The 115,343-nt window shown below is 70.5% G+C and carries 98 protein-coding genes (2 of these 98 running past the window's edge); 61 read left to right on the forward strand and 37 right to left on the reverse strand.

Annotation, left to right across the window (positions count from 1 at the left end; translation table 11 throughout):
- Positions 1-1,104, reverse strand: partial view of a 3D-(3,5/4)-trihydroxycyclohexane-1,2-dione acylhydrolase (decyclizing) gene (gene iolD, locus ACFQS2_RS01420; protein ID WP_377792452.1) — the 5' portion only. Its footprint begins 822 nt before the window's first position; 1,104 of the gene's 1,926 nt are visible here — the first part of the coding sequence; the start codon lies at positions 1,102-1,104; its stop codon lies off the left edge, out of view.
- Positions 1,105-1,627: 523 nt separating this feature from the next.
- Here iolD and ACFQS2_RS01425 point away from each other — a divergent pair.
- The 6 genes from ACFQS2_RS01425 to ACFQS2_RS01450 all read left to right on the forward strand — a co-directional run bounded on the left by ACFQS2_RS01425 (position 1,628) and on the right by ACFQS2_RS01450 (position 8,136).
- Positions 1,628-3,238 (forward strand): MFS transporter, encoded by a 1,611-nt coding sequence (locus ACFQS2_RS01425; RefSeq protein WP_377792453.1) that lies wholly within the window; start codon positions 1,628-1,630, stop codon positions 3,236-3,238.
- 193 nt (positions 3,239-3,431) lie between these two features.
- Positions 3,432-4,460 carry a 5-dehydro-2-deoxygluconokinase gene (gene iolC, locus ACFQS2_RS01430; protein WP_377792454.1) on the forward strand — a complete coding sequence of 343 codons (1,029 nt, stop codon included), beginning with the start codon at positions 3,432-3,434 and terminating at the stop codon, positions 4,458-4,460.
- On the forward strand, positions 4,457-5,362 hold the full coding sequence (locus tag ACFQS2_RS01435) for a deoxyribose-phosphate aldolase (protein WP_377792455.1): 906 nt from the start codon (positions 4,457-4,459) through the stop codon (positions 5,360-5,362). The genes iolC and ACFQS2_RS01435 overlap by 4 nt, the downstream gene beginning before the upstream one ends.
- Before the next feature lie 15 nt (positions 5,363-5,377).
- Complete coding sequence (gene iolB / locus ACFQS2_RS01440) at positions 5,378-6,262, forward strand: 5-deoxy-glucuronate isomerase (protein ID WP_377792456.1); 885 nt, start codon at positions 5,378-5,380, stop codon at positions 6,260-6,262.
- A complete protein-coding gene (locus ACFQS2_RS01445; protein WP_377792457.1) occupies positions 6,259-7,305 on the forward strand; it encodes a Gfo/Idh/MocA family protein in 1,047 nt (348 codons plus the stop codon). The genes iolB and ACFQS2_RS01445 overlap by 4 nt, the downstream gene beginning before the upstream one ends.
- 69 nt (positions 7,306-7,374) lie before the next feature.
- Positions 7,375-8,136 (forward strand): GntR family transcriptional regulator, encoded by a 762-nt coding sequence (locus tag ACFQS2_RS01450; protein WP_377792458.1) that lies wholly within the window; start codon positions 7,375-7,377, stop codon positions 8,134-8,136.
- Between the two features lie 56 nt (positions 8,137-8,192).
- On the opposite strand, the gene ACFQS2_RS01455 is transcribed toward ACFQS2_RS01450, so the two are convergent.
- From ACFQS2_RS01455 to ACFQS2_RS01465, 3 genes are read right to left on the reverse strand one after another with little or no spacing between them, the layout of a single operon-like run.
- A complete protein-coding gene (locus ACFQS2_RS01455) occupies positions 8,193-8,768 on the reverse strand; it encodes an SRPBCC family protein (protein ID WP_377792459.1) in 576 nt (191 codons plus the stop codon).
- On the reverse strand, positions 8,765-9,334 hold the full coding sequence (locus ACFQS2_RS01460) for a dihydrofolate reductase family protein (RefSeq protein WP_377792460.1): 570 nt from the start codon (positions 9,332-9,334) through the stop codon (positions 8,765-8,767). The genes ACFQS2_RS01455 and ACFQS2_RS01460 overlap by 4 nt, the downstream gene beginning before the upstream one ends.
- A 34-nt stretch (positions 9,335-9,368) precedes the next feature.
- On the reverse strand, positions 9,369-10,064 hold the full coding sequence (locus ACFQS2_RS01465; RefSeq protein ID WP_377792461.1) for a DUF899 domain-containing protein: 696 nt from the start codon (positions 10,062-10,064) through the stop codon (positions 9,369-9,371).
- Positions 10,065-10,150: 86 nt separating this feature from the next.
- Between ACFQS2_RS01465 and ACFQS2_RS01470 the strand changes: the two genes are divergently transcribed.
- Positions 10,151-10,822, forward strand: coding sequence for a TetR/AcrR family transcriptional regulator (locus ACFQS2_RS01470; RefSeq protein ID WP_377792462.1), 672 nt, complete (start codon positions 10,151-10,153; stop codon positions 10,820-10,822).
- Positions 10,823-10,850: 28 nt separating this feature from the next.
- Here ACFQS2_RS01470 and ACFQS2_RS01475 read toward each other — a convergent pair whose 3' ends face one another.
- The 4 genes from ACFQS2_RS01475 to ACFQS2_RS01490 form a co-directional block, all read right to left on the reverse strand.
- Complete coding sequence (locus tag ACFQS2_RS01475) at positions 10,851-11,210, reverse strand: TraR/DksA family transcriptional regulator (protein ID WP_377792463.1); 360 nt, start codon at positions 11,208-11,210, stop codon at positions 10,851-10,853.
- Between the two features lie 15 nt (positions 11,211-11,225).
- Positions 11,226-12,854, reverse strand: coding sequence for a M81 family metallopeptidase (locus ACFQS2_RS01480; protein ID WP_377792464.1), 1,629 nt, complete (start codon positions 12,852-12,854; stop codon positions 11,226-11,228).
- 183 nt (positions 12,855-13,037) lie between these two features.
- Complete coding sequence (locus ACFQS2_RS01485) at positions 13,038-14,444, reverse strand: 6-phospho-beta-glucosidase (RefSeq protein WP_377792465.1); 1,407 nt, start codon at positions 14,442-14,444, stop codon at positions 13,038-13,040.
- Positions 14,441-15,211 (reverse strand): DeoR/GlpR family DNA-binding transcription regulator, encoded by a 771-nt coding sequence (locus tag ACFQS2_RS01490; protein WP_377019527.1) that lies wholly within the window; start codon positions 15,209-15,211, stop codon positions 14,441-14,443. Before ACFQS2_RS01490 ends, ACFQS2_RS01485 begins: the two co-directional genes overlap by 4 nt.
- Positions 15,212-15,347: 136 nt before the next feature.
- Between ACFQS2_RS01490 and ACFQS2_RS01495 the strand changes: the two genes are divergently transcribed.
- The 10 genes from ACFQS2_RS01495 to ACFQS2_RS01540 all read left to right on the forward strand — a co-directional run bounded on the left by ACFQS2_RS01495 (position 15,348) and on the right by ACFQS2_RS01540 (position 25,945).
- The gene (locus ACFQS2_RS01495) at positions 15,348-16,718 is read left to right on the forward strand and encodes an ABC transporter substrate-binding protein (protein WP_377792466.1); all 1,371 of its coding nucleotides are present in this window, start codon (positions 15,348-15,350) and stop codon (positions 16,716-16,718) included.
- Between the two features lie 7 nt (positions 16,719-16,725).
- Complete coding sequence (locus ACFQS2_RS01500; RefSeq protein WP_377019525.1) at positions 16,726-17,622, forward strand: carbohydrate ABC transporter permease; 897 nt, start codon at positions 16,726-16,728, stop codon at positions 17,620-17,622.
- Positions 17,619-18,440 (forward strand): carbohydrate ABC transporter permease, encoded by an 822-nt coding sequence (locus ACFQS2_RS01505; protein WP_377792467.1) that lies wholly within the window; start codon positions 17,619-17,621, stop codon positions 18,438-18,440. The genes ACFQS2_RS01500 and ACFQS2_RS01505 overlap by 4 nt, the downstream gene beginning before the upstream one ends.
- Positions 18,440-19,639 (forward strand): carbohydrate kinase family protein, encoded by a 1,200-nt coding sequence (locus ACFQS2_RS01510; RefSeq protein WP_377792468.1) that lies wholly within the window; start codon positions 18,440-18,442, stop codon positions 19,637-19,639. The genes ACFQS2_RS01505 and ACFQS2_RS01510 overlap by 1 nt, the downstream gene beginning before the upstream one ends.
- 379 nt (positions 19,640-20,018) lie before the next feature.
- On the forward strand, positions 20,019-20,714 hold the full coding sequence (locus tag ACFQS2_RS01515) for a hypothetical protein (RefSeq protein ID WP_377792469.1): 696 nt from the start codon (positions 20,019-20,021) through the stop codon (positions 20,712-20,714).
- Between the two features lie 90 nt (positions 20,715-20,804).
- Positions 20,805-21,833: an aldo/keto reductase gene (locus ACFQS2_RS01520; protein WP_377792470.1), complete on the forward strand. Its 1,029-nt coding sequence runs from the start codon at positions 20,805-20,807 to the stop codon at positions 21,831-21,833.
- Between the two features lie 134 nt (positions 21,834-21,967).
- Entirely contained in the window at positions 21,968-23,008 is a 1,041-nt protein-coding gene (locus tag ACFQS2_RS01525; protein WP_377792471.1) for a M14 family zinc carboxypeptidase, read from the forward strand.
- A gap of 97 nt (positions 23,009-23,105) precedes the next feature.
- On the forward strand, positions 23,106-24,104 hold the full coding sequence (locus ACFQS2_RS01530; protein ID WP_377792472.1) for a dihydroxyacetone kinase subunit DhaK: 999 nt from the start codon (positions 23,106-23,108) through the stop codon (positions 24,102-24,104).
- A 56-nt stretch (positions 24,105-24,160) separates the two neighbouring features.
- Positions 24,161-24,892: a DAK2 domain-containing protein gene (locus ACFQS2_RS01535; protein WP_377792473.1), complete on the forward strand. Its 732-nt coding sequence runs from the start codon at positions 24,161-24,163 to the stop codon at positions 24,890-24,892.
- A gap of 195 nt (positions 24,893-25,087) precedes the next feature.
- Positions 25,088-25,945 carry a sulfite exporter TauE/SafE family protein gene (locus ACFQS2_RS01540; protein ID WP_377792474.1) on the forward strand — a complete coding sequence of 286 codons (858 nt, stop codon included), beginning with the start codon at positions 25,088-25,090 and terminating at the stop codon, positions 25,943-25,945.
- Positions 25,946-25,979: 34 nt separating this feature from the next.
- Here ACFQS2_RS01540 and ACFQS2_RS01545 read toward each other — a convergent pair whose 3' ends face one another.
- Entirely contained in the window at positions 25,980-26,936 is a 957-nt protein-coding gene (locus ACFQS2_RS01545; RefSeq protein ID WP_377792475.1) for a helix-turn-helix transcriptional regulator, read from the reverse strand.
- A 53-nt stretch (positions 26,937-26,989) separates the two neighbouring features.
- On the opposite strand from ACFQS2_RS01545, the gene ACFQS2_RS01550 reads away from it, so the two are divergent.
- A complete protein-coding gene (locus tag ACFQS2_RS01550; protein WP_377792476.1) occupies positions 26,990-27,646 on the forward strand; it encodes a DUF664 domain-containing protein in 657 nt (218 codons plus the stop codon).
- Between the two features lie 166 nt (positions 27,647-27,812).
- Positions 27,813-28,463 carry a DinB family protein gene (locus tag ACFQS2_RS01555; RefSeq protein WP_377792477.1) on the forward strand — a complete coding sequence of 217 codons (651 nt, stop codon included), beginning with the start codon at positions 27,813-27,815 and terminating at the stop codon, positions 28,461-28,463.
- 6 nt (positions 28,464-28,469) lie between these two features.
- Here the strand turns inward: ACFQS2_RS01555 and ACFQS2_RS01560 are convergent, their stop codons facing one another.
- Positions 28,470-29,690, reverse strand: a complete 1,221-nt coding sequence (locus ACFQS2_RS01560) for an MFS transporter (protein WP_377792478.1) — start codon at positions 29,688-29,690, stop codon at positions 28,470-28,472.
- An 82-nt stretch (positions 29,691-29,772) separates the two neighbouring features.
- Positions 29,773-30,903 carry an ROK family protein gene (locus tag ACFQS2_RS01565; protein WP_377792479.1) on the reverse strand — a complete coding sequence of 377 codons (1,131 nt, stop codon included), beginning with the start codon at positions 30,901-30,903 and terminating at the stop codon, positions 29,773-29,775.
- 229 nt (positions 30,904-31,132) lie between these two features.
- On the opposite strand from ACFQS2_RS01565, the gene ACFQS2_RS01570 reads away from it, so the two are divergent.
- The 9 genes from ACFQS2_RS01570 (at position 31,133) to ACFQS2_RS01610 (ending at position 41,756) form a co-directional block, all read left to right on the forward strand.
- Positions 31,133-32,821, forward strand: a complete 1,689-nt coding sequence (locus tag ACFQS2_RS01570) for an ABC transporter substrate-binding protein (protein ID WP_377792480.1) — start codon at positions 31,133-31,135, stop codon at positions 32,819-32,821.
- Between the two features lie 10 nt (positions 32,822-32,831).
- The gene (locus ACFQS2_RS01575; protein WP_377018621.1) at positions 32,832-33,818 is read left to right on the forward strand and encodes an ABC transporter permease; all 987 of its coding nucleotides are present in this window, start codon (positions 32,832-32,834) and stop codon (positions 33,816-33,818) included.
- Positions 33,819-33,827: 9 nt separating this feature from the next.
- A complete protein-coding gene (locus ACFQS2_RS01580; protein WP_377018622.1) occupies positions 33,828-34,778 on the forward strand; it encodes an ABC transporter permease in 951 nt (316 codons plus the stop codon).
- Complete coding sequence (locus ACFQS2_RS01585) at positions 34,775-35,773, forward strand: ABC transporter ATP-binding protein (RefSeq protein ID WP_377792481.1); 999 nt, start codon at positions 34,775-34,777, stop codon at positions 35,771-35,773. Before ACFQS2_RS01580 ends, ACFQS2_RS01585 begins: the two co-directional genes overlap by 4 nt.
- Positions 35,770-36,627, forward strand: coding sequence for an ABC transporter ATP-binding protein (locus ACFQS2_RS01590; RefSeq protein ID WP_377792482.1), 858 nt, complete (start codon positions 35,770-35,772; stop codon positions 36,625-36,627). Before ACFQS2_RS01585 ends, ACFQS2_RS01590 begins: the two co-directional genes overlap by 4 nt.
- Complete coding sequence (locus tag ACFQS2_RS01595) at positions 36,628-39,225, forward strand: glycoside hydrolase family 2 protein (RefSeq protein ID WP_377018625.1); 2,598 nt, start codon at positions 36,628-36,630, stop codon at positions 39,223-39,225. It abuts the gene before it with no gap.
- A gap of 23 nt (positions 39,226-39,248) precedes the next feature.
- Positions 39,249-40,085: a LacI family DNA-binding transcriptional regulator gene (locus tag ACFQS2_RS01600; protein WP_377792483.1), complete on the forward strand. Its 837-nt coding sequence runs from the start codon at positions 39,249-39,251 to the stop codon at positions 40,083-40,085.
- 128 nt (positions 40,086-40,213) lie between these two features.
- Positions 40,214-40,897, forward strand: a complete 684-nt coding sequence (locus tag ACFQS2_RS01605) for a hypothetical protein (RefSeq protein ID WP_377792484.1) — start codon at positions 40,214-40,216, stop codon at positions 40,895-40,897.
- A 46-nt stretch (positions 40,898-40,943) separates the two neighbouring features.
- Entirely contained in the window at positions 40,944-41,756 is an 813-nt protein-coding gene (locus tag ACFQS2_RS01610) for a hypothetical protein (protein WP_377018628.1), read from the forward strand.
- 36 nt (positions 41,757-41,792) lie between these two features.
- On the opposite strand, the gene ACFQS2_RS01615 is transcribed toward ACFQS2_RS01610, so the two are convergent.
- From ACFQS2_RS01615 to ACFQS2_RS01625, 3 genes are all read right to left on the reverse strand, one after another.
- Positions 41,793-42,815, reverse strand: a complete 1,023-nt coding sequence (locus tag ACFQS2_RS01615; RefSeq protein WP_377018629.1) for an LCP family protein — start codon at positions 42,813-42,815, stop codon at positions 41,793-41,795.
- A 129-nt stretch (positions 42,816-42,944) separates the two neighbouring features.
- Entirely contained in the window at positions 42,945-43,814 is an 870-nt protein-coding gene (locus ACFQS2_RS01620; RefSeq protein WP_377792485.1) for a potassium channel family protein, read from the reverse strand.
- Between the two features lie 83 nt (positions 43,815-43,897).
- Positions 43,898-44,743 (reverse strand): IclR family transcriptional regulator, encoded by an 846-nt coding sequence (locus ACFQS2_RS01625; RefSeq protein ID WP_377792486.1) that lies wholly within the window; start codon positions 44,741-44,743, stop codon positions 43,898-43,900.
- A 177-nt stretch (positions 44,744-44,920) separates the two neighbouring features.
- Here ACFQS2_RS01625 and manD point away from each other — a divergent pair, with 177 nt between their 5' ends.
- From manD to ACFQS2_RS01665, 8 genes are all read left to right on the forward strand, one after another.
- Entirely contained in the window at positions 44,921-46,171 is a 1,251-nt protein-coding gene (gene manD / locus ACFQS2_RS01630; protein WP_377792487.1) for a D-mannonate dehydratase ManD, read from the forward strand.
- A gap of 26 nt (positions 46,172-46,197) precedes the next feature.
- The gene (mgtE, locus tag ACFQS2_RS01635) at positions 46,198-47,556 is read left to right on the forward strand and encodes a magnesium transporter (RefSeq protein WP_377792488.1); all 1,359 of its coding nucleotides are present in this window, start codon (positions 46,198-46,200) and stop codon (positions 47,554-47,556) included.
- 235 nt (positions 47,557-47,791) lie between these two features.
- On the forward strand, positions 47,792-49,414 hold the full coding sequence (locus tag ACFQS2_RS01640) for an ABC transporter substrate-binding protein (RefSeq protein WP_377792489.1): 1,623 nt from the start codon (positions 47,792-47,794) through the stop codon (positions 49,412-49,414).
- Positions 49,411-50,367, forward strand: coding sequence for an ABC transporter permease (locus ACFQS2_RS01645; RefSeq protein ID WP_377018635.1), 957 nt, complete (start codon positions 49,411-49,413; stop codon positions 50,365-50,367). The genes ACFQS2_RS01640 and ACFQS2_RS01645 overlap by 4 nt, the downstream gene beginning before the upstream one ends.
- A complete protein-coding gene (locus ACFQS2_RS01650) occupies positions 50,364-51,341 on the forward strand; it encodes an ABC transporter permease (protein WP_377792490.1) in 978 nt (325 codons plus the stop codon). The genes ACFQS2_RS01645 and ACFQS2_RS01650 overlap by 4 nt, the downstream gene beginning before the upstream one ends.
- A gap of 131 nt (positions 51,342-51,472) precedes the next feature.
- A complete protein-coding gene (locus tag ACFQS2_RS01655) occupies positions 51,473-53,236 on the forward strand; it encodes a gamma-glutamyltransferase family protein (protein ID WP_377792622.1) in 1,764 nt (587 codons plus the stop codon).
- Positions 53,237-53,241: 5 nt separating this feature from the next.
- Complete coding sequence (locus ACFQS2_RS01660; RefSeq protein WP_377792491.1) at positions 53,242-54,897, forward strand: dipeptide ABC transporter ATP-binding protein; 1,656 nt, start codon at positions 53,242-53,244, stop codon at positions 54,895-54,897.
- A gap of 10 nt (positions 54,898-54,907) precedes the next feature.
- The gene (locus tag ACFQS2_RS01665; RefSeq protein ID WP_377792492.1) at positions 54,908-55,573 is read left to right on the forward strand and encodes a GntR family transcriptional regulator; all 666 of its coding nucleotides are present in this window, start codon (positions 54,908-54,910) and stop codon (positions 55,571-55,573) included.
- Positions 55,574-55,787: 214 nt separating this feature from the next.
- Here ACFQS2_RS01665 and ACFQS2_RS01670 read toward each other — a convergent pair whose 3' ends face one another.
- The 3 genes from ACFQS2_RS01670 to ACFQS2_RS01680 all read right to left on the reverse strand — a co-directional run bounded on the left by ACFQS2_RS01670 (position 55,788) and on the right by ACFQS2_RS01680 (position 58,589).
- A complete protein-coding gene (locus tag ACFQS2_RS01670; protein WP_377792493.1) occupies positions 55,788-56,453 on the reverse strand; it encodes a YoaK family protein in 666 nt (221 codons plus the stop codon).
- 157 nt (positions 56,454-56,610) lie between these two features.
- On the reverse strand, positions 56,611-57,975 hold the full coding sequence (locus tag ACFQS2_RS01675) for an MFS transporter (protein WP_377792494.1): 1,365 nt from the start codon (positions 57,973-57,975) through the stop codon (positions 56,611-56,613).
- 173 nt (positions 57,976-58,148) lie between these two features.
- On the reverse strand, positions 58,149-58,589 hold the full coding sequence (locus tag ACFQS2_RS01680) for a MarR family winged helix-turn-helix transcriptional regulator (RefSeq protein WP_377792495.1): 441 nt from the start codon (positions 58,587-58,589) through the stop codon (positions 58,149-58,151).
- A gap of 600 nt (positions 58,590-59,189) precedes the next feature.
- Here ACFQS2_RS01680 and ACFQS2_RS01685 point away from each other — a divergent pair.
- On the forward strand, positions 59,190-59,600 hold the full coding sequence (locus ACFQS2_RS01685; protein WP_377792496.1) for a hypothetical protein: 411 nt from the start codon (positions 59,190-59,192) through the stop codon (positions 59,598-59,600).
- Positions 59,601-59,603: 3 nt separating this feature from the next.
- Here ACFQS2_RS01685 and ACFQS2_RS01690 read toward each other — a convergent pair whose 3' ends face one another.
- The 4 genes from ACFQS2_RS01690 to ACFQS2_RS01705 form a co-directional block, all read right to left on the reverse strand.
- Positions 59,604-60,635, reverse strand: a complete 1,032-nt coding sequence (locus tag ACFQS2_RS01690) for a sugar kinase (protein ID WP_377792497.1) — start codon at positions 60,633-60,635, stop codon at positions 59,604-59,606.
- Positions 60,632-61,285, reverse strand: coding sequence for a bifunctional 4-hydroxy-2-oxoglutarate aldolase/2-dehydro-3-deoxy-phosphogluconate aldolase (locus ACFQS2_RS01695; protein WP_377792498.1), 654 nt, complete (start codon positions 61,283-61,285; stop codon positions 60,632-60,634). The genes ACFQS2_RS01690 and ACFQS2_RS01695 overlap by 4 nt, the downstream gene beginning before the upstream one ends.
- Before the next feature lie 100 nt (positions 61,286-61,385).
- Positions 61,386-62,405 carry an L-idonate 5-dehydrogenase gene (locus ACFQS2_RS01700; RefSeq protein ID WP_377792499.1) on the reverse strand — a complete coding sequence of 340 codons (1,020 nt, stop codon included), beginning with the start codon at positions 62,403-62,405 and terminating at the stop codon, positions 61,386-61,388.
- Entirely contained in the window at positions 62,402-63,934 is a 1,533-nt protein-coding gene (locus tag ACFQS2_RS01705; protein WP_377792500.1) for a mannitol dehydrogenase family protein, read from the reverse strand. The genes ACFQS2_RS01700 and ACFQS2_RS01705 overlap by 4 nt, the downstream gene beginning before the upstream one ends.
- A 309-nt stretch (positions 63,935-64,243) precedes the next feature.
- Between ACFQS2_RS01705 and ACFQS2_RS01710 the strand changes: the two genes are divergently transcribed.
- The 5 genes from ACFQS2_RS01710 to yicI all read left to right on the forward strand — a co-directional run bounded on the left by ACFQS2_RS01710 (position 64,244) and on the right by yicI (position 70,761).
- Positions 64,244-65,326 (forward strand): LacI family DNA-binding transcriptional regulator, encoded by a 1,083-nt coding sequence (locus ACFQS2_RS01710; protein WP_377792501.1) that lies wholly within the window; start codon positions 64,244-64,246, stop codon positions 65,324-65,326.
- Between the two features lie 30 nt (positions 65,327-65,356).
- Positions 65,357-66,661, forward strand: coding sequence for an ABC transporter substrate-binding protein (locus ACFQS2_RS01715; RefSeq protein WP_377792502.1), 1,305 nt, complete (start codon positions 65,357-65,359; stop codon positions 66,659-66,661).
- 69 nt (positions 66,662-66,730) lie between these two features.
- Positions 66,731-67,690: a carbohydrate ABC transporter permease gene (locus ACFQS2_RS01720; protein ID WP_377018650.1), complete on the forward strand. Its 960-nt coding sequence runs from the start codon at positions 66,731-66,733 to the stop codon at positions 67,688-67,690.
- Between the two features lies 1 nt (position 67,691).
- Complete coding sequence (locus ACFQS2_RS01725; protein WP_377792503.1) at positions 67,692-68,627, forward strand: carbohydrate ABC transporter permease; 936 nt, start codon at positions 67,692-67,694, stop codon at positions 68,625-68,627.
- Between the two features lie 88 nt (positions 68,628-68,715).
- Complete coding sequence (gene yicI / locus ACFQS2_RS01730; RefSeq protein ID WP_377792504.1) at positions 68,716-70,761, forward strand: alpha-xylosidase; 2,046 nt, start codon at positions 68,716-68,718, stop codon at positions 70,759-70,761.
- A 188-nt stretch (positions 70,762-70,949) separates the two neighbouring features.
- Here yicI and ACFQS2_RS01735 read toward each other — a convergent pair whose 3' ends face one another.
- The 8 genes from ACFQS2_RS01735 to ACFQS2_RS01770 all read right to left on the reverse strand — a co-directional run bounded on the left by ACFQS2_RS01735 (position 70,950) and on the right by ACFQS2_RS01770 (position 80,556).
- Positions 70,950-71,789, reverse strand: a complete 840-nt coding sequence (locus ACFQS2_RS01735) for a carbohydrate ABC transporter permease (RefSeq protein WP_377792505.1) — start codon at positions 71,787-71,789, stop codon at positions 70,950-70,952.
- A complete protein-coding gene (locus ACFQS2_RS01740; RefSeq protein WP_377792506.1) occupies positions 71,789-72,805 on the reverse strand; it encodes a carbohydrate ABC transporter permease in 1,017 nt (338 codons plus the stop codon). The genes ACFQS2_RS01735 and ACFQS2_RS01740 overlap by 1 nt, the downstream gene beginning before the upstream one ends.
- The gene (locus tag ACFQS2_RS01745; RefSeq protein ID WP_377792507.1) at positions 72,802-74,118 is read right to left on the reverse strand and encodes an extracellular solute-binding protein; all 1,317 of its coding nucleotides are present in this window, start codon (positions 74,116-74,118) and stop codon (positions 72,802-72,804) included. The genes ACFQS2_RS01740 and ACFQS2_RS01745 overlap by 4 nt, the downstream gene beginning before the upstream one ends.
- A 616-nt stretch (positions 74,119-74,734) precedes the next feature.
- The gene (locus ACFQS2_RS01750; RefSeq protein WP_377018658.1) at positions 74,735-75,826 is read right to left on the reverse strand and encodes a Gfo/Idh/MocA family protein; all 1,092 of its coding nucleotides are present in this window, start codon (positions 75,824-75,826) and stop codon (positions 74,735-74,737) included.
- An 87-nt stretch (positions 75,827-75,913) separates the two neighbouring features.
- The gene (locus ACFQS2_RS01755) at positions 75,914-77,092 is read right to left on the reverse strand and encodes a Gfo/Idh/MocA family protein (RefSeq protein WP_377792508.1); all 1,179 of its coding nucleotides are present in this window, start codon (positions 77,090-77,092) and stop codon (positions 75,914-75,916) included.
- Between the two features lie 415 nt (positions 77,093-77,507).
- Entirely contained in the window at positions 77,508-78,587 is a 1,080-nt protein-coding gene (locus tag ACFQS2_RS01760; protein ID WP_377792623.1) for a Gfo/Idh/MocA family protein, read from the reverse strand.
- Positions 78,588-78,643: 56 nt separating this feature from the next.
- Positions 78,644-79,393 carry a ThuA domain-containing protein gene (locus ACFQS2_RS01765; RefSeq protein WP_377792509.1) on the reverse strand — a complete coding sequence of 250 codons (750 nt, stop codon included), beginning with the start codon at positions 79,391-79,393 and terminating at the stop codon, positions 78,644-78,646.
- Complete coding sequence (locus ACFQS2_RS01770; RefSeq protein WP_377792624.1) at positions 79,390-80,556, reverse strand: Gfo/Idh/MocA family protein; 1,167 nt, start codon at positions 80,554-80,556, stop codon at positions 79,390-79,392. The genes ACFQS2_RS01765 and ACFQS2_RS01770 overlap by 4 nt, the downstream gene beginning before the upstream one ends.
- A 366-nt stretch (positions 80,557-80,922) precedes the next feature.
- On the opposite strand from ACFQS2_RS01770, the gene ACFQS2_RS01775 reads away from it, so the two are divergent.
- The 8 genes from ACFQS2_RS01775 (at position 80,923) to ACFQS2_RS01810 (ending at position 92,040) form a co-directional block, all read left to right on the forward strand.
- Positions 80,923-83,301 carry a glycoside hydrolase family 3 N-terminal domain-containing protein gene (locus ACFQS2_RS01775; protein WP_377792510.1) on the forward strand — a complete coding sequence of 793 codons (2,379 nt, stop codon included), beginning with the start codon at positions 80,923-80,925 and terminating at the stop codon, positions 83,299-83,301.
- Positions 83,302-83,684: 383 nt separating this feature from the next.
- Positions 83,685-84,698 (forward strand): ABC transporter permease, encoded by a 1,014-nt coding sequence (locus ACFQS2_RS01780; RefSeq protein WP_377792511.1) that lies wholly within the window; start codon positions 83,685-83,687, stop codon positions 84,696-84,698.
- Positions 84,692-85,645: a carbohydrate ABC transporter permease gene (locus ACFQS2_RS01785; RefSeq protein ID WP_377792512.1), complete on the forward strand. Its 954-nt coding sequence runs from the start codon at positions 84,692-84,694 to the stop codon at positions 85,643-85,645. Before ACFQS2_RS01780 ends, ACFQS2_RS01785 begins: the two co-directional genes overlap by 7 nt.
- A 100-nt stretch (positions 85,646-85,745) precedes the next feature.
- Positions 85,746-87,404: an extracellular solute-binding protein gene (locus ACFQS2_RS01790; protein ID WP_377792513.1), complete on the forward strand. Its 1,659-nt coding sequence runs from the start codon at positions 85,746-85,748 to the stop codon at positions 87,402-87,404.
- A gap of 136 nt (positions 87,405-87,540) precedes the next feature.
- A complete protein-coding gene (locus ACFQS2_RS01795; protein ID WP_377792514.1) occupies positions 87,541-89,565 on the forward strand; it encodes a beta-galactosidase in 2,025 nt (674 codons plus the stop codon).
- Positions 89,566-89,622: 57 nt separating this feature from the next.
- Positions 89,623-90,384 (forward strand): DUF624 domain-containing protein, encoded by a 762-nt coding sequence (locus tag ACFQS2_RS01800; RefSeq protein WP_377792515.1) that lies wholly within the window; start codon positions 89,623-89,625, stop codon positions 90,382-90,384.
- A gap of 96 nt (positions 90,385-90,480) precedes the next feature.
- The gene (locus tag ACFQS2_RS01805) at positions 90,481-91,173 is read left to right on the forward strand and encodes an alpha/beta fold hydrolase (protein ID WP_377792516.1); all 693 of its coding nucleotides are present in this window, start codon (positions 90,481-90,483) and stop codon (positions 91,171-91,173) included.
- Positions 91,174-91,194: 21 nt separating this feature from the next.
- Positions 91,195-92,040: an alpha/beta hydrolase family protein gene (locus tag ACFQS2_RS01810; protein WP_377792517.1), complete on the forward strand. Its 846-nt coding sequence runs from the start codon at positions 91,195-91,197 to the stop codon at positions 92,038-92,040.
- An 89-nt stretch (positions 92,041-92,129) separates the two neighbouring features.
- Here ACFQS2_RS01810 and ACFQS2_RS01815 read toward each other — a convergent pair whose 3' ends face one another.
- Both ACFQS2_RS01815 and ACFQS2_RS01820 read right to left on the reverse strand, forming a co-directional pair.
- Positions 92,130-94,259 carry an alpha-glucuronidase gene (locus ACFQS2_RS01815; RefSeq protein ID WP_377792518.1) on the reverse strand — a complete coding sequence of 710 codons (2,130 nt, stop codon included), beginning with the start codon at positions 94,257-94,259 and terminating at the stop codon, positions 92,130-92,132.
- Between the two features lie 147 nt (positions 94,260-94,406).
- Positions 94,407-95,384: an acetylxylan esterase gene (locus ACFQS2_RS01820; RefSeq protein ID WP_377792519.1), complete on the reverse strand. Its 978-nt coding sequence runs from the start codon at positions 95,382-95,384 to the stop codon at positions 94,407-94,409.
- A gap of 227 nt (positions 95,385-95,611) precedes the next feature.
- Here ACFQS2_RS01820 and ACFQS2_RS01825 point away from each other — a divergent pair, with 227 nt between their 5' ends.
- Positions 95,612-96,655 (forward strand): LacI family DNA-binding transcriptional regulator, encoded by a 1,044-nt coding sequence (locus ACFQS2_RS01825; RefSeq protein ID WP_377792520.1) that lies wholly within the window; start codon positions 95,612-95,614, stop codon positions 96,653-96,655.
- A 36-nt stretch (positions 96,656-96,691) separates the two neighbouring features.
- Here ACFQS2_RS01825 and ACFQS2_RS01830 read toward each other — a convergent pair whose 3' ends face one another.
- Positions 96,692-97,855, reverse strand: a complete 1,164-nt coding sequence (locus ACFQS2_RS01830) for an ROK family protein (RefSeq protein WP_377792521.1) — start codon at positions 97,853-97,855, stop codon at positions 96,692-96,694.
- Positions 97,856-98,035: 180 nt separating this feature from the next.
- On the opposite strand from ACFQS2_RS01830, the gene xylA reads away from it, so the two are divergent.
- The 3 genes from xylA to ACFQS2_RS01845 all read left to right on the forward strand — a co-directional run bounded on the left by xylA (position 98,036) and on the right by ACFQS2_RS01845 (position 101,271).
- A complete protein-coding gene (gene xylA / locus ACFQS2_RS01835; RefSeq protein ID WP_377018671.1) occupies positions 98,036-99,229 on the forward strand; it encodes a xylose isomerase in 1,194 nt (397 codons plus the stop codon).
- A 213-nt stretch (positions 99,230-99,442) separates the two neighbouring features.
- Positions 99,443-100,831, forward strand: coding sequence for a xylulokinase (gene xylB / locus ACFQS2_RS01840; RefSeq protein WP_377792522.1), 1,389 nt, complete (start codon positions 99,443-99,445; stop codon positions 100,829-100,831).
- Positions 100,832-100,890: 59 nt separating this feature from the next.
- The gene (locus ACFQS2_RS01845) at positions 100,891-101,271 is read left to right on the forward strand and encodes an MmcQ/YjbR family DNA-binding protein (RefSeq protein ID WP_377792523.1); all 381 of its coding nucleotides are present in this window, start codon (positions 100,891-100,893) and stop codon (positions 101,269-101,271) included.
- Between the two features lie 78 nt (positions 101,272-101,349).
- Here the strand turns inward: ACFQS2_RS01845 and htpX are convergent, their stop codons facing one another.
- Both htpX and ACFQS2_RS01855 read right to left on the reverse strand, forming a co-directional pair.
- Positions 101,350-102,219 (reverse strand): zinc metalloprotease HtpX, encoded by an 870-nt coding sequence (gene htpX / locus ACFQS2_RS01850; protein WP_377792524.1) that lies wholly within the window; start codon positions 102,217-102,219, stop codon positions 101,350-101,352.
- Positions 102,220-102,424: 205 nt separating this feature from the next.
- Complete coding sequence (locus tag ACFQS2_RS01855; protein WP_377792525.1) at positions 102,425-103,333, reverse strand: RimK family alpha-L-glutamate ligase; 909 nt, start codon at positions 103,331-103,333, stop codon at positions 102,425-102,427.
- Between the two features lie 760 nt (positions 103,334-104,093).
- On the opposite strand from ACFQS2_RS01855, the gene ACFQS2_RS01860 reads away from it, so the two are divergent.
- Positions 104,094-105,815: a sodium:solute symporter family protein gene (locus ACFQS2_RS01860; RefSeq protein WP_377792526.1), complete on the forward strand. Its 1,722-nt coding sequence runs from the start codon at positions 104,094-104,096 to the stop codon at positions 105,813-105,815.
- 70 nt (positions 105,816-105,885) lie between these two features.
- On the forward strand, positions 105,886-106,014 hold the full coding sequence (locus ACFQS2_RS01865) for a putative transporter small subunit (protein ID WP_377018678.1): 129 nt from the start codon (positions 105,886-105,888) through the stop codon (positions 106,012-106,014).
- A gap of 99 nt (positions 106,015-106,113) precedes the next feature.
- Here the strand turns inward: ACFQS2_RS01865 and ACFQS2_RS01870 are convergent, their stop codons facing one another.
- A complete protein-coding gene (locus tag ACFQS2_RS01870) occupies positions 106,114-107,049 on the reverse strand; it encodes an aldo/keto reductase family oxidoreductase (protein ID WP_377792527.1) in 936 nt (311 codons plus the stop codon).
- A gap of 200 nt (positions 107,050-107,249) precedes the next feature.
- On the opposite strand from ACFQS2_RS01870, the gene ACFQS2_RS01875 reads away from it, so the two are divergent.
- The 4 genes from ACFQS2_RS01875 (at position 107,250) to ACFQS2_RS01890 (ending at position 111,789) form a co-directional block, all read left to right on the forward strand.
- Complete coding sequence (locus ACFQS2_RS01875) at positions 107,250-108,512, forward strand: multidrug effflux MFS transporter (RefSeq protein WP_377792528.1); 1,263 nt, start codon at positions 107,250-107,252, stop codon at positions 108,510-108,512.
- Between the two features lie 124 nt (positions 108,513-108,636).
- Positions 108,637-109,641 (forward strand): class II fructose-bisphosphatase, encoded by a 1,005-nt coding sequence (gene glpX / locus ACFQS2_RS01880; RefSeq protein WP_377792625.1) that lies wholly within the window; start codon positions 108,637-108,639, stop codon positions 109,639-109,641.
- Between the two features lie 167 nt (positions 109,642-109,808).
- Positions 109,809-110,519 (forward strand): NUDIX domain-containing protein, encoded by a 711-nt coding sequence (locus ACFQS2_RS01885; RefSeq protein ID WP_377792626.1) that lies wholly within the window; start codon positions 109,809-109,811, stop codon positions 110,517-110,519.
- Positions 110,520-110,562: 43 nt separating this feature from the next.
- Positions 110,563-111,789: a M20 family metallopeptidase gene (locus ACFQS2_RS01890; RefSeq protein ID WP_377792529.1), complete on the forward strand. Its 1,227-nt coding sequence runs from the start codon at positions 110,563-110,565 to the stop codon at positions 111,787-111,789.
- A gap of 48 nt (positions 111,790-111,837) precedes the next feature.
- Here the strand turns inward: ACFQS2_RS01890 and ACFQS2_RS01895 are convergent, their stop codons facing one another.
- Positions 111,838-112,854, reverse strand: a complete 1,017-nt coding sequence (locus tag ACFQS2_RS01895; RefSeq protein WP_377792530.1) for a CNNM domain-containing protein — start codon at positions 112,852-112,854, stop codon at positions 111,838-111,840.
- Positions 112,851-114,347: a hemolysin family protein gene (locus tag ACFQS2_RS01900; protein WP_377792531.1), complete on the reverse strand. Its 1,497-nt coding sequence runs from the start codon at positions 114,345-114,347 to the stop codon at positions 112,851-112,853. Before ACFQS2_RS01900 ends, ACFQS2_RS01895 begins: the two co-directional genes overlap by 4 nt.
- A gap of 450 nt (positions 114,348-114,797) precedes the next feature.
- Here ACFQS2_RS01900 and ACFQS2_RS01905 point away from each other — a divergent pair, with 450 nt between their 5' ends.
- A protein-coding gene (locus tag ACFQS2_RS01905) for an ABC transporter transmembrane domain-containing protein (protein ID WP_377792532.1) crosses the window boundary here: on the forward strand, positions 114,798-115,343 show its start. It continues 2,415 nt past the right edge of the window; only the first 546 of its 2,961 coding nucleotides appear in the window; it begins with the start codon at positions 114,798-114,800; the stop codon falls past the right edge of the window.

Below are 115,343 nucleotides of genomic sequence, written 5' to 3' on the forward strand. Positions count from 1 at the left end.
CGCGCGGGCGTCGGCCACGACCATGGTGGCGGCGTGCTTGGCCGCATCGAACGCCTTGACGTTGAGGTTCACGAAGCGCACGTCCGGGTTGCGGAACGCGGTGTGCGAAGCGGTGGTGAAGTCGGTGTACCGGGTGCCGACGCCGATGACGACGTCGGCCTCCGCGGCCAGCGCGTTCGCGGCATCGGTGCCGGTCGCCCCGACGCCGCCGACGCTGAGGGGGTGGTCCCCGCTGATCGCGCCCTTGCCGGCCTGGGTATCGGCCACCGGGATCGAGGTGGCCTCGGCGAACGCGGTCAGGGCCTCGCTCGCCTCGGAGTAGATGGCCCCGCCGCCGGCGACGAGCAGCGGCCGACGCGCCGAGCGGATCACGGAGACCGCGCGATCGAGCGCCGCCGGTTCCGGGACGGGCCGGGCGATGTGCCAGGTGCGCTCGTCGAAGAACTCGACGGGCCAGTCGTGCGCCTCGGCCTGCACGTCCTGCGGAAGGCAGAGAGTCACCGCGCCCGTCTCGGCGGGATCGGTGAGCACCCGCAGGGCGGCCAGGGCGCTGGGGATCAGCTGCTCGGGGCGCCAGATGCGGTCGAAGTAGCGCGAGACGGGCCGGAAGGCGTCGTTGACGCTGACGTCCATGGCGCGCTCGTCCTCGAGCTGCTGCAGCACCGGGTCCACGGCGCGACCCGCGAAGATGTCGCTGGGCAGCAGCAGCACGGGGATCCGGTCGATGGTGGCCAGGGCGGCGCCGGTGACCATGTTCGTCGAGCCCGGCCCGATGGAGGCGGCGCAGGCCAGCAGCTGACGGCGATTGCGGGTGCGCGCGTAGGACACGGCCGTGTGCACCATGTTCTGCTCATTGCGCGACTGGTAGTACGGCATCGCGGCCTCGTCCTTGGCCCCGTCGCCGCGGGCGGGGTCCGTGGCGTTCTGCAGCAGTGCCTGGCCGACGCCGGCCACGTTCCCGTGCCCGAAGATGCCGAAGGTGCCCGGGACCAGGCGCTCGCGGATCCCATCGCGCTCGCTGTACTGCGCGGCGAGGAAGCGGACCAGGGCCTGGGCGACGGTCAGGCGCACCGTGCCGGCGGCGGTCGAGGTGGGGACGCTCATGCTGCCTCCGAGGAGAGGGTCGGCACCGTCGGACGCGAGCGGTTCGAGCGCGAGCGACTCGACGGTGAGTTCGTATGGGCCCAGCATGCCGATCGCGACAGGCTGTGTCAATACTTTGTCATGACAAGGCGTGCGACGACTCGTGTGTCCTGGCTCTTCGCCCGTCCGACCTGCAGGGACGGTCGGACCGGCCCTCCGCGGCGGGATTCTCGCGACAGGGGCGCCGGTGCAGGATCGCAGGGCGGAGGGCGAATCCGGGGGTACCGTTCCGGCCGGGGGTCGTGCTAGCGTCCCGCATGTTCGTCCGGATGCACCGTAAGACCGGACAAAGCGACTGCAGTTCGATACACCGTGATGACATGGCGGTCATCGTCCGATCGGTCCGCAGTCGATGTGCACAGCCCGCAGCCATCCCGTCGTACCGCTCCGACGCCGTCGCGGCCCCGATCCGCATCGTCGTCACACGGTGCCGCTCCCGGCACCGGACCGGCCCCGCGCCGGACTCACGTTCCAAGGAGGGAGCATGAGCTCACAACCCACCGCGGCCTCGCCGCGCATCCCGGACCTGGTCGAGCAGACCCCGCCGTCAGGCAAGCGGCGCCCGATCGCCCTGCTCGCCGTGGTCGCGTGCCTCGGCGGCTTCCTGTTCGGCTACGACACGGGCGTCATCTCCGGCGCCCTGCCGTACATGTACATGCCCACCGAGGCCGGCGGGCTCGGCCTGAACTCGGTGGAGGAGGGCCTGGTCGGCGGGATCCTCCTGCTGGGCTGCGCCGTCGGCGCCGTGGTCGGTGGCAGGCTCTCGGACCGCTACGGGCGCCGGCGCAACATCATCTGGCTGGCCATCGTGTTCTTCGTCGGCGCCGTGGGATGCGCGCTGGCACCGAACATCTGGCTGATGTACCTCGCCCGCTTCGTGCTCGGCCTCGCCGTCGGCGGCGCCTCCACCACCGTGCCGGTGTACCTCTCCGAGTCCGCGCCCAAGGAGCAGCGCGGCATGCTCGTCGCGGTCGATCAGCTCATGATCGTCACCGGCCAGTTCGCCGCCTTCGCCACCAATGCACTCATCGCGGGGGTCCAGGGCGGCCCGACCGCAGTGGTCGAGAACGACCCCAGCGGTGCCCACCAGGCCGGCGAGAGCGTCTCGTGGGACGTGCTGGCCGGTATCGGCGGTGTCACCGTGGCCGACGGCAACGGTCACGCCTGGCGGCTGATGCTGCTGATCTGCTCGATCCCCGCGATCGCCCTGTGGATCGGGATCCGCATGATGCCGGAGTCCGCCCGCTGGCACATCCGCCGCGGCGAGATCCGAGAGGCCATCGGCTCGCTCAAGCGGATCCGTGTGCCCGGCCGGCACGACGTAGCGGCCGAGACCGCGGAGATGGTCGAGAGCCACCGGCTCGAGCAGAAGCGGCAGAAGCTCAGCCTGGGCGCGGCGTTCCGGATCCCGTGGCTGCGCTCGATCATCATCTTCGGCGGCGCGATCGCCGTGCTCCAGCAGCTGACCGGCGTGAATACGATGATGTACTACGCCCCGCGCGTGCTGATGGCCGCCGGATTCGACTCGCAGGCCTCCATCATCCTCAACGTGTTCACCGGCCTGGCCTCGGTGGTCGGTGCCGCGGCGGGCCTGTTCGCCCTGCGCCGCTTCGGCCGCCGGCAGGTGCTGCTGGTCGGTCAGGTCGTCCTGACGCTGTCGCTGCTGGCGATGACCGCGATCTTCCTGCTGGGGATCAACCCGTACCTCACCGACACCGGGGCCGTCTCCGAGGACATCCCCACCTTCGTGCCCTACCTCGTGGTGGTCGTGATCGTCCTGTTCATGCTGGGCATGCAGTCCGGCCCCGGCCCGGTGGTGTGGGTGCTGCTCTCGGAGATCTTCCCGAACGCGATCCGCGGCGCCGCGACGGGCTTCGCGGTCATGCTCATGTGGCTGGCGAACATGACCGTCACCTTCCTGTTCCCGGTGCTGATGGACGGGATCGGACCGGTGCTGACCTACGCCATCTTCGCCGCGGTGAACATCTTCGCGGTCATCTGGTTCCTCCGCCGCGTGCCGGAGACCAAGAAGTTCACCCTCGAACGCCTCGAGTGGGAGTTCCGGGAGGCCGGCGGAGTGATCCGTCTGCGCTGACAGCACCGCAGCCGATGCACATCTTTGTCTGGACAAAGCGCGTTCACGATGGTTCGATGGAGGCATCGAGAGGCGCGGCGGCCCGGACCGATCCGCCGCCGCCCGTCCGACACCGCCGTCGATGCAGTGCTGGACACAGGCAGCACCGCAGCACACGCAGCGCAGACAGGCGCAGGCAGACATGGAGCACCTCATGGCAGCACCCGACCTCGACATCATCACCTTCGGCCGCAGCGGCGTCGACCTCTACCCGCTGGAGATCGACAAGGGCCTCGAGAACATCACGAGCTTCGGCAAGTTCCTCGGCGGCAGCCCCACCAACGTCGCCGTCGCCGCGGCCCGGCTGGGCCACAGTCCCGCAGTGATCACGGGCGTGGGGAACGATCCCTTCGGCCGCTACGTGGTGCGCGAGATGGAGCGCCTCGGCGTCTCGGGACGGTTCGTCGTCCGCAACGACGAGCTGAACACCCCCATCACCCTGTGCGAGATCTTCCCGCCGGACGACTTCCCTCTCTACTTCTACCGTCAGCCCAGCGCCCCGGATCTGCAGGTCGCCCCGGAGCATCTCGACCTCGACGCGATCCGGGCGGTCCCGCTGTTCTGGTTCTCGGGCACCGGACTGTCCGAGGAGCCCAGCCGCTCGGCCCACCTTGCCGCCCTCGAGGCTCGTGGCCGCACCACCCACACCGTCTTCGACCTGGACTATCGCCCGATGTTCTGGGCCTCGCCGGAGGACGCCCGAGAGCACTACCGCGAGGCGCTGAAGCACACCACGGTCGCCGTCGGCAACCGGGAGGAGTGCGAGGTCGCCGTCGGCGAGACCGATCCGGAACGCGCGGCCGACGCCCTGCTCGAGGCCGGCGTGCAGATCGCCATCGTCAAGCAGGGCCCCAAGGGCGTGCTCGGCAAGACCGCCGACGAACGCGTCGTGGTCGCCCCCAACCCCATCACCGTCATCAACGGCCTGGGTGCCGGCGACAGCTTCGGCGGCTCCCTGTGCCACGGCCTGCTGGCCGGACAGGACCTCGAGACCATCCTCACCCGCTGCAACGCTGCCGGCGCCATCGTCACCAGCCGCCTGGAGTGCTCGACCGCGATGCCCACGGGCGAGGAGATCGACCTGCTGCTGGAAGGCGGCGACCCCAATCACGGCCAGACCGTCGAGCAGATGCTCACCGCGCTGCGCAGTCGCGGCGTCGCCACGGGGGAGCAGCCCGCATGAGCACCGACGTCGACCGCAGCACGGAGTTCGTCAGCACCTACGAGGACGTCACGCGGGTGCGCCTGGAGGACCCGGGTCGCATCGCCCGCCTCGCCGCCGCCCGTCGCCGCCGCACCGTCGCCGACACGGGCGGGCGCCTCATGGTGATCGCGGCGGACCATCCCGCCCGCGGTGCCCTCGGCGTCGGCCCCCGCCCCGACGCCATGGCCAGCCGCACCGAGCTGCTGGACCGCATGCGCGAGGCCCTCGCCGTGCCCGGCGTGGACGGCGTGCTCGGCACCGCCGACATCCTCGAGGATCTCCTCCTGCTGGGCGCGCTCGAGGACAAGGTCGTCTTCGCCTCGATGAACCGGGGCGGCCTGCAGGGCGGATCCTGGGAGATCGAGGACCGCTTCACCGCCTACGACGCTCCCTCCATCAAGGCCTCCGGCTTCGACGGCGGCAAGATGCTCACCCGCATCGACCTCTCCGACGACCGAACCTCCTTCATCCTCGATGCCAGCGCCAAGGCCGTCACCGACCTCGCCCGGCACGAGCTGATCGCGATGGTCGAGCCGTTCATGTCCGCCCGCCGCGACGGCAAGCTCGTCAACGACCTCTCGCCCGAGGCCGTCATCAGGTCCATCCACATCGGCCAGGGACTCGGCGCGACCAGCGCCTACACCTGGCTGAAGCTGCCGGCGGTGGAGGACATGGAACGGGTCATGGACGCCACCACCCTGCCCACCCTCATCCTCGGCGGCGACCCGGTCGACGCCGACCCCGCCGGCCTGCGCGCCACCTGGCAGAAAGCGCTGGACCGGCCCAACGTCCGCGGGCTGGTCGTCGGCCGCACCCTGCTCTACCCGGCCGACGGCGACGTCACCTCCGCGGTGCGCGCCTCGGTCGAGATGATCCGCTGAGAGAACGGAGCCCCCATGACGCAGCTGCACATCCCCGCCCGCTCCTCCGGCGAGGGCCGCTACGACACGGTGATCGATCCCGGCCGGCGCGAGGGGTGGCACCACACCGGCCTGCGCGTGCTCGCCCTCGGCCCGGGTGAATCGGAGGCCTATGCGGCCGACGGCGTCGAGGTGATGGTCGTGCCGCTCAGCGGCGGCTGCCAGGTCACCGTCGAGGGCACGACGCACACCCTGCGCGGCCGCGAGCACGTCTTCGCCTCCGCGACGGACGTGCTCTACGCCCCCGTCGGCTCCCACCTGGAGATCTCGTCCGAGCACGGAGGCCGCTTCGCCGTGACCGCCGCCGTCGTCGAGGCCGACGCGGCCGGCGGCCATCCCGTCGCCCTGATCCGCGCCGAGGACATCCCCGTCGAGATCCGCGGCGGCGGGAACATGACCCGCAAGGTCCGCAACTTCGGCGCCGCCGGCGTGTTCGACGCCTGCGACAGCCTGATCGCGGTCGAGGTCATCACCCCCGGCGGGAACTGGTCCAGCTACCCCGCCCACAAGCACGACACCGCCTCCGAGAGCGAATCCGCGCTGGAGGAGATCTACTACTACGAGATCCAGCCCGCCCCCGGCGGGAGCGCCGGCTTCGGATACCACCAGAGCACCGCCAGCGACGAGCGCCCCATTGACGTGCTCACCGAGGTCCGCGCCGGGGACACCGTGCTGGTGCCGCACGGCTGGCACGGCCCGTGCGCCGCCGCCCCCGGGCACGACATGTACTACCTCAACGTCATGGCCGGCCCCGAGGCCGAGCGGGCGTGGAAGATCACCGACCATCCCGACCAGACCTGGGTGCGCGGCACCTGGGCCGACGCCGGGATCGACCCCCGTCTCGAAGGAGAACCCCGATGACCCCGCAGGAGACCCAGCAGGATCTGCCGCGCGACCTCCGCATCGGCGTGATCGGCGTGGGCCGGATGGGCGCCGATCACGTCGAGCGCATCACCCGCCGCACCAAGGGCGCCCGCGTCAGCGCGATCAACGACTTCCGGCGCGAGACCGCCGAGCAGGTCGCCGCCTCCGCGCCCGGCGCACGGGTCGTCGACTCGCCCGAGGAGCTCATCGCCGCCGACGAGGTCGACGCCGTGCTGATCACCAGCCCCGGCCAGTTCCACCGCGACCAGGCCATCGCCTGCATCGACGCCGGCAAGCCCGTCCTCTGCGAGAAGCCCCTGGCGATGAACCCGGCCGACGCCTACGACGTGGTGCGCGCTGAGCACGCCTCCGGGCAGCGGTACGTCTCGCTGGGGTTCATGCGGCGGTTCGATGCCGAGTACGCCGAGCTCAAGGACGCCCTGGAAGCGGGAGAGGTCGGCACCCCGATGGTGCTGAACTGCAAGCACCGCAACGCCGAGGTCCCGCCCGGGTTCACCGACGCCCACATGGTCTACGACTCCGCCGTGCACGAGATCGACGCGATCTCGTTCTTCCTCGACGAGCCCGCGACCTCGGTCCAGACCATCATCCCGCGCAGCACGGAGAACGCCCCCGACGGCCTGCACGACCCGATGCTGCTGCTGTTCCGTACCGCCTCGGGCGTGGTGGTGACCGACGAGCTGTACGTGAACACCGGCGCCGGCTACGAGGTGCGCACCGAGGTGGTCGGCTCCCGCGGAACTGCCACCATCGGCCTGGACATCTCCCGCGTCACCACCCAGCAGCCCGGCGGGACCTGGGGAGGTTCCGTGCCCGCCGACTTCCGGCCCCGCTTCGTCGCGGCCTACGACGCCGAGGTCCAGGCCTGGGTCGATGCGATCGCGGCCGGCACGAACATCGCCGAGCGCTCCGCGACCGCCTGGGACGGGTATCTCGCCGCCGCCGTCTGCGATGCCGCCGAGAAGTCACTGACCAGTCAGGACGCCATCGAGGTGCAGCTGGAGGCGCGTCCCGCGTGACCGTGGTCCCTATGCTGGAGTCCCTGGACGGTATGTCGTGACATGCCTGCGAGCACGAAGGAGAGACCCATGGACACCGGAAGCACCGAGGTGAGTCCGTTCGTCCTGGACCTCACCGTGGACCGCGACAGCCCCCAGCCGCTGTACCTCCAGCTCGCCTCCGCGATCGAGGACGCCGTGCGCACCGGAGGCCTGCCCCCGGGCAGCCGCCTGGAGAACGAGATGGCCCTGGCCAAACGGCTGGGGCTCTCGCGCCCGACGGTGCGCCAGGGCATCCAGGAGCTCGTGGACAAGGGCATGCTGGTGCGCAAGCGCGGGGTGGGGACCCAGGTGGTCCAGGCCCCCGTGAACCGGCAGGTCGCGCTCACCTCGCTGTACGACGACCTGCGCACCGCCGGGAAGGACCCCCGCACCGAGATCATCGAGTACCGGATCGGCCGCCCGTCGGTCGAAGCGACCGACCGGCTCCAGCTGCGTCCCGGCGAGCAGGTCCTCGACCTGCTGCGCGTGCGCTATGCCGACGACGAACCCCTGGCCGTCATGCGCAACACCCTGCCCGAGCGCATCGCGCCCTCGCGGGAGTCACTCGCCGCCACCGGCCTCTACGCCTCCCTGCGCGAGATGGGCGTGATCTCCGTCCTCGCTCATGAACGCATCGGCGCCACCACCGCTGACGAGGAGCACGCCGAGCTGCTGGACGAGCAGGTCGGCGCGGCCCTGCTGACCATGGAGCGCAAGTCCTTCGCCAATGACGGTGGCGTCGTGGAGTACGGGTACCACGTCTACCGCGCCTCGCGGTACTCCTTCGAGGTCACCCTCGTCGACTCCTGAGGGCCGGCGCACGGGCCGCGGGCACGCCACACCCCGGCGAGGAGGCCGGGGTGAGTTCAGGCGGCGCGTGAGTCGCCCTCCACGGCCTCGGCGAGGGAGGCGAGGGAGGCCTCGAGATGATCGGGGCCGACGGCCGGCATGCCGCCGATGGCTGCGGCGACCTCCGGTGGGGTGGCGCTCCAGTCGTAGGTCAGGCTCACGCGAGTGCCCTCGGCGACGGGCTCGAGGTCATAGCGCCAGATCCATCCGCCGCCCTGCAGCGTGCCGTCGGCGCCGTACTGTGCCGGCTCCCACGCGATCGTGCGCTCCGGCTCCAGGACGGTCACGAGATTGTGCATCTCGTAGCGCCCGCCCGCGTTGACGTGGAACATCTCGATGCCGAACACCTGGCCCGCCGCGGTCAGCTGCTTCGGAGCCCCGTCCAGGGCGCCTCGCACCCAGTCCGTCGGCTCCGTCTCGTGGTGGCGGGAAGGGTCGGTGAGCAGGGCGAAGACCTCGCCGGGCGGGGCCTTCACCACGCGGTGGGCGACGAGGCGGACCTCGGCGTCGCCATGCTGGCCGCGCTCGGCCTCCGGCGTGGTGGATGCCTCTGGCGTGGTGGGGGCGGTCGGTGCGGCGGTGGGCTCGGTCATGACTCGTTCCTTTCCAGGGGTGTGGCGGAAGACCAGCGCGTGTAGGTGACGCCGGTGGCGAAGGAGCGGTGCTCGGTGAGGCGAAGGCGCTCGCGGTGGCCGTCGGGGAACAGCCGCCGGCCGCGCCCTTGGACGTAGGGATAGGTCCACAGGCAGTACTCGTCGACGAGACCGGCGGCGATGAGAGTGTGGCTGAGCGTGATGCTGCCGGTCAGGGAGATCGATCGACCGGATCGCTGCGTGAGCTCCCGGACCGCGGCGACGGGGTCGGTGTTGATGACCGTGGAGTTCTGCCATCCGGGGTCAGTCATGGTCGTGCTGACGACGTACTTGGCGAGGGCGTTGAGCTCGTCGGTGATCCCCGTGGTGTCGTCGCTCTGCTGGGGCCAGTACCCGCGGAAGTCCTCGAACGTCTGCCGGCCCAGCACGATCGCATCGCATTCGGCGCTGTCGCGCTGGGTGAGCTCGAGCATCTCGGGGTCCTGCTCGCTGGGGTCGAACCAGTCGTCGAGCATCTCGACCGAGCCGTCGGCGGTCATGTTCTGGGTGAGGATCAGCGAACGCATGGCGCTCCCGGGGCGGGGCCCGTCCGGACGGCGCTCATGAGGGTGTCCTCCCGTAGAGGGCGGCGACGTCGGGGGAGTCCAGCCACCTGTCGTAGGTCTCGGAACGGGGCCAGCCCGCGGGGGAGTCCTGCCAGGGCTCCTGCCGGCCCCACGGCAGCAGGTCCACCAGGGCGAAGGTGTGGGAGAGCTGCTCGGTACCGCGGCCCGTGGTGTGCCAGGTGCGATAGACACGGTCCCCGTCGCGGAGGAGCACGTTGACCGCGAATCCCCCACCGGGTGGGGCGTCGACGTCCGCCCCGAACGAGCTGTCGGCGGTGGAGTACCACTCCATCTCGTTGCCCACCTTCTCGCGGTAGGCCAGGGCCTCGTCGATCGGGCCCTGCGTGACGACGACGAAGCGGGCGTCGTACCGGTCCAGGAAGTCCAGGCGGGTGAACTGCGAGGTGAAGTACGTGCAGCCCCCGCACTGCCACTCCGAGCCGGGGGACCACATGTGGTGGTACGTGATCAGCTGCGAACGGCCAGCGAAGACGTCGACCAGGCGCACCGGGCCGTCCTTCGACATCAGGGTGTACTCGGGCAGCTCGACCATGGGCAGGCGGCGACGCTGGGCGGCGATCGCGTCGAGCTCGCGGGTCGCAGCCTTCTCGCGGGCGCGGAGCTGGTCGAGCTCGCGGCGCCACGTCTCGGCATCGGTGACGGGAGGGAACGGGGCGGGATTCGTCGTCATGACGCTCCTCGGGAGGGATACAGTGCATGTGAACACCATCCACATTGGTGTGAACACCGTAAACTTCCTTCAGGAGGGCGTCAAGAGTGGCGGAGCGATCGCGGCCGTATCATCACGGCGACCTGCGGGCTGCGCTCGTGGCCGAAGGGCTCGAGATCTCGCGCCACCAGGGTCCCTCCGCCCTGTCGCTGCGCGAGGTGACCCGCCGCGCCGGGGTCTCTCCGGCGGCTGCCTATCGCCACTTCCGTGACCGTCACGCCCTGATGGTCGCGCTCTCCGGCGAGATCCAGGCGCGCATGGTCCAGCGCATGCGCTCGCGGACGCGGCACGGCTGCTCCGGCGACGAGGACGGCGACGACGAGGCGGGGGCGGCCCTGGCGCGGCTGCGCGGTGTGGGCCTGGGGTACATCGACTTCGCGATCGAGGAGCCGGGATGGTTCGAACTGGCCTTCTTCGGCGAGCGCGCCCGGGACGGGGCCGAAGCGGGTGCCGCCGACGATGCCGCGCTCGACCCGGCCGAGGAGGTGGAGCTCCAGGACGTCCCGCCGTTCGCCGAGCTGCTGGCCGCGCTCGACGAGTGCGTGCGCACCGGGGTGCTGCCGGCGCACCGCCGCGACGGGGCGGAGCTGTCCTGCTGGTCGGCCGTGCACGGCTGCGCGGAGCTGATGGTCCACGGCCCGCTGCGGGGCGCACCTCGCGAGGTGGCGTCCACGGTCGCACAGCGCGTGGTCGACGACATCATCGCCGGTATTCGGTGACCCTCTCCTGAGGCGGCCGACGCGCCGGTCAGCGACGGCTCGGGTCCGCGCACTCGACGCAGGTGCGCGCGGCCGGCCGCGCCAGGAGCCGCCCGCGGGGGATCGCCTCGCCGCAGACCTCGCAGCGGCCGTAGGTCCCGGCGGCCATGCGCTCCTGGGCACTGCACACCTCGGCCAGCTGGTGACGGGCGGTCTCCAGGAGGGCACTGGTCCGGGAGCGGTCCACGGCCGTGGTGAACCCTTCGGGATCGTGCTCGTCATCGGTGGAGCTCAGCTGCATGCCGTCCACGATGGCCCCGTAGTCCCGCTCCAGGGCGGAGATCCGCTCAGCGGTGCGTTCGGCCTCCGCGGCGAGCCGTGCGCGGAGCTCCGGGTCCTCATGGACCATCGGTGCCTCGGCCCCTCACGGCCGCGGCGACGAGATATCTCGCCCCGCGGCGCTGACCACGGACGCCGGGGTGGGCGCGGGGATCTCCGCGTCGAACGGGATCATGGGGCGCTGGATGCGCTGGTGACCGAGCCGCACCAGGTCCTGGTCCACGCCGCCCGGGGTGAGCGCCAGCATCCAGTCCGCCGCCGCCTCGTACTGGTCCGGCTCGAGGTAGCCCATCTTCACGGTGACCACGTCGAAGCCGGTCATGGACATCCCCAGCCGCTCGAACATGCCCTGGCGTGCCCACTGCGAGCGGCGTGCCGTGACCACCACGCTCAGGCCCGTCGGCCGGTCCCCATCCAGCACGCGCAGCCGCGCGGCACGGCCGGTCTGAGTCGTCTCGTCCAGCGCCTCGACCTCGGCGCGCAGCGCGACCGGGCCGGGCTCGCGGGTATCGATGTGCCCTCCGACCAGGAAGTCGCCGCGCCCGCCGACTCCGAGCTCGGCCGCGGCATCGGCCGACGCGGGATCGGCCAGGGCGACCATCAGAGCGCTGACCTCCCCGGAGCGGATCTCCTCGCGGGCGATCAGCCGCGCCAGGCAGTACGTGGTGTCGTCGGCGCCGCCGGCGCCGGGATTGTCGCCCGAGTCGGAGATCCAGAACGGCCGGGCGATCGAGGTGATCGCCCGGTCCAGACACTCGTCGAAGGGAGCGGCGGGGGCGACGAAATCGACGTCGTGGCGAACCTCCCACAGCGCGGTGGCCAGCTCGAGGGCCGCGGCGTCGACGGCATCCGCATCCTCGCCGTAGGCCACGATCGCCGCCTGGCAGCGGGGCTGATCCGCCCAGGCGAAGCCGATCCAGCACGAGATGTCGGTGATGCCCTCACGCTCGGTGATCGCCGGGATCCTCCCGTACAGCGACTTGGCCGGCTCGATGCGGGTGGACGTCTTCTCCCCGGGCAGCAGGATCGGCACGTGCACCAGTGCCTTGTGGGGGAGGGCGCCGCCGGCCCTGACCCGCGCGCAGGCCTCGACGAGATCCCGCAGTCCGCGCTCCCGGGTCTCCCAGGCGTCGATGTGCGGGGCGTGGCGGTAGCAGGTGAGCAGGTCGCACGCCTCGAACAGCGTCTCGGAGACGTTGCCGTGCAGGTCCATCGCCGTGCCGACGACGACGTCGGGCCCGATCGCCTCACGGATCGCGGTGATCAGGTCTCCTTCGGCGTCATCCAGCCCCTCCACGCTCATGGCACCGTGGATGTCGAAGAAGAACCCGTCCAGCGGTGCCTCGGCGTGCGCCGCGGCGAGTCCCTCGGTGATCTCGCGCTTCCAGCCCTCGTAATCGTCCCGCACCAGCTGGCCGCCCGGCAGGGCCCGGGCCTGCAGCACGCCGACGTATTCGGCGGCCTCCCGCAGCGCCTGCCCGCTGGCCGACGGGGTCCCGGCCGGGGCGCCGGACGCCGGCCCGGGGGCGGATCCGGGGTCGACGGCGCCGCTGAAGAACGGGAACCGTGCCAGCACCTCCTCGGTGCCGCGCCGGACCTCGAAGTCGCGCTCGGAGGAACGGTACGGGGTGAAGGTCGAGGACTCGATGGCGATCCCGGCGATGCCGATGCGCGGTCGTGAGGCCGTGGTCGGGGTCGGCGTCGTCTGGGTCATGGGGGAACTCCCGGGGTAAGCGGTTGTCAGGGATCCGTTCATCCTTGCAGGTCCGCCGTGAGCCGGCCACAGGTGGTCACGACCGGGACGGACGGTCTCGACATGGTCTCGGGCGGCCGCGCGGCCGGCGTCGGGCCGGGTGCGACCACGGGCGCGGACGCCCCGGCCCCGCTCGAGACCGCCTCAGCGACGCGTCAGCAGCGCATCGATCTGCGGGTGGCCGGCGATGTAGCCCTCCAGCAGTCTTGCGCCGAGCGTGGGCGAGCTGACCAGGGGATGGGTCGAGAATCCCTGCCAGGCGGCCTGGCGCGAGCCGGTCACGGCGGCCTCGAGGATGGAGCGCTCGGCGGCGCGCAGGGAGGACATCAGCCCGAGCCGTCCCAGCTCCACCGGTGCCACCGGCCGGGGGTGAACGCCGTCGCCGTCCACGGTGCACAGCACCTCCAGAACGGTGTCCGCCGGAAGCTCCGGCACGATCCGGCGGGAGACCGGGTCGGCCTCGTGGCCGGCGGGGGCGTTGCCGACATCGAGGATCATCCGTTCGCTGCGCCCGGTGGCGATCGCCGTCATCAGCCGCAGCGCCACCTCCTGGTACCCGCCCCCGGCGACGTCCTCCTCGCGGCGCTCCTCGTCCCGGGACTCGGCCATGTAGGTGGCCTCCCGTTCGTGGAGGGTGGAGCGCCACCTCTCCAGCGGCGAGGAGCAGCACGATCCCTCGGCGGCCGCGCCGTAGAAATCGCCCTGCTGCGCGGCGAGGAACTCACCCCGGGTGCTGGCCGAGCCCACGATTCGCTCGATCGCCGAGGAGGTGTGCAGGTAGTAGTACAGGTACTCGTTCGGCAGCGCCCCGTCGGCCCGCACCCAGTCCTTCCCGATCAGGCGCGCCTCCTCGATCTCCTCGAGGGCGGCGTCGTCGGCCAGCAGGCCGGGAAGGCGGTCCTGGCCGTCCACACTCACCGAGCGCAGCCATCCCAGGTGGTTCAGGCCCACGTAGTCCACGTCGGCCCCGCGCTCGCCGCCGACCAGGTCGACGCCCAGCAGGCGGCCCACGCGCCGCACCAGGCCGATCGGGGTGTCGCAGATGCCCACGACGCGATCGCCGAGGACGGTGCGCATGGCCTCGGTGACGATCCCGGCGGGATTGGTGAAATTGATGACCCACGCGCCGGGGGCGGCGTCGGCGACGGTGCGGGCGATGTCCAGGGCCACGGGGAGGGTGCGCAGCGCGTAGGCGAGACCGCCCGGGCCGATGGTCTCCTGGCCCAGCAGGCCCAGGTCGAGGGCGACGCGCTCGTCGACGGTGCGTGCCTCGGCGCCGCCGACGCGCACGGCGCTGAAGACGAAGTCGGCGCCGGCGACCGCCTCGCGCAGGTCGGTCGTCACGGTCAGCGCGGGCGGCCGGGCGGTGCGCCCCTGCGCGACCAGCTGCTCCCGCATCCCCTCGATCACGGCGCTGATGGTGCGCAGCCGCCCGGGGTCGACGTCCTGCAGGGCGATCTCGTCGACGTGCAGGCCGGTGGCGCCGGTGGCGACGGCCTCGTAGACCAGCGGGACGCGGAAACCGCCCCCGCCCAGGATCGTCAGCTTCATGGCAGCAGGACCTCCAGGTCCTCCCCCTCGGGGAGGGAAAGTTGTGCGGGATGGGGGGAGCGGTCGGTGATCAGGGCGGTGAAGCGGCCCAGCGGGGCGACCTCGAGGAAGCCGGAACCGGGGAACTTCGAGTGGTCGGCGAGCAGGTAGGCGGAGGAGGAGACCGACAGCAGGCCGCGCTTGACGGGGATCTCGCTGGGCGTGGAGTCCAGCACGGTGCCGTCGGCCCGCACTCCGGAGGTGCCCAGGAAGGCGGCATCGACGCGCACCTGGCGCAGCGCCGCCTCCGTGAGGGTCCCCACGAGAGACTGGTAGTTCGGGCGCAGCAGCCCGCCGAGGACGACGATGTCGATCCCCGGTGCCTCCGCCAGGGACTTCACGACCGCGAGGGACGCGGTGACGACGGTCAGGGAACGTCCCGTGAGCAACGGGCACATGGCGGCGACGGTGGTCCCGATATCCAGCGCGATCACGTCGCCGTCCTCGATCCGGGCCACGGCCTTCTCCGCGATCCGGCGCTTGGCGGCGGGGGCGGTGGCCGCGACATCGGCGAAGGGTCGTTCGTCGGCCTCCGGACGGATGCTGCTGTGCACATCGGTCGCACCCCCGCGCACCCGGCGCAGCACCCCGGCCTCGGCCAGCAGGTCGAGGTCCCGCCGGATCGTGGCCTCGGAGACCCCGAAATCCGCGCTCAGGCCGCCGACGGTGGCGGAGCCGCGACGACGCACCGTGGCGACGATGCTCTCGTGGCGCTCCTCACTCAGCATGGCGTCACCGTAGCACTCTTCAAGCAAATCCATGCAGCTTCGAACATCGCACTGCAGAATCACGCAGTTCGTGTCATGATGGGTGTCCTGTGCCACAGCGCCCGAGCGCTGCCGCCCGCTACCTCTGGAGGACCCCATGCGTCGACGCACCTTCCTCGGCTCCAGTGCCGCTGCCGGAGGCCTCGGCCTCCTCGCGGCCTGCGCCCCCGGCTCCGACTCCGGCGGCGGCACCGGCAGTGACGGCGGGGGAGGCCCGGCCGCGAGCGACGTCGAGACCGACCCGGCGGCGATGGGTGAGATCACCCTGAAGGTCTGGGACCAGGAGGTGCGCGGTGCCCAGAACGACGCGATCACCGCTCTGATCGATGCGTTCCAGTCGGAGTACCCGAACATCACCGTCGACCGCGTCTCGCAGTCCTTCGACGACCTCCAGCAGCAGACGGGCCTGGCACTGTCCGGCAACGACGTGCCCGACGTCCTCCAGGTCAACAACGCCCGCGGGGACATGGGCGAGTTCGTCAAGGCCGGCCAGCTGATGGACCTCTCCGGCTACGCCGAGGCCTACGGCTGGGAGGACCGGTTCCCCTCCTCCGTGCTGTCCAAGGCGCGCTACTCGAGCGACGGCGTCACCTTCGGCGAGGGGTCCCTGTGGGGCCTGCCGCAGACCGGCGAGGTGTGCGGCATCTACTACAGCGCCGCGAAGCTCGAGGCGATCGGCGCGGAGCCCCCGGCCACCTGGGACGATCTCTTCGCGCTCGTCCAGACCGCGCAGGACGCCGGGGAGCAGCCGCTCGTGCTCGGCAATCTCGAGCAGTGGCCGGCGCTGCACGTCTTCGGCCCGCTGCAGGCGCATTTCGTGCCCGCCGAGGAGATCGTGACCCTGGCGATGGGCAACGCGGGCGCGGAGTGGACCTCCGATCCCAACGTGCAGGCCCTGACCCAGCTCGCCGACTGGGCGAGCAGCGGCGCCTTCGGCGACTCCCCGAACGGGCTGGCCTACGACACCGCGTGGGCCGAGTTCACCGAGGGCACCGGTGTGATGCTCATCGGCGGCTCCTGGCTCGCCCCGGACATGGAGGCCGTGATGGGCGAGGACCTGCGCTTCATGGCGCCGCCCGCCGGGGTCGACGGCACGGTCGCGACGACCGGCGGTACCGGCCTGCCCTTCGGCATCCCCGCCCAGGCCGCCAACCCCGACGCGGCCGCCGCCTACATCGAGTACATCACCAGCGACACCGCGATGGAGCTGATCGCCGAGAAGGGCGGGATGCCGGTGCTGCGCACCGCCGAGCTCGCCCCGGCCTCAGGGGTCAACAAGGACGCCTACGAAGCCTTCGATGCCGTCTCGAACGACGGGGTGCTGCTGCCGTACCTGGACTACGCGACGCCGTCGTTCGCCGACACCGCCGGGGCCGCACTGCAGGAGGTCATCGGCGGGCAGAGCGACCCGTCGGCCGCCGCCGAGGCGCTGCAGGCCGACTACGGCGAGTTCACCGCGGAGGGTTGAGCGGCGTATGCCGAGAAAGGCCCCGTCGGCGGTCGTGCGCTCGCGCGCGACCCCTTACCTCTTCATCCTGCCCGCCTTCGTCGTCTACGCGGCGTTCTCCCTGTACCCGCTGGTGCGGGCGGCGCAGTTCTCCCTCTACGAATGGCCGGGATTCGGCCCGTCCACCTTCGTGGGGCTGCAGAACTACACCGACCTGATCGGGGACGAGGCGTTCCGGGCCGCCATCGGCAATGCCCTGGTGCTGATCCTGTTCTACTCGGGGCTGCCCCTGGTGATCGGCCTGGTCCTGGCCGCCGTGCTGCGCCGCGGCCAGGTGCGCGGCATGGGCTTCTTCCGCACCGTGGTCTTCCTGCCCCAGGTGATCGCGCTGGTCGTGGTCGCCGTGGCGTGGCGGAACATCTACTCCCCGAACGGACCGCTGAACCAGGCGCTGCGGGCGGTGGGGCTGGACGAGCTGGCCCGCGGCTGGCTGGGTGATCCCGGCGCGGCGCTGCCGGCCGTGGGCCTCATCGGCACCTGGCTGCAGATGGGCCTGGTCATGCTGTTGCTGCTGGCCGGGATGAGCCGGATCCCCAACGACCTGTTCGAGGCGGCCCGGCTCGACGGCGCGGGCCCGCTGCGGGAGTTCTTCGCCATCACGCTGCCCTCTGTCCGGGGCGAGATCGTGGTCTCGCTGGTGCTGACGATCATCGCGGCACTGAAGACGTTCGACCTGATCTACATGACCACCTCGGGCGGCCCGGGCAACGCCACCACCGTGCCCAGCTACGAGGTCTACTTCCGGGCCTTCGAGCTGCGTGAGGTGGGCTCGGCCAGCGCCGTCGCCATCGTGCTGACCGTGCTGGTCTTCGCCATCAACGTGGCCGTCACCCGGATCGGCGAGCGAGGGGAGCAGGCACGATGAGAGTCTCCGCCGCCGAACGCGCGATGAACTACGTCGTGCTGGTGCTGTTCGCCGTCTTTGCCCTGACCCCGATCCTGACGATCCTGCTGACCGCCTTCTCCCCGCAGATCGGGGCGGACGCGGCCGACGGAGGATTCTGGAACCTTCACCCGGAGAACTTCGTCGAGGCCTGGCAGGTAGGCGGCTTCGGCCGCTCCCTGGCCAACTCGCTCGTGGTCGCGGCGATCGTGGTCAGCGCCGCCGTGGTCCTCTCCGTGCTCTCCGGCTACGCCTTCGGGACCATGCGCTTCCCGGGCGCGACGCTGCTGTTCTACGTGTTCCTGCTGGGCCTGATGATCCCGGCCGAGGTCGTGGTGATCCCGCTGTTCTTCGACCTGCGCGCGATGGGGCTGACCGACACCTACGCGGCGATCGCCCTGCCGCAGATTGCCCAGTCCGTCGCCTTCGGCACGTTCTGGCTGCGCGCGCAGTTCCGCACCCTGCCCGAGGAGCTTCTGGAGGCAGCGGCCCTGGACGGCGCGGGGCCCGTGCGCACCCTGCTGCGGATCGTGGTCCCCGCCTCCGTCCCCGCCGTGACCACGCTGATCGTGCTCGCGTTCATGTGGACCTGGAACGAGTTCCTCATCGCTCTGGTGATGACCCCCGGCGGCAGCCTGCGCACCGCCCCGCTGGGCCTGGCGAACTTCCAGGGCCAGTACACCGCCGAACTCGCCCTGCTCTCGGCAGGCGCCGTCATCGTCGCCCTGCCGATGGTGATCATGTTCCTCTTCCTGCAGCGACACTTCATCCGCGGAATGCTCGAAGGAGCCGTCAAGTGATGACCCCGAACCCCACCCCGGAGCCCACGCGACCCGAGCCCGCTCGGCCCGAAGGCCCCGCATCCGCGAGCCCGACCACCCCGGAGGAGATCGCCGCCCGCGACGCGGCCGCCGGTTGGGACCCGCTGGCGAGCACACGCCAGGACGGGGACCCGCCGCTGGACGTGCTGCTGTCCGGCACGGTGTTCTTCGACATCGTCTTCACCGGATTGGAGCGACTGCCGCGGCCCGGCGAGGAGCTGTGGTCCAAGGGCATGGGCTCCAGCCCCGGCGGCATCGCGAACCTCGCCGTCGCCGCCGCCCGCCTGGGCCTGCGCACCGGGCTGGTGGCCGGCTTCGGGGACGACGCCTACGCCGACTGGATGTGGCACACGATGGCGCACGAGGAGGGCATCGACCTCTCCGCCTCGCGCCGCTTCCCCGACTTCCACTCGCCGCTGACCGCGTCGGTCGCCACCCAGGGTGACCGCGCCATGGTCACCCACGGCCACGATCTGCCCGAACCGCTCTCGAGCCTGATCGCCCGAGCGCCCGCCGCCCGCGCCGCCGTGGTCGACCTGGCGGGGGAGACCGGCTGGTGGGCGGATCTGGCCCGCCGCGGCTCGTTGATCTTCGCCGATATCGGCTACGACGAGACCGAACGCTGGGACCGGGCGGACCTCGCCCCGCTGGCCCACTGCCACGCCTTCACCCCCAACGCCCTGGAGGCCATGGCGTACACCCGCACCGAGAGCCCCGACAAAGCAGTGCGCGCCGTCGCCGAGATCGTCCCGCTCGCCGTGGTGACCGACGGCGCCGCCGGCACCTACGCCATCGACAGCTCCACCGGCGAGGAGGCCTACTGCCCGGCCGTCCCGGTGACCGCCACGGACACCACGGGCGCGGGCGACGTCTTCGCCGCCTCGATGGTGCTGGGCACGCTGGCCCAGTGGCCTCTGCCGGAGCGATTGAAGTTCGCCTCCCTGTGCTCCGCCCTGGCCGTCCAGCAGTTCGGCGGATCCCTCGCCGCCCCCGGCTGGGGCGACATCACCGACTGGTGGCGCCAGCTCACCGACGCGGCCGACGGAGGCGACCTGCGTGCCGCCTACACCCGCGACGGCTACCGCTTCCTCGACGGCATCGTCCCCGACCGCCCGGTGCAGGGCCGCCGACGGGCGCAGGGCACCTTCGCCCTGCGCTCGGACGCCGGCAAGCACTGAGGCGGCGCATGGGGAGTTCTCCCCGGGGAGTTCTCCACGGGGAGTCTGACCGGGGAGTTCACCCCATCGCGCTGCGTCGAGGGGACCCGTAGATTCCCGGTACTGGGTGCGGGTCACGAGGGGACGCGAGGCCGGGCCATGGGATCGGATCCGCTGCGGGAGCCGGCAGCCGACGGTGGGGGCCGTCGGGGCCGGCGGGGGCCGCAGCTTCATAGATCCCGGGCCGGCCCTCGGCCAGCTTCAGGCAGAGGAGACGGCCGTCCGCGGGGAGCGGGAAGCGGCCCGTCGGGCCCGCACCCGGTGCGGCCCGGCCTGTCGGTGCCGCCGGCGTTCCGGATTGATGGTGCGGCGGACCGTGCTTCCGCGCGAGGATGAGCAGATGGCCCATGACGAAACGCTCGTGATCGGTGTCGATATCGGGTCGATCCGTAGGCCGGGCGGCTTCGCCTGGGCCGACGCGTCCGGCGATGCCCATGGCACCGACGACCCGTCGGAGCTTGCGGCATACATGGGAGCTGCTCTCCGGAATGGGAGGCGCGTCGCGCTCGCGATCGAATCGCCGCTGTCGGTGCCGATTCCTTCCGTCTCCGGTGACGGATGGCACGACCTTGGCCGCGCCCGCACCGGCGAGGGCAATCGTTCCTGGAGCGCCGGTGCCGGCTCCGGCTCGCTTGCCACCGGGCTGGCGCAGCTGACGTGGCTGCTCTCCCATGTCGCGGCGACAGCGTCACGGGCCGTCGCCGCAACCGTCCTGCTCGAGCGGTTCCGGGACGGCGATGCGGACCTTCTGATCACCGAAGCGATGGTCACCGGGGAAGGGAAGCCCGAGCCGGTCGACGACCTCGGCAACCATCGTGGCCAGGACCTCGCTGACGCCGTCGCAGCAGCTCGTCGCCTCGAGGAGATCCTCCGGCGTCCGTCCGCCGCCGACGAGTTCACCGTCGTATGCGCTCCGGCGGAGTCCTTCAACCTCGCCGCAGCCGCAGCTCTTCGGGCACAGCTCGACATCGCAGTGTCCGAACTCGCCGCAGAGGTCGTCATCGCCCGTGTCCTCCCTGTCGGCCCTCCGTCGTGATACTCCGCCGACGTCGAGTTCTGGAACACTGGTGAGCATCCGCTCCGTCGCCGTTCGGCGGCTACCCGATATGTGAGGTCACCGATGTCCATGCAGTACAGAACCCCGTCTCGCCTCGGCCGCCCGCTGTCCGTCATCGGCCAGGGCTGCTGGCAGATCGGCGCCGACTGGGGCGACGTCTCCGACGACTCCGCGAACGCGGTGCTCGAGGCCGCCCTCCAGGCCGGCGTGACGTTCTTCGACACCGCCGACGTCTACGGCGACGGCCGCAGCGAGCGCCTGGTGGGCGGTCTGCCCGAGCGGGCCGCGGCGCTCGCCGGAGAGGCCGGGTCCTCGTCGGCCCCGCTGTTCATCGCCACCAAGGCCTCGCGCCGCGCCGATCCCTTCGCGCCGGAGTCCTTCACCGAGGAGAACCTGCGCTCCTGGATCGAGCGCTCCCGGCAGAACCTCGCCACCGACACCATCGACCTCGCCCAGTTGCACTGCCCGCCGCCGGAGATCTACCGCGACGACCGCGTGTTCGACGTGCTGGATGCGCTGGTCGGCGAGAAGAAGATCGCCGCCTGGGGCGTCAGCGTCGAGACCTGCGAGGAGGCGCTGATCAGCCTCGAGCGCGAGCACCTCGCCTCGATCCAGATCATCCTGAACCCCTTCCGCCTCAAGCCCCTGGACGAGGTGGTGCCCACTGCTCGCGAGAAGGGCGTGGCCATCATCGCCCGGGTGCCGCTGGCCTCGGGTCTGCTGACGGGGAAGTTCTCCCCGTCGACCACCTTCGCCGGCAACGATCACCGCAGCTTCAACCGTCACGGCGAGGCCTTCGACCAGGGCGAGACGTTCTCCGGTGTCGAGTACGAGACCGGCCTCGAGGCCGTCGCCCGCCTGGAGCAGGCGCTGGACGGCGCGATGCCCCTGCCCGAGGCGACGCTGCGCTGGATCACCGGCCAGGACGGCGTGACCGCCGCGATCCCCGGTGCCAGCACCGGTGAGCAGGCCCGGCGCAACGCCGCGGCCGGCAGCGAGCCGACCGCGGAGCAGGCCGACGTGCTCGAGCGCTTCGACACGGCCGTCCGCGAGACCTACGAGGAGCTGCTGCGGGAGTCCATCCACCCGCGGTGGTGACGCCGCGCGCGTCCCGTCTGCGGTTCTGGTGAGACCTGGACCGCGGGGGCGCGGAACCCTGAGCAGGTCACGGTTCAGCACCGTTCCTGACAACTTCCTTGAGGTGAGCCGTGCGAACCGATTCGGTCTACCCCATGACTCACATCACACGACGAATCGCTCTCGGTGCACTGACCGCCCTTCCCCTCATCTCCGTGCCGGTTGCCGCCCATGCGGTGGGCAACGGGCCGGAGTGGGGCGGGAACGGCAACATCACCACTGCCCACCTGTCCACGTACGAGGATGTCGCCTCGTTCCTGGAGGCGCAGGCCGCCAAGCAGCCGGCGATGGAACTGACGGTCATCGGTCAGTCGCTGAAGGGGCGGGACCTCTACCTGGCCTCATGGGTCAGCGATCCCGACAATCCGACGGTCCTCTATCTCACGCAGCAGCATGGCAACGAGCAGCTCACGACGGAGGGCGCGCTCGAGTTCATCAAGCACCTCGGCACGGGGCGCAACCGTGACGTGCTCGAGGGGGTCAATGTCCTCGTGGTCCCGATGCTCAACCCGGATGGGGCGATGGGCGACGTCGACTTCTCTCTCGAGGACTACATCGCCCACGGGGACCGACACCTCACGCGGTACAACGCTGCCGAGGTCGACCTCAATCGCGATCATGTCGACCGGCTCCAGCCGGAGACGCAAGCGCTGCACGACAACGTGCTCGGCGCGTTCGACGTCGATTACATGATCGACCTGCACCACCAGGGTGCGTACAGCGCCATCGGGGAGGAGTGGGTATCCGGTTCGATCCTCTACCCGACCACCCCCAACGTCGCGCCCGAACTCGTCGAACGCTCCAAGCAGCTCGGCGGAGTCGTCTACGACTCCGTCGAGGCGAAGGGGTGGGGACTGATCGGCAAGTACAACGGCGGCAGCGCCGAGACCATCAGCCGAAATGGTCTGGCAGTCGAGTACGGCATCGCGACGTTGCTGTTCGAGATGCGTGGCATGTCCGATCATTCATACGAGGACTATGTCCTCGGGGCGCGCAGCAGCGGATACCTGATCCGACAGACCGTGACCACACTCGAGGAGACGGCGCGCGCCATCGCCGACGGGTCGATCGAGACCGTGGACACCTCGTTCTGGGACACGCTTCCCACGCAGAGCACGTACAACCCCGACGAGTGATCGACGGGTATTCCGAGGGCGGCGCGCTGAGGCCGACCCCAGCGCGCCGCCTCCGGCAGCGCTACGCTCGAGGCACACGCCGTCTCGAGGAGCGCCCATGCGACGAAGCATCATCAATGATCCCGACGACCTCATCCCGCAGGCCCTCGAAGGTCTCGTCCTCAGCCACCCCACCCTGCTGGAGCTGAACGCAGAGCACCGTTTCCTCACCCGCAAGCAGCCCGCCCGCGACAAGGTCGGTCTGGTCTCCGGCGGCGGCTCCGGCCACGAACCGCTGCACGCCGGGTTCGTGGGCACCGGCATGCTCGATGTCGCCGTGGCGGGCGCCGTGTTCGCCAGTCCCACCGCACTGCAGGTCCTGGAGGCCACCAAGGCGGCCGACTCCGGCCGCGGCGTCGTCCAGATCGTCAAGAACTACACCGGCGACGTGCTGAACTTCCGCATCGCCGGGGAGATCACCGGGGACGACGCGATCGAGACGGAGATGGTGCTGGTCGACGACGATCTCGCCACCGACACCGAGGACGACGAGGGGCCCGGCCGGCGCGGTACGGCCGCCACCGTCATCGTCGAGAAGGTGTGCGGAGCCGCCGCCGAGGCCGGAGCCTCCCTGCAGGAGGTCGCCGAGATCGGTCGCCGCGCCGCCGCGTCGGCCCGCACCATGAGCCTCGCGCTGACCGCCGGCACCCACCCCGGCGACGGCCAGCCGCAGTTCGAGCTCGAGGCCGACGAGATCGAGCTCGGCGTCGGCATCCATGGCGAGCGGGCCGCACAGCGCGCGTCCTTCGCCGACGCCGACGGGCTGACGGACCTGCTGCTGGACCCCCTGCTCGAGGAGCTGGGCCTGGCCCGCGGCGACGAGGTGATCGCCATCGTCAACAGCCTCGGCTCGACCTACCCGCTCGAGCTCAACGTGGTCGCCCGTGCCCTGCACCACCGCCTCGGCGACGCCGGCATCGAGATCAGCCGCTCCCTCGTCGGCCCGTACGTGACCAGCCTGGACATGCACGGCGTCTCGATCACGCTGATGCCGCTGGATGACCAGCTGCGGAGCCTGTGGGACGCCCCGGTCCGCACCCCCGCACTGACCTGGTGAACCCCGACCCCGCACACACTGACCCGGTATGCCCTGACCTGGCAAGGAGCACCGACATGACCGCCACGACCAGCAGCGAACCCCTGGGCGACGACTTCGGGCGTCAGAGCGTCACGCTCGTGCGAGACACCCTCACCGCCGCCGCCGACGCCCTCGGCGACCTCGACCGCCGCGCCGGCGACGGCGACTTCGGCACCAACGTCCGCACCGCCATGAAGCTCCTGGACGCGAACATCGACGCGGAGGGCCCCGGCACCTATCGCGAGTGGTTCACCGCGCTGTACATGGCGTGGCTCGGTGTGGGAGGGACCAGCGGGCCCCTGTTCGGCATGTTCTTCCGCGACCTCGCCAAGGCCGGCGCGGACGGTGGCACCGGAGACGGCGCGGACCGCGGGACCGGAGACAGTGGCGCCGACGGGCTGACCCCCACGCTCGCCCAGTTCGCCGAGGCGCTCGCCGCAGGCCAGGCCACCGTGCAGAAGTACGGCGAGGCCAAGGTCGGCGACAAGACCATGGTCGACGCGCTCGACCCGGCCGTGGGAGCCCTGCGCGAGGCCGTCCAGGCCGGCAAGAGTCCCGCCGAAGCACTCGCCGCCGCCGAGCAGGCCGGCCTCGAAGGAGTCCGCTCCACCGCGGAGACCACTGCCCGTCGCGGGCGCGCCAGCTACGTGGGCGACGCCTCCAAGGGCGTCATCGACCCCGGCGCCGCCGCCATGGTGCTGGTCATCGGCGCCGCCCGTGCGGCTGCGGCGGGGGAGTCCTCGGTGGATATCAGCTGGATCCGCTGACCGGACCCCGGCTCCCGGGAGAGCCCGGCATGCCGGAGATGGCTGGCACGAACTTGTCGCTGAGCGGCGTGTGACCCCCGTGAGAGCAGGGCAGATGCCGCTCAGCTACATGTTCTTGCCGGAGGGCCGCGTGACCCGCCATCGCACTGCCCAGAGTTACCCCGGTGCCGCCCGGCGCTGGTAGGTTCACCGACCATGCCCGACCTCGCCGCGCTGCTGCCCACCCTCAGCGTCGCCTCGTGGCTGCTGGTGTGCGCCGGCGCCCTCGTGGTGGGCTTCTCCAAGACGGCCCTTCCCGGCGCCGGAACGATCGCCGTCGGACTGTTCGCCCTGGCCATGCCCGCCAAGGAATCCACGGCGGCGTTGCTGCTGATCCTGATCGTCGGCGACGCGACGGCGCTGTGGGTCTATCGGCGAGAGCCCGATGTGCGCACTCTGGTGCGGCTGATCCCCAGCGTCCTGGTCGGCGTCGTGGCCGGCACGATCTTCTTCGCCACGGTCGGTGGGGAGGCCGTGCGGGGCACGATCGGCATGATCCTGCTGGCATTGGTGGCGGTGACCGTCTGGCGTCGCCGCGTCGCTCAGCTCGAGAAGGCGGCCGACGGAGCGAGCGCGGGCACCTCGAGTGCCGACACCTCGAGCGCCCTGCCTGCCACCCGGGCCGCCGCCGCACAGCAGGCTCCGCGTTCGAGTGCACGCACCGCGCTGAGCCGCGCCGGGTACGGGCTGCTCGGCGGATTCACCACGATGGTCGCCAACGCCGGGGGACCGGTGATGTCGATGTACTTCTACGCCATGCGCATGCCGGTGCTGACCTTCCTGGGCACCGCGGCCTGGTTCTTCGCCATCGTCAACGTGCTCAAGCTGCCCTTCTCCGCCGGGCTCGGCCTGATCACGCGGGAGACCCTGGTGACGGACGCGCTCCTCATCCCACTGGTCCTGCTGGGCGCACTGGGCGGCGCGAAACTGGCCCGGCGCATTCCCCAGGGCGTGTTCGAGAACGCCGTCCTGGTGCTCACGGTCGCCTCGGCGATCGGACTGCTGCTCGTGTGATGCGCGGGGCAGCCGCGCGAGCGGCCCGGCGTGCTCAGGATGAGGCAGCGCGGGCGCTCGCAGCCCAGTGGCCCATCTCCTGCAGCGCGGTGAGCATCTCCGGGGGCTCGATCACCTCCACCGGCGCCCCCAGCTGCGCCAGGCGCGCGACGAGCCACCGCAGGTCGTCGGCCCCCGCCCGCAGGATGCAGGCGTTCTCCCCGTCCGGGGTGATGGTCGCGGTGCGAGCGGGGACCCGCGGGGCGATCTCCTCGTAGGGGCGCAGCAGCCGGACCGTCACCCAGGTCTCGTACCCGCCGACGGTGATGGACTCACGGACGGTGCGCTCGATGTCCGGCGTCGGCCGTGGGGTGATCGGGAAGGTGCTGGGGTGGACATCGTGCATCCGGTCCAGCCGGAAGGTGCGCCAGTCCTCGCGATCGAGGTCCCAGGCGAACAGGTACCAGTGGGCGTCCACGGTCAGCACGCGATGCGGTTCGATGCGTCGTTCGGCGCGCTGACCGTCGGCGCGTTCGTAGTCCACCCGCACGCGCGTGCCGTCGCGGACCGCCGTGGCCAGGGTCAGCAGCACCTCCGACCGGGCGCCCGGGACAGGCCGGGCGACAACCCCCATCGCATCGGCGATCGCCGAGACCCCGGTGCGGACCTCCGGCGGCAGGATCCGATCCAGCGCGGCCAGGGCACGCAGCGCCTCGGCGTCCAGTCCCTCGATGCCGGAGGTCGCCGCCAGGCGCAGCCCGACGGCCACAGCCACCGCCTCGTGCGCCCCCAGCAGCAGCGGCGGCAGCTCCCGGCCCGCGCCGAGCTGATACCCGCCGCCATGCCCGGCCGACGTCAGCACCGGGTAGCCCATCTCCCGCAGGCGATCGACGTCACGGCGCACCGTGCGCACCGTGACCTCGAGCCGCTCGGCGAGCTCGGGTCCGGTCCACACGGTGCGGGACTGCAGCAGTGCCAGCAGCTGCAGGGCTCTCCTCGTCACGTCGCTCATGGGCACAGTCTGCCTCTCTTCGAGGACAGAATCTGTCCGCGCAGCCCCGCAGAGTGGATCCCGACCGCATCGACCAGCGGGCCGACGAGCAGCAAGGGGAGAGCACGATGCCGTTCCTGACCCGAGACATCACCACCGAGCGCGAGGGCCTCGCCGTCTTCGCGCAGCAGCAGATCCGACAGGTCGCGACCACCCTCCAGGGACTGGACCGCGACCAGCTCACCGCGCATCCCACCGCCTCCGAGCTGAGCCTCGCGGTTCTCGCCCGCCACGTCCTCGAGGTCGCCGGCGCCTTCGTGGCTCAGGTCCAGGACGCCACGGCCCGCTCGCACTCGGCGCAGGCAACCTCCGATGGCTCGCCGCCCACCGCGAGGTCCGAACACTCCGAGGCGCTCAGCGGGGGAGGGATGAGCGAGGCGCGCGGCGAGGACACAGCGGACTCACTGCGCGAGGCGCTGGAGACGGTGGCGGCGCGACTGGCGGTCTCTCTCGAGGACGCCGACCTCGACGCCCCCGTCGCGGTCCCCGAGGCACCGTGGCTCAGTGGAACGGAGCAGTGGACCGTGCGCTGGATCGCTCTGCACAGCATCGAGGAGTTCGCCCGCCACGCCGGCCACGCCGACATCATCCGGGAGAGCATCGACGCCAAGATCGCCTACGAGCTCAACGCCCTGGCCGACGGGCAGCCGTGGCCGCCCCCGGGGTGGTGACCACCGGACCCGATGAGGCGCCGGCCCGGCTGACTGCGCGCCGTGAATTCGGCCAGAGTTCGAGCCCACGCAGCGCCATCACGCAGTGCCCGCCCACGAAGTGCCCCTCCACGCCGTGCCCGCTCACGAAGTGCCCACTCACTCAGCCCGCATCCACATCAAGGAGATGACCACCATGGCCCCCACCACCGATCCCCACGAGACCATAGGTTCCCGCGAGACCACCGAGCAGCCGGCCGGCATCGGCGGCGACCTCGCCACCGTGCTGTTCGACCAGATCGACCACCACGTGCGCGAGTACGTGCGGCCCCGCCTGGAGGGTTTGACCGACGAGGAGTACTTCTTCGATCCCACGCCCGACGGCAGCGCCTGGAGCGTCCATCCCCGCACTCCCCCGGGGCAGACGCCGCCGGCGGCCCTCCAGGGTGGCGCCGGCGACATGGTCATCGACTTCGAGTTCCCCGAACCGGACCCGGCACCGATGACCACCATCGCCTGGCGGTTCGGGCACATCATCGTCGGCATCCTGGCCGCGCGCAGTGCGTCCCACCTGGGCGGGCCCGCGGCGGACTACATGAGCTGGACGTACGCGGCCACGGCCCACGACGCCCTCGCCCAGTTCGACGCGGAGTACGAGCGGTGGCTGACCGGCGTCCGCGCTTGGGGCGAGGCGGACCTGCAGGTCGCCGCAGGAGAGGCCGAGGGCCCGTGGGCCGCGTACTCCCGTGCCACGCTCGTCGCCCACATCAACCGCGAGCTCATCCACCACCTGGCCGAGATCGCCCTGCTGCGTGACCTGTGGGCGCACCGGGGGTGAGCCCGGTCAGCGCACTGGCCGCGGACGGCGCGGCCAGCGCGCCACGAGCAGATGCAGGGGGAGGGTCACCGCCAGCACCGCCGCCGCGAGCAACGGCAGGCGGCTCGGATCGAGGCCGCCGGCAAGGGCCAGTCCACCGGCTCCGCCCCCGAGGGCGTTGCCGAGCGAGATGGCGCTGGCGTTCAGCGCCATGACCACGGAGGCGGATGCCGGTGCCATCGCGGCCAGCCGCGCCTGCTGCGGGACGGCGTGGCCCCCGTTGCCGATGCCGGCGAGGACGAACCACACGACGCTGAGCACGGCCACGGCCGCCGGCGCCGCCAGGGCGAGGGAGAGCGCTCCGAACAGCGCATTGACCAGCAGGCCCGCCAGGATCAGCGTGAGCACGCGCACCGGGGAGAAACGGTCCGCGAGCCGCCCCGTCACGGCATTGCCGCTCATGCTCGCCACCCCGTAGGCGCACATCAGCACGATCATCATCCACGGCGCCGAGTGCGTGGGCCCGAGGATCAGCACCGCATAGGTGAAGCAGATGTAGCTCGCGCACAGCACACCGGTCGAGACCAGCAGCCCCGCCACCAGCCGGGGCTGCGCGAGGGGCCGCAGCCGCGCACGCAGACTCGAGGAGGGATACCGCAGGTGGGGCAGGCGGAGAGCGATCCCCACCAGCGCCGCCGCCCCCACCGCGGAGACCAGGATCAGGGGCAGGCGCCAGCTGCTCTGACCGAGGATCAGGCCGACGGGGACCCCCAGCGCCGTGGCCGTCATCCACCCACCCAGCACGAACGACAGCGCCCGCCCGCGATGCCGCTCCGGCACCAGATGCACGACGTAGCCGGTCACCGCCGCGCCCAGCAGGCACCCGCCCAGCGCCGCGACGACCCGGCCGCTGAGAGCCATCGCGTAGGTCGGGGCGATCGCCGTGAGGAGGTTGCCGGCGATGAACGTGGCCAGCGCTGCCAGGATCGTGCGGCGCTGCTCCCAGCCGCTGGTGAGGGCACCGAGGATCGGCCCGGCGACCGCTGAGGTGAGGGCGAAGACCGCCACCAGCTGCCCGGCCAGCGCAGCGGTGACGTCGAGGTCGGCGGCGATGTCCGGCAGCAGCCCGGCCAGCACATAGCCGTCGATACCGGTGGTGAAGGTGGCCACCGCGAGCCAGATCAGCGTGCGGTACGGGACGCGGCTGGGCGCGGTGGCCTGGGCGTCGACAGTGCCGGAGGTGTTCACAGGACCGTGGGGTTCCTTCGCTCGGACGGGCCGCACGGCCACGCAACGGTGCCTGCGAGCTTACCCCGGGGCACGCCGGCTCTCAGCGCTGCTGGCCGCCGGGCTCCATGAAAGTCTGCAGGGCGAGCACGGCGGCGCCGACCGCCCCGGGATGCGGCTGGACCTGGGAGACCGCCACGTCCAACGGGATCCCGGTCGCGTGCGAGCGTTCCGCGAGGTAGCGGCCAGCGGTCGCGTGCAGCAGTCCCGGTGCGGCCTGGATACCGGCGCCCGAGAAGACCACCGCCCGGATGCCGACCGCGCTGGTGATGGTCCAGGTCGCTCGGGCCAGTGCGGTGAAGGCATCGTCGAGGACGCTCAGTGCTCGGGGATCCCCGCGCGTGGCGGCCAAGGCGATCCGCACGACGTCACTGGTCAGGGCGGGACCGGCCAGCCCGTCGTCCTCGGCCGCGGCGTCCCGGATGGCCCCGGGAGAGGCATAGCGCGTCAGGCAGCCGGCGGCCCCGCACGAGCACGGCGGTCCGTGCGGATCGACGCAGACGTGCTCGAGCGTCGCGCCCGGGGCGCTCTGCAGCGGCTGGCCGTCCCGCAGGATCGTCAGCCCGAGACGGTCGTCCATGTGCACCGTCGCCGTCATCCCGTGCTCCGGCTGCTCCCCGCTCCAGAAGCTGCCCAGCGCGGCACAGGTGGACGCGTCGGCGCTGGTGGTGGGGAACGCGAGGTCGCCGGTGACGGCCGCGAGCAGCTCCTCGCCGCGACCGTCGGCCCGCACCGGGGTGGCGAAGCCGATGCCGGTGGTCGAGTGCGGATCCCGGTCCGGTTCCATCGTCTCCAAGGCGTCGCGCAGCACGGCCGAGACCGCGGCGGGGGAGGCGTCGGGGGCCAAGGGCAGCACCACGCGGGAGCGGAGTGCCCCGGTCATGTCCACGCCGACCATCGAGAGGCGGTCGGCCTCGATGGTGCAGCCGATGGCGCGCCGTGCCCGGTTGTTCAGCCGCAGCAGTGAGGCCCGCTTGCCACCGTTGGAGCGGGCCAGGCCGGTCTCGACCAGGAGGCCGGCGGCCATCAGGCGTTTGACGGCGTAGGTGACGGTGGCGGGGGTGACCCCGAGCTCGCGGGCGATCTCCACCCGGGTGGTCTCCGTGCGGCGGCGGACCATCTCGAGGATCGCGGCATCGGTCGAGGACGCTCGGCGCTCGCCGGTGGCAGTCATGGTGCACCCCCTGATGCGGGTCCGTGCCGGGCCCGGGACGTGCCCGGCTCCGCGGTGTCCTCGTGATTCTCCGGGATCGTCGTGACCGTTTCGTTGCCTGTGTGAGCCACGACATCCCTTGACGGATGGTCGGCCGCTCCGGAGACTACTCCTACTTCATTAAACAGATGAAGGAAGTTCCCCAGTGAACGACTCATCACGCGACGATGCGTGACCAAGGAGAGCAACGATGCACCTCAGTCGTCGAGATCTGTACAAGCTTGCCGCCGTCAGCGGCACCGGCACCGTCGCGCTGGCCTCGTGCGCCCCGACCTCCAATCTCGAAGAGAGCGAGGAAGGGCGCCCGACCATCACGGTCCTCACCGGGGCCGGGGAGATCAGCCGCAACCTCAACCCCCACTCGCCCTCGGTCATCTCCCTGGTCCAGGGACCGATCTTCGAGCCGCTGTTCTACTACGACCCGCTGAAGGCCATCGACGTCGAACCCAAGCCGCTGCTGGGGGAGAGCTTCGAGTGGAACGAGGACGGCACGCAGCTGACCGTGGCGATCCGCCAAGGGGTGACCTGGCACGACGGTGAGGACTTCACCGCCGAGGACGTCGCCTTCACGTTCAACGCCATCCGGGACAACGAGGCGCTGAACCCGGCGGGGACCGCCCCGTCGGCCGAGGTCGTGGACGAGACGTCGGTGACCATCACCTATGACCGCCCCTCCTTCACCGAGGGTCCCAACGCGCTGGGCCGCACCTGGATCCTCCCCGAGCACCTCTTCGCCGACGTCGAGGACCTCGCGACCTATCCCAATGAGGAGCCGATCGGCACCGGGGCCTTCCGGCTCAGTGACTTCACCCCCGAGTCCTACCTGCTCACGGCCAACGACTCCTACTGGGAAGAGGGCGTTCCCGCCATCGGGGGCGTGCGCGCCCTGACCCAGTCCGGGAACCAGGTCGCCACCGACAAGTGGCTCGCCGGCGAGATCGACTACATGTCCACCGCGATCCCGGACATCGACGCCCACGTCGAGGACAACCCCGACCTCAGCTACACCAACACCCCCACCTCCCAGGCCGCACTGTTCGCCGCCTGCAACCCCGACCTGGGGTGCGAGGGACCGCAGACCGACGTCGCCGTGCGCCAGGCCCTGTACTACGGCGTGGACCGCGAGCAGCTGTCCGCGCTGGCGTTCTTCGGCCTCGGCAGCGACATCTCGCCCGCCTTCGCCTTGCCCGAGCGCGACGCCGAGTTCATCGACCCCTCGATCGAGCTCGCGCCCTGGAACGCCCAGCCCGACGAGGCCCGGCGCGTGCTCGAGGACGCCGGCTACACCGAAGGGTCCGACGGGATCTACGAGAAGGACGGGGTGCGCGTGTCCATGACCGCCTCCTGCCCCTCGGGCTGGTCCGACTTCGTGACCGCGCTGGACACCCTCGCCCAGCAGTACAAGGAGGTGGGCATCGAGCTCATCCCGCAGCAGGTCTCGGTCAACGAGTGGAACGACTCCAAGGCCAAGGGCACCTTCCAGCTGGTCATCGACTCCGTCGGCCAGGGACCCGCGCCCGATCCGTACTACCCCTATCGCACGCACTTCTCCACCGAGAGCACCGTCCCGGTCGGGGAGAACGGCAACCCGTACCAGAACATCACTCGCTTCTCGGACCAGGCGCTCGACGACGCCCTGGAGGCCGCCTCCGGCACCGACGATGTCGAGGAGAAGAAACAGCAGTACTTCACCGTGCAGCAGCGCCTGGTGGAGCAGATGCCCGCGATCCCGCTGCTGATCGGCTCGAGCCTGACGGAGTACAACAACTCGCGAGTGACCGGCTGGCCGACCCAGGAGGACCCGTACGTGTACCCGATGGCGTGGTCCGCCCCGGACAACGCCGAGGTGCTGAAGACGGTCACCCCGGTCCAGGGCTGAGGGCACTTGCATGCATCTGGTGCGCAAACTCGGCTTCTACCTGGTCGCGCTGTGGGCGGCCGTGACGCTGAACTTCCTCATCCCCCGGATGCTGCCCGGCAGCCCGGTCGACGCCGTCCTGGCCAAGCTCTCCCTGCGCGGTCCCGTCCAGCCGGAGACCCGCCAGGCCATCGAGGTGATGCTCGGGGCCGACGACAGCGGCAACCTGGTCCAGGAGTACGTCGAATACATCGGGCGGCTGCTGAGCGGGAACCTCGGGGTCTCGGTGACCTACTTCCCCACCCCCGTGGGGCAGGTGATCGGCCACTCCCTGCCGTGGACGCTGGTGCTGGTGGGACTGGCCACGGCCATCACGTTCGTCATCGGCGTCTCGCTCGGCATGATCGCCGGCTGGCGCCGGGGGACGTGGCTGGACTCCCTGATCCCCTCGACCACGGTCATGCAGGCGGTCCCGTACTTCTGGCTCGCGCTGCTGTTCGTGTACGTGTTCTCGGTGAACCTGGGCTGGTTCCCCGTCTCCGGCGGCTACGACGTCACCCTGGTGCGTCCGGCCGTCGACTACCCGTTCATCTCCAACGCGATCTACCACGGCTTCCTGCCGGCGCTGACGATCGTGCTGTCCTCGCTCGGCGGCTGGCTGCTGGGGATGCGCAACATGATGGTCTCCACCCTCAGCGAGGACTACATCCTCACCGCCGAGGCGAAGGGGCTGGCCCCGCGTCGGGTGATGCTGATGTACGCCGCCCGCAACGCGGTGCTGCCCAGCGTCTCGGGCTTCGCGATCTCGCTCGGCTTCGTCGTCTCCGGCTCGATCGTGGTGGAGACGGTGTTCTCCTACCCCGGCATCGGTTACACGATGCTGCAGGCCGTCCACAACAACGACTACGCGCTCATGCAGGGCCTGTTCCTCATCATCACGGTCTCCGTGCTGGCGACGAACCTGGCGGTGGACCTGCTCTACGGCGTGATCGACCCGCGGACCCGGGTCCGCGGCTGAGGAGGCGACATGACGACCAGAGCTCTCGCCACGGCGCGTGCCGCCACCGGCAGCGCCCCCGCTCGCCGCGGTGACCGCCTCCGGCGGCTGCTGACCCCGTCCCTGATCGTCGGCGCGGGACTCGTGGTGGCCATCGTGCTGTTCGGGATCATCGGGCCGTTCGTGGTCCAGGACCCGCTGGCGGTGCACAACAGCGGCATGCAGCCGCCCAGTTCGGACCACCTGCTGGGCACCACCCAGACCGGTCAGGACGTGCTCGCCCAGCTCGCCCACGCCACCCGCGGCTCCCTGATCGTGGGGGTGCTGGTGGCGGCGCTGGCGCTGTTCCTCTCGGCGTTCTTCGGCATCCTCGGCGGGTATCTGGGCGGCTGGATCGACGAGTTCTTCTCGCTGTTCACCAACGTGGTGCTGATCCTGCCGGGGCTGCCGCTGATGATCGTGATCGGCTCCTACGTCCAGCAGCGCGGGCTGGTGCTGATCTCGGTGATCCTCGCGATCACGTCGTGGGCGGCCGCGGCGCGCGTGCTGCGCTCCCAGACCCTCTCGATCCGCACCCGCGACTATGTCTACGCCGCGCGCATCGCGGGGGAGAGGCCCTGGCGCATCATCTCGGTGGAGATCCTGCCGAACCTGCTGCCGGTGATGTCCAGCGGCTTCGTCTTCGCCCTGATCACCGCGATCCTCGGGGAGGCAGGGCTGAGCTTCATCGGCCTCGGAGTGGTGGGCACGCAGACCTGGGGCTCGATGCTCTACTACGCCCAGAACGGCCAGGCGCTCACCCTGGGCGGCTGGTGGTGGTTCGTCCCGCCGGGCCTGCTGATCGCCGCCCTCGGGGCCGGGCTGTCGCTGGTGAATTTCTCCATCGACACCATCATCAACCCGCGGCTCAAGCTCGCCCCGAAGGCGATGAAGCAGGTCAGGGCCGCGGAGAAGGCCGATCACGACGGAGCTGACGCATGAGCACCGAGACAACCGAGCTCTCTGCAGGGTTCGAGGAGGAGCGCTCCGGCTCACCGGTGCGAGAGGAACCGGTGCTGACGGTCGAGGGCCTCGACGTGGTCTACGAGGTTGAGGAGCCGGTTCACGCCGTCCAGGGTGCTTCGTTCGTCCTGCACCGCGGCGAGATCCTGGGGCTGGCAGGGGAGTCGGGCTGCGGGAAGACGACTCTGGCCTACGGACTCAATCAGCTGCACCGGCCGCCGGCGCGGATCACCGGCGGTTCGGTGACCTTCCACGACCACGTCACCGGGGAGGACGTCGACGTGCTCGCGCTGGAGGGGAAGAGCCTGCGAGCCTTCCGCTGGTCGAAGGTGGCGATGGTGTTCCAGGGCGCGATGAACTCGCTGAACCCTGTGCTGAGCGTGCGGACGCAGCTGGGCGACGTGTTCACCACGCACCGTCCGCACATGACGAAGCGGCAGCGCCTGGAGCGCAGCGAGGAGCTGCTCGAGCTGGTGGGCGTGGACCCCGCCCGCCTCAACGCCTTCCCGCACGAGCTCTCCGGCGGCATGCGCCAGCGGGTCATGATCGCCATGGCGCTGGCGCTGGACCCCCAGCTGATGATCATGGACGAGCCGACGACGGCACTGGACGTCGTGGTCCAGCGGGAGATCCTGCAGGAGGTGCTGCGGCTGCGCCAGGACCTCGGCTTCGCGGTCGTGTTCATCACCCACGACCTGCCGATGCTGCTGGAGGTCTCCGATCGCATCGCCGTGATGCGCTCGGGGAAGATCGTGGAGCTGGAGACCGCCGAGAACCTGTACTTCGAGCCGAAGGCCGCCTACACGCGCAAACTCCTGGGCTCCTTCCCCTCCCTCACGGGGAGCACCGGGGACTTCGTCCGCGCCGGCTTCGGCGGGCCCGGGCAGGAACCCGCCGGTCAGGAGCCCGCCGGGACGGATCCTGCCGAGGCGGGAACGGGCACGCACACCGACGGATCACAGGAGGCACGATGACGACTCTCGCCGTCGACCAGCTCAGCAAGACCTACCGGATCCGTCAGGGCGTGCGCTTCTCCGCCCTCCGCGCGGTCCAGGAGGTCAGCTTCGAGCTCGCTCCCGGCCGTACCGTCGCCGTCGTCGGCCAGTCCGGTTCCGGCAAGTCCACCATCGCCAAGCTGATCGCGCAGCTGGAGCGCCCCAGCTCGGGGACGATCACGCTGAACGGCCGGCCCATCGGCCGCCGGGGTCGCGCCCTGCGCGAGTACCGCGACGAGGTGCAGATGGTCTTCCAGGATCCCTTCGCCTCGCTGAACCCCTTCCACAGCATCGGCCACCACATCGAGCGGCCCCTCCTGCTCCACGGCAAGGCCACCCGAGCGAACGTGCGCCAGCGCGTGTGCGAGCTGCTGGACCGCGTCAACCTCTCCCCGTCGGCCGACTTCATCGACCGCAAACCGCACGAGCTCTCCGGCGGCCAGCGCCAGCGGGTGGCGATCGCCCGTGCCCTCGCCCCCGAACCCAGCGTGCTGATCGCCGACGAGCCCGTCTCGATGCTGGATGTCTCGATCCGCCTGGGGGTGCTGAACCTGCTCGCGCGGCTGCAGCGCGAGGAGAACCTCGCGATGCTCTACATAACCCACGACCTCGCGACGGCCCGCCACTTCTCGGATGAGATCCTGGTGATGTACCGCGGAGAGGTCGTCGAACGAGGGCCGGCCGACGACGTCATCCTGCGCCCGCAGGCGTCCTTCACCCGGCAGCTGCTGGTGGCCGCCCCGGAACCCGGGAACAATCCGCGGTTCCTCGCCGAGGCGGAGCGCCGCGGTGTGCCCATGCCGGACCACCTCGCCCCGTCGGAGGACGCCTGAATGAACGAGCTCGTCGATGTCGATACCGCCGCCGCCCTCGCCGCACGCCGCCACGAGCTGCGCGGCGGCTGGACGATGACCATCACCGCCGGGCCCGCCCCGTTCGAGGCGGTCGACGTCCCCGCGATCGTGCCGGGCAGCTTCGTCACCGATCTCCACAATGCCGGCCTCATCCCCGATCCCTACGTCGACCGCCACGAGCACGAGCTGCAGTGGACGGGCGAGTGCGACGTCCTCTACCGCACCGAGTTCGAATGGTCCGACGGGAACGGCACCGCAGCGGACCGGGTGGACCTGGTCGCAGCCAGCCTCGACACCGCCGCCACGATCATGCTCAACGGCCGGCGCATCGCCGCCGTGCAGAACCAGCACCGCTCCTGGCGCTTCGACGTCACCGACGCGCTGCGTGCGGGCCCCAACGAGCTGGAGATCCTCTTCGCCTCGCCGCTGCGCACCGCCCGCGAGAACACCGCCGTGCTCGGCGAGCTCCCCGTGGTGGGCAACGACCTGCCCTACAACGCGATCCGCAAGATGGCCTGCAACTTCGGGTGGGACTGGGGTCCGGTGCTGGTCACCAGCGGCATCGCCGGCCCGATCGCGCTGGAGGAGTGGTCCACCGCGCGCCTGGCCGAGGTGCGCCCGCGCGTCACCGTCGAGGGAAGCTCAGGAGCGGTCTCCCTGGCCGCAGCCGTCGAGCGCGCCGACCTGCTCGATGACTCCGAGTTCGAGCTGCGCGCGCAGCTGCTGGACCCGGCCGGAACAGAGGTCGACCAGGCGATCATCCGCGAGTCGGCCGACGACGTCGATCTCGCGCTCAACGTCGCTGAGCCGCAGCTGTGGTGGCCCCGCGGCTACGGCGACCAGCCCCTGTACACGGTTCAGCTCGAGCTGCGTGACGCCGACGGAGCGGTTCTCGAGAACCGCGAGCACCGCATCGCCTTCCGCACCGCCGGGGTGGTCGAGGAGCCCGACGAGATCGGCACCTCCTTCACCGTCGTGGTCAACGGCCGCCCGATCCTCGCCAAGGGCGCCAACTGGATCCCCGAGGACTGCTTCCCCACCCGCCTGAGGGCGGCGGACTACCGCTCCCGCGTGGACGACGCCGTCGAGGCCGGGATGAACATGCTGCGCATCTGGGGCGGCGGGCTCTACGAATCCGACGTGCTCTACGACCTGTGCGACGAGGTGGGCATCCTGGTGTGGCAGGACTTCGCCACCGCCTGCGCCGCCTACTCCGAGGCCGAGCCGCTGCGCAGCGAGTTCGAGGCCGAGGCCCGCGAGAACATCGTCCGCCTGGCCTGGCATCCCTCGCTGATCCACTGGAACGGCAGCAACGAGAACGTGGAGGGCTACTACCACTGGGGCTGGAAGGAGACCCTGCCCGAAGGCACCGCCTGGGGTCTCGGCTACTACACCGAGCTGTTCCCCGCCCTGCTCGCCGAGCTCGACCCCACCCGCAGCTACACCCCCACCAGCCCCTACTCGCGGCCGCTGCCCGAGGATCCCCGCAACCCCGATCACGGGACCGTGCACAACTGGGTGGCCTGGGCCTCCGAGCAGGACAACGACTACGAGCGCTACCGCGACACCATCCCGCGGTTCTCCGCCGAGTTCGGCTATCAGGGCCCGGCGAACTACGCGACCATCGCCCGCGCCATCACCGAACGCCCCCTGGACCCGGACTCGGAGACGATGCTCTCCCACCAGAAGGCCGTGGGCGGCCAGGACAAGCTGCGCCGCGGCATGGCGCCGCACCTGCCTCCGGTCGAGGGGTTCGACGACTTCCACTTCGCCACCCAGTTGAACCAGGCCCGCGCGCTGACCTGCGGCATCGGCCACTACCGATCCTATTGGCCGATCTGCGGCGGCACCATCGTGTGGCAGCTGAACGACTGCTGGCCGGTCACCTCCTGGGCCGCGGTCGACGGCGACGGTCGCCGCAAGCTGCTCTGGTACGCGCTGCGCGACCTCTACGCACCGGTGCTGCTGACCATCCAGCCCGGCCAGCAGGGCCCGGCCATCAGCCTCGGCAACGACACCGACCAGGCCCTCACCGGGCGGCTCCGGCTGCGACGCCAGGATTACGAGGGCACCGTGCTCGCCGAGGACAGCCTCGACGTGCGGGTCGAGGCCCGTTCAGCGGCCACCCTGCCCGTTCCGGCGCTGCTGGCGAGCCCCGGGGACGCCGCCCGCGAGGTGCTCGTCGTGGAGTTCGACAGCTCGAGCGAGGAGCCCGACGGGTCGGCGACGGCTGCGGGGGCGGCCCCCTCCGCCCCGGTGCGCACGGTGCATTTCTTCGCGGAGGACCGTGACTCCGCGCTGGCCGACGGCGCGTTCACCGCCTCGGCCGCGACGACGGAGGACGGCGTGGCGATCACCGTCAGGGCGACCGGGACCGTCCGCGACCTGTGTGTCCTGGCCGACAAGGTCGATCCGGCCGCCGACGTCGACCGCCAGCTGACCACCCTGCTGCCGGGAGAGAGCGCCGTCGTGCGCGTGCGCACGAACTCGACGGCCGACCCGCAGGCATTCCTGGCCGAGGACGTGCTGCTGACCGCCAACGACCTGGTGGCGCGGGCGCGTTCGCGCGCCGTCTGAGCATCGGCGCGCGGAGGGGGAGCATGGGCACCATCGGCATCGCGATCCCCGAATCCGTGTGGTCGGCGAGGTCCGAGCAGTTCTACACCCAGGTGCTGCAGGGGCTGGAGGACACGGTGGTCCCTCTCGGACACACCGTCCTCAGCCGCGTGTGCCGCAGCGTCGACGAGGAGATCGAGGCGCTGCGGCGATGGGCCGAGCGGCCCCTGGCCGACGTGGTGATCCTCAAGGACCTCCACGTGGACGATCCGCGACCGTCGGCCGCCCGGGAGCTCGATCTGCCGTTCATCGTGATCGGCGACGAACGCCAGCGCCGGATCTCCTCGAGCGTGACCATGGACAACGGCGGCACCATGCGGCGGCTGCTCCAGGACCTGCGCGAGCTCGGCCACGAGGCGATCGCCCACGTGGGCGGGCCGTCGAACCTGCTGCACAGCGCGTGGAGGCGCGAGGCCTACGAGGCCTTCGTGCGCGAGCACGGCATGGCGATGCTCGCGGCCGACGGGGACTACGGCGCGGCCAGCGGCGCCGAGTGCGTCCGGACCCTGCTGTCCGGATCCCTCCGGCCGACGGTGATCGTCCACGACAACGACGCCATGGCCATCGCCGGCTGCGACCGGGCGGTCGCGATGGGTGTCGCCGTCCCGCAGGACGTCTCCATCGTGGCCTGGGACGATTCTCCGGCGTGCCAGACCCATGACCCGCCGCTCGCGGTGATCGACCGCCAGCCGCATCAGCTGGGGGTGGATCTCGGGCGGGCTGCGACCTCGCTTCTGGCGGATCCGGCCCGACCCGTCCACCTCACGCAGGATGTGCCGCGGCTGCTCCCGCGGGGAACCGTGGCGCCACGACGCGGCTGACGGTGTTCATCGGCGGTGCCGGTGCGCGCCGTGGACGCCGTCGCTCAGCGCGGGCGCTCAGCGCCGGCGCGAGGTCACGGTTCTGAGAACCCGGCCCCCGCGAGCGCCGGCTCGGGAGACCATGAAGCATGATCTTCGATCTCGATCCCCTCGAGCTCCTCGCCTCGGCCCTGACGGCCGTGGCCCTGGCCGTGCCGATCGCCTTCCTCCTCGCCGCGAGCGTCGTCGCGGCGCCGCGCCGGATGTGGAGCGGTGCCGGGCTCGGCCTGGGAGCCAGCCTGCTGGTGGGAGTGATCATCGCGGGAGCGGCGAGCTTCGTGGGCCGCGGGGGACTGATCGGGACCCTCACCGGCGTGGGGATCGTCCTGGGAATGCTGTGCGCGCTGGCCACCGCGGTGCTGGTCGTGCTGCGGCGCGACGGCTCGGCGCTCGGGGCGGGCCTGGGCATCGCCGCCTGCGTGCTGATCGGGCTCAGCGATCCCAGCCGGATCCTTCCCGCCTTCTTCGGGATCTCCTCCTCCGAAGTCATCGCACTCGCCGCCGTCGTCATCGAAGCCATGGCCGTGGTGGCCCTCGCATCTGCTCTGGTGGCACTCGGCGCGCGGGTCCGGGCGCTCCAGGTCGGCACCGCCTGTGCCGCCGCTGTGGCGGGCGTGCTGACCCTCGCCGCGATGATCGTCGGCGGAGTGCCCGGCACCTCGCGGTCGCCCCTGCTGAGCGTCCTCGTCATCGCCTTCGCCGTCGGCAGCATCGCCGGCGGCGTGCTCGAGGCGCGTCACTCGCGCGAAGCCGACGCGACGGTGGAGGGGTGAGGGGCGCGGACCTCGCGGGGGACTCCTCGCCGAGGCTGGTGCACCGGTGAAACGTGTGTCGCTTGCGCTGCGCTCGCTGGAGTACGGCATCCAGCACGACATCGCCCACCTGCTGCTGATCGCGCTCCCGCTGGGTGCCCTGCTCCTCGTCATCCCGGCGAAGAGCCGACGCCGAGTCGCCGTCTTCGCCGGGCTCGGCGTCCTCCTGGGACTCGGCACGATCGTGCTGGACAGGTCACTGTGGTGGGCCCCCTCACTGTGGGGAACCTCCGGCCAGGGGCTCTCCCCCTTCGACGTGCTGCGCCCGGGACTGCACGCGGTGATCCTTGCCGGGGCGCTCTGTGCCGTGGTGGTGGTCGTCCGGTCGTGGCAGGGAAGAGAGGCTGCCGGTAGGGTGCTGGCCCCGTCGGCCGGCCTGCTGCTCGGACTGGGCGCACCGTACGACTTCCGCACGACGGGGGAGCAGATCTTCTATCCCGTCTTCTCCCGGATGTATACGCCGGAACAGCTCGAGGCGGCGCCCATCCGAATCACCCTGAGCAGCGTCGCCGACGACGCCTTCCATGTCGCCGTATGGACGCTCGCCACGACGGTGGTGGTGCTCGTCCTCGTGGTGTTCGGCCGGCGATCCGGCGCCGTCGCCGTGGGTGCTGCCCTCGGCGCGGTGGTCAGCGCCGTGCTCGCCGGGGGCGAGCTCGTCGTGGACATCCTCGTGAGGGCATTGGCGCTTATGGGCCGACCGGGCGTCTGGTTCCATGTTCCGTCGGACCAGATCATCACCGCGTGTGTGGCCGCGATCGTGCTGGGGATCGTGGCGGCGCTGCTCTCCTCGCGAGTGCCGCGTCCCCGGATCCGGTGAGCGGAATGCGTGTCGTGGGGCGCTGATGCCCGTTGCTCACGCCTGCGCCGGCAGCGGAACGTCCTCGGTCAGTGAGGTGAAGACGTCCTCGGCATCAGCCGAGGGGACGACACGGTTCGGGTCACCCGGAGCCGGCTCCCACGGCATCGTGACGATGGTGATGTCGTCCTGGTCCACGTGCGAGACGCGTGTGGCGAGGGTGGCCAGTGCTCTGACCGACCCGAGATCGTCGTCGACGGTGAGGGAGGCGATCACGGCGTCCAGGAAGGAGTACAACCGGTCCGGACGGTTCAGCACCCCGTCGTGACGCACCGTGTTCGCGATCGCGTCGATGACCTCCTTCTGGTGATCCAAGCGCGCGATGTCGCTGCCATCGCCCACGGCGTGCCGGGTGCGAGCCCAGGCCAGTGCCTGGTAGCCGTCCAGGACCTGATCACCCTGCGGGAGATCCAGATCGGCGAAGGGATCCTGCAACGTCTCCTCGAGGTGGACCGGGATGCCGCCGAGGGCGTCGATGATGTCCGCGAACCCATCGAAGTCGACCTCGACGAAGTGGTCGATGCCGACCCCGGTGAGCTCCTCGGCGGCGCGCACCGAGCACGCCGGGCCGTAGTTCAGCGCAGAGTTGATCATGCCGCGCCTGCTCGGCGCCTCGCCGCGCCCGGCGTCAGCACAGGCCGGCAGCTCGAGCACGGTGTCACGCGGGATCTGGACCACGTCGATCCGATCGTCGTCCTCGGCCAGGTGGACCACCATCAGCGAGTCGGAGCGCTTGCTGCCGTCACCCTGCTCGAAGTTCCCACTGGTCAGATCCCGACTGTCTGATCCGAGGACCAGGATGTTCATCCCGTCGGTCGGGAGGGGATCGGCCTCGTCGGTCCCGGCTCGCAGCGGAGCCGTCTCGAGGCTGCCCTGCAGGCGCATCGCCGGGATCATCACGCCGGCCAGGACGGCGACCGCCAGGAGCGCACCGGTGACCAGGAGAGTGCGGCGCAGGCGCACCTTCCGCCGCGGTGACATCGCGCGATGCCGCCCGCGCGGCCGCTGCACAGAACTCATGAGCACCTCTCCTTCACCCGACCCGGTGGCGGCCTGCCCGTACCGGCGCGGCATAGTATGCGGCCCGGAGCTGGGCACTTCGTCATCAAGACGTTCCATGCTGCGTGGCCGGGCATCCTCGTGCCGTCGTCACTCCCGCTGCCTGCGGGCGTGGTCGTCGGCGTAGGCGCGGAAGACCTCCTCCGGCTCTCCCTCCACCTTGACGAACCCCTGGATCTTCTGTGCCAGGTGGGAGATCACCTCGGACAGCGCTCGGGCTGTGGCCCGCACGTCGGCCGACGGCGCCTCCCGGCCGGCATCGCGCAGCTCGAGCGCGTGGGGCAGCTGGCGGGCCAGGGACTGTTCCGGATCCTCCTCCTGGAAGAAGTAGCTCTCCGAGTGCTGGGAGAGGTCCACGCAGACTCCGGCGAGATCGGCGGTGAGGGTCTCCAGGGTCCGCGCCGCCGAGCTGGGCTCGAGCTGTGAGAGCTCCGCGGCGTACTCGGCGTCGGCCAGAGCGGCGAGGCGCAGGGCCAGGGTCCGTCGGCGCGCGAGGGCGGGATGGACCTGCATGAACCAGGTCATCGCGGCCGTCAGCAGGGCGAATCCCGTGAGGGCTTCCAGTGGCGCGATGACGCGCACCCAGTCGGCGTTGGGGACCACGTCGCCGTAGCCGAGGGTCGACAGGGTCATGAAGGCGACGTACAGCGGTTCGGTGAGGGGGCCCTGCTGGGCGGGATCGACGCCGGAGTACGAGAATGCCTCAGGCAGGTGGGGCGCGTGGATGAGCGCCCATCCCACGCCCTGCAGCAGCACCCACAGGATGATGACGGCCACCATGCCGCCGGGCCCCACGGCGGAACCGAAACGGTGACCCAGCGCGGCGGACCCTTTCCAGAACGCCACGATGACGGCGTGACTCAGCCGTCCCTTCCCGCGCGGGTGCAGCAGCGTGTGGAACATGTCGAAGAGGCCGACGAGGACGAGGGCGATCCCGGCCAGCATGGAGAGGGCGGTCATCCGGCTCTTCTTCTTTCCCCGCGGCGGCGGTGGGGGCGACGTTCGCTGATGTCACGCTCGGCGACGCCGCTGAGACTACGGGATCAGCCCTCGTCGCCGGTGCCGGTGCGGCCCCCGCCAGGGGCGCCCGATCGGTCGGTATCGGCGAGAGAGAACCCGGCCGGAGCCAGGCGAGCGAGCTCCTCGCGCAGCAGCGCGCCGATCTCCGCGCGGCGCTGCTCTCCCATCCGTTCGATCGGACCGGTGACGCTGACCGCCGCCGACTTCCCACCGGGCCGGACCATGGCGACCCCTACGCACGCGATACCCGTCTCGTTCTCCTCGACCTCGCTCGCCCAGCCCCGGCGCGCGGCCTCCTCGACGACGCCGGCAAGACGCCGAGGAGTGACCTCGGCTCCGGGCTCGGCCGCACGGGCGGCGGTGGCCTGTGCGTATGCCTCCAGAGCGGGCCCGCGGATCCCGTCGGCCGCGAGCATCGCCCGGCCCATGGCGGTGCGCCCGGCGGGAGCCCGCTTGCCGACGCGGGACCACACCCGCAGGGTGCGCTCGGGCTCGACCTTGTCGAGGTAGAGGACGTGTGCGCCGTCCATCCGGCCGAGATGGACGAGCTCCTGCGTGCGCTGGGAGATCGTGGCGAGGGCGGGCGCGAACAGGACCGGCAGGTGGTCACCGCCCTCGAAGCGACCTGCCATGACCAGGGGTGCGCTGCCCAGGCGATATCGCTGGTCCGGCGGCACCTGCTCGGCGAAGTCGCGGTGGATCAGGGCGCGCAGCAACCGGTGCACCGAGGCCTTGTTCAGCCCGCTGTGCCCGGCGATGTCGCGCAGCGTCATCCCGTCGGGCCCCGCCTCGGCGAGGATCTCGAGCAGGGCGAGCGCCTTGTCGACGCTGCCCACGGGGGAGGAGCCGCCGTCCGGGGTGGTGGTCATGGCGTCGATCGTCTCCTGTCCGTCTGGGACCGCGTTGCTGCGGGGTACTCCTCGCCCTAGGCTGACATGCATTACGGAATACCTGTTCCACGATACAGAACATGCCGTTCCCCCGCGCCGACGACGCCGTGTGCTCTCGGGGCGTGGACCGCAGCAGCGCCTCAGGAGGGTCCCCCAGTGAGCATCCAGCGCCTCGACGTCATCGTCACCAGCCCCGGTCGCAACTTCGTGACCCTCAAGATCACCACCAGCGACGGGATCGTCGGCTGGGGTGACGGGACCCTGAACGGACGCGAGCTCGCGGTCGCCTCCTACCTGCGCGACCACGTCGCCCCCACCCTCGTCAGCCGCGACGAGTCCGCGATCGAGCAGACCTGGCAGTACCTCTACCGCAGCCCGTACTGGCGGCGCGGGCCCGTCACCATGGCCGCGGTCGCCGCGGTGGACATGGCCCTGTGGGACATCGCCGCGAAGAAGGCCGGCGAGCCCCTGTACAAGCTGCTCGGCGGCGCCTCCCGCACCGGGCTGGTGGCCTACGTCCACGCCTCCGGCAGCACCATCGAACGGCTGAACGACGCCGTTGCCGGATACGTCGACCAGGGCTTCCAGGCTGTGCGCATCCAGAGCGGGGTGCCGGGCCTGGGCCAGATCTACGGCGTTCACGACGCGGCCCCGGGGGCTGCCTACGAGTACGAGCCCGCCGGCCGGCCCACCACCGATGGCTCCGAGCCCGCGGCGCTGCGGCCGACGGAGGAGACCTGGGACACCGCCGCCTACCTGCGCCACCTGCCCTCGGTCTTCGCCGCGGTGCGCGAGCAGTTCGGCGGCGAGCTGCGGCTCCTGCACGACGGGCACCACCGCATGTCGCCCATCGAAGCGGCCAAGCTCGCCAAGGCGATCGAGCCCTACGACCCGTTCTGGCTCGAGGACTGCACGCCCGGCGAGGACCAGGCCGCGCTGCGCCTGGTGCGCCAGCACTCCGTGACCCCGCTGGCGATCGGCGAGGTGTTCAACTCGGTCCACGACTACCAGACGCTGATCACCGAGCGCCTCATCGACTACGTGCGCTCCTCGACCACCCACGCCGGCGGCATCACCGGCCTGCGCCAGATCATGACCTTCGCCGGCATCTACGGGATCCGCTCGGGCTTCCACGGGCCGACGGACGTCTCTCCCGTGGGCATGGCCGCGAACCTCCACCTGGGCCTGGCGATCCACAACTTCGGCATCCAGGAGTACATGCCGCACTCGGCCACCGCGCTCGAGGTGTTCCGTACCAGCTACAGCGTCGACGGCGGCATGCTGCACCCGGGGGAGACCCCGGGGCTCGGCGTCGAGCTCGACGAGCAGGCCGCGGCGGCCCACGAGTACGTGCCGGCCTATCTGCCCGTCAATCGGCTGCGGGACGGTTCCGTGCACGACTGGTGAGCGGCGGCCTCGGCGACAATGGCACGGTGAGCGAGACCCAGACGACCGTCGACTCCGTCCTCACCCTGCTGCGCGCCGAGCCGCTGGGCGAGGGCCAGCTCGAACAGCTGGCCCTCGAGGCCGGCCTCCTGCCCACCGCGGAGCTCGTCTATCTTGTCGAGTCCCGGCCCGCCACGGAGGCCGCGCTGCTGTTCCGCGTGCTCGACAAGGGCACCGCACTGGCCGTCTTCGAGGCGCTGCCCGCGGACCACCAGGCGGGACTGATCTCCGGGCTGCGCACTCCCCAGGTCGCCGAGATCATCGACGACCTGGACCCCGATGACAGGGCCTCCCTGTTCGACGAGCTGCCGGCCTCGGTCGCCGAGCGCCTGATGCGGGGTCTGGACGCCGGTCAGCGCGCCATGACCACGGTGGTGCTGGGGTATCCGCGGGACTCCATCGGCCGGTACATGTCGCCGGAGATGCTCACCCTGCGACCATCGGCGACCGTGCGCGAGGCGTTGGAGCACGTGCGCTCCCACGCGGACGAGCCCGAGACGATCTACATGCTGCCGGTCGTGGACGGCACGCGACGCCTGCTCGGCGTCGTGGGCCTGCGCCGGCTACTGGTCTCGGACGAGGAGGAGCTCGTGGGCGACCTCGCCCACGAGGCCGTCCACGCCCTGGCCACCGACGGCCGCGAGGAGGCGGCGCGGCGATTCCTCGACGCGAAGCTGCTGGCGATGCCCGTCCTCGACCGCGAGGGCCGGCTGGTGGGGATCGTGACCATCGATGATGCCGTCGACATCATCGAGCAGGAGAACGCCGAGGACTCCGCGCGCACCGGGGGGTCCGAGCCGCTGCCCCGGGCCTACCTCTCCACGCCGATCCTGCGGATCGTGCGCAGCCGCATCGTGTGGCTGCTGATCCTGGCGGTCTCGGCGATCCTCACCGTCCAGTTGCTCGAGATCTTCGAGGACCGGCTCCACCAGGTCGTCGTGCTCGCCCTGTTCATCCCGCTGCTGACCGGCACCGGCGGCAATACCGGCAACCAGGCCGCGACCACCGTGACCCGGGCGCTGGCGACAGGGGAGGTGCGAGTGCGCGATCTCCCGCGGGTGGTGTGGCGCGAGCTGCGGGTCGGGGCCACCCTCGGCGCCGTCCTCGGCAGCCTCGGGCTCGTGATCGCGGGGCTGGTCTACGGCTGGCCCATCGGCCTCGTGATGGGGGCGACCCTGCTGTCGGTGTGCATGATGGCGGCGATGGTCGGCGGCCTGATGCCGCTGGTGGCCAAGCGGGTGGGGGCGGATCCTGCCGTGTTCTCCAACCCCTTCATCTCGACGTTCTGCGACGCCACCGGCCTGATCATCTACTTCACGATCGCCACGGCCGTCCTCGGGCTCTGAGGGGCTCGCTCGCGCAGGCTCCCGCTGCTCGGAGTCCGATCGCACGGCGTCGCCGTTATCGGTCCGTGATCTTGTGTCCACCATGCGCCCCTCTCTCGTCTGGCGCCGGAATGTATACAAAAGTGGCGTGACGACGCGAGGAGTTCGGATCCGAGCAGTTCGGATCGACGTGTCGTCGGAGAGGTCTCGACCCGCCGAACTCTTCGTCATCCCGCAGCAGGACGGAGGTGGCCACGTGAGACGACGCTCAGCACTGGGTCTCGGAGCAGCAGGCGCTGCTGCGCTGGTGACGGGGTGCGTGCCGCTCCAGCCACTGGGAGACCCGCCCGAACGTCCCGAGCGCAAGCAGGTCAGCGCTGCCGGCAGGCCGCTCCGCGAGGGCGGGCACCTGGTCATGGCGCTGTCCTCCGAGCCGGACCGGCTGGACCCCACCACCTCGAGCTCTTTGTATACGCGCTTCGTCATGCAGACGATGTGCGAGAAGCTCTACGACATCTCGGCCGACGGCGAGATCGTGCCCATGCTCGCCACCGAGCTGCCCACGATCTCCGAGGACGGCCTCACCGTCGAGATCCCCCTCAAGGACGGCGTCCTGTTCGCCGACGGAGCCGAGTTCGACGCGGAGGCCGTACGCCTCACTCTCGAACGTCACCTCACCCTCGAGGGCTCGACCCGTGCCTCCGAGCTGGGGCCGATCACCGCCGTGGAGGCCATAGAGTCGCTGCGCGTGCGCGTGAAGTTCGAGAGCCCCTTCGCCCCGTTCACCGCGGCCCTCGCCGATCGCGCCGGCATGATCATGTCGCCGCAGGCGCTCGACGAGCTCGGGGAGGACTTCGGCAACCACCCCGTCGGCGTCGGCGCGTTCAAGTTCGTCCGTCGCGTGCCGCAGACTGCGATCGAGGTCGAGGCGGATCCTCTGTACTACGACGCGGACAACGTCCATCTCGACCGCATCACCTACCGGATCATGACCGATGCGAACATCCGCGCCGCCAACATCCAGTCCGGTGATGTCCACGTCGCCGACAGCATCTCCCCGCAGGACTTCGAAGCGCTCCAGGCCGTGGACGGCGTGGGCACCCTGCAGGTGGAGTCACTGGGCTACCAGGGGCTGACCGTCAACGTCGGCCATGCCCCCGAGGGGCAGGAGCCCCCGAGCACCCCTTTGGCCACCGACGAGCGCGTGCGACAGGCCCTGTCCCACGCCGTGGACCGGAACGCTCTGGTCAACACCGTCTTCAACGGCTGGTACACGGCGGCGGGCTCCCCGATCTCGCCCTCCTCACCGTATGCCTCGCCCGAGAGCCGCCACCTTCCGGCCTACGACCCGGACGCCGCGAAGGCCCTCCTCGAGGAGGCCGGGGTGGAGATCCCGTACCCGGTCCGGGTGACGGTCTCGAACACCCAGGACGGATTGCGCTACGCCCAGGCCCTGCAGGCCCAGGCGAAGGAGGCCGGGTTCGCCATCCACGTCGCGCCGATGGAGTACACGGCGGTGCTGGACGCACAGAGCCGCGGGGATTTCGAGGTCGTGCTGCTGGGATGGTCCGGCCGTGTCGATCCCCACGGCAACGCCTACTCCTTCTGGACCACCGGCGGCGGCAACAACTACCCGGGAGTCTCCGACCCCGAGGTCGACCAGCTGCTGGAGGACGCCACCCAGGTCACAGACATCGGCGAGCGCGCCGAGGTCTACGGCGAGGCGGTCGCCCGCATGCAGGAGGTCAATGCCTTCATCTACCTCTATCGCGTGCGCAGCCTGACCGCTCACCGCGATGACGTCGCCGGCGTGGCCGTGTACGCAGACGGGGTCGTCCACCTCTCCCACGCCGCCTTCCTGGATGGTGATCGTTCATGATCCGTTTCCTGCTCGTGCGAATGGCCGAGGCGCTGACCACGCTGCTGATCGCCGCCCTCGTCATCTTCCTGGGCGTGCGTGCCCTGCCCGGCGACCCGGCCCTGGCGATGGCAGGGGAGGAGGCCACCCCGGAGCAGGTCGCCGCGGTGCGCACCGAACTGGGCCTGGACGAACCGCTGCCGGTGCAGTTCCTGGCGTTCCTGCAGAGCATCGTCACCGGCGACCTGGGCGCCTCCACCCGCACCGGCCAGCCCGTCACCCAGATGATCGCGACCACACTGCCGGTGACCATGTGGCTCTCCGGGTTCGCCATCCTGGTGGCCGTGATCGTCGGGATCACGCTCGGCATGCTCGCCGAGCGACGCCGTGGGCGTCCCGAAGAGGTGGGCGCCAATCTCTTCGCCCTCATCGGGCTGTCCGTGCCCAACTTCTGGCTGGGGCTGCTGGCGATCCTGCTGCTCGCCGTCGGACTGGGCTGGTTCCCCGCCTCGGGATACGTCGATGTGCTGGAGGACCCGATACGCGGCATCCACCACCTGTTCCTGCCCTCGGTGATCCTGGGGACCAGCCTCGCCGCGGTCATCACCCGGCAGACCCGAGCCTCGATGATCGAGACCATGAGCACCGACTACGTGCGCACCGCCCGCGCCACCGGCATCGGGCGCGGGCGCATCCTGCTGCGCTACGGACTGCGAAACTCACTGATCGTGCTGGTCACCATCGTCGGCCTGCAGCTGGGAGCGCTCATCTCCGGGGCGGTGGTCACCGAGCGCATCTTCGCGCTGCCGGGCCTGGGACGGCTCACGCTCGATGCCGTCTTCGCCCGCGACTATCCCGTGATCCAGGCCGTGGTGCTGGTCATCACCGCCGGCTACGTCCTGATCAACATTCTCGTCGACGTCCTCTACTCCGTCATCAATCCACAGATCCGGACAGGCGGTGCCACCTCGTGACCGACGCGCTGAGAACCCCCTCGACCCCCGCCCGGGGCGCCGGCTCGAGCTCGGGCCCCACCGCCGGGACGGCCACGCCGGGCCCCGGCGCGAAGGGCCCGACGGACGCGCCGGTCGCGGGCACGCCCCGGCGCCAGAGCGTCCTGGGCGCACTGGTCTCCACGCCCCAGGGCGTCATCGGCTCCGTGCTGGTGGCGCTCGTGGTGGGCGCAGCCGTCCTCGGGCCCCTGCTCGCTCCGCACGGCTTCGCCGAGACCAACTTCGCCCACCCGTTCCAGGTTCCGCGCACCGTCGGCTACCCGCTGGGGACCGACGACCTGGGCCGCGACATCCTCTCCCGCCTGCTGCACGGGGTGCGGGCCTCCATGATCGTCGGCCTCCTGACGATCGTGCTGGCCGTGGGTATCGGCACTCCGCTGGGACTGCTTGCCGGCTACTGGCGGCCGGCGGACCTCGTCGTCTCCCGCCTGACCGATGTGGCCCTCGCCTTCCCGTTCCTCGTGCTCGCCGTCGGGCTGACGGCGATCGCCGGGGCGAGCCTGACCAATGCTGCCCTCGCACTGGGCATCGCGAACATCCCCACCATGGTCCGGGTGGTGCGCGGCGAGACGCTGCGGCTGCGTGAGTCGGAGTTCGTCAAGGCGGCGATCGCGACGGACGCCTCGGCGCCCCGCATCCTGGGACTGCACATCCTGCCGGGCGCGGTCAGCGCCATCATCGTCCAGGCCACGGTGATCATGCCGGTGGCCGTGATCGGGGAGGCGACCCTCTCGTTCCTCGGCCTGGGCATCCAGCCGCCCTCGCCCAGCCTCGGGATCATGCTCTCCGACGCCCAGCAGTACATCTACCGGTCGTCGTCCGCGGCGATCTTTCCCGGCCTGGCGATCGTCCTGATCTGCCTGGCCTTCAACATCTTCGGAGACGCCCTGCGGGATGCCTTCGATCCGTCCGTGACGAAGGGAAGCCGCCGATGACGCCCTCCAGCCCGACCAGCCCCTCCAGCCCGACCAGCCCCTCCACCTCGACCAGCTCCGGCCGCCCGCAGCCCGGGTTCGTGGTGCCGCCAGGTCCGACCACCCGCCCCACTCTCGAGGGCACCTTCGGGATGAGCGCGACCACCCACTGGATCGCGACCGCGTGCTCTCAGGCCGTCCTGGAGCGCGGCGGGAACGCCTTCGACGCCGCCACCGCCGCGGCCTTCGCGCTGCACGTGGTCGAGCCGCATCTCAACGGCCCAGGAGGCGACATGACCGGGGTCTTCGCCACGGCGGAGGACCCCACGCCGGTGGTGATGATGGGCCAGGGCGCCGCCCCCGCGGGCGCAACGATCGAGCACTACCGCGCCGAAGGGCTCGAACGGGTTCCCGGCACGGGCGCCCTGGCGGCCGCGATCCCCACGGCGGTCGACGCCTGGCTGAAGCTCCTGGCCGAGCACGGCACGTGGGAGCTGGCCGACGTCCTGGCCTACGCGATCGAGCTCGCCGAGGACGGCCACCCCGTGCTCGCCCGGGTCAGCGCCCAGATCGAGGCGCTCTCGCAGATGTTCACCGAGCACTGGCCCAGCTCGGCGGCGCTGTGGATGCCGGACGGTGCGCCGCCCGCCCCGGGGCAGCTCGTGCACAATCCTGAGTACGCGGCCGTGCTGCGCGACCTCATCGCAGCCGGCGAGGCTGTCGAGACCGGCACCGAGGACGATGGGCGCGCGGCCCGGATCCAGGCGGCCCGCGAGCGGTGGCGCACCGGACCGGTCGCCGAGGCGATCGCCGAGTTCGTGCGCACCCCGCATCGCCACTCCGACGGCGCCGACCACGCCGGCGTCATCACGGCCGCCGACCTCGCCACCACCGAGGCCACCTTCGAGCCCGCCGCGACCGCCAGCTTCCGCGGATGGACGATCGCCAAGACCGGCCCCTGGGGCCAGGGCCCGGTGCTGCTGCAGGCCCTGCGCCTCCTCGACGGCTTCGACGACGACCACCTCGACCCGGCCACCGAGCTCGGCGCCCACACCATCCTCGAGGCGCTGAAGCTGGCCCTGGCCGACCGCGACGCCCACTACGGCGATGGCCAGGTGCCGCTGCAGACCCTCCTGAGCGAGGAGTACATCGCCTCCCGGCGCGCCCTGATCACCGAGCAGGCCTCCCACGAGTTCCGCCCCGGCCGCGTCGGCGACGGGCCCCTGCCGCTGCCGCCCCTGGTCACCGAGGAACAACTCGCGCAGGCCACCGGCGGCGACGTCGACCACGGCGCCGGGGAGCCGACGGTCCGGCCCAGCGGCGAGGCACGCGGGGACACCTGCCACATCGACGTCGTCGACCGCTGGGGCAACATCATCAGCGCCACCCCGTCGGGCGGCTGGCTGCAGTCCTCACCGGCCGTCCCCGGGCTCGGGTTCTGCCTGGGCACCCGGCTGCAGATGATGTGGCTGGACGAGGAGATGCCCTCCGCCCTGCGGCCGGGGAAGCGGCCGCGCACCACCCTGACCCCGACCCTCGTGCTGCGCGACGGCATCCCGGTGCTCGCCTGCGGATCCCCCGGTGGCGACCAGCAGGACCAGTGGCAGCTGCTGTTCCTGCTGCGGGTGCTCGTGGGCGGCCTCGAACCGCAGCAGGCCATCGACGCGCCCGCGCTGCACACCACGTCGATGCCGGGCTCGTTCTGGCCGCGCACGTGGACACCGGGCGGGGCGGTGGTCGAGGACCGGCTGGGACCCGACGTCATCGCCGGCCTCGAAGCACGCGGTCATCGCGTGGTCCGGGCCGGCGACTGGGCCCTGGGGCGGCTGTCCTGCGTGAGCCGGGACCCGGCCACCGGGATCCTCCGATCCGCCGCGAATCCCCGCGGCGCCCAGGGCTACGCGGCAGGACGGTGAGCGGCATGAACGATGCGAGAGAGCACGACCCCGGCGTCTCGGCCCCGCAGGACGAGCTCGTCCTGGAGATCCGGGACCTGTCGGTCGCCTACGGCGACACCGCGGTCCTCCAGGACGTCGGTCTCACCCTCGCGCCGGGAGAGCGCGCCGCGATCGTGGGCGGCTCGGGATCGGGCAAGTCCACGACGATCTCGGCGATCCTGGGGCTGCTGCCCGGCGCCGGCCGGATCACCGCCGGCTCCATCCGCTACCGCGGCCGGGAGCTCGCCGGCGCCCCCGAGGCCACCTATCGCCGGCTGCGCGGGCAGGGGATCGCCCTTGTCCCGCAGGACCCGATGACCAACCTCAACCCCACGATGCGCATCGGCGACCACATCGCCGACGCCCTGAGCGCGTACGGACACCGCGACCGCGCCGCCATCACGCAGGACGTCGTCCGGCTGATGACCGAGGCCGGCATCCCCGAGGCCGAACGGCGCCGCAAGCAGTTCCCGCACGAGTTCTCCGGCGGCATGCGTCAGCGGGTGCTGATCGCGATCGCGCTCGCCGGGGACCCCGACGTGATCATCGCCGACGAACCCACCAGCGCCCTCGACGTCAGCGTGCAGAAGCAGATCCTCGACCATCTCGAGCGCCTCGTCGTCCAGCGCGGCATGTCCCTGCTGCTGATCACCCACGACCTCGGGGTGGCCGCCGACCGCACCGACACCATCCTGGTCATGCACGAGGGCCGTGTCATCGAGCGCGGATCGCCGAACGCGGTGCTGCGATCGGCCCGGGAGGAGTACACCAAGCGGCTGGTCGAGGCCTCGCCCACCCTCGAGGTCGCGCCGCGGCAGGAGGAGCCGCCCCCGCGCTCGTCCGCGCAGGCCCGTCGTGAGCAGGTGCTGCGCATCGAGGACCTGCGCAAGGTCTACCGGCTGCGCGGCGGCCGCAGTGAGGTCGTCGCCCTGGACGGCATCTCCTTCACCGCCCGCCGCGGCCGCACCACGGCGGTCATCGGCGAATCCGGCTCGGGCAAATCGACGCTCGCCAAGATCATCCTCGGACTGGAGAAGGCCAGCGGGGGCACGGTGCTCATGGACGGCCGCCCGGTGGACACGCGCCGTTCATCGGTGCGCCGCGACCTGCGTCGCTTCGCCCAGCCCGTCTTCCAGGACCCCTACTCCTCGCTGGATCCGACGTGGACGGTGCAGCGCATCATCGCCGAGCCACTGGCGGTCTTCGGCATCGGCACCCGGGCCGAGCGGGCTCGGCGCGTCGCGGAGCTGCTGGACCAGGTGGCGCTGCCACGCGAGGTGGACTCCCGCCTGCCCGGAGAGCTCTCCGGCGGTCAGCGCCAGCGGGTCGCGATCGCCCGGGCGCTGTCGAGCTCCCCGCAGCTGCTGGTGTGCGACGAGGCGGTCTCCGCGCTCGACGTCCTCGTCCAGGACCAGATCCTGGAGCTGCTGGGCGACCTGCAGACGCAGCTGGGCATCTCCTGCCTGTTCATCACGCACGACCTGGCGGTGGTCGCGAACCTCGCCGACGACGTGGTGGTCATGCACCGCGGCAGCATCGTGGAGACCGGAGCCACCGGTACAGTGATCAGCGATCCTGCCCACGACTACACCCGTGGCCTGCTCGAGGCAGCGCCGGGTCGGGAGTTCATGAATGTCTGATCCGGCGGCGGTGAGAATCGCTGGCGACCTGCGCGAGGCGATCATCACCGGCGCCCTCGCCCCCGGCGAACGGTTGCGCGAGGTCGCTCTCGCCCAGCAGTTCGGAATCTCCCGCGTCCCCGTCCGGGAGGCGCTGCGTGAGCTCGCCACCGACGGCTACGTGCAGCTGCGCCCCAACGCCGGGGCCCGCGTGGCCGAGCCCGAGCATGAGGATATGCGCGTGCTGTTCGACATGAGGATCGTGCTGGAGACCTCCACGACCCGCACCGCGGCCGAGCGCGCCGCCCGCCTGACCTCGCCGCAGGGGGACCCGGAATGGGCAGCGGCATGGGAGGCGGCGCACGAGATCCTGCGAGCCGGTGACGACGCCATCTCTGCAGATCGTCCGGAGGAGCTGGCCGCTCTGAACGTGCGCTTCCACAATGCGCTGGGGGCGCTGTCGGGGCGGGCCAGCTTCACCTCGCTGCTGCGCCAGCTCACCGGGCGCACGCAGTGGATGCACGCCTTGGCCCCGGCCCACGTGCGCCACCGCGGAGACGCCGCGTGGAACGAGCACCGGGAGATCCTCGAGCACATCGGCCGCGGCAACGCCCGCGAGGCCAGCGAGCTCATGTCCCGCCACCTCGAACGCTCCCGGAACGCCTTCCTGGCCTCCCGTACGCCCGAGCAGGCCTGAGGGGCCGGTCGGGTCCGCCGGGCGTGAGCTGCCGCCGCCCGCCCGAGTCGATGCGGCGATCCCGGGGCGACGCGGCGATCCCGGGTCGGCGCGGCGATTCACCCGCCCGGAGAACGTTCCCGCGGGAACGCGCGCATCTCGTAGACGTTCCCGCGGGAACGCCTGCGCCGCAGAAGCGTTCCCGCGGGAACGTTTCTGAGACGTGCGGGCTCTGTCACTCGCTCTCGCGCAGCCGGTGCCCGAGGATCGCGACGCTGAGGGTGACGGCGACGGTCACCGCGATACCCAGCCACAACGAGATGTAGAGCGTCAGTGCGCCGACGAAGGCGCCGAGCACGATGAGCACGATGGCCAGGATCCGTCGGCCCCAGGCCTCGCCCGTGCCGCCTGCGAGACGGGAATCGGCGGCCAGCCCCACGATGGTGGAGGTGACCACGACGGTGGTGACGTCGGCGACGGCGAGGCGCCGGGCCGCGGCCGCCTGCATGCCCATCGCCACCGCGAGCAGAGTGGTGGTGGCGGCTCCGAGGACCGCGTGGGACGGCGTGCCGGGCAGCGCGGCGATGATCGCGGAACCGAGCAGACCGGCCGTGACCAGCACCAGGAGCACTGTGGTGCGCGTGGTCCAGGTGCCCTTGGGGGTGGGGCCGAGCACGCGCCCGCCCAGGACGGCCCCCACCAGGAAGCCGAGCAGGGCCAGTGCCGGCCGGACGATGGGGAGCCCGTTGGCGCCCGCGAGTCCCATCCCGAGCAGGACCACGTTGCCGGTCATGTTGCCGCTGAAGACCCGGTCGAAACCGAGGTAGCCGACCGCATCGATCACCCCGGTCGAGAAGGTCAGCGCGAGCATGAGGGTGAGATGTGGACGAGCGCGCACCATGCTCCGGATTGTATACAAGCAGGTGGCCGCTCGACGTGCTGACCAGGCAGTGGACACGCTCAACTACGCGAGAGTCCTTCTCGGCTGCACGCCGCCCCGACCGTGCACTGCGTGGCGTTCGCCAGGTGCCCTGGCGGTCGGCGGCCCTTCGGCGGGTTCAGGCCTCGTCGCCGGCCGTGATCGCCTCGGCCTCCTCGACACCGGTGAGGTGGTGCTGGCCGACCGAGTCCAGGTGGCGCCGGCCGATGATCAGCATGAGCATGCTGGCCACCACGCTGGCAGCGGCCAGCAGATACGGAGCACCCGCTGCGGTCGCGGCCGCGAGGGGACCGGCGACGGCCGGGGCGATCGCCCCGCCGAGGAAGCGCACGCCGGAGTAGGCGGAGCTGGCCACTCCACGCGGAAGGTCGGTGGCCTCCATGACGGTCTCGGTCAGGGCGGTGTTCATGATGCCCAGCAGCAGGCCGCCGATCACGATCAGCACCACCAGGCCGGCCATCGACTCATGGAAGACGCTGAGGACCAGCATCAGCACGGTGAGCAGCCCGAGCGTGCCCAGCAGGGTGGGGATCAGCCCGAGCCTGCGAGTCAGGATCGGGGCGACGAACACCGAGGTGATCGCCAGTGCCACGCCCCACCCGAAGAACACGCCGCCGATGCCGAGGGCGCCGAACTCGAGTCCGTGGGCGGCGGCTGCGTCCTCCAGGGGGAAGGGTGAGTAGGCGAGCAGCGTGAAGAAGGCGAAGTTGTAGAAGATCGCGGTCAGGGCGAGGGTGCGCAGGTCCGGGTGGGCCAGCGCGCGCAGCGAGGCCAGCGGGGAGACGTGTGCGGGTTTGGCCTCCTTCTGCAGCAGCACCATGATCGCGAGGAAGCCGACGGCCATGAGCACGGCGGTGCCCGCGAAGGGGGCGCGCCAGGAGACATGGCCGAGCAGCCCGCCCAGCAGCGGTCCGACGGCCATGCCGATGCCGAGCGCCGTCTCGTAGAGGATGATCGCTCCGGCGCTGGGCCCGGCGGTCGCGCCCACGATCGCGGCCAGCGCGGTGGAGATGAACAGGGCATTGCCCAGCCCCCAGCCGGCGCGCAGGCCGATGATCTCGCCGACGGATCCGGCCCCTGCGGCCAGCGCCGCGAAGATGACCACCAGGGTCAGACCGATCAGCAGGGTGCGCTTGACGCCCACGCGCGAGGCGAACCAGCTGGTGAAGAACATGGCGATCGCGGTGACGAAGAGATAGCTGGTGAACAGCAGCATCGCCTGCGAGGGCGAGGCCTCGAGTTGGGTGCTGATGGCAGGCAGGATCGGGTCGACCAGGCCGATGCCCATGAAGGACACGGTCGCGGCGAAGGCGATCGCCCACACGGCCTTGGGCTGGCGGAAAGCCTCGCGCAGAGTCGGGGCAGAGCTGCCGGCCGGCGCGGTCTGCGAGGCCGACGGCGGGCCGTCAGCGGGAGCGGTCTGAGGGGCCGACGGTGAGGTGGCGGCGTGTCGCGACGCCGACTCGAAAGCCTGAGAAGCCATGCGGAAGAGTCCTTCGAGCGGGGTGGGATGGGGAAAGGGCGGGCGGTTCGGGATGTGGTCGTCGGCGCAGGGCACGCGTTCGCCGGCGGGGGCACCGGGCGGGCACGAGGACGCCGGCCTGCAGCCGTGCGACCTCTCGGGTCGACGGGCCGACGGCCATGCCGTCGTGCGGGTTACCCGTCGTGCGTGTCGACGATGCGGGCGAGGATCTCCGCGGCCCGATCGAGCGCGTCGAGGTCCTCGGCCGAGAGGGGTTCGAGAAGCGTCCCGACCCCGTCCGCGAGCTGCGTTCTCCACTGCGCGAGCTGGGCTGAGCCCCGATCGGTGATGGAGACGAGCGAGGAGCGGGAGTCGTCGGGATCGAGCTCGCGCTGGACGAGGCCCTCCTCCTCGAGGCGCTTGATGACCGTGGTCGCCGTGGGACGGGAGACCCGCTCACGGTCGGCGATCTCGCTGAGGCGCAGCGGTCCGTGCCGGTCGATCGTGGCGACCACGCGCCAGGACACCGTGCCGACCCCGACCTCGGACCGTCGGGCGGCGAGCCGCGAGAACTGGCTGCAGACCAGCGCAAGATGCTGCGAGAGCTCAGCGGAGGGCGGGGGAGGAGTCGTCACAGGCACTCACGATAGTGAGCAATGCTAACCAGTGCAACGTCTTCGGCCCGGGCGGGAGACGCACGAGACAAGGCGGCCCGGGCGGATGCCGAGAGTGCTGGAATCGTTGCGCTCCACCGACGCCCTGAGCACTACTCCGGACTTGGCCACGCGGCATCGGCCGTGACCTTTCAGCGGTTCTGGATCCAAAATTGCAGCTCAACGGTCACAGCCGAATGGGCGGGGGTATCCCTATGTTCAGAGTCAAGCCGCGAGGGCGGCCGGCTCGGGGGTAGGGGCGGATTCGGGGGCCTGGTAGTAGGTGCCGTCGCGGTCCATCGCGAAGGTGACTTTTGCAGTGGCACCGGCCGAGCCAACAGAGGCGGTCGTGCCGGTTGCGGACCCGCTCGAGCGGTGGGCCCAAACCTGTTGCCTCTTCCCGCAGGAACTCGAACTGCTACCCTCCGGAAGGGCTCTGCTTGCAGCCGCCTTCTTGTGTCTCTCGACGGACCGCAATCACTGATGGTCAGGCAGGGCAAAGGCCGTGATGGTTCATAATGACGAGAAATACTATGCCAGCGGGGTCTCCCCAGTAAGTCAGGCTAGAATCTCATGCACTGCATGAATCAGGAACGCCGTGAGGTTCAGGTGGTCTTTCGTGAAATCGAAAGCACCAGCCCAACTCAAGTTGGGCCTGACCGTCCTATAGTGGGCGCAACGCTCGACGCTGGGCGCGCAGCAGAGCTCGCCCGTAAGAACCGTCAGTGGGGAGTCCACTGGATTACCATCGAACTGCGCAACGAAGCCGACGACGGCTACTCGGAATCGATAATCCTGGCGGTCTTGAAGGGGATATGGGGAGATGACGTGTACACCGACCCGTCGCCGGAGGCTGCATTTACCTCCCGGACGGCCGCTGCTGCGTGGTTGGACGAGCAGCCTCCAGGCTCGCGAGAGTATGTGTTTCTCGAAGTTCCGCTGGAGGTATTCGATCTGAACGGCGTCCGAAGCCGCGAGGCAAATCTAGACTAAGTCTCAGCGGCTGACCGGGTCGGCGTCAGTCCCGGCGAGCAGCGCGTCGAGGTCGCGAAGATGCGGGGAGCCTTCCCAGTCGCCGGGGGTCGTGCAGGCGAGGGCTCCGCAGGCGTTGGCCCGGGTGAGGCGAGCGGGCACATCGAGCCCCTCGAGGCGCGCGCTGAGGTAGCCGGCGACGAACGCGTCTCCGGCGCCGACGGTGTCGACCACGTCGACTTCGTGTCCAGGTGCTTCAGCGATCTCCTTGGCGTCGCCCCCGGCGAGAGCCGCGGCCCCGTCGGCGCCGAGCTTGATGACGACCTCGCGGCGGGACCCGGCGGACAGCGCCCGCAGCAGCCCGCGGTGATCATCCTCGGCGACATCCGGCGTCAGGATCGAGAGCTCCTCCGGCCCGCCGAAGAGGATGTCCACGTGCTCGAGGATGTCCCCGAGCAGCTCCGCGAGGCGCTCGCGGGAGCCCAAGCGGGAGCGGTAGTTCACGTCGAGGCTGATCGGCACGCCGGCGGCGACGGCCCGTTGGACGGCGGCCGCAGTGGTGGCATGCGCGCTCTCCGAGAGCAACGGCGTGATGCCGCTGAGATGCAGCAGACGGGCGTGCTCGATGAGGCCGACGGGGAGATCGTCCGGCCTGATCGCGGAGGCGGCGGAGCCGGCCCGGTAGTAGTCCACGCGCGTGGTGGTGGCGCTGGGGCGCGACTTGACCATCAGCCCCGTCGGCCGCTCGGGATCGATCCCGCAGTGCACCTCCACGCCCTCGCCACGGATCTCGCGGATCACCCGCGTGCCCAGCGGGTCATCGCCCACCCGGCTGACCCAGGCCGACGGGACGCCGAGACGGCGCAGGCCGATCGCGAGGTTCGACTCGGCGCCGCCGAGCGCGATGTCCACCGAGGACAGGTGGGCGAGGGAGCCGACGGCGGCGCTGCGCATCAGCGCCATGGTCTCGCCGAGGGTCACGACCCAGGGTGCGGAGCCCGCGGGCACCGGCTGCTGGGGGACGGCGGGCGCGGGCGGGCCGGCGGGACTGCTCACGCCCCGGCCTCCCGGGTGGTCGCGCCGACGAAATGCACGGCGCGATCGGCCAGGGCATCGAGGCTGCCCCCCTTGAGGGCGTCGCCGAGCAGCGGGCCGCCGACGCTGACGGCGTCGGCTCCGGCCTGCAGCCAGCGGCGGGCCGCCTCCAGGTCCACGCCGCCGGAGGGGATCACTCGGATGCCGGGGAACGGGCCGCGCAGGTCCTTGACGTAGCCGGGGCCGACGACGCTGGCGGGGAACACCTTGACCGCCGCCGCGCCCGCGGCCCAGCCCTGGTGCAGCTCGCTCGGGGTGAGGCCGCCGGGAATGATCGCGATGCCTGCCTCGGCGGCGGCCTCGAGCAGGTCGGGGCGGGTGATCGGGGTGACGATGTAACGGGCGCCGTGCTTGGCGGCCGTGCGCAGGTCGCCCGGGTCGGTGACGGTGCCGACGGCGATGTCCAGCTGCTCGCCGAAGCGCTCCACCAGGCCCGGCAGCTCCTCGAGGGTGCCGGGGGTGGAGAGGGTCAGCTCGACGGAGCGGATGCCGGCGCCGGCGAGGGTCTCCAGGATCGGGGCGTACTGGTCGGCACGCTCGCCGCGGATCACCACGATCAGGCGCGCGGCCGCGGTGCGCTCGGGAAGGGTGGGGCGGTCGGTGGTGGTCATGAGAGGTCCCCTTGTCGTGGGTGGCGGTCGACGGGATGCACCTGCACCCCGATTCTCACAGCTGCGGTGCGCACGGCTCGAGCCCCGGCGGCCTCGATCCTCATCGCTGCGGTGGTGACAGCTCCAGCAGCACCTTGGCCGAGCGGGAGGCGTCCTTCGCGGTCGCGAACGCCTCGGTGGCCTCGGAGCCCGGGAGCATCTGGGTGATCACCGCGTCGAACCGTTCGTCGGCGGCCAGCAGCTCGATGGCCTCGTCGATCTCCGTGTCGAAGCGCTGGGTCCCGCGCAGCTGGACCTCCTTGGCGACCAGGCGGGCGAGGTTCACCGGGATCTCGGTGTCCGGCAGGATCGCGACCTGCACGATGATCCCGGCCGGTCGCACGGCGCGCACGCCGGAGGACAGCGAGGCCGGCGCCGAGGAGCATTCGAGCACGACGTCGTAGGTGTCGTCCGCCGGGGCCTCGTCGGTCACCTGAATCGTCCTCGAGGCTCCGAGGGCCGCCGCGCGCTCGAGCGGCTCGGGGCGCACGTCGGTCACATCGACCGAGTCGGCCCCGCGGTGCAGCAGGGCGGAGACGGCCAGCAGACCGATCGGCCCTGCTCCCAGGACCAGGCACTTCTTCCCGGTGACGTCACCGGCGATGGTGACGGCGTGGAGGGAGACGGCGAAGGGCTCCGCCAGGGTCGCCCGACGCAGCGGCAGGTTCTCCGGCAGCGGACGCAGGTTCCCGCGATCGATGACGAGGTACTCGGCGGCGGCGCCCTGGCGGTGAGGGAACACGCTGGCGCTGCCGAGGTAGTCACCGTGCGGCCACAGATGGGGGCGGTCCTCCAGGCCCGGCTGGCTGGTGCCGTACCGGGCCGGGTGCACGGTCACCGGAGTGCCGGGCGCGTACTCACCGGTGGGGTCCAGATCCACGACGGCCGACAGCTCGTGGCCCGGGACCAGCGGCTCGCGGATGACGAACGCACCGTTGGCGCCGTGGAAGTAGTAGTGCAGGTCGGAGCCGCAGATGCCGACGTAGGCGACCCGCAGGCGCACCTCGCCCTCGCCCGGCTCGACGTCGGGGACGTCCTGCCAGCGGATGTCGCCTGCGGCATGGATGGTCAGGGCCTTCACGGGCGGTTCTCCTTCGAGGGGGCGGACGTCAGGGACGCGGACAGGGCCTCGCCGGCCGCGGCGCGCGGGCCCGACCGGACGATGGTGGTCAGCAGGTGGCCGACGGTCTCGACGAACTCCTCATGCTCGGCCAGCTGCGCGGAGAGGCATCCGCTCTCCAGCAGCACCCGGGCGTGCTCCGCCGGGGTCGCGGCCGAGGCTGCGACCTCCTGCAGTCGCTGCTGGGCAGGATCGCTCATCGCCCGGGCCTGCTCACCGGGCTCGACGCCGCGCGGCGGGATCACGCACGCGAACCAGGCCGCGACCGTCAGGGCCAGCAGGGCCGGCATGTCGCCGCGCTCGAGGTGGAACAGGGCCGGGACCGGGACGCGCTGCGGCAGGCGCATCGACCCGTCGGACCCCACTTGGCGGGTGCGGTGGCCCAGGTCGTGGTTGCGCCAGCGGTGCTGCAGGTCAGCGATGTATTCGTCGACGTCGAAACCTGCGGGGAGGGCGATCGTGGGCACGTTCTCGCGCTCGATGAGGGCGAGGGTGGCCTCGGCGATCCAGTCCTGCTCGAAGGCCTCGGGAATCGTGCCACGATCGTCCAGAGCGCCGAGGTAGGCGATCAGCGAGTGCGGCCCGTTGAGGATGCGCAGCTTGACCTGCTCGTACTTCTCGACCTCGTCGGACATGATGGCGCCGCCGCGCTCCCAGGCGGGCCGGCCGGCGGGGAAGTCGTCCTCGATCACCCACATGGAGAACTGCTCGGCCCGCACCGGTGCGGCGTCCCGGACGCCCAGCAGCTCGGCGACCTGGTCGGACGTCTCGGGCGTGGTGGCGGGCACGATGCGGTCCACCATGGCGTCGGGGAAGGCGACCTGGTCGCGCACGTAGGTCAGCACGTCGTCCTCGGCCCCCGAGTGCTCGAGGAACTCGGTGACCATCCGGCGCGCGGTCTGCCCGGCGGCGGAGACGTTGTCGCAGGGCAGCACGGTGAACGGTTCGCCGCTGCGGGCGCGAACGGTGAGGCCGCGGGCGAGCAGTCCGATCACGGTGCGGGGCGCGGAGGGGTCGGCGAGGTCCGCCCGCAGCGGCTCGGCGTCGACGTCGAGGTGACCGGTGCGCGGGGAGACGTAGTAGCCGCCCTCGGAGACGGTCAGGGTGAGGATCCGGCGATGGGTGTCGGCGACCTCCCGGATCACGGCCTGCGGATCCTCGGCCATCACCCCGACGCCGCGGTGGACGTCGACGACGTCGGCCCGGGTGCCGCTCTCGGAGAGCTCGAGGACGCTGTAGGGGCCGTCCTGCCTGCTCATCGCGTCGACGACGGCGCGGGAGCGGTTGGCGAAACCGATGATGCCCCAGTCGCCCTCCTCGGCGGCGAGCGCTCGCGCGGTGTGCACGGCCGCGTGGGCGCGGTGGAAGGCGCCGAGGCCCAGGTGGATGATGCCGGCGCGGGAGGGGTCCGACGGGGCGGCGGCCCCGAGGCGGGGCAGTCCGCCGGAGCGGGCCCTGTCGAGACGAGGGACGTCCCCGGAGGTGGACACGGGAGCCTCCTGGTTGGTGCGTGGTCACGCTGTCTGCGTGACGCCGGAACACGACCCGGGGGACTGCCCGGCGCAAAGCGTTCCACAACGCGGAACGGATGTTTCGATCAGCATATCAAGAGGTCGAAGGGTCGGTCGTGCCGACGGGGAGGCGCCGAGGCCGATCTTGACAGCCCTTAAGTAAGAGTTGCAGACTAAGCGGTCGAAGCGCTTCGACGAAGCGCTTCGACGAAACGCTTCGACGAAGCGCTTCGATGCGTTGACACAGCAGTCGCCGCACAGCGCGACCCACGACGAGGAGGACGCGGGATGGCCACGATGAGCGAGGTCGCACGCCATGCCGGCGTCGCCCTGAGCACCGTGTCCTACATGCTCTCGGGGGACCGGCCCGTGTCCCCGGCGACCAAGGAACGCATCGAGCAGGCCATGACCGAGCTCGGCTACCGGCCCAACGCGATCGCTCGCAGCCTGGCCAGCCGGCGCACCCGGATCCTCGCCCTGCACCTGCCCGAGCTCGACTTCACCGCCGGCGAGACCGTCTTCGAGATCGTCCGCGGTGCCTACGACCGGGCGTCCGAACTGGGATACCTGCTCTCGGTGTGGCCGATCGATGTCGACCGCGCTCCCGAGGAGCTCATCGACCTCGTCGGCCAGGGGCATGCCGACGGCGTCCTGCTGGTCGAGGTCGGTATCGAGGACCGCAGGATCGATGCCCTGTCGGAAGCCGACGTGCCCTTCCTGTCCATCGGCCGTACCGGCGACACCTCTCGCCTGCCCTACGTCGACATCGACTTCGAGGCCACGGTCCGCGAGGCCCTGGACGAGCTGATCGAGCTCGGCCACCGCGACGTCGCGCTGCTGGGCCGCTCGAGCGCCCTCGAGGCCGACGGCTACGCCCCCGCGGTGCGCTCCCACGAATCCTTCGCCCGGATCGCCGGCGAGCGCGGCATCCGCCACCGGGAGTACACGGTCGAGGCCTCCCCCCAGGCCGGTCGCGCCCTGGCGAGAGACCTGTTCAGCGGGGAGGACCGCCCCGATGCCGTGATCGCCCTGAACGACCTCGCCGTCGTCGGGCTCGTCAACGAGCTCGCGCTCATGGGCGTCGAGCTGCCCCGCGACCTCTCCGTCGTCACCGTCGTCTCCAGCCGCCGCACCGGATCGATGACCACGCCGACGCTCGCCGGCTGGCAGGGTCCCGGCGAGGAGATGGGCCGCCGGGCCGTCGACGGTCTGCTCGCGCGGCTGGACGACCCGGAATCCGCCCCCAGCCAGGTCCTCGTGACCTGCACCCGATACCACGGCGACTCCGTCAGCGATCGCCGCGACCCCACCAGCATTCCGATCCCCGGCACCGGGTCCCACGATCCGCGGCGTCCGTCGGACAGCAGCTGACAGCCCGTCCCTCACAAGGAAGTAGGAACCATGAAGCGCAGAGATTTCACCACCCTCGCCGCGGCCACGACGCTCGGGGCCGCCGCCGTCCCCACGCTCAGTGCGTGCGGCTCCGGCGGCGGGTCCGGTGACGGCACGTCCCTGGTCATCTGGCACTACGAAAACGAGGACTCCGCCATGGGCCAGGCCTGGGCCCGGGCGCAGGAGATCTTCGAGGAGAAGCACCCCGAGGTCACCGTCACCGTCGAGAAGCAGACCTTCGAGCAGCTCCAGAAGAACGCCAAGATCGTGCTGACCGGCAACGACGTCCCGGACCTGATGGAGTACAACAAGGGCAACTCCACCGCCGGCCAGCTCGCCTCGCAGGGGCTGCTCGAGCCGCTGACCGAGGTCGCCGACGAGAACGGCTGGGGGGACAAGCTCTCCGAGAGCCTGCAGGCCACCTCGCGGTACGACGAGTCAGGGCTGATGGGCTCGGGCGACTGGTTCGGCCTGCCCAACTACGGCGAGTACGTCTACGTCTTCTACAACAAGCGGATGTTCGACGAAGCCGGCGTCTCCGTCCCCACCACGCTCGAGGAGTTCGAGGAGGTCCTGCAGACCTTCGTCGACCAGGGCACCGTCCCCCTCGCCGAAGCGGGCGCCGAGTACCCGGCCGGGCAGCTGTGGTACCAGCTGGTGCTCGCCCACGGTGACCGCAGCTTCGTGGACGCCTATCAGCTGTTCGACGGCGAGGTCGATTTCGCCGGGGATCCGATCATGGCCGGCGCCCAGCGTTTCGCCGACTGGGTCGAGAAGGGCTACATCGCCGCGGACTCCGCCGGGCTGACCGCTGAGGACATGGGCACCGCCTTCATCTCGGGCACCTACCCGATCATGTTCTCCGGCTCCTGGTGGTTCGGGCGCCTGGTGGCAGAGATGTCCGACGACTGGGGGCAGTTCCTCTTCCCCGGCACGGACCTGACCATCGGCTCCTCCGGCAACCTCTGGGTCGTGCCCACCAATGCCGCGAACAAGGACCTGGCCTACGAGTTCATGGAGATCACCATGACCCAGGAGGTCCAGGACCTGCTCGGCCAGAAGGGCGGCCTGCCCGTCGCCGGGGACACCTCCACGATCGAGGACGAGAAGACCAAGGAGATGACCGAGAACTTCACCGAGGTCATCGACGCCGACGGTCTCGCCTTCTACCCGGACTGGCCGGTGGCCGGCTTCTACGACCAGGTCGTCAGTGCGATGCAGTCGCTGATCAACGGCTCGAAGTCCCCTGCGGACGCCATGGCAGAGCTCGGCGAGAGCTACTCCACCGGGCGCGCCGACCTCACCGGCGAGTAAGAGCACCAGCTGGACCACCCCGGGGCGGGCCGCCGCGAGCGGTCCGCCCCACCCCTCTGAGGAGAGCACATGACCACGACCGATGCCGCGCCGACCGCGGTGACGCCGGCCCCGCGGCGCAGGCGGAGCAGGAACAGCCGGGCCGGGTACTGGCCCTACATGCTGCCCGGCCTGATCTCCTTCCTCGTCGTCATCCTCGTCCCGTTCGTGCTGAACATCTGGTACAGCCTGCACAGCTGGAAGGGCGGGCTCGCGCCCAAGCGCTGGAACGGGCTGGAGAACTACACTGCGCTGCTGGCCGACGAGGCCTTCTGGCTCTCCTTCCGCAACTCGATCTCGATGATCGCGGCCATGGTCGTGGTGCCGACCCTCATCGGGCTGCTGCTGGCCGCCATGCTGTTCGACTACGTCGCCAAGCACTGGAACAGCCAGACCGCCGCGTTCCTGCGCGCCACGTACTACATGCCCCAGATCCTGCCGATCTCGGTCGCCGGCATCGTGTGGAACTGGATCCTCAACAGCCAGACGGGCGCCGTGAACACGATGCTCGAAGGGCTGGGCATCGCCGACCCACCCAACTGGCTCGGCGACCCCTCGCTCGCGCTGCCCTCGGTGATGCTGGTGCTGATCTGGATCCAGATCGGCTACCCCACCGTGATCTTCATGTCCGCCCTGCAGCGCGTCGAGCCCGAGCTGTACGAGGCGGCCGAGCTCGACGGAGCGGGCTGGTTCGCCAGGTTCCGCGCCATCACCGTCCCACAGATCTCCCCGGAGACCTTCGTGATCGTGCTGACCTGCACGATCGCAGCGCTGAAGGTCTTCGCGCCGATCTACGTGCTCACGCGCGGCGGCCCGGAGAGCTCCACTCTCGTGCCCTCGTACTACTCGTACCTGAACTTCTTCGACACCTCGCGGGTCGGATACGGGGCGGCGGTCGCGACCGTGCTGACCCTGATCATCGTCGTCATCGCCGGTGGCATCCAGGTGCTGCAGAACCGCAGTGCCCGCAAAGACCAGGAGGGCCGCTGACATGGCCGCAGACATGACTGCTTCCGCCCCCGCCCCCGGGGCCGCTGCGCCCGAGGGTGCCGGAGCCCCGACCGGCCCGGCGACCCCGTCGCCGCGTCGTCGACGGGACCGCCACCACCGCGGATGGGCCCGCTGGGTGGTGCTGGCCCTCGCCCTCGCGATGGCCGTGTTCATGGTGGGCCCGTTCCTGCTGATGCTGCTGAACGCCTTCAAGTCCCCGGCGGACTACTCCGCCGGCGGGCCCCTGTCCCTGCCCCGCGGCCTCTACCTCGACGGGCTCACCGCGTTCTGGGAGCGGGTGAACTTCCCGGTCAAGCTGTGGAACTCGCTGTGGACCTCCGCCCTGGTGTCCGTCTTCGCCGTGCTGCTGTCCCTGCTGAACGCCTATGCGCTCGGCGTCGGGAAGGTCACGGGGCGCCTGTGGCTCGTCGGCCTCTTCCTGATGGCCAACATGCTGCCGCAGGAAGTGCTGATCTACCCGCTGTTCGACATGGCACGCATGGTCAGGCTGACGGACAACCCCTGGTCGATCGTCATCATCTTCACCGTCGTCCAGTCGGCGTTCGGGACCTACCTGCTCGCCTCCGTGCTCGGCACCTTCCCGCCTGCGCTGCTGGAGGCGGCGCAGCTGGACGGTGCCACTCGCTGGCAGATCCTGTGGCGGATCGTGTACCCGGTGGTGCGCCCGACCATGGCCGTGCTGATGATCTTCTTCTTCATCTGGACGTGGAACGAGTTCTTCATCCCGCTGGTCATGCTCACCAGCAACGACAACCAGACGGTGCCCATCGCGCTGTCGTCGCTGCAGGGCGACCGCATGCTCGACGTGCCGACCCTGAACGCGGGAGCCCTGCTCTCGCTGCTGCCCACGTTCATCTTCTTCCTGATCTTCCAGCGCACCCTGACCCGTGGTGTCACGGCCGGGGCCGTGAAGTGACGCCACAGGACGTGACGCCGCAGGACGTGACGCCACAGGACGTGGCGCCGCAGGACTCTTCCCCGACCCCGCGAAAGGAACGCTGACCATGCGCTTCACCAACGGATACTGGCTCGACCGCGAGGGCTTCACCGTCCAGCGCGGACGGCAGGTCCACGACCTCCAGGTCGATGCCGAGCAGTCAGAGGTGCGCGCCTACGCCCCGGTCCGGCCCGTGCACACCCGCGGGGACACCCTGAACAACCCGCAGCTGACCGTCACCTACCAGGCCGTCGCCGACGGCGTGATCCGGGTACGCGTCCAGAATCATCGCGGGGTGCGCACTCCCGAGCCGCGCTTCGAGATCGCCGCGGATGCGCAGTACCGCGGCGTGATCACCGAGGGCGCCGACGGGGCCGTCTCGCTCGCCGCCGGCGACCTCGAGCTGCGGATCGCCCGGGGGGATGAGTGGAAGGCGGACTTCGTCTCGGCCGGACGCGAGCTGACCAGCTCCCTGGAACGGTCGATCGCGCACGTCATCGCGCCCGACGGGAAGCGGTACATGCACGAGCAGCTCACGCTCCGACCGGGGGAGAGCATCTACGGGCTCGGTGAACGCTTCGGCGCCTTCGTGAAGAACGGCCAGAGCGTCGACATCTGGAACGAGGACGGCGGGACCACCTCCGAGCAGGCGTACAAGAACGTGCCGCTGTACCTCAGCTCGCGGGGGTACGGCGTGTTCGTCGAGGACACCGGCGGGGTGTCCTTCGAGGTCGGCTCGGAGATGACCACCCGCGTGCAGTTCTCCGTCGAGGGTCAGTCCCTGACCTATCTGCTGATCGACGGCCCCACGCCGAAGGACGTGCTGCGCCGCTACACCGGCCTGACGGGCCGGCCGCCGCTGGTACCGGAATGGTCGTACGGACTGTGGCTGTCGACGTCGTTCACCACCGACTACGACGAAGCCACCGTCATGTCCTTCATCGACGGCATGGAGCAGCGCGGGATCCCGCTGTCCGTCTTCCACTTCGACTGCTTCTGGATGCGCGGCTTCACCTGGAGCGACTTCATCTGGGATCCGGCCACGTTCCCGGACCCCGAGGGCATGATCCGGCGCCTGCACGAGCGCGGGCTGAAGGTCTGCGTGTGGATCAATCCCTACATCGCCCAGAAGTCCTATCTGTTCGACGAGGGCATGGAGCTCGGCTACCTCGTGCGCACCACCTCCGGCGACGTGTGGCAGACCGACCTGTGGCAGGCGGGGATGGCGCTGGTGGACTTCACCAACCCCGAGGCCGTGCGCTGGTACCGCGGCAAGCTCGAGGCCCTGCTGGACATGGGCGTGGACTGCTTCAAGACCGACTTCGGTGAACGCATCCCGGTGCGGGACATCTCCTGGCACGACGGGGCCGATCCGGAGAAGATGCACAACTACTACACGCACCTGTTCAACCGCACCGTGTTCGACCTGCTCGTTCAGCGGCGCGGGGAGGGTGACGCCGTGCTGTTCGCCCGCTCCGCGACGGCCGGCGGCCAGCAGTACCCGGTCCACTGGGGCGGGGACAACGACTCCTCGCTGCCCTCGATGGGCGAGACCCTGCGCGGCGGGCTGTCGCTGGCGCTCTCCGGCTTCGGGTACTGGAGCCACGACATCGGAGGCTTCGAGGGCAACCCGGACCCGCTGGTGTTCAAGCGCTGGCTGGCCTTCGGCCTGCTCTCGTCCCACTCGCGCCTGCACGGCTCCAGCTCGTACCGGGTGCCGTGGGCGTTCGACGACGAGGCCGTGGCCGTGGCGCGCCGTTTCACCCTGCTCAAGCAGCAGCTGGTGCCGTACCTCCAGGACATGGCGCGGCAGGCGCACGAGCACGGCACCCCGCTGCTGCGCCCGATGGTGCTCGAGTTCCCCGAGGACCGCACCTGCCACGCCATCGACACCCAGTACATGCTGGGCGATTCCCTGCTGGTGGCGCCGGTGTTCGACCCGCAGGGCGAGGTGGAGTTCTACCTCCCCGAGGGTCGCTGGACCTCCGTGTTCGACGGCACCGTCGAGACCGGAGGGCGCTGGCTGCGCCAGAGGCACGGCGTCATGACGCTGCCGCTGTACGTCCGCGACGGAGAAGATCTGGGGCTCGACATCGCCGCCATCGACGGCTGAGTCCCCGGCCGGTCGAGCCCAGGCCGGCCATCCCGGGCCCCGCCACGACCGTCGGCCGTGGCGGGGGTCGGGGCAGCGATGGGGAAGCCCGCGCGTTCCGCGGCACACATGACGAGCCGGCCGCCGCATCCACGATCGGATGCAGCGGCCGGCTCGTCGTCTCCGACGGCTGGCGCCGGATAGGGCTGCTACTTGCTGAAGCCCGCGGTCAGGCCGCTGATCAGCTGTCGGCGGCCGACGATGTACAGCGCCAGGATCGGCAGTGCGGAGAGGATCACGGCGGCCAGCACGGCCGGGATGTTCTGGGTGAACTCGCCCTGGTAGGCCCACAGCGACAGGGGCAGCACGCGCTGCTCCGAGCTCTGGGTGAGCACCAGGGGGAAGAGGAACCCGTTCCACACCTGCAGCGCGTCGTAGATGCCGACGGTGACGATCGCGGGCCTCGCCAGCGGGATCACCAGCGAGCGGAACATCTGCCAGTCGCTCGCTCCGTCGACCGTCATGGACTCGTACAGCTCCTTGGGGACGTCCCGCAGGAAGTTCGTCAGGATCAGCACGGTGATCGGGATGGCGAAGGCGATCGAGGGCAGGATCAGCGCCCACAGGGTGTCGTAGAGGCCCAGCTCCACGATCAGGTAGTAGATCGGGATGATCGTGGCCTGCAGGGGGATGGCGATGCCCAGTAGGAACAGGCGCTGGCTGAACCGGGCAAGCCGGGTGCGGCTGCGCACGATCACGTAGCTGGCCAGCAACGAGGACACCACCACGGCGACCACGGTGAGCACGGTGACGAACACCGAGTTCGCGAAGTAGCGCAGGAAGTCGTTCTCCAGCACGTACCGATACGGCTCGAACGTGAAGTTCAGCGGCAGCGACAGCGGGTTGGACGAGTAGTAGTCCGACTGCGGCCGCACGCTGGTGACCACGATGTAGTAGATCGGGACCAGGATGACCAGCAGCCAGAGGAAGGCGAGGACGCCGCCGATGACGTTGGGGGAGCGGTGACCGCTCGTGGTCGAGATGCTCATCAGGCGCCCTCCATCTGGCTCTCCATGCGGTCGGCTCCCGAGATCCGGTTCAGGGTGAGCGACAGCAGCAGGCCCACCACCACGAGGATCACGGCGATCACGCTGGCGGGACCCATCTGATAGGACCGGAAACCGGTCAGGTACATATCCAGCGGCAGGATCCGGGTGGCATTGCCGGGGCCGCCCTGGGTCAGGATGAACACCAGATCGAAGTAGGTCAGCGACCCCACCAGCATCAGGGTGGAGCTGGTGACGATGGTGTACTTCAGCTGCGGCAGGGTGACGTTGAAGAACTGTCGCACCCGGCCGGCCCCGTCCAGCGTCGCCGCCTCGTACATGGAGGCGGGGATCTGCCGCACACCCGCCTGGTAGAGCAGGGAGTGGAACGGGACGAAGGACCACGAGATCACCATGATCACCGTGTAGAACGCCAGGTTGGGCGAGCCCAGCCAGTCCTGGCCGAGCCAGTCGAGACCGAAGGCGCGGGAGAGCCCGAAGTTCGGGTCCAGCAGCGCCCCGAAGGTGATCCCGATGGCCGCGGCGGAGAACAGCAGCGGCAGGAAGTACAGCACGGAGAAGGCCTCGCGGTACCGCTGATGACCGGCCATGAACGTGCCCAGCAGCAGGCTCAGCGGGAACTGGACCACGTAGCTCAGCGCCGTCAGCAGGAACGTCAGCTTCATGGCGTTCAGCGTGACCGGGTCCTGGAAGACGGTGAACCAGGCGCTGAGGCCGGCGAACTGCGGCGTGCCCAGTCCGTCCCACGCGAAGAAGGACAGCACGACCACGCCCGCCAGCGGCAGCAGCGCGAAGATGCCGAAGAAGCTCAGCGCCGGCAGCAGCAGCCAGTTGCTGGGGCCGGTCCGGTAGCCCGTGCGGGCCCGGTCGCCGGCTCCGCGGGGGCTGTCGACACCGCCACGGGATCCGTCCCGGGAGCCTGCAGCGTCCTCCCGGGACGGGTCCACACCGGCCGCGCCGGCGGCGGACGGATGCGTGGGGGACTGCGCCGAGGTCATGAGTCGATGGTCGCGTTCATATTGGCGACGAAGTCCGCGGGCTCGATCTCCCCCAGGAAGATCTGGGAGAGGTTGGTCAGCAGTTCCTGGGCGGGGGCCGGGGGCAGCGCCTGGTCCCAGGACAGCTGGAAGTGGGGAGCGTTCAGGACCATGTCGTAGGCGAAGGTCAGGAAGTCCTCGTCGTCCAGACCCTTGAGCTTCTCCTCCAGCCCGGCCACGGCGGGGATGGCGCCGATGGACAGGAAGTCATCGACCATGTCGTCGTTGAGGTTGTACTCGTTGAGGTACTGGATCGCGAGCTCCTGGGTCTCCTCGTCGGCGTCGGCCGAGACGGACCAGTAGTTGGCGGGGTTGCCGACCACGTTGGCCGGGTCGCCCTCGCCGCCCTCGACCTCGGGGAAGTTGAGGAAGCCCAGCTTGCCGTCGGCGACGAACTCGGGGGCGTCCTGCTTGAAGGTGCCGTACACCCAGCTGCCCTGGAGCAGCATCGCGGCCTGCCCGGTGTGCACGAGCGCGGCATCGGCACCCGCATCGGCCGTGACCGACCCGAAGCCGGAGCCGAAGGCGCCGGCGTCGACCAGCTCGACGATGGACTCCAGGGCGGAGGTGATGGCCGGCTCGGACCAGGCCTCCGGTTCGCCTTCCAGCACCTTCTGGAAGGCGCCCTCGCCGCCGATGCGGTCGGTGAGGTACTGGATGTACATCAGCTCCGGCCACACGCTCTGCCCGGCCAGGGACAGCGGGGTGACGCCGGCGGCGGAGAAGGTGTCGATGGCGGACATCAGCTCGTCCCACGTGGTGGGCGGGGTGACGCCGTGCTGCTCGAACAGTTCGGTGTTGTAGTACAGGATCACCGGCTGGGTGTCGTTGTTGGGCACTCCGTACTGCTTGTCCTCGATCTTGCCGACATCGGCGATCGAGGGGATGGTGCGGCCCAGCACGTCGTCCACCTTGCCGGTGAGGTCGACGACGGACTCGTTGTCGACGTAGTCGGCCAGGGTGCCGCCGGCCCAGTTGAACACCAGGGTGGGGGCGTTGCCGGAGCCGATCGCGGTGCGGATCTTCTCCTTGTAGGCATCGTTGGCGAAGAACTGCACGGCGAACTCGTTGTCGGGGTTCGCTTCGTTCCAGGCGTCGAAGGAGGCCTGGTAGGTGTCCTGCTTGGCGCCTGTGAGGGCCCAGACGGACAGGCTCGACGGGGAGCCGGCCCCTCCCGAGGGCTGGGCGCCGCCGCCGCAGGCGCTGAGGGTGACGAGGGCAGGGACGGAGATCCCGAGGCCGGCGAGAGTCGCGCGGCGGGTGACAGGCTTCATTGCTGTACTCCAGTTCGCAGGTCCGGCAACAGTGCCGAAAGCTTTCGGAAAGTGCGAGTGCAGTGTCAAGGTAGCCCGCGCGATCCAGAGCGGTCAAGCCCAGGTCATGGTCCGATGCCCGTTCGAAACTCTCCCCGCGACAAGAACTGCCCGGACCAGCACATGCGGAGTCGGAAGGGCGCTGGTCGGCTCCTCATCGTGGCCTCGCTCAAGCGCGTGGAGGGGGAGTCTGTGAGGGACGTCCCGCGGGGCACGCAGCGCCCGGCCGGCGTGCGGTGTCCAGCCGGTGTGCAGCGCCCCGCGCGGCATACAGCGCCCGGCCGGGGTGCAGCGTGGGGTGTGGCACGAAGGTGTAGCTGAGCGGACCGAGACCCCTCTCAGAGCAGGGCAGATGCCACACAGCTACATGTTCGTGTCAACGTCCCCTCCGCTCGGCTCGGGGCGGCCCCGGTGGGCAGCCCCGGAACCTCGGACGGTCGCGGGCGGGCCGGCGCATCCACCCGCGGGCAGACCCGGAACCCTGGCCGGCCGTGGCCAGGCCCCGCGCGCCCCGCCCGGGGACAGACGAGAGCCCGGCGACCAGGAGATCACCGGGCTCTCGGGGAGCAGGGCAGGGTCAGGCGGTGGGTGCCGAGGCCAGCACCCGCGCCTGGTTCTGGGCCTTCACGGCGAGTTCGACCGCCTTGAAGGCGTGGTCCTGGGTCATGGCGTTGTCCGTACGGTTGAGCACGTCGAGGATGAGCTCGCCGAAGTAGGGGAAGCCCACCTGACCGTTCGCCTCGATGCGGTGCTCGCCCTTGCCGTCGACGAGGATCACCTGGCCGCCACCGTTGTCTGTGGTGACGTCGAGGTACTTGCGCAGCTCGATGTAGCCCTCGGTGCCCAGGATGAACGTCCGGCCGTCGCCCCAGGTGCGCAGCCCGTCGGGCGTGAACCAGTCCACGCGCACGTACCCGGAGGCGCCGCTGGACAGGGCGATGTGGGCGTCGCCGAAGTCGTCGAGCTCGGGGTGGTCGGGGTGGCCGAAGTTGCCGATCGAGCTGGAGAGGATCTCGGCGTCGTCGGAGCCGGTGAAGGTGAGCATCTGCTCGAAGTTGTGGCTGCCGATGTCGGTGAGGATGCCGCCGTAGCGGGCGCGCTCGAAGAACCAGTCGGGCCGGGAGGCGGGGTCACCGAGACGGTGCGGGCCCATGCCCATCACCTGGATGACGTCGCCGATGGCGCCGCGCTCGATGTACTGGCCGGCGAGCACGGCGGCCTCGACGTGGATCCGCTCGGAGTAGTAGACCGCGTACTTCTTCCCGGTGCGCTGGGTGGCCTCGCGGGCCTTCGCGAGCTGGTCGAGCGTGGTCAGCGGGGCCTTGTCGGTGAAGTAGTCCTTCCCCGCCTCCATCACGCGGATGCCGAGGGCCGCGCGGTCGGAGGTGACCGCGGCGGCCGCGACCAGGTGGACCTCCTCGTCGGCGAGGACCTCTTCCTCGCTCTCGGCGATCCTCACCTGCGGGAACTTCTCCTGGAACGCCTGGGCGCGCTCGGGCTGGGGATCGTAGACCCATTTCAGGGTGCCCCCGGCCCCGAGCAGGCCCTGGGTCATGCCGCCGATGTGGCCGTGGTCGAGGTGCATCGCGGCGAAGACGAACTCGCCGGGCTCGACGACCGGGCTGGGCATCTCGGCGGGGGCGTAGTCGGCTCCTTCGGAGGCGGCCATGGGAGGGGTCCTTTCGACGAACGGTCGGGGTGGTCCGGGTGATCCGGGACGGGGAGGGGCGCGGGCAGGCTCAGGACGCGGGCAGGCTCAGGACGCGGCCGCGGCACCGGCCGGGTCCGTCCCGCCGACGGTGATGCCGCCGTCCTGGGAGGCGACCGAGGCGGTCTTCTCGAAGAAGTGCGGTGCCCTGGCCTCCAGGGTGCCGGCGCGGTAGTAGGGGTCATCGGCCGGGATCGGCAGGTCGATGGTGCGGCGCTCGATGGCCGCCGCGTAGATCGCCGTGACCAGTTCCAGGGCCCGTCGGCCGTCCTCGCCGGTGATCAGCGGGTCCCGGCCCTCCCTGATCGCGGCGATGACGTCGCGCAGTTGGCCGGCGTGGCCGGTGTGCTCCAGTTTCGGCAGCGCCGCGTTGAAGGATTCGAGGTCGGCGACCAGCGAGCTGTTGCCCTCGGGGGTCGGGAACCCGTTGGGCTGAGGGGTCTCGGCGACCACGGCCCAGGGCTGGGAGACGCGGGCGTGCTCGCCCTGGACCACGATCTCCTGCTGCTGACCGTGATGGACGACAGAGCTGGTCAGCTCCGCCAGGCCGCGCTCGTACTGCAGGATCGCCACCCCGAGATCCTCGACCTCGGCGTTTTGGTGCTGAGCGTTGGTCATCATCGCCGCGACCGCCTGCGGCCGGCCCAGCAGCCACAGAGCGATGTCGATGTGGTGGATCGCGTGGTTCAGCGTGCAGCCGCCGCCCTCGGAGGCCCAGGTGCCGCGCCACCACAGGTCGTAGTAGGACAGCCCGCGCCACCATTCCGAGGCGATGCGGGTGTGGGAGATCGAGCCGAGCTTGCCCGAGTCCAGGACGGCCTTGAGCCCCATCATCTCGTCGCGGAATCGGTTCTGCGCGATCACCGAGAGGATCTTCCCGCTGCGTCGCTGCGCCTCGATCATGGCGTCGCAGTCCTCGAGCGAGGGCGCCATCGGCTTCTCGACGATCACGTTGATGCCGGCCTCCAGCGCCTTGACCGCGACCGGGCGGTGGGCCGACGGGGGAGTGGTGACGCTGACCAGGTCGAGATCCTCGGCCTCGAACATCGCGTCGGTGTCCGCGTACGAGCGGGCCTCCGTCAGGCCGAACGCCTCACGCTTGGCGTCGGCCCGCTCGAGCGTCAGGTCGGCCAGGGCGACGATGCGCACCTCGTCGGACGCCTCCAGGTAGGCACCGAGATGGGCGTCGGAGATGTTGCCGGTACCGATGACAGCGACGTTGAGCATGAGGCGGAGAGCCTTTCCGGCGGTGGGGCGGGCGAACGGTGAGCGATGGAGAGTGGGGGATTTTCGGGGGATCAGTGAGGGTGAGGGGTGGCTCGGAGGCTGCGGGCCCGTACGACGTGCCCTGCCAGCAGCGCCGTGCTGCGGCATCGGGCGGGTCGCGCCATCGCAGCGCCGCACCTGGCTCCGGTAAGCCATTTCCAGAAGTGTCCTGCATCACCACGGCCGTAGCAGTCGCGTGCAGGATGTTGCCACGGCATGCGGTGTGTCGTACCAGCCCGAGCGGTGCAGCCTCGAGCGGTCCAGCCCGAACGGCCCAGCCCGAACGGCCCAGCCCGAACGGCCCAGCCCGAACGGGCCGCCGAGCGTCCCCGCTCGGACGGCACGGCTCGGACGGCACGGCTCGGACGGCACCAGGTCAGATGGGCGTCTGCAGATCCTGAAGGCCGACCGCGTCGGGACGCTCGCACGTGCTGGTGATCTCGATCCTGCGCCCGCTGGTCGAGGACTCCAACACGGCGTTCATGACCTCGAGGACGTGCTGGCCCAGCTCTCCGCTCGCGCGCAGGGCTGCTCCGCGCTCGGCCATGTCGGCCAGTCCGATGCCGCGGGAGGCGCTGACGTATCCGGCCGACTCCGGCAGCGTCTCCCAGCCGTCCCCGCCGAGCGGGTGCACGGAGACCTCGCCCTCGAAGCGGTTGGGATCGGGCACGGCGAGGCTGCCTCCGGTGCCGTGGATCTCGATCGGGCGGGCCGCGGTCGCGACCGCGTCGAAGCTCATCACCAGCGTGGACAGCGCGCCGGATGCGTGGACGAGCACACCGGTGACATGGGTGTCGGTGGTGACCGGGATGCTCTCGCCCTGGCGGGGACCGGAGCCGATCGTGCGCTCCGGGCGCAGCCGGCTGCTCGCCCCGATCACCGCGTCGATCGGTCCCAGCAGCGTGACCAGGGCGTGGATGTAGTACGGCCCCATGTCCAGCAGCGGGCCGCCGCCGGGGACGTAGTAGAAGTCCGGCTGCGGATGCCAGCGCTCATGGCCCGGGGTGAGCATGGTCGCCGTCGCGGCGATCGGGGTGCCGATGATGCCGTCGTCGATCGCGGCGCGGGCGGTCTGCGTGCCGGTGCCCAGCACCGTGTCCGGAGCGCTGCCGACGATGACGCCGGCCTCGCGGGCGGCCTCGAGAACCGCCCGCCCCTCCTCGGTGGTGACCGCGAACGGCTTCTCGGAGTAGACGTTCTTGCCGGCGGCGATCACGCGCAGGTCGACGTCGGCGTGGGCGGCGGGGATCGTCAGGTTCAGGACCGTGTCGACATCGGGATCGGCGATCAGCTCGTCGACTCCCAGCGCCCGCACCCCCTCCCGGCCCTCCGCCGCGGCCTGCGCGCGCTCGGGGTCGAGGTCGGCGACGGCGACCAGTTCGACCCCCGGCAGGGCGTCGAAGGTGGCCAGGTACTGCCGGGAGATCACGCCGCAGCCGATCATGCCGATCCGCATCGGCTCCCGGTCGCCGCCGACCGCCCCGGCCGGAGCCGAAGCGGTCTCCTGATCGTTCAGCGTGCTGCCCACAGCAGGCCCCTCTCGACGATGGTGCGCACGTTCGGATCCTCGAGCACCTCGACCCGGTGACCGGGCGTGGAGACGAAGATGCGCCCCTGGCCCCACTGCCGTGTCCAGATCGCCGGGGAGGTCACCGGGCGGTGCCACCGATCCCAATCGCGCACCTTCTGCGTGGTGGTGGCGAGCACGTCGATGTAGTCGTCCGAGAGCACCCAGTACTGCTCGGTGACCAGGTCGAAGTCCTCGATGCCCCGGGTGATGGGATGCTCGGCGGCCTCGGGCAGCATGTTCACGGTGTAGGGCACGTAGTTGTCGGACTGCTCGCCGGTGCGCTCGTCGGGATGCTTGCCCGGATGGCAGCCGAACTGGCCGCCGATCAGCGTGAGGTAGTCGGAGTTGCTGCGGTAGCTGTCGGCGATGCCGCCGTGCCAGCCGGCCAGCCCGGTGCCGGCCTCGACGGCCGCGCGCAGGCCCTCGAACTCCTCCTTCTCGATGGTGGACATCGTGTTGCACTGGAGGATCAGATCCACCGTGGCCATGTACTCCGCGTCGGCATAGACGGCCGGGGAGCCCTCGATGCGGACGTCGAAGCCGTTCTCCCGCAGGAAAGGGATGAACAGGTCGGTGGTCTCGACGGGCTGGTGGCCGTCCCAGCCGCCGCGGACGACGAGCGCCCTGCGGGCGCCGGGATCCTGGCCTTCGTCGACGAAGATGCTGGTCGAGGAGGTGGGGTGGTCGGTCATCGGGTGTTCTCCTGAGTGTCGATCCGCTGCCAGCTGCTGCCGTGGTCCGAGCTGGACTCGACGGCCGCGAGGACGCGCTGGACCTGCAGCGCCTCCTCGAAGGACGGGGAGGGCTCGGTGCCCTCGCCGATCGCGCGCACGAGGTCCGCGATCTCGTGGGTGAAGGTGTGCTCGTAGCCGAGGCCGTGCCCGGTGGGCCACCAGGCCTCGGCATAGGGGTGCTCCGGCTCGGTCGTGAGGATGCGGGTGAAGCCCTGCCGCCCCTCCGGTGCGGTGGCGTCGTAGAACTGCAGCTCGTTCATCCGCTCGAAGTCGAAGGACAGGGAGCCCTTCGAGCCGTTGATCTCCAGGCGCATCGCGTTCTTGCGGCCCTGCGCCATCCGGGTGGCCTCGAAGGAGCCCAGCGTGCCGCTGGCGAAGCGGGCGGTGAACAGTGCGACGTCGTCGACCGTGACCTGCTGGCGCTCGCCGGAGGTGTCGCCGCGGCCACCGAGACCTTCCGCGGTCCCTGCCGCGGGCCGGGTCGGAACCATCGTCTCCAGCGTGCCGGAGACCTCCGCGATGTGCTGGCCGGAGACCCATTGGGCGAGATCGATGACGTGGGCGCCGATGTCGCCGAGGGCCCCGGATCCCGCCTTGTCCTTGTCCAGGCGCCATGTCATGGGGGCGTCGGCGTCGGAGAGCCAGTCCTGGAGGTAGTTGGCCCGGATCTGGCGGATCTCGCCGACCGCGCCGTCCGCCACCAGGCGGCGGGCGTAGGCGAGCGCGGGGGTGCGGCGGTAGCTGAACCCGCACATCGTCAGTGACCCGGCCTCGCGCGACTGCTGCGCGGCCCGGGCCATCTGCTCGGATTCCTCCACCGAGTTGGCCAGCGGCTTCTCGCGCAGCACGTGCTTGCCCGCGGCCAGCGCCGCCGTGGCGATCTCGAGGTGGGTATCGCCCGGCGTGCAGATGTCGATCAGATCGATCTGGGGATCCTCGACCAGGTCCTGCCAGCGTGTGGTGGCGGACGCGAAGCCGTAGCGCTCGGCGGCCGCGCGCACGGAGCTGTCCGTGCGGCCCGCGATGGAGTGCAGAACCGGCGTCAGCGGCAGGTCGAAGAAGCGATGCGCGGTGCGCCAGGCATGGGAATGGGCGGCCCCCATGAAGCCGTAGCCGACCATGCCGACGTGCAGCGGTCGGATATCTTGATGCGGCGATGTCACGGGCTGTCTCACGGCTCCTCGGGAAAAGTTTCGGGACGACGGGCGGGCGCTGCTCCCGACGCGGCGGTCGATCCCCACCGGCACGGCGTCCATGCCGAAAAAGTCCGTTGGCCAGTGATGACGCGGGAGGCCGTGGAGCGCCGGGGCCGGGGAGCGTCCGTCGGGAACCGCTTGCACCCTATCGCGCCGCCGGTGTTGACCGGCAAGCGGACGCTCATCTAGTCTCGGCACCACCGAAAGTGGCCGAAAACTTGCTAAACGAGACCGAACCCCGAGTGGCCGACGCCGATGCGTGCCCTCGTCGGCAGTGCGAAGGAGCACCCCATGACCGTTCCCGCGTGGACAGACCCCTCGGTGGGCACCGAGCAGCGCGTCGAGGCGCTGCTGGCCGACCTCACCCTGGAGGAGAAGGTCGCTCAGCTGGGCAGCTACTGGAAGCGGCCGGAGATCGGTGACGCGGAGGGCTTCGCCCCCATGCAGTCCACCTTCGACGAGGGCCGCGATCCCTTCGAGGAGGCGGCGCGCAACGGTCTCGGGCACATCACCCGTCCCTTCGGCAGCGCCCCGATGACTGCGCAGGAAGGTGTCGAGAACCTGCGCCGCATGCAGGCCACCGTCACCGAGAACTCCCCGCACGGGATCCCGGCGATCGCGCACGAGGAATGCCTGACCGGGCTGATGGCGCACGAGGCCACCACCTATCCCGCCGCCATCGCCTGGGGTGCGAGCTTCGACCCGGAGCTGATCGGCGAGATGTCCCGTCGCATCGGCGCGGACATGCGGGCACTGGGAACCCATGTCGGCCTCGCGCCCGTCCTCGACATCGTGCGCGACTACCGCTGGGGCCGCATCGAGGAGACCATGGGGGAGGACCCGTACCTCACCGGCATGCTGGCCACCGAGTACGTGAGGGGTCTGCAGGATTCCGGCGTGATCGCCACGCTGAAGCACTTCGCCGGCCATGCCGCCTCGCGCGCCGGCCGCAACCACGCCCCGGTCTCCATCGGCCGCCGCGAGTTCCACGAGATCGACCTGGTCCCCTTCGAGATGGCCGTGCGCCGGGGAGAGGTCGGCGCGGTGATGAACTCCTACGCCGACGTCGACGGCATCGCCCCCGCGGCCAGCCACTGGCTGATGACCGAGCTGCTGCGCGAGACGTGGGGCTTCGAGGGCACCGTGGTCTCCGACTACTGGGCCGTGAACTTCCTGCAGTCCATGCACCGGGTCGTGGAGACCACGCGCGAGGCCGCCGTGACCACGCTCCGCGCCGGTATGGACGTCGAGCTGCCCGAGACCAACACGTTCCCGCTGCTGCTGGAGGCCATCGAGGACGGGGACCTCGACGTCGAGGTGCTGGACACCGCGGTGCGGCGGGTGCTGCGCCAGAAGGTGGAGCTGGGCCTGCTGGATCCGGGCTTCGACCCCGCCACGACCGGCGAGGCCATCGACCTGGACCCGGCCGAGAACCGCGAGGTCGCGCGCCGGCTGGCCGAGGAGTCCATCGTCCTGCTGCGCAACGACGCCGCGACCCTGCCGCTGGCGGCCCCGGGCCGGATCGCACTGATCGGCCCCAGCGCCGTCGAGCCGCGCAGCTTCCTGGGCTGCTACAGCTTCACCAACCACGTCCTCTCGCGCCTCGAGGACAACGGCACCGCCGTCCCCGTTCCGTCGCTCGCCGAGGCGATGACCGCCGAGTTCCCCGGCTCCACGGTCACCACCGTCGCGGGCACGGACTTCACCGGCACCGGCACCGCCGGGATCGCCGAGGCCGTCACGGCGGCCGAGGCCGCCGATGTCGCGGTCCTCGCCGTCGGCGACATCGCCGGACTCTTCGGTGCCGGCACCTCGGGCGAGGGCTGTGACGTCGCGGACCTCCAGCTGCCCGGCGCCCAGCACGAGCTGGTCGAAGCCGTCCTGGCCACCGGCACCCCGGTGGTGCTGGTGATGGTCACCGGTCGTCCCTACGCGCTCGGCGCCTACGTCGACCGCTGCGCCGCCATCGTGCAGGCATTCATGCCCGGCGAGGAGGGCGGCAGCGCGATCGCCGGCGTCCTCTCCGGTCGCGTGAACCCCTCGGGCCGCCTGCCCATCGGCATCCCCGGCGGCATGGGCGGCCAGCCCGGCACCTATCTGGCCCCGGTGCTGGCGTGGGTCAGCGAGGGCATCTCCAACATCGATCCCAAGCCGCTGTTCCCCTTCGGCCACGGTCTCGGCTACTCCCGCTTCGAGTACTCGGACCTGGAGGTCTCGGCCACCGAGGTCGCCCCCGACGGCGCCGTCGAGGTCTCGGCAGTGGTGACCAACGTGGGCGAGCGCGAGGGCAAGGAGGTCGTCCAGCTCTACCTCAGCGACCCCGTCGCCTCGGTGGTGCGCCCCCTGAAGCGGCTCGTCGGCTTCACCAAGGTCGCTCTCGCCCCGGGGGAGAGCGCCCGGGTCACCTTCGATCTGCACATGGACCGCGCCGCCTTCCTCGGAGAGGACTACCGGCGCATCGTCGAGCCCGGCGAGCTTCGGGTGCGCGTGGGCGCCTCGAGTGAGGACACCGCGCACGAGGCCTCTTTCCGGGTCGTCGGCGAGGTGCGCGAGGTCAGCGACGGCGACCGGGTGCTCGTCACGCCGGCGACGGTCGTGCCGGTGAGCAGGAGCTCCGAGTCGCAGGGCGCCCTCGCCGGTGCCACCGCGTTCCTACCCGGTCAGCACTGACCTCACGGGGCGACCCGAGGACCATGAGGACCATGAGGGCCCCTGTCAGACCGCGGTCCGAAAACTTTCGTTACGTGATGGGTATCCGACGGCATGCGCGCAGAAGGATTCCCGCTAGCGGACCCTGACGGTGCACAGCCCTCTCGCTGCCGTCCTGCAGCGCTGTGGCCTGCCGGAATGATGTCCGCCGTCCACAGCGCTCAGAACGTATCGGGCGGTCGCCGCAGCGACTGGCAGGGGAGAGCGCTTCCCTTGACGGTGAGAAACGGCGCCCTATAGACTGAAAACAAACCGATACTCCGGATGAATATTTTCGGCGGTGATCACGACGTAGTGATGAGAAGAGGTGAAGTATCGATGTCGATGCAGCCGGTACACGACGTATGACCGTTCAGCAGGGATCACCCGCACCGGATGGCACACAGGGTGTCGACGGCGTGCCCGCACGACCGGCGACAGCGGCCCCTCCCTCGAGCGGGAGACCCGGACCAAAGAAGAACACCTGGCGACGCGTGCTGCGCAAGGACTGGCGGCTGTACACGTTCCTGGTCCTGCCGCTGGCGTATCTGCTGGTGTTCCGGTATCTGCCGATGGCGGGGAATATCATTGCCTTCCGTCGGTTCCGCCCCGGTGGGAACATCTTCGGCGACGAATGGGTGGGCCTGCACTACATCAAGATGTTCATCTCGGACGCGAAGTTCTGGGACGTCTTCCAGAACACCGTGATCCTGGGGCTGCTGACGCTGCTGATCTGCTTCCCGATGCCGATCATCCTGGCGCTGCTTCTCAACGAAATCCGCGTGCGGTGGTTCAAGCGTCTCGTGCAGACCGTCTCCTACCTGCCGCACTTCATGTCGATCGTCATCGTGGCCGGCATGGTGTTCCAGATCTTCTCGGTCCAGGGAACGGTCAACCAGCTGATCACCCTGGTGGGTGCCGACAGAATCAACTTCATGCAGAACGCGGACTGGTTCCGCACCATCTACGTCAGCTCGGAGCTGTGGCAGACGGTCGGCTGGGGAACCATCCTCTACCTGGCCGCACTGACCACGATCGATGACCAGCTGTACGAGGCCGCCCGCATCGACGGGGCCAACCGCTGGCAGCAGACCTGGCACATCACTCTGGTGGGCATCCGGCCGACGATGATCACGCTGCTCATCCTCAACATCGGCACGTTCATGGCGGTCGGTTTCGAGAAGGTCCTGCTGCTGTACAACCCGCTGACCTATCCGACGGCTGACGTCATCGCGACGTACCTCTATCGAATCGGCATCGAGTCCAGCAACTTCAGCTATGCGACGGCGATCGGCCTGTTCGAGTCGATCATCGGGCTCACGCTCGTGCTGTCCGCCAACGCCATCTCGAAGAGAACAGTGGGGACGAGCCTGTGGTGACCGTGACTTCTACCCCGACACCCGCCGACGGCTCCGGGCCAGCAGCGCCGGCGCGCCGGCGCCCGACCGTCATCAAGGAAAGCCTGGGCTATCGGGCATTCACCGTGATCAACACGGTGGTGCTGATCCTCGTGATGGTCGTGATGCTGTACCCCTTCGTCAATATCCTGGCGCAATCGTTCAGTGCCGAGGGCTACATCGTCTCGGGCCAGGTGAACCTGGTCCCGCGCGGGTTCAACCTGGACACGTACAAGGTCGTCATGGCGGACGACATGTTCTGGATCAATTACAAGAACACCGTGGTATACACCGTGGTCGCCACCACGATCTCGATGGTCCTGACCACGACGTTCGCCTACGCATTGTCGAAGCGGCGCCTGAAGATGCGTGCGATGTTCATCGGTATCGCCGTGTTCACCATGTTCTTCAACGGCGGCCTGATCCCGAACTACATCCTCATCAAATCGCTCGGCTTCACCAACTCGATCTGGGCGATCGTGATACCCAATGCGATCAGCGTGTTCAACCTGCTGGTGATGAAGGCGTTCTTCGAGAACATGTCCGAGGAGCTGGAGGAATCCGGATCCGTGGACGGGCTGACGACGTACGGGATCTTCGCCAGGATCGTGCTGCCGCTCAGCAAGGCCGTCATCGCGACGATGATCCTGTTCTATGCGGTCTCGTTCTGGAATCAGTGGTTCCAGGCGTTCCTGTACATGGACCGCGCGGAGCTGTACCCCGTCACCGTCTACCTCCGCAATCTGATCGCCGGAGCCACCAACGCCGCATCCGTGAGCGGTGGTGCCGGTGCAGACGGCATGGGCCAGGTGGCCTCCAACATCCAGGCCGTCACGATCGTCCTGACGGTGCTCCCCATCGTCTGCCTCTACCCCTTCCTCCAGCGCTACTTCGTCTCCGGCGTGATGCTCGGGTCTGTGAAGGGCTGATCCATTCCTACGGGTGCGGCCACCGGCGGTCGCATCTTCCGCGGCCGACGGTGGCCGCATCCAGGCGGATCTTCGGATCCACATCAGAAAGGTCTGCATCATGGCAATGAAACGACGCAGTTTCGTCGGCGGGCTCGCAGTGGGACTCGTCGCGACCGGATTGAGCGCCTGCGGGGGCGGGGACGACGACTGGGGCGAATCCGGCTCCGGGGGCGGTGAGCCGGCCAATCTCGATGACAAGCGCGTGGGCGCGATGGACGACTACGACGTCGGCACCACCTTCGTCGCCACGGAGCCGCTCGAGATCGACATGCTCTACCGCGACCACCCCGCCTACCCGCTCAACGAGGACTGGCTGGTGCTGACCACCACCGAGGAGCGCAACAACGTCACATTCGCGATGACGACCGCGCCCCTGAGCGACTTCGAGCAGCGGCGCAGCCTGCTGGTCGGGGCCGGGGACGCCCCCTCGGTGATCCCCGTGACCTATCCGGGCCAGGAGTCGCAGTACGTCGCCTCGGGCGCGATCCTTCCCGTCAGCGACTACCTCGATCTGCTGCCGAACTTCCAGCAGAAGGTCGCCGACTGGGGACTGGAGAAGGAGATCGACTCGCTGCGGCAGGAGGACGGCAAGTTCTACATGTTGCCCGGTCTGCTGCAGTCCGCCCGCCCCGACTACACCGTCGGCCTGCGCATGGACGTGCTGGAGGAGCTCGGTCTGTCCGAACCCACCAGCTGGGACGAGTTCCGCGAGACCCTGGAGGCCATCAAGGACGCCAAGGGCGGCAACTACGTGTTCTCCGACCGCTGGAAGGGGGATGCGCTGCTGCAGCTCGCCGCGCCCACCTTCGGCACCGTCGGCGGCTGGGGCCTGTCCGCGAGCCAGTGGGATGCGGAGGCCGGCGCCTTCGTGTTCCCGGGCGCGACCGAGGGGTACCGCGCGATGGTCGAGTACTTCGCCGGCCTGGTCTCGGACGGGCTGATGGACGCGGAGTCCTTCACCCAGGAGGACGACCCGGCGATGCAGAAGCTCGGCCAGGAGTCCTCCTACGCGATGACCACGAACTTCCAGGAGATCGAGACCTCCCGCACTGCGCTGGACAGCACCGTGGGCGAGGGGAACTACCGCTTCGAGAAGATCCGCGTGCCCTCCGGCCCGGCGGGCGACGTCTTCGGCGGCCGTCGCGTCCAGAGCGGCGTCATGTTCAACTCGAACATCCTGGACAAGGACACCTTCGTCGCGATCATGCAGTGGGTGGACTGGAACTACTACTCCGACGAGGGACTCGAGTTCGGCAAGTGGGGCGTGGAGGGCGAGACCTTCACCCGCAACGGCGAGGAGCGCGTGCTGGCCGACGACGTCGACTGGCTGGGCCTGAACCCGGACGGCACCAAGGATCTGCGCGTGGACTTCGGGTGCATGAACGGCGTGTTCCTGCATGAGCACGGATCCTCCGACGAGCTGGTGCGCACCCTCATCCCCGAGGAGGAGGTCGCCTGGCAGGAGCGCATGGCGGACAAGACGCTGATCGACCCGCCGCCGCCCGCGCCGCTGAACGAGTCGGAGCAGGAGCAGGCCTCGCTCTACCAGACGGCGCTGACCGACTACGCCAAGCAGAACACCCTTGCCTTCATCACCGGCCAGCGCGACCTGGGTGAATGGGACGCCTACGTCGAGGAGCTCGAGGGCCAGAACATGACCTCGTACATCGACATCGTCAACGGCGCCTACCAGCGCTACCAGGAAGCGAACGGCTGAGGCGATCGGGGTCGGCCGCTGCCACGCGCAGCGGCCGGCCCCGTCCCGTCGACCCGCCCTCGGACCGGCAACGCCGGTCCGTCCGCACTGCGTCCGCACTGTCCCGCAGTCCCCGCGACCCCAGGAGCTCCCTTCCATGCCCCTCCCTCCGCTGACCCGCATCGGCTACGGCGGCGACTACAACCCCGAGCAGTGGCCCGAGCAGATCTGGGAGGAGGACTACCGAGCCTTCGACCTGGCAGCCATCGACACCGTCACCGTCGGCGTCTTCATCTGGTCGCTGACCCAGCCCGCCGAGGAGACCTACGACTTCACGGTCCTGGACCGGATCATCGACAAGGCCGAGGCGGAAGGGCGCCAGGTGTGCCTGGCCACCGGAACCGGCGGCATGCCGCCATGGTTGGCCCACGAATATCCAGAGGTCACCCGCACCGATTTCGAGGGACGGCGGCACCTCTACGGACAGCGGCACAACTTCTGCCCCTCCTCGCCGGCACACCGACGGCTGTCCGGGGAGCTTGCGCGCCGCGTCGCCGAACGCTACGGACAACGTGACTGCGTGATCGCCTGGCACGTCGCCAACGAGTACGGCGGTGCCTGCTACTGCGAGCTGTGCGCCGCCGAGTTCCGCCGCTGGCTGCGGGAGAAGTACGGCGACCTCGAGACGCTGAACCACGCCTGGAACACCACGTTCTGGTCCCACCGCTTCACGGACTTCGAGCAGATCGTCCCTCCCAGCGCCCTCTCGGAGCACTGGCGAGGACCGGACCACACGGCATTCCAGGGCATCACCTTGGACTACCTCCGCTTCACCTCGGACAACCTGCTGGGCTCCTACCTGATTGAGAAGAACGCGATCCGAGAGCACTCCGACAAGCCCGTGACCACGAACTTCATGGGCCTGTTCCGACCCGTCGACTATCACCGGTGGGCCGAGCACCTCGATTTCGCCTCCTGGGACAACTACCCGCCCGATCCCGACACCGCGGCGCCACGGATGGCCCTGGCCCATGACCTGATGCGCGGGCTCAAGGGCGGCCAGCCGTTCTGGCTGATGGAGCAGACGCCGTCGACGACCGCCAGCCGCGACGTCAACGCCGTCAAGCGGCCCGGGATCATGCGGCTGTGGACGTGGCAGGCGGTCGCCCACGGGGCCGACGCCGCCCTGTTCTTCCAGATGCGCCACTCCCGCGGAGCCTGCGAGAAGTACCACGGCGCCGTCATCGGTCACTCCGGCCGCACCGACACCCGCACCTTCACCGAGGTCGCACAGCTCGGCCACGAGTTCGAGGCTCTCGGCGACACGCTTCTGGATGCCCGCACCCCGGCCCGGGTGGCGCTGCTGTTCGATTGGGATTCGTGGTGGGCGGTCGAGATCTCCGACGGCCCGAATCGCCACGTCAAGTACCCCCGCGTCATGCTCGCCCACTACCGCTCTCTCTGGGAGGCCGGGGCGCAGGTGGATGTCCTCCCGGTCACCGCGGACCTGTCGGGATACGACGTGGTGGTCGCGCCGCTGCTGCACATGATCAAAGGTGATACGGCCGAGAGGCTCGAGGCGGTCGCCCGCCGCGGTGGCACCGTGCTCAGCACGGTGCTGGCCGGCCGCGTCGACGAGGACGACAACGCGTTCCTGGCCGACGTGCCCGGCCCGCTCGCGAGTCTGTTCGGTATCCGCATCGACGAGACCGACGCCCAGCCCGTCGGGGTCATCAACCCTGTCCAGTTCCCCGAGACGGAAGTCGGCGGCAGCCTCGTCTTCGACCTCATCCAGCCCGACGGCGCCGAGACCGTCGCGACCTTCGGCGCAGACTTCTATGCCGGCATGCCCGCCATCACGCGCCACCGCACGGGCCGGGGTGAGGCCTGGTACGTCGGCACCGTGCTCGACGACCAGGGGATCGACATCGTCATCCGCCGGATCCTGCGGCGCCACGATCTGCTCGGTCCCTTCGCCGACGTTGAGGGCGTCGAGCTGGCGATCCGCGGCACAGGACCCGAGGCGGTCCACCACGTGCTGAACCACGCGAGCGAGCCCCGCCGTCTCCGTGCGCACCTGGAGGCGACCGACCTGCTGAGCGGGCGGGAGATCGCCGAGGGTGACGAGATCGAGCTGGCCCCCGCCGATATCCTGGTGCTCCGTCCCCGCGCCCGGTGCTGATCGCATGGCCACCGCGCCCCGTGCTGCGGACGCAGCGCACCGAGGAGGAGACGCCCCGTGACCGAGCCGACGCGGGATGACCGCACCACCTTCACCCGCGTGACCGAGGGCATCTACTGGTTCCTGGTCGTGGATGTGCTGATCGTGCTCGCCTCGTCGCCGACGATCGTGGTGTGGTTGCTGCTGGCGCGCGAAGCCAGCAACATCCCGCTGTATCTCGCCTCGCTCCTGCTCGCGCTGCCGGCGATCTCGGCCGCCCTGTACGCCTGGCGGAAACGTGCCGAGGATCCCGACCCCATCCCCGTCCGGATCTTCCTGCGCGGATACAGGCAGAACGCGCTCGACAGCCTCAAGGTCGGGGTACCGGCCGCCCTGGTGCTCATGGTGCTCAGCATCAACATCGCCTATGGCGACAGCGCAGGGACCGGCGCGCTGATCCTGGCGTTCGCGATCCTGGCGGCGATCGTGGTGCTGATCGCCGCCCGCGGACTCTCCATCGTCTCGACCTTCAGGTTCCGGCTCGTCGACGCGCTGCGTCTGTCCGTCTTCACCCTGCTGACGATGCCGCTGCGAACGCTCTCCCTGATCTCGCTCGGCGTGCTGGTGGCGGGGATCAGTCTGTTCGTCGGTGACTACGCCTTCCTGTTCCTCGCCTCGCTGCTGACGTTCGCGGTGTGGACCTCGGAGAAGCCGGTGCTGGCGCGTCTGCGCGCGGAGTTCGTGGCCTCCGAGAGCGCCTCGACCGACGGCGACAGCGCAGCGGACGACGACACCGCCGCGGGTGGAGACGCGCGCCAGGACGGTGCACCAGCTGGCTGAACAGGCCGGCCCGCCCTGGCGGCCACTGCCGCGATCGGTTCGGACGAGTTCTCCGATCCCGCCGCGGAGCGTGCGTCGCTGCCCTACCGTCATGCCATGGACATCATTCTGATGAGCGGGCTCTGGCTGGACGCGACGGTGTGGGACGACGTCGCCCGGAACCTCGAGGGAACGGGCCATCGAGCGGTCCCGCTCACGCTGCCCGGGCAGGGAGACGGCAATGCCGAGGCGACGCTGGCGGACCAGATCGCTGCGGCGGCAGCGGCGGTCGACGCGGCCGACGGCGAACCGTTCCTCGTGGGACACTCCGCGTCGTCGGCACTGGCCTGGCTGGTCGCCGATGCCCGGCCGGACCAGGTGGCCGGGGTGGGCATGATCGGAGGCATTCCCGGACAGGACGGATCCCCGTACGCCGATTTCTTCCCGATCCAGGACGGCACCATGCCCTTCCCAGGATGGGAGCCGTTCGCCGGCCCGGACTCGGCGGACCTGGACGAGGCGACGAAGGAGCATGTGGCCCTGAACGCCATACCCGTGCCCGCCGGTGTCGCCCAGGCGCGGGTCGAGCTCACCGACCCGCGCCGCTACGACGTCCCGGTGGTGCTGTTCTGCCCGGAGTTCAGCGTCGAGCAGGCCGAGCAGTGGATCGGCGCCGGAGACGTCCCCGAACTGGCGAAGGCTACGGATCTCAGATTCGTCGACATCGACTCAGGGCACTGGCCGATGCTGAGCGCACCGGCAGAACTGGCGCGGCTCCTCGCCCGTGCCGCTGATGACCTCGCGCGCTGAGCGCCGCTGCGGAGACTGACTATGGCGACGAACTCGAGCACACCGACCTCGACTTCCCTCACCGACCCCGCTCGCCGCGCCCACGGCAACAACGGGCCGCGCCCCGTACGGATCCACGAGTGGCGTGCCGAGCAGGGGCCTCCGCCGATGGTGCTGCTCTCCCACGGAACCGGAGGCCAGGCGCAGGACCTGGCGTGGTGGGCGGCAGGGCTCTGCGCCGCGGGATTCGATGTTCTCGCGGTCGATCATCACGGCAACACCTCGGTCGAGCCCTATGTGGCCGAGGCGTTCGTGCGCTGGTGGGACCGACCGCAGGACCTGTCGTTCGCTCTGGACCAGGTCGAGGTGCGGGGACCGGTCGGCGTCGCCGGGTTCTCCCTCGGCGGGTACACGGCGGCGGCGATCTGCGGGGCGCGCCTCGACCGCGAGGTGTGCTCGGCGCTGCGCACGGGCGCCCTCGACCTGCCCGGACCTCCCGAGTACCCCGGTCTTGCCGAGGAGCTGCGTACCCGTGACGAGGCCGGGACGGTGCAGGACTGGGCCGCTAGGGCGAGCAGCGACCACCGTGATCGCCGGGTGCGCTCCGGCTTCCTGCTGTGCCCGGCGCTGGGCCCCCTGCTGGAGCCCGAGAGCCTCGCCGCGATCGACGTGCCGGTGGCGGTGCGGTGGACGGCCTCCGACACCGAGGCTCCGCCGGAGGAGAACGGGGTGCGGTATGCCCGTGGGATCCCCGGCGCCGACGGGGACACCGTCGGCGGTCCGGACTCCGGCCACTACGGCTTCGTGATGCCCGAGTACGACGATCCGCAGGCCAAGGCCGACGTGATGGCGGAGTCGATCACCTTCTTCCGGCGAACACTCGGCTGAGCCGACTACCCGCCTCGGCCTCCACGGCGAACTCGCGAGGATTCGCCCGGCGGCGGAGGCGCCGGCACCCGCAGTCCGTGGAGCCGTGGTCAGTAGGTGGGCCGGCCGCTGGCGTCGGGGATCCCGGAGGCGCGGAAGAAGTAGGTGCGCAGCTGGTCCCGCCACTCCAGCGCGGAACGCTCCTGCTCGCCCAGCAGCTCGTCGACGCGGTCGTGCAGTTCCGACGGAACCTTCCCGGCCAGCTCCTGCCAGCGCGGTCGCAGCCGCAGTACGCGCTCGTACCCGTCGGCCCGGGAATCGTAGATGTGCTGGATGACCGTCTTCCCGCTGCGGAGTCGGTGCGTGTAGGACACGTGGTGGAAGAACAGCAGCAGCTCGTCCGGACAGGTGGATGGGTCCTCATAGGTCGAGGCCCAGGGCTCGGGGTAGAGGCCGGCGTATCCGGTCCCGGTGGCGACGGTGCGATCCACCCCGATCCCGTCGCGGTCGGCGAAGTGGTACGTGCCCCACGGGGTGTACTCGTAGCCGTCGACGTCGGGCCCGTAGTGGTGGCCGGGCCGCACCATGAAGCCGACCCCGAGCGGCGCGGTGTAGCTCTCGTACAGCTGCCACGATGCGTCCATCAGGTCGTGGAGGACCTCGCTGACCTCCGGGGCGGGCCCGAAGGTGGCCCGGATCCACTCCTCCAGGATCCCCGTCGGGCTCGCCGTCGGGTCCCAGGCCTGCCGGCCCAGCGCGAAGAGGTTCGCCTGCGCAAGCGGGTGGCCGGTCCAGAACTCGTCGGCGCCGACGTTGGAGACTGCGACCACGCCGCCGCGACCGCGCGCGACCAGGTCGGAGACCGTCGGGGCACTGCTGTCACCGAAGCGGAAGTTGAGATTCTCCCGCCACCAGGGCGCGAGGTAGCAGATGTGCTTCTGCTGGCCGGTGTACTCCTGGGTGACCTGGAATTCGACGGCCAGACGCGTGCAGGGCATGGCGCCGAGCACGGGGGAGATGGGCTCGCGGGTCTGGAAGTCCAGTGGACCGTGCTTGACCTGCAGGACCACGTTGTCGTCGAACGCGCCGTCCAGCGGCGCGAAGTGGTCGTGCGCGGCCCGCGCCCGATCGGTGGACCGGTCCCGCCAGTCCTGACGATGGTTGTAGACGAAGGCGCGCCAGAACACCTCGCCGCCGTGCGGGGCGAGCGCCCGGCCCAGCATGTTGGCCCCGTCGGCATGGTGACGGCCGTAGGCGAACGGACCGGGCTGGCCCTCCGAATCGGCCTTGACGACGAAGCCGCCGAAATCCGGGATGGCTTCGTACACGTCACCGGCCGCGCGCTCCCACCATCGCTGGACCGCCGGATCGAGCGGATCGGCTGTCTCCACACCGCCCAGCACCATGGGGGAGGCGAAGGAGACCGACAGGAACGTCGCGATGCCGTGGGCGCGGAAGATGCTCGCCAACCGGGCGACGGAGTCGAGCCGCTCGGTCAGCAGCGTCGTCTCGCGGGCGTGGACGTTGACATTGTTGATCGCGACCCGGTTGATGCCGATGGAGGCGAGCAGCCGCGCATAGTGCTCGACACGGCCGAGGTCCGCCCGCAGCTCGCCATCCTCGTAGAACAACGAGCCGCCGGCGTAGCCGCGCTCGACCTGTCCCATCACGGGATGGACCTCGAGGTTGTCCCAGTGATCGAGCATCCGGATCGCGTGCCGTGGGGCATGGATCTCCCACTGGCCCGCGCCGGCCGAGCTCGTCGGCTCGGGCGGCGCTGCCAGCAGCGTCGCGTAGAAGCCGTACAGCAGCCCGCGCTCGCCGCCGCCGATCACGTCGATCCGCTCCGGGGCCGAACGCAGGGCGAAGGCTTCGGGACCGGCCGCGGCGAGCTCGGCCAGCACGTCCACGAACTCGTTCTGCGTACCGGCGGTGGCTTCGTCACTGGCCCCGGGATCGGCTGGCGCGGCCGTCCCGTCGGGGACTCCCGAGTCCCGCGCCCCGGCAGCCTCGTGCAGATGCAGGACAGCCGCGGGGCGGCCCGACGGCGCGAGGGCACGCAATCGCGCCACCTCCGCCTGCAGCGTGGGGACCAGGCCACCGTCGGCGTGGAACTCGACGGTGCCCGGCAGGCGCGCCGCTGCGTGCGCCCCGAGCCACGCGAGGTCCGCCCCGACAGGGCGATCGTGGTCGAACCGGTCGACGGGCGCTGCAAGGTCGGACTGGTCGGTGTGGTTCACGGTGCTCTCCGAACGATCAGGGGCGAGGGGCGCGGGGGAGTGGTGGGGCCGGGAGCGGTGCCGGCAGCGCATCAGGTGCGGCAGCGACCAGGTCCGGCAGCGGCGCCGAGGCGACGACGGCGGAGGGAAGCACGCCAGTGCGAACTCTCAGAGACACTCGCGCAGCCAGTCCAGCTGGCGGCGCTGCTGGACGGGCCCGCCGCCCTCGTGGTTGTTGAAGGGGTAGACGACCATCTCCCGCTCCGGAGGCGTCCCGGTGGCGCTGCCGTAGTGGTTGTGGGCGGCGAACACGGTCGAGGGCGGGCAGGTCACATCTCGCAGCCCCACCGAGAACAGAGCCGGCGCGGTGGCCCGTCGGCCCAGATGCAGAGCGTCGATATAGGACAGCGTGCGGAAGACCTGTTCCTCTGCGCCGCGGTGGACGGAGAGGTACTGCACGATCTCCTGGTACGGGCTCGCGTCGGTGATGTCCACGGCGCGCCGGATGTGGGTCAGGAAGGGGACGTTGCTGATCAGGGCGTCGACGTCGGGAACCAGGCCCGCGGCGGCGAGGGCGAGCCCGCCTCCCTGGCTGTTCCCCGCCACGGCCACGCGCCCGTCGGTCCCGGGCAGGGCGCGGGCGGCGTCGACGGCACGGGCCGCGTCGGTCAGCAGGCGCGTGAGGTACGACGTCTGCGGGGACTCGATCCCTCGCGTCATCACGCCGGGGACGGCCGGCCCGGAGCCGACCGGATCCGGGGTGTGGCCACCGGCGCCGGAGGCGCCCTGGCCACGCGAATCCATCAACAGGTGCGCGTAGCCGGCGCACGCCCAGGCCAGGCGCTCGAGCGGCTCTCCCCGGCCGCCCCCGTACCCGATGTACTCGACCACGACCGGGAGGTCATGGCTGACGCCGGCGGGCCGGTTGTACCAGGCGCGGATCGGGGCGCCGTCGTGACCGGCGAAGCTGACGTCGAAGGTCTCCACCAACGAGAGCCCGTTCTCGGTCGCGTCCACCTCGATCAGCACCGGCTGGGAGCGAGCCCGGTCCAGGGTTTCGCGCCAGAAGTCGTCGAGATCGGCGGGCTCCTCGAGCACCGGCCGATACTCCCGCAGGGCCTCGAGGGGCATGTCGAACAGGGCCACGAGGCGCCTCCACATCGATGTGAACCGGTACTGTCGTCGTCATCAGGAAGGCCGCATCGGTGCGACCGCCGAATGGCAGAAAGTGCCCGAAAATTCGTCGGAATTTTCTCTCAGGGTTTAGGCTAGAGTCCCCGACGTGGCCGGTCAAGGCAGTCCGGCGCGGGATATCCTCCAGGGTGCCGGGGGCGACGTGGGGCCGTATCGAGACGCGAGGATGAGGACAGGACATGTCAGAGGACGTTGCGCGGCTGGGCCGGGTCACCTTGAAGGATGTGGCCGAGAAGGCCGGCGTGTCCCTGGCGACGGCGTCGAAAGTGATGAACGGGCGCGCCGACGTGCGCGATTCGACCCGCCAGGAGGTCGCTGACGCGGCCCGCGACCTCGGATACCAGCCCAAGCGGCGCGAGAGCGACCGCCGGCGTTCGGTGATGATCCACTTCGACACCCTGACCAGCCCCTACGCCCTGCAGGTGCTCGAGGGCGCCGAGCATGCCGCCCGCCGGGCCGGCGTGGACCTGCTCGTGATCAGCGTCGACGCCAAGGCCGACGGCTACGCAGGCCCCACTCGCGCCCAGATGGCCGATCTCTCCGCACGCGGGATCGAGGGACTCATCGCGGTGACCTCCCCGATCGGCCCGCAGCACGCCCGATGGAGCAAGGATCTCGAGCTGCCTCTGATCGCGATCGACCCGGTGACGATCGGCCCCGGCACCAAGGGCGTCGTCGCCATCTCAGCCACCAACTGGGAGGGCGGTACGGCGGCTGTGCAGCATCTGCTGGATCTGGGGCATCGTCGGATCGGGCTGATCGGTGGACCGGAGGATTCGGTGCCGGCGCGGCAGCGGGTGCAGGGGTATCACACGGCGCTGGGGCAGGCGGGGATCGCGGTCGACGAGGACCTGATCGAGCACGGCAGCTTCGACTACGAGGATGGTCAGCGCGGTGCGGATCGTCTGCTGCGCTTGCCGGAGCCGCCGACGGCGATCTTCGCGGTGGCGGACACGCTGGGCGTGGGGGCGCTGCGGGCGGCGCGGCAGTTGGGGATCGGGGTTCCGGAGGACCTCAGTGTGGTCAGCTTCGATGACACGATGATCGCGAGCTGGACGCATCCGCAGCTGACCGCGGTGCGCCAGCCGTTGTTCTCGATGGGGCAGGTGGCGGTCGAGCGGCTGCTGGCGCTGTCCTCGGACCCGGGGCTGTTCGCTCACCCGTTCAAGCTGGAGACGCAGCTGATCGAGCGGGAATCCACCGCACCGGTCGGCGAGAGCTGACGCCGTTACCGAGCGTCCGCCCACCGTTCCCCGCCCTCAGCCCATCCGCTCGATCCACTGCCCGGGGGCCTCGAACACCGGCTGCAGCGCCGCCCGTGCCGCGCCGCGCAGGGCGGGGTCGGTGACCCCGTCGGAGCGTTCGATGGAGATGGGCCCGGCCTCGGCGGCGAGTGCGTGGGCCTCGACGGTCTCGCGGATCACGGGGGCGAGCTCGTCGGCGATCGGGGCGAGATAGCCCGAGAGCACCACCGTCGAGAGGTCCAGGACGTTCAGCGCATTGGCCACCGCCAGCCCGAGCGAGCGGCCGATCATGCCGATCACCTCGGCGCGGTCGGTGCGGGCCGAGAGCTCGTCCACGAGGTCCTCGATGCGCACCTCCTGCCCCAGCCCGGCGCGCTCCAGCAGCGAGTGGTAGGAGACGTAGGCCTCCAGGCACCCCCGTCGGCCGCAGCGGCACCGCGCCCCGCCGGGAGCGACGACAGTGTGCCCGAACTCGCCGGCCCATCCGTGCACGCCGTCCAGGAGGGATCCGCCGAGCACCACGGCCCCACCGACCCCCGTGGAGCCGCGCACGTAGATGAACGACTCCCCGGGCCGGTGGCCGATCTCGGTGAGCACCGAGAGCCGGTTGTCGTTCTGCGCGCGCACGGGAAGGTCGGCCAGCTCAGGATGCTGCTGGAGGCGACCGACCAGCGGCACCTCGGTCCAGTCGAGGTTCGGGGCCGAGAGCACGCGGCCATCGTCCGGAGCGATGCGGCCGGGCACGGCGACCACGACCCCGACTACGGGCAGCGCACCGGCGTCGGCCCGGACCCGGCCGACGAGCTGCGCAGCGACCTCGATCGCCTGATCCACCGACGTGGCGGTGACCTGGAGGTACTCGGTGTACGTGCTGACGGTCCCGCCGGCCAGATCGATGCCGAGGCAGGAGATGCGGTCGGCGGCGATCTCCAGCCCCACGGCGAGCAGGGTGCCGGCGGCCGGCTGCAGCGGAACCATCGGGCGCCCGGACCCGGAGGAGAGGGGAGTGTCCTCCTGGACCAGACGCGCCTCGACCAGCTCCTCGACGAGCTTGGAGACCGTCGGCTTGGTCAGCCGCGTGAGCTTCGACAGCCCGGCGCGCGAGGTGGGGGAGGAGGCCTCGGCGAGCGCCCGCAGGATCTCCGAGAGGTTGTGTTCGCGCAGGTGCATCGACTGCATGCGGTTCCTCCTCCTGGCCGCCCGGGCTCCGACTTGTGCCGGACAGCGTCGCACGTCTAGATTAGTAACGGAAACTTACTAAGGATTGGCGGCGAGGTCGAGACGCCTGCCGCGATCCCGTAGGGACGACCCCTGGCGGGCCTGCCGTCCGCCCGATGATCCGATGAAGGAGCGCTCACGATGACCGCACCCACCCCCACCCGTGACGACAAGTTCTCATTCGGCCTGTGGACCACCGGCTGGCAGGCCCAGGACCAGTTCGGCGCCGCCACCCGCCCGCCGCTGGACCTGACCGCGCACGTGCGCAAGCTCGCCGACATGGGCGCCTGGGGCTTCACGTTCCACGACAACGACGTGATCCCCTTCGACGCCACCCCCGAGGAGCGCCAGCGGGTCCTGGATCAGCTGAAGAAGGTCACCGACGAGACCGGCCTGGTGATCGAGATGGTCACCACCGACACCTTCGCCCACCCCGTCTTCAAGGACGGAGCCTTCACCTCCAACGACCGCTCCGTGCGCCGCTTCGGCCTGCGCAAGGTGCTGGCCAATGTCGACCTCGCCGCTGAGCTCGGCGCGAAGACGTTCGTGATGTGGGGCGGCCGCGAGGGTTCCGAGTACGACGGGTCCAAGGACCTCCTGGCCGCGATGCAGCGCTACGCCGAGGGCATCGACACCGTCGCCGGCTACATCAAGGATAAGGGCTACGACCTCCGCATCGGCCTCGAGCCCAAGCCCAACGAGCCCCGCGGCAACATCTTCCTGCCCACCGTCGGCCACGCGCTGGCCTTCATCGAGCAGCTCGAGCACGGCGACATCGTGGGCATCAACCCCGAGACCGGCCACGAGCAGATGGCCACGCTGAACTACACCCACGGCCTCGCCCAGGCGCTGTGGGCCGGCAAGCTGTTCCACATCGACCTCAACGGCCAGCACGGCCCGATGTACGACCAGGACCTCGTGTTCGGCCACGGCGACCTGATCAGCGCCTTCTTCACCGTCGACCTGCTCGAGAACGGCTTCCCGTCCAAGCCCGGCGCCTACGAGGGCGCCCGCCACTTCGACTTCAAGCCCTCGCGCACCGAGCACGAGCAGGGCCAGTACGACTCCGCCGCGGCCAACATGGAGATGTACCTGATGCTCAAGGAGCGCGCGCTCGCGTTCCGTCAGGACTCCGAGGTCCAGGAGGCGCTGGCCTACTCCGGCATCGGCGAGCTGGCCGAGCCCACCATCGGCGAGGGCGAGTCCCTCCAGGACGTCCTCGCGGACCGCTCCACCTACGAGGACTTCGACGCCGACGCCGCCGGTGAGCGCAACTACGGCTTCGTGCGGCTCCAGCAGCTGGCCATGCAGCACCTGCTGGGCTTCCGCGCCTGATCGGCCGACGCGCCCGACCGGCCGGGGGCGGCGCACGTAGGATCGCTGCGTGCGCCGCCCTCGCCGTGCCCTGCCCTCGCTCCACGCCGTCGCACCCTCCACCGCCGCAGCCTCCACCGCCGTAGCCTCCACCGCCGCAGCCTCCACCGCCGTAGCCTCCACCGCCGCAGCCTCCACCGCCGCAGCCTTCACCGCCGCAGGAAAGGACCCCTCATGGCCCCCTCCGTTCTCGGAATCGACTCCTCCACCCAGGCGACCAAAGCAGTGCTCGTCGACGCCGAGACCGGAGCCGTCCTCGAGGAGCGCCGCGCCGCCCACCCTGACGGCACCGAGGTCGATCCGCGAGCCTGGCTCGACGCGGTCGACGAGGCCGCCGGCCCCTTGCTGGAGCGCGCCGAGGCCGTCGCCGTCGGCGGCCAGCAGCACGGCATGGTGCTGCTGGACGAGCGCGGCGAGGTGGTGCGTGATGCGCTGCTGTGGAACGACACCCGCTCCGCCCCGCAGGCCGAGGCCCTGATCGAGGAGATGGGCGGGCCCGAGGCCTCCGTCGAGGAGATCGGCAGCCTCATGGTCGCCTCCTTCACCGCCTCCAAGCTGCGCTGGGTGCGTGACAACGAACCCGACAGCGCCCGCCGGGCTGCCAGCGTGCTGCTGCCCCACGACTACGTCTCCCGTCACCTCGCCGGCGGGGGAGAGGCGTTCACCGACCGCGGCGACGCCTCCGGCACCGCCTACTACTCGACCCGCACCGAGGAATGGAAGCCCGACCTCGTCGAGCTCGCCCTCGGCCGCACCCTCGAGCTGCCGCGGCTGCCCGGCACCCCGCAGGAGGTCATGGCCCGCACCCCGTCCGGCGCCGCGATCGCCGCCGGCACCGGGGACAACATGGGCGCCGCCCTCGGACTCTCCCAGGGCGAGGGCGATGTCTCCGTCTCCATCGGCACCTCCGGCGTGTGCGCCATGGTCAGCTCTGCCCGCCCGAACGACGCCACCGGCTCGATCACGGGATTCGCCGACGCCACCGGGCGCTTCCTGCCCATGGCCACCACCATCAACGCCGCCCGGATCCTCGAGGCCGGCCGCTCGCTGCTGGGCGTCTCCCACGAGGAGATGGCGCAGCTGGCCCTGGCCAGCGTTCCCGGGGCCCACGGCGTGACGCTGCTGCCCTACTTCGACGGCGAGCGCACCCCGAATCGGCCCGACGCCCGGGCAACCCTGACCGGGATGTCCACCTCGACCAGTCGCGAGGACATCGCCCGCGCCTACATCGAGGGCCTGCTGTGCTCCCTGGCCGACGGCATCACGGCGCTGGAGGAGGTCACCGGCACCACCGCCGCGGGCATCACGCTGATCGGCGGCGGTGCCCGCAGCGAGGCCGTCCAGCAGCTGGCCCCGGCCATCTTCGGCCGCGGCGTCACCGTCGCCCCGGCCGCGGAGTACGTGGCCCTGGGCGCCGCCCGCCAGGCCGCCTGGGCGCTCGCCGGCACCGAGGAGCCCCCGGCGTGGGAGGTCACCGGCAGCCGCACCCTCGAGGCCGAGCCCACCCCCGAGGTGCTCGCCGCCTACCGGGAGCTGAAGGACCGCACCGCCGACTGGGCCTGATCCTGCCGGCCGCACCCGCAGGACGGCCGACGGCACCAGCAGAAGGGGAGCCCGGCGCCATGAAGCCCGAGGACCTGCACGAGGCCGCGATCCAGCGTGCCCTCTCGCTGCCGGCGACCGCGCTCGAGCACCCCTTCGGGCCCGAGTACGACGTCATCAAGGCGCTCGGGAAGATGGTCCTGTTCGCCGCGTTCCTGCAGCGCGAGCCCATCGTGGTGCTCAAGGCGGACCCGGACGATGCGCGGATGCTGCGCGAGAACATCGCCGGCATCGATCGCGGCTATCACATGAACAAACGGCACTGGATCACCGTGCGCGCGCATCCCAGCGTGGACCGCGCCCTGCTCGAGGACTTGGTGACCGACTCCTACCGCCTCGTGATCGCCTCCCTGCCGAGGTCGCGGCGGCCGATCGACCCGGAGACGTTCGAGGGGCCGTGACGTGAGGGCGTCGGGCTGCTGAGGCCGGCGGGTGGATCGACCGTCGCAGCGCCGAGACCAGCGGACCGATCGACGCTGTCAGCCGCCGAGGATCTCCCGCTCGCTCATCCGGCGCAGTCGGGCAACCCGCTCTTCCGTCGGCGGGTGGGTGGAGAACAGCTGGCCGAGGCCGCCGTCGGCCCGGAACGGGTTCTCGATCATCATGTGCGCGCTGTCCTGGAGCTCCTGTTCCGGCGGCAGCGGCCGGGCCTGCACACCGCGGGAGATCTTCTCCAGCGCCGAGGCGAGCGCCTGCGGATCACCCGTCAGCCGGGCACCGTCGTGGTCCGCGTCGTACTCGCGGGTGCGGGAGACGGCCAGCTGGATCAGCGTCGCCGCGATCGGCGCCAGGATCATCGCCAGCAGCGCGCCGATGATCCCGCCGCCGCCCTCACGCCCGCGACCGCCGAACCACAGCGCCATCTGAGCGAGGGAGGTGATGACCCCGGCGATGCCGGCGGAGACCGAGCTGGTGAGGATGTCGCGGTTGTAGACGTGCATCAGCTCGTGGCCCAGCACTCCGCGCAGCTCCCGTTCGCTCAGCAGCTGGAGGATGCCCTGCGTGCAGCACACGGCGGCATGGCTCGGGCTGCGGCCGGTGGCGAACGCGTTGGGCTGCGCGGCCGGCGAGATGTAGAGGCGCGGCATGGGCTTGCCAGCCCGGTCGGCCAGCTCGCGCACGATCCGGTGCAGGCCAGGAGCCTCGTGCTCGGAGACCTCGACGGCCCGCATCGAGCGGATCGCGATCTTGTCGCTGTTCCAGAAGCTGATGGCGGTCCCGACCAGGCCGATCAACGCGAAGATCCACAGCGCGCTGCCACCGATGAGCCAGCCCACGGCCAGCAGCACGCCCCACAGCAGCCCGATCAGAGCCGCCGTCTTGACCAGGTTCCCGACGCTGCGTCCCACGATCTCCCTCCCTCGATGCGCTTGTGTATCGAGAATAGATCCGGTGGCTCAGAACCGGTAGGGAGTTCGCTGTGGGATGACGGCGTGGGTCACGCCCGCGCGACGCGCTGCCGCGCGGTTCACGCCCGCGCGACCTGCTACCGCGCGGTTCACGCCCGCGCGACCTGCTGCCGCGCGGTTCGGCCTGCCCCTGGTTGCCCGCGGCTCACGCCCGCGCGAGGATCGCCTCGGCGAAGGTCTCCGCGACGTCGGGGACGAGGTGGAGGTTGAAGAAGGGCTCGAAGAGCTCGGCCTCCAACAGCACCAGCCCGTGCTCCGCGGAATCGACGGTGTCGATCCGCCCGTACAGCGGCGCGGCCAGTCCGGTGACCTCCGAGACGGCCGCCAGCACCCGCTCGGCGAATGACCGCTCGAGCGTGGAGGTCTCGACCACGACGGGGCGCTCCTGGTAGGTCCCGCCGCGCAGGCCGCCCCCGCGGGCGAGCAGCGCGCCCTTCGCGATCGCGTGCGTGACGTGGCCGTCGACCACGTAGAGCGCCTTCTCCCGGCCCTCGGACAGCTCGGGCACCTCGGGCTGCAGCATCACCACGCCGTCCTCGGCCAGGATCACGCGGGCCAGCTCCGCAGCGGCCGGGTCGTCATGCCCGAAGAGTCCGGTATGGAGGGAGCCGGCGCCGACCGCCGGTTTCACGACCACGTGGCCCGGCACTCCGGTGCTCCCGGTTGCCCCGAGCTCCGTCAGTGCCGACGAGAACGACTCGAGATCCTGGTGATAGGTGGTGGGCACGACCGGTACGCCTGCGGCGTCGAGCTGTGCGAGGTAGCGCTTGTCCATGTTCCAGCGCACCAGCTGCGGTTCGTTGAGCACCCGCGTCAGACGGCCCGCCCGGTCGAGCCAGGCCTCGAACTCCTCGGCCCGCAGCACGTAGTCCCACGGCGTACGGATCACGGCGAGGTCGTAGGAGGACCAGTCCACCGCGGGATCGTGCCAGATGGCGCGCTCCGCCTCGGCGCCGCATCGCAGCAGCGCCTCCAGCAGCGGCGTGACATCCCGTTCGGGATCGGTGTCGACGCGGAATCCGGCGTCGGTGACGACGATGGCGATGCGGGGCATGGCTCGAGATTACCGGCGGGGCACCGCGCCCGCGGGCAACGTGGCCTCGCCGGGTATCGCGGCCGCGGGATGAGGACGGCGCATCGAGGGTCGTGACGGCGAACATGCCGTTCGGCTCCTCGAGCACCCCCTCGTTGAGACCGTTCAGCGCGGCCCATAGCGGCCTTATCGAGGGGGTGCTCAGATGGGGAGTTGCAGGTGCAGGCGGGCGCAGCCTGGGGGTGCGCAGAGGGGTGCTCGAGGTGCAGGTGGGACAGCTGGGGGTGCAGTGCGGACGCAGAGGGCGAGGCGGGGACTGTGGCAGGCATGCGGGGACGCGGGCAGGGCGTCGACAAGTTGCTCGCCGGGTATGCACCGGATGGATAGAGTTGCACAGCGGGGGTCCGGATCGTCGGGTGTCCGTTTGTCGGACAACTACTTTCAGCGCCATGACCTGCTGGTCGTTACCCGCCAGTGATCATTCAGGTGGCTATGGGGGAGCCGTTGTGCGAGGATCTATGCGGCCCCCAGCGTGAAGTGACGTGCGGGATCGCGCCTCGGAAGAGGCACAGGTCCCGCCGCGGCCTCCGTGTTCACGTCCCCGGAGCAGATGCGTGGCATCGCCCGGGTCGATGTCGGACGGCGCACGCGCAGGGGTCGAACGCCGGTCGGCCCGCCGTGGGGAATCACTGCGACCCGAGCACGCCCGCGCCCACGACTCGTGGGTCTCGCGGACGGACCGGCGCGAAGTGCCCGTACTGCTGCGACGAAAGGACACTGCATGCCGCCCGCCCCAGGCGACATCTCCCAGCTCGGAACCGTCGGAATCCTCGTCCTGCTGCTGCTGTTCTACGGCGGCACGATGTGGATGTCCGTGACGATCTCCCGCAAGAAGGAGAACGCTGACGGCTACATGACCGCCGGCAACCGCATCGGCTTCGGCGTCTCGGCCGCCTCGATGACCGCCACCTGGATCTGGGCGTCCTCGATGTACGCCTCGGTCACCGCCGGCTACACCTACGGCGTCTCGGGCCCCATCCACTACGGGCTGTGGGGCGCCCTGATGATCCTGTTCATCTACCCCTTCGGCAAACGGATCCGGAAGGTCGCGCCCAAGGCGCACACGCTCGCCGAGGTCATGTACGCCCGCCACGGGCGCTCCTCGCAGCTGATGCTCGCCGGCTCCAACGTGCTCGGCTCGGTCATCTCCCTGACCTCCAACTTCATCGCCGGTGGCGCGCTGATCGCGATGCTCTCGCCGCTCAGCTTCGGCGTCGGCATCCTCATCGTCGCCGCCGGTGTGCTGCTGTACACGCTGTGGTCCGGCTTCCGCGCCTCGGTGCTGACGGACTTCGCGCAGGTGGTGGCGATGCTCGGCGCCGCCGTCGTGATCATCCCGGCGGTGTTCTTCGTCGCCGGCGGGCCCTCGATGTTCACCGAGGGCGTCGAGGCCGGTCACGTCACCCCGGAGCAGGGCAACTTCTTCTCCTCGGACGCTTTCATGAACCAGGGCGCCCCGTACATCGCCGCCGTGCTCGCCTACGCGATCGGCAACCAGACCATCGCCCAGCGGCTCTTCGCCGTGCGCGAGGACCTCATCAAGCCCACCTTCATCACCGCCACCATCGGGTACGGCGGCACCGTGATCGGCGTGGGCATGCTCGGCGTGATGGCCCTGTACCTGGGCATCTCGCCCATGGACGGCGACGTCAACAACCTCATGCCGCAGATGGTCGGCAGCTACCTGCCCCTGATCCTGGTCGCCATCGCCTTCGTGATGATCATCGGCTCGCTGTCCTCGACGGCGGACTCGGACCTCTCGGCGCTGAGCTCCATCGTCATGGCCGACATGTACGGACAGTCCGTCGGCCGCGACAAAGCCAATCCCCGCACGATGGTGCTCATCGGTCGTCTGACCATGATCGTGGCCACCGGCGCCGCGCTGTACTTCGCCACCGCGAAGTTCAACATCCTGGACCTGCTGGTGTTCGTCGGCGCCCTGTGGGGCTGCCTGGTGTTCCCGGTGATCGCCTCCTTCTACTGGCAGAAGGTCACCAACTCCGCCTTCACCGTCTCGGTGATCGCCGCGCTCGTGGTGTTCCTGCCCGTGCGCTTCCAGTGGATCCCGCTGACCGGCGCCTGGGCGCTGGTGGTGGAGCTGCTCGCCATCCTCGGCGTCGGCGTGGTGCTCGGCATCATGGCCTTCGGCTTCTTCGGGCTGCGCCCTGCGCTGGTCACCGGCGTCGTCGCCACGATCGCCCTGCTGCCGCTCGGGTTCGGCTTCTTCCGCGACTACGAGACCCTCAGCGGCTCGCTCGTGGCCTACTCGGTCTCGTTCCTGGTCTGCTACCTGATGAGCTTCCGCTCCGGCCGGGATTTCGACTTCTCGGTGATCCGGGACGTCACCGGCGACTTCGACCACGAGGACGAGGCAGCCGACGCCAGTGCGCCGGCCGACGACGGGGAGGGGCCGTCCCTCGACGCCGTCCCCTCGCGCGACTGACCGACCATCCCCGCGGCGGGGCTGCGCGCCCCGCCGCGCCCTACCTCCACCCCTGGAAGGAGACACAGCCATGGCTGCAGCCCTGACCCTCTACGTGCTCATGTGGCCCGTGATCGTCGCCGGCGTCCTGTTCGCCGTCGTCCGCGGCTTCCTCAAGGACATCCGTGCCGCCCGCAAGGAGGGCAAGACGGTCATCTGATCCGTCCGGCGGCGATCCGAGCCGTCCCCACGCCACAGCGCCCGCCGGCCTCGAGCAGAGGGGCCGACGGGCGCTGTTCTGTGTCGGGGGTCGAGCGGATCAGGGCACGATCCAGCCGGCGGCCCGGAACAGCTCGTACCACTCGGCGCGGGTCAGCGGGATCTCCGAACCGGCCGCGGAATCCTGCACGCGCTGCGGGGTCGTCGTCCCCAGCACCACCTGCATCTGCGCCGGGTGCCGGGTGATCCACGCGGTCGCGATGGCCTCGGGGGTGACGTCGTACTTCGCGGCCAGGCGGTCGATGACGGCGTTGAGCTCGGGGTGCTTGTCGCTGCCCAGGAACACGCCGTCGAAGAAGCCGGCCTGGAACGGCGACCAGGCCTGGATGGTGATGTCGTGCAGGCGGCAGTAGTCCAGGATTCCGCCGCCGTCGCGCACCAGCGCCTGGTCGGTGCCCTGCATGTTCGCCGCCACGCCCTGGGCGACGAACGTGGAGTGGGTGATCGACAGCTGCAGCTGGTTCGCCACGATCGGCTGGTTCAGGTGCTTTGCCACCAGGTCGATCTGCCGCGGGGTGTGGTTCGAGACCCCGAAGCTGCGCACCTTGCCGGACCGGTGCAGCTCGTCGAACGCGCGGGCGACCTCCTCGGGCTCGACCAGCGCGTCGGGACGGTGCAGCAGCAGGATGTCGATGTAGTCGGTCTTCAGCGCCTTCAGCGATCCCTCGACCGATTCGATCAGGTGGTCGTAGGAGTAGTCGAAGTACGGGCCGTCGGGCACGATCCCGGCCTTGGTCTGGATGGTGACCTGCTCGCGCTCGGAGGCGCTCAGCGCCATCGCCTCGGCGAAGCGCGCCTCGCACGTGTGCTTCGCCCCGCCGTAGACGTCGGCGTGATCGAGGAAATCGATCCCGGCATCGCGCGCGGTGCGGACCAGGGTCCTGATCTCGTCGTCGGACTTCTCCGCGATCCGCATCAGCCCCAGCACCACGTTGGGTGCGGTGATGTCGGTGTGCGGCATGGTGAACTGCTTCATGGATGAGCCTCCGGGCGCAGGGGAACGGATGGGCCGCACCGCTCGGCGGCGCCGCCGAGGTCGAGCCTATGCCCCTCGACCCTCGGGGCGCATGGCAGTCCGCCGTCGGCCCCGTGCGCTGGACCTCCGTCTCAGGGAGCGTTTTCCGAGGGGCGGGACGGCGATGCGACCGGCACGGGCCCCGGCATAGGCTGTGCTCAGTGAGCACCCCCTTCCCCTCCTCCCACGTCCCACCGACCACGACACGACGGGAGAAGGCAGGTGCCCGCCTCACCCTGACCCTCGCCTCGCTGGTGATGATCGGCCCCTTCTCGATCGACACCGTCTTCCCGGCCTTCACCCGCATCGGCCAGGAGTTCGGCAGCGACGACGTCGCCCTCCAGCAGCTGGTCTCCGCCTACCTGGCGGCCTTCGCCGTGATGTCCGTCTTCCACGGGCCGCTCTCGGACGCCCTGGGCCGCAAGAAGGTCATCGTCGGCGGCCTGGTGATCTACATCCTCGGCATGTTCGGGTGCATCCTCGCGCCCAACATCGGCAGCCTGGTGCTGCTGCGCGTGCTGCAGGGGATGAGCGCCGGCGCGGCCACCGTCGTCTCCCGCGTGATCATCCGCGACATGTTCTCCGGCTCCGAGGCGCAGCGGCTGATGTCGCGGGTGATGATGATCTTCTCGGTCGCCCCCGCCCTGGCGCCCATCTTCGCCGGCTGGCTGCTGCTGCTGGGGGACTGGCGCTGGGTGTTCGCCGGCGTCGGCATCTACGCCCTGGTCGTGCTGGTCCTGGCGCTGCAGCTGCCCGAGACCCTGCCGCCGGAGGCGCGCACCCGCCTGCGGGTCGGCGCCCTGCTGGGGTCCCTGGCCCACGTCGGCCGCTCGCCGGTGATGCTGCGGGTCGCCGCGGCCTCCGCGTTCGGCTTCGCCTCCCAGTTCGTGTTCATCGCCGCCGCCTCGATCTTCATGGTGGACCTGCTGGGTCTGGGCGAGCAGGACTTCTGGGTGCTGTTCGTCCCGCTCATCATCGGTATGGTCTCCGGCGCCTGGGTGGTGGGCCGGGTCGCCGACCTCATGGAACGCAGCCGGCTGATCACGTTCGGCTACCTCGGCACGTTCCTCACCGCGGGCGTGAACCTGCTGCTGGTCTCCCTGGCCCCGGAGTACACCGGCGGGCTGACCTGGTCGCTGCTGCTGGCAGTGGTCGGGCCGATGCTGATCGCCTTCACCGTCGCCCTGATCTTCGCCCCCATCCAGCTCGAAGTGCTCGACCTGTTCCCGCACCAGCGCGGATCCGCGGCCTCCCTGGGCACCTTCTTCGCTCTCGTCCTCAATGCCGTGCTGGCCGGGCTGATCGCGCCGCTCGTCGCCACCAGTCTCGTCTCCCTGGCTCTGGCCTCGCTCGGGTTCTCGGTGCTCGGCGGGGCGTTCTGGGCGTGGCATCTGCGGGCGGTGCGCACCCCGTCGGCCGTGTGAGCGGCCGCGCACCCGGGTAGAGTCACCAGCGCACGTCAGGCACCGATCGGCCTGTCGCTCCGGCAGGCCGTCGGTCAGGCGCCGCTCCCTGAGCTCGACGACGACGGAGGACCCCGTGAACACCATGCCCAGCGATGCCCCCTCGGACGATCACACCGCCAACGGCCCCGACCGGAACCTCGCCCTCGAACTGGTCCGCGTGACCGAGGCCGCCGCCATCGCCGGGGGCCGCTGGGTCGGCGCCGGCGACAAGAACCGGGCCGACGGCGCCGCCGTCGACGCCATGCGCTCCTTCATGGACACCGTCCGCATGAACGGCACCGTCGTCATCGGCGAAGGGGAGAAGGACGAGGCCCCGATGCTGTTCAACGGCGAGAAGGTCGGCGACGGGAATGGGCCGGACGTCGACGTCGCGGTCGACCCCATCGACGGCACCCGCCTGACGGCGATGGCGTACAACAACGCCCTGTCAGTGTTCGCCGTCGCCGAGAAGGGGAGCATGTACGACCCCTCGGCGGTGTTCTACATGGAGAAGATGGTCGTCGGTCCTGCAGCGGCCGAGTTCGTCGATCTGCGCCTGCCCATCCGGCAGAACATCAACCTCGTGGCCAAGGCGCTCGGCAAGCCCGTCAGCCAGGTCAACGTCTGCGTCCTGGAGCGGCCCCGCCACGAGGCGCTCGTCCGCGAGATCCGCGAGGCCGGGGCGCGCGTCAAGTTCATCATGGACGGCGATGTCGCCGGGGCCATCGCCGCCGCCCGCGGCGCCGGCGTGGACATGCTGCTGGGCACCGGCGGCACCCCCGAGGGCATCATCGCCGCCTGCGCGGTCAAGGCCACCGGCGGCATCCTGCAGGCCCGCCTCGCCCCGAAGGACGACGCCGAACGCCAGCAGGCGCTCGACGCGGGCCACGACCTCGAGCGCGTGCTGACCACGGACGATCTGGTCACCTCCGACAACTGCTACTTCGCCGCCACCGGCATCACCGACGGCGACCTACTCAGCGGCGTGAAGTACCAGGCCGACCGGATCACCACCGAGTCCATCGTCATGCGGTCCACCTCGGGCACCGTGCGGATCGTCGAGGCCGAGCACCGTGCCGAGAAGTGGGCCCGCTGGATCGCCGTGTGAGGGAGTGCGCGCCGGTCCGGGGCTGTGAGTCGCACTGCAGTGGGGGCCGGGGCGAGCTCAGGCGGCTCTAACCTGAACCCATGCCCCCCTCAGACGAAGCCCTCGCCCCGGCTCCGGACCGGGCCCCGGCGACGGACGGCGCCCCGGCGACGGACGGCGCCCCAGCGATGGGCCGCGCCCCGGTCACGGAACAGGCCACTGACCAGCAGGTCCATGTCGCCGTCGACCTGATCGTGCTGACCCTGCGCGGGGGTCGGCTCAACGTGCTGCTGGTGCGGCGCGAGGACGAACCCTTCCGCGACGCGTGGGCGCTGCCCGGTGGCTTCGTACAGCTGGACGAGGACCTCGAGGACGCCGCCTACCGGGTGCTGGCCGACGAGGCCTCGCTCGGGGACTTCACCGTCCATCTCGAACAGGTGCGCACCTTCGGTGCCCCGGACCGCGACCCCCGCGGCCGCGTGGTCTCGGTGGCCTTCATGGCCCTCGGCGCGGACCTTCCCGATCCCCAGCGCGGCGAGGACGTCGCCGACGCCCGCTGGTGGCCCGTCGATGATCTCGCGGCGATCGACCTGGCCTTCGATCACGACGTCGTCCTGGACAGTGCCGTCGAGCGGGCGCGCGCGAAGCTGGAGTACACGACGCTCGCGGTCACCTTCCTGCCGCCGGAGTTCACGATCTCCCAGCTGCGCGGGGTCTACGAGAGCGTCTGGGGCACGACGCTGGACGCCGGCAACTTCCACCGCAAAGCCACCCGCACCGAAGGCTTCCTGGTCGAGCTGGACCGCCATGCCGCACCGACGGGCGGGCGCCCCGCGCGGCTGTACTCCGCCGGTCCCGGCACCGCACTGATCCCGCCGCTGCTGCGCTCGGGGCAGTAGGCGGCTCCCGGCAGCTGGCCACGCATCGTGGCAGGATCGCTGTGTGACCACCACCGATGCCGCCCCCGCTCACCCTGATCCCGCCAAGGCCGCGATCGCCGCGTCCTACCGCGACCGACGGGACGACGTCCACGCCCTCGCTCGCGCGATCCACGCCGACCCCGAGATCGCGTTCGAGGAGCAGCGAGCACACGACCGCTGTGCGGACCTCCTCGAGGACGCGGGCTTCGCCGTCGAGCGCGGGATCGCGGAGCTGCCCACCGCGTTCCGCGCCACGTACGGCAGCGGATCCCTGGTCGCCTCCCTCTGCGTCGAGTACGACGCCCTGCCCGAGATCGGCCACGGCTGTGGGCACAACCTCATCGCCGGCTCCTCGCTCGGCGCCGCCCTCGCCCTCGCCCTCGCCGGCATGGTCGACCGCCTGGACGTGACGCTGCAGGTCATCGGTACGCCGGCGGAAGAGCACGGCGGCGGCAAGCAGCTGCTGATCGAGCGCGGCGTGTTCGAGGGAGTGCATCTGTCGCTGATGTCCCACCCCACCGCGCACACCGGGACCTACGACGTGCTGGGCTCGACCAGCCAGGCCGTCGGCCGCTGGCGCGCGACCTACACCGGTCGCGGCGCCCACGCCGCCGCCAACCCCACCGACGGCGTGAACGCGAACGATGCCGCGGTGATCGCGCAGGTCGCGGCCGGTCTGCTGCGCCAGCGGGTCAAGGACGGCCAGCGCCTGGCCCTGGTGCCGCAGCAGTCCGGGGTCACCAACATCATCCCCGAGACCGCGGTGATCGACCTCGAGTGCCGGGCGCTGACGATGCCGGAGTTCGAGCAGCTGCGCGAGAGTCTGTTCGCCTGCCTCGAGGCCGGAGCCGTGGGCACCGGCTGCTCCCTGGAGATCGCCGCCTCCGAGCCCGTCTACGAGCCGCTGCTGCAGGACGAGGTGCTGGGCACCGCGTGGAACGAGGCCATGGAGGTACTGGGGCGCCCGCTGGAGGGCTCGCTCGGCGTCATGGCCGCCTCCACCGACATGGGCAACGTATCCCAGCGCGTGCCGGGCCTGCACCCGTTCGTCGGGATCACCGGAGCCGGCGGTGCCCTGCACACGCGCGAATTCGCCACCCATGCCGCCAGCGAGCAGGGATACCGGCTGATGGACGATGCGGCCGTGGCGATGGCCTGGGTGATCCACGACGTCGCCGCCGACCCCGAGCGCCGCGCCGCCCTCCTCGCCCGTGCGGCCGAGCTCGCCGGCGCCCACAACGACGGCTGAGGCGATCCGGGCCGGGTCCGGCCCGTCCCCGATCGAGGAGCAGCGGGATCAGGTCGCGAGATCGACGGGCAGGACGCGGCGCAAGATGTCGGAGAGGGTGACGACTCCGACGAACCGCTCGCCGTCGTCCATGACCGCGATCAGCTGCTCACGGCCATCGCGCGCCCGTGCGAGCGCGTCGTAGACCGGCGTGGACGCAGCCAGGGTGAAGGCCGGGCGGGCCAGATCCCGGGCGGGACGGTCGGCGGATTCCAGGAGCACGTCGCGCACGTGGACGACGTGCGGGGCGCCGCGCGGGTCCTCCACCAAGATGCGCATGTGATGCGAGCGGGCCGCGGCGGAGCGGACGTCGGCGACCGTGGCGTCCGCGGGAACGGTCGTCGGCCGTTCGCGACCCTCGACGAGGTCGGCGAGCCGGAGTTCGGCCAGTTCCAGGGCGCCGGACAGCTGGGGATGGAACACGGGGTCGAGGGTGCCGCTCGAGGAGGAGTGCTCGACGAGCTGGCGGATGGTGGCTGCGTCCTGGCCGCCGACGGCGGCCCGCTCCGCCGGCGTGACCCCGCTCGCGGCGACCAGCCTGTTGGCCACGGCGTTGACGAAGACCAGCAGCGGCCGGACCACCGCCACGAACAGGCGCGAGGGCACGCCGATCAACTTCGCCGAGAGCTCCGGATGGGCGATCGCCCAGGACTTCGGTGCCATCTCGCCGACGACCAGGTGCAGGAAGGTCACCAGCAGCAGCGAGAAGGCGAAGGCGGAGACGTCGGCGAGGGAAGTGGGCACGCCCCACCCGGTGAGCACCGGCCCGACCCACGCGTCGACCGCCGGCTTGGTCACGGCGCCGAGGGCGAAGGTGCAGGCTGTGATGCCGAGCTGTGCACCGGCGAGCATCATGGTCAGCTCGTTGATGCCGCGGAGGGCGGCCCGTGCCGAGCGACTCGTCGGCGCCTCCGTCTCGAGGCGGTGCCGGCGGGCACCCAGGAGCGAGAACTCGATGATCACGAAGAACGCACTGAGCACGATCAGGGCCACGGTGACCGCCGTGACCACGAGGGGATTCGTCATCGCTGCTCCTCCTCGTCCGTCGTGGCCGATGACCGGTCACCGCGGCTGTCCGGTTCCCCGCCCTCGGAGCCTCCATCAGCACTCTCGGCTGCTTCGACGACTCCCTCGGATGTCTCGTCGGCCCGCTCTGTCGCGTCGTCGGTCTCGATCAGCCGCAGGTGCAGCTCGCTGGGGACGTGTCGGGTCACCTCCCGCACCACGATCTCCAGGGCCCGTCGCGGAGGTTCGTCGAGGATGAGTTCGCGGGGATCTGGCGGGAGCTCGACACGCACGATCTGCCCCGGTTCGGGAAGCTGTTCGTGCGTCGCGATCACCAGGCCCGCGAGCGTCTCGTAGTCACCTTCGGGCAGCTGCGCGCCGATGGCGCGTGCGACCTCGTCCACGTGGACGTCACCGTCCATCGTCCACGCCCTCTCCGACTCCGACTCCGACTCGATGGACGGAGGAGGCTCCTCGTCGTGCTCGTCGCCGATCTCCCCGATGAGTTCCTCGGCGAGATCCTCCAGGGTGAGGATGCCGGCGAATCCGCCGTACTCGTCGATGATGCATGCCAGCTGACGACCCGACTCCGTCATCGCGTCGAGGGCTTCGGGCAGAGGGGCCAGAGTGGGCAGCACGAGGGGATCACGCATCACGCCCGAGACCGGGGCATCCCCGAGGTCATCGCGCTCGAGCAGGTCCCCGAGCTGGACGACTCCGACGGGTTCCTCGTCCTCGGAGAGCACCGGGTACCGGGTGTGACCGCCGGCCATGCGCCCGTACAGCTCGGCGACCGTGGTCTCCGGAGTCACGGTGCCGGCGCGGGGGCGGGGGATCATGGCGTGCTCGACCGTGCGATCGGGGAACTCGAGGACCCGGTCGATGAGCATCGACAGCTCTTCGGGGAGATCTCCGCTCTCACGGGAGTCGGCGACGATCCGGTCGAGGTCAGCCGCGGTGGCGGTCGTGTCCACGTCGTGGACCGGCTCTATGCGCAGCAGGCGCAGCAAGGCGTTCGCCGCGTGATCGAAGACCGTGATCAACCATCCGAAGGCGGCGAGATAGATGCGAGTCGAGCGCGCCAGGGCACGGGCCAGGGGCTCCGGCGCGGCGATGGCCAGGTTCTTCGGATAGAGCTCACCGAAGACCATCTGCACGACGGTGGCCACGGCCAGGGCGCTGACTGTGCCCACCGAGATGCTCACCGCCGAGGGGACGCCGACGCCGCCCAGCATCATGCCGAGCGAGCGGCCAACCAGCGGTTCGGCGACGTACCCGACCATCAGGCCGGTCACGGTGATCCCGAGCTGGGCTCCCGAGAGCATGAACGAGGTACGGCGCGTCACCGCGAGAGCTGCTGCGGCCGCCTTGTCGCCTTCCTCCGCGCGCGCTCGCAACCGCGCCCGATCCACAGACATGTAGGCGAATTCCTGGGCGACGAAGTAGCCGTTGGCCGCGATGATCGCCGCCATCGCGAGGATCCCCAGCAGGAGCAGGACGAGGGCCTCGATCATCGCCTCGGCCCCCAGGGGCCGAGGCCGGCGGGGTCGCCGGCCCTCAGGAGGTCATCGGATGTGGTCGAGGTGCAACAGTCGCCCGGGTCATCAGGAGACCCGGGGCGGCTCGAAGGTCGGCCCATGGCGGTGATTCTCACGCTCCTGGTGTGTGGTGACAGGAGCGTACAAGATCGGCGGCCGGCGTCATACAGCAATGGTCCAGAGTCCTCGGCGACGTCGCGGCGCGGCCGACCGGCGTCGGCTGGGCAGATCGAGGGCACTGCCGACGAAGGGGCCGTATCTTTGACGATCTCGGTGTCCTGTCTCCGACGGTGACACACTGAGCACCGTCATGCCGCCATCCCCGGCGGACCGCGACCCGACGTCTCCCAGGACCACCACCATGCCTTCGCAGTCTCCTTTCCTCGCGCCCGGCGCGCCCGCACACCGCTCGGAGGTGACCTTCGCATGAGGACTGTCCCGACTCCCGACCATTCCGCCGAGGATCAGATGCAGGGATTCGCGGCCGACGATGCGACCGGTGACCGCGGCCCCGCGGAGAACGGCGGCACCGCGGAGAACGTGGAACCGGCGGCGAACGTGGAATCAGCGGAGAACAACTCCGGTGAGCCGGCGCGGCGCACGCCGTCGCTGCCGTGGTCGGAGGAGGAACAGGCCGACGTCTGGTCCGGGAGCGCCTCGGACGGGGTCGGCCAGGATGACGCCGTGGAACACGGCGATGCGGAGGATGGCGACGTGCAGGTCGGCGACTCGCAGGTCGGCGACGCGCAGGATGGCGCGCAGGCGGCCCACGAGCGCGTGGCTTCACCCGGCGTTCATCCGGTCGCGGCGCCCATCGCCCGTCGCGGCGTGCGCGTGCGTCGGCCCCCGCGGGCGAGCCACAACCCGCAGCCCTTCCGCCACCTCGTGTCGGGCGCGGGCGTCTCGGCGCCCGCGGACGACGGACCTGTGACGGGCGGAGACCTGACCCACGGGGCCGGCGAGCGTGCCGAG

Source organism: Brachybacterium sp. GCM10030267 (assembly GCF_042666875.1).
GTDB lineage: Bacteria > Actinomycetota > Actinomycetes > Actinomycetales > Dermabacteraceae > Brachybacterium.

Bases quoted from the DNA above. Each gene is read 5' to 3' on its own strand.
- ACFQS2_RS01485 (WP_377792465.1), bottom strand. From the start codon at position 14,444: ATGAAGCTGACGATCCTGGGCGGGGGCGGTTTCCGCGTCCCGCTGGTC.
- ACFQS2_RS01425 (WP_377792453.1), top strand. From the start codon at position 1,628: ATGAGCTCACAACCCACCGCGGCCTCGCCGCGCATCCCGGACCTGGTC.
- ACFQS2_RS01855 (WP_377792525.1), bottom strand. From the start codon at position 103,333: ATGCCCCGCATCGCCATCGTCGTCACCGACGCCGGATTCCGCGTCGAC.
- ACFQS2_RS01755 (WP_377792508.1), bottom strand. From the start codon at position 77,092: ATGCTCAACGTCGCTGTCATCGGTACCGGCAACATCTCCGACGCCCAT.
- ACFQS2_RS01845 (WP_377792523.1), top strand. From the start codon at position 100,891: ATGAAGCCCGAGGACCTGCACGAGGCCGCGATCCAGCGTGCCCTCTCG.
- yicI (WP_377792504.1), top strand. From the start codon at position 68,716: ATGCGCTTCACCAACGGATACTGGCTCGACCGCGAGGGCTTCACCGTC.
- ACFQS2_RS01660 (WP_377792491.1), top strand. From the start codon at position 53,242: ATGAACGATGCGAGAGAGCACGACCCCGGCGTCTCGGCCCCGCAGGAC.
- ACFQS2_RS01720 (WP_377018650.1), top strand. From the start codon at position 66,731: ATGACCACGACCGATGCCGCGCCGACCGCGGTGACGCCGGCCCCGCGG.
- ACFQS2_RS01510 (WP_377792468.1), top strand. From the start codon at position 18,440: ATGACCCCGAACCCCACCCCGGAGCCCACGCGACCCGAGCCCGCTCGG.
- ACFQS2_RS01435 (WP_377792455.1), top strand. From the start codon at position 4,457: ATGAGCACCGACGTCGACCGCAGCACGGAGTTCGTCAGCACCTACGAG.
- ACFQS2_RS01555 (WP_377792477.1), top strand. From the start codon at position 27,813: ATGACCACCATGGCCCCCACCACCGATCCCCACGAGACCATAGGTTCC.
- ACFQS2_RS01565 (WP_377792479.1), bottom strand. From the start codon at position 30,903: ATGACTGCCACCGGCGAGCGCCGAGCGTCCTCGACCGATGCCGCGATC.
- ACFQS2_RS01535 (WP_377792473.1), top strand. From the start codon at position 24,161: ATGACCGCCACGACCAGCAGCGAACCCCTGGGCGACGACTTCGGGCGT.
- ACFQS2_RS01860 (WP_377792526.1), top strand. From the start codon at position 104,094: ATGCCGCCCGCCCCAGGCGACATCTCCCAGCTCGGAACCGTCGGAATC.
- ACFQS2_RS01600 (WP_377792483.1), top strand. From the start codon at position 39,249: ATGGGCACCATCGGCATCGCGATCCCCGAATCCGTGTGGTCGGCGAGG.
- ACFQS2_RS01545 (WP_377792475.1), bottom strand. From the start codon at position 26,936: ATGAGCGACGTGACGAGGAGAGCCCTGCAGCTGCTGGCACTGCTGCAG.
- ACFQS2_RS01810 (WP_377792517.1), top strand. From the start codon at position 91,195: ATGGCGACGAACTCGAGCACACCGACCTCGACTTCCCTCACCGACCCC.
- ACFQS2_RS01625 (WP_377792486.1), bottom strand. From the start codon at position 44,743: ATGACCACCACCCCGGACGGCGGCTCCTCCCCCGTGGGCAGCGTCGAC.
- ACFQS2_RS01515 (WP_377792469.1), top strand. From the start codon at position 20,019: ATGGCCCATGACGAAACGCTCGTGATCGGTGTCGATATCGGGTCGATC.
- xylB (WP_377792522.1), top strand. From the start codon at position 99,443: ATGGCCCCCTCCGTTCTCGGAATCGACTCCTCCACCCAGGCGACCAAA.
- ACFQS2_RS01580 (WP_377018622.1), top strand. From the start codon at position 33,828: ATGACGACCAGAGCTCTCGCCACGGCGCGTGCCGCCACCGGCAGCGCC.
- ACFQS2_RS01520 (WP_377792470.1), top strand. From the start codon at position 20,805: ATGCAGTACAGAACCCCGTCTCGCCTCGGCCGCCCGCTGTCCGTCATC.
- glpX (WP_377792625.1), top strand. From the start codon at position 108,637: ATGCCCAGCGATGCCCCCTCGGACGATCACACCGCCAACGGCCCCGAC.
- ACFQS2_RS01540 (WP_377792474.1), top strand. From the start codon at position 25,088: ATGCCCGACCTCGCCGCGCTGCTGCCCACCCTCAGCGTCGCCTCGTGG.
- ACFQS2_RS01715 (WP_377792502.1), top strand. From the start codon at position 65,357: ATGAAGCGCAGAGATTTCACCACCCTCGCCGCGGCCACGACGCTCGGG.
- ACFQS2_RS01590 (WP_377792482.1), top strand. From the start codon at position 35,770: ATGACGACTCTCGCCGTCGACCAGCTCAGCAAGACCTACCGGATCCGT.
- ACFQS2_RS01685 (WP_377792496.1), top strand. From the start codon at position 59,190: ATGAATCAGGAACGCCGTGAGGTTCAGGTGGTCTTTCGTGAAATCGAA.
- ACFQS2_RS01605 (WP_377792484.1), top strand. From the start codon at position 40,214: ATGATCTTCGATCTCGATCCCCTCGAGCTCCTCGCCTCGGCCCTGACG.
- ACFQS2_RS01750 (WP_377018658.1), bottom strand. From the start codon at position 75,826: ATGGCCGCCTCCGAAGGAGCCGACTACGCCCCCGCCGAGATGCCCAGC.
- ACFQS2_RS01900 (WP_377792531.1), bottom strand. From the start codon at position 114,347: ATGATCGAGGCCCTCGTCCTGCTCCTGCTGGGGATCCTCGCGATGGCG.
- ACFQS2_RS01645 (WP_377018635.1), top strand. From the start codon at position 49,411: ATGATCCGTTTCCTGCTCGTGCGAATGGCCGAGGCGCTGACCACGCTG.
- ACFQS2_RS01745 (WP_377792507.1), bottom strand. From the start codon at position 74,118: ATGAAGCCTGTCACCCGCCGCGCGACTCTCGCCGGCCTCGGGATCTCC.
- ACFQS2_RS01475 (WP_377792463.1), bottom strand. From the start codon at position 11,210: ATGGTCCATGAGGACCCGGAGCTCCGCGCACGGCTCGCCGCGGAGGCC.
- ACFQS2_RS01710 (WP_377792501.1), top strand. From the start codon at position 64,244: ATGGCCACGATGAGCGAGGTCGCACGCCATGCCGGCGTCGCCCTGAGC.
- ACFQS2_RS01530 (WP_377792472.1), top strand. From the start codon at position 23,106: ATGCGACGAAGCATCATCAATGATCCCGACGACCTCATCCCGCAGGCC.
- ACFQS2_RS01765 (WP_377792509.1), bottom strand. From the start codon at position 79,393: ATGACCGACCACCCCACCTCCTCGACCAGCATCTTCGTCGACGAAGGC.
- ACFQS2_RS01670 (WP_377792493.1), bottom strand. From the start codon at position 56,453: ATGGTGCGCGCTCGTCCACATCTCACCCTCATGCTCGCGCTGACCTTC.
- ACFQS2_RS01695 (WP_377792498.1), bottom strand. From the start codon at position 61,285: ATGACCACCACCGACCGCCCCACCCTTCCCGAGCGCACCGCGGCCGCG.
- ACFQS2_RS01450 (WP_377792458.1), top strand. From the start codon at position 7,375: ATGGACACCGGAAGCACCGAGGTGAGTCCGTTCGTCCTGGACCTCACC.
- ACFQS2_RS01585 (WP_377792481.1), top strand. From the start codon at position 34,775: ATGAGCACCGAGACAACCGAGCTCTCTGCAGGGTTCGAGGAGGAGCGC.
- ACFQS2_RS01675 (WP_377792494.1), bottom strand. From the start codon at position 57,975: ATGGCTTCTCAGGCTTTCGAGTCGGCGTCGCGACACGCCGCCACCTCA.
- ACFQS2_RS01885 (WP_377792626.1), top strand. From the start codon at position 109,809: ATGGGCCGCGCCCCGGTCACGGAACAGGCCACTGACCAGCAGGTCCAT.
- ACFQS2_RS01620 (WP_377792485.1), bottom strand. From the start codon at position 43,814: ATGACCGCCCTCTCCATGCTGGCCGGGATCGCCCTCGTCCTCGTCGGC.
- ACFQS2_RS01775 (WP_377792510.1), top strand. From the start codon at position 80,923: ATGACCGTTCCCGCGTGGACAGACCCCTCGGTGGGCACCGAGCAGCGC.
- ACFQS2_RS01490 (WP_377019527.1), bottom strand. From the start codon at position 15,211: ATGCTGAGTGAGGAGCGCCACGAGAGCATCGTCGCCACGGTGCGTCGT.
- ACFQS2_RS01500 (WP_377019525.1), top strand. From the start codon at position 16,726: ATGCCGAGAAAGGCCCCGTCGGCGGTCGTGCGCTCGCGCGCGACCCCT.
- ACFQS2_RS01805 (WP_377792516.1), top strand. From the start codon at position 90,481: ATGGACATCATTCTGATGAGCGGGCTCTGGCTGGACGCGACGGTGTGG.
- ACFQS2_RS01780 (WP_377792511.1), top strand. From the start codon at position 83,685: ATGACCGTTCAGCAGGGATCACCCGCACCGGATGGCACACAGGGTGTC.
- ACFQS2_RS01495 (WP_377792466.1), top strand. From the start codon at position 15,348: ATGCGTCGACGCACCTTCCTCGGCTCCAGTGCCGCTGCCGGAGGCCTC.
- ACFQS2_RS01870 (WP_377792527.1), bottom strand. From the start codon at position 107,049: ATGAAGCAGTTCACCATGCCGCACACCGACATCACCGCACCCAACGTG.
- ACFQS2_RS01480 (WP_377792464.1), bottom strand. From the start codon at position 12,854: ATGACCCAGACGACGCCGACCCCGACCACGGCCTCACGACCGCGCATC.
- ACFQS2_RS01460 (WP_377792460.1), bottom strand. From the start codon at position 9,334: ATGCGTTCGCTGATCCTCACCCAGAACATGACCGCCGACGGCTCGGTC.
- ACFQS2_RS01735 (WP_377792505.1), bottom strand. From the start codon at position 71,789: ATGAGCATCTCGACCACGAGCGGTCACCGCTCCCCCAACGTCATCGGC.
- ACFQS2_RS01615 (WP_377018629.1), bottom strand. From the start codon at position 42,815: ATGAGTTCTGTGCAGCGGCCGCGCGGGCGGCATCGCGCGATGTCACCG.
- ACFQS2_RS01455 (WP_377792459.1), bottom strand. From the start codon at position 8,768: ATGACCGAGCCCACCGCCGCACCGACCGCCCCCACCACGCCAGAGGCA.
- ACFQS2_RS01895 (WP_377792530.1), bottom strand. From the start codon at position 112,854: ATGACGAATCCCCTCGTGGTCACGGCGGTCACCGTGGCCCTGATCGTG.
- ACFQS2_RS01465 (WP_377792461.1), bottom strand. From the start codon at position 10,064: ATGACGACGAATCCCGCCCCGTTCCCTCCCGTCACCGATGCCGAGACG.
- xylA (WP_377018671.1), top strand. From the start codon at position 98,036: ATGACCGCACCCACCCCCACCCGTGACGACAAGTTCTCATTCGGCCTG.
- ACFQS2_RS01740 (WP_377792506.1), bottom strand. From the start codon at position 72,805: ATGACCTCGGCGCAGTCCCCCACGCATCCGTCCGCCGCCGGCGCGGCC.
- ACFQS2_RS01760 (WP_377792623.1), bottom strand. From the start codon at position 78,587: ATGCGGATCGGCATGATCGGCTGCGGCGTGATCTCCCGGCAGTACCTG.
- ACFQS2_RS01525 (WP_377792471.1), top strand. From the start codon at position 21,968: ATGACTCACATCACACGACGAATCGCTCTCGGTGCACTGACCGCCCTT.
- ACFQS2_RS01575 (WP_377018621.1), top strand. From the start codon at position 32,832: ATGCATCTGGTGCGCAAACTCGGCTTCTACCTGGTCGCGCTGTGGGCG.
- ACFQS2_RS01725 (WP_377792503.1), top strand. From the start codon at position 67,692: ATGGCCGCAGACATGACTGCTTCCGCCCCCGCCCCCGGGGCCGCTGCG.
- ACFQS2_RS01770 (WP_377792624.1), bottom strand. From the start codon at position 80,556: ATGGTCGGCTACGGCTTCATGGGGGCCGCCCATTCCCATGCCTGGCGC.
- iolB (WP_377792456.1), top strand. From the start codon at position 5,378: ATGACGCAGCTGCACATCCCCGCCCGCTCCTCCGGCGAGGGCCGCTAC.
- ACFQS2_RS01595 (WP_377018625.1), top strand. From the start codon at position 36,628: ATGAACGAGCTCGTCGATGTCGATACCGCCGCCGCCCTCGCCGCACGC.
- ACFQS2_RS01790 (WP_377792513.1), top strand. From the start codon at position 85,746: ATGGCAATGAAACGACGCAGTTTCGTCGGCGGGCTCGCAGTGGGACTC.
- ACFQS2_RS01445 (WP_377792457.1), top strand. From the start codon at position 6,259: ATGACCCCGCAGGAGACCCAGCAGGATCTGCCGCGCGACCTCCGCATC.
- ACFQS2_RS01865 (WP_377018678.1), top strand. From the start codon at position 105,886: ATGGCTGCAGCCCTGACCCTCTACGTGCTCATGTGGCCCGTGATCGTC.
- ACFQS2_RS01655 (WP_377792622.1), top strand. From the start codon at position 51,473: ATGAGCGCGACCACCCACTGGATCGCGACCGCGTGCTCTCAGGCCGTC.
- iolC (WP_377792454.1), top strand. From the start codon at position 3,432: ATGGCAGCACCCGACCTCGACATCATCACCTTCGGCCGCAGCGGCGTC.
- ACFQS2_RS01505 (WP_377792467.1), top strand. From the start codon at position 17,619: ATGAGAGTCTCCGCCGCCGAACGCGCGATGAACTACGTCGTGCTGGTG.
- ACFQS2_RS01825 (WP_377792520.1), top strand. From the start codon at position 95,612: ATGTCAGAGGACGTTGCGCGGCTGGGCCGGGTCACCTTGAAGGATGTG.
- ACFQS2_RS01830 (WP_377792521.1), bottom strand. From the start codon at position 97,855: ATGCAGTCGATGCACCTGCGCGAACACAACCTCTCGGAGATCCTGCGG.
- ACFQS2_RS01795 (WP_377792514.1), top strand. From the start codon at position 87,541: ATGCCCCTCCCTCCGCTGACCCGCATCGGCTACGGCGGCGACTACAAC.
- ACFQS2_RS01570 (WP_377792480.1), top strand. From the start codon at position 31,133: ATGCACCTCAGTCGTCGAGATCTGTACAAGCTTGCCGCCGTCAGCGGC.